Origin of the sequence: Acinetobacter sp. ABJ_C1_1 (genome assembly GCF_044684115.1) — a bacterium.
GTDB classification, from domain to species: domain Bacteria; phylum Pseudomonadota; class Gammaproteobacteria; order Pseudomonadales; family Moraxellaceae; genus Acinetobacter; species Acinetobacter nosocomialis_A.
This window is the reverse complement of sequence record NZ_JBITPU010000005.1, coordinates 1-115343: the sequence shown is the minus strand read 5'-3', so window position 1 is coordinate 115343 and position 115343 is coordinate 1. Positions and strand designations below refer to the sequence as shown.

The following is a 115343-nucleotide window of genomic DNA, read 5'->3' as shown; positions in this document are numbered from 1 at the left end:
AAACATGATGTTTTAAGCAAAAATGATCAATAACGGAACTATCACTCCAATGGACACGGATCGTGAATAATCTACCTAACCTATCGGATTTAAAGGTTTTTTGCACAGTCGCCAAACTAAAAAGTTTTGTCGAATCTGCTGAGGAACTTGGGACATCGCCAGCTTTTATTAGCAAGCGAATTAATATTTTAGAAAACACCTTAAGCTGCAAACTTTTCCATCGCAGTACACGTCACGTTAGCCTGACGGAAGATGGCAAACTCATTCTTGAGAGAGTTTCAAATATTCTTGAAGAATTTGATGAAGTTTGTGAACTGGTCAATAACCCGCTCAGTACACCTACGGGTCGTATGGATATTATTAGTAGCTTTGGTTTTGGCAGAAAACATATCGCACCAATTTTGTCTAAATTAATGATGCTTTATCCAAAGCTTCAAATACATTTTGACACCATCGACAATACTAAAGACCTGATTCAACACAGCATTGATTTAGACATCAGAATTGGTAATGAAATTGCGCCAAACATGATTGCGAAGAAGTTAGCTTCTAATTTTCGAATTTTATGTGCGGCGCCGAGTTATTTACTTAAACACGGCGTACCAGACAGCATTGAAGATTTGCAAACACATGATTGTTTGACGATTAGTGAGCGTGATCAATCGTCTGTATTATGGAAATTTAGACATGCTTCTGAAGATGTATCAGTGCATATCAAACCTCGTTTCGTTTCTAATAACGGTGAGATTATTCATCAGCTTGCCATAGAAGGACACGGCATTATTTTCCGGTCAATTTGGGATGTTGCAGATGAATTAATTACCGGTCAACTTCAGCACATTTTGCCTGAGTATTGGCAAGATGCAGATGTCTGGGCAGTTTATCCTTCACGACTCAAAAGCTCTTCCAAACTGCAAACCTGTATTCTGTTCATTCAAAATGAATTACTTAATCGCTTGCAACATGTGCAAAATTTAAGCCGAGGGCAACTCATTTCACCAGCCGTCAAACGAGAACCGCCGCCTGAAAAAGTTTTTCTATAAAAAAGCCCTAAGTGAGCCTATTCACTTAGGGCAGTAGTTTGCTTTTAAATTTTAGAAATAATATCCAATTGAAAGATAAAATAATTTATCCCAGTCATTACTGCTGCCTTGTGCAAGGCCATTTGCCCCACCACCTACCATTGGGTCATTTTTACTCATAATATATTCACCCTGAATACCAATAGCTTTGTAATTAAAATAAACGCCTGCAATTAAACGCTCAGAGTCTTTATATCCATCCTCATCTTTAAAAAAGCGGCTATGAGAGATATAAGGCTTAATATTGGTAAGTTGATGAAATGGCTGAGCAAAGGTGTAATTAATTTCATTTACTAAATATTTACCTTTATTGGCGACTTGATATGGATAGTCGAATGCACCAATCGTTGAGCTATTTGGAAATAAATCATCCCCATTCGTGACATCTTGCTTACCTGCCAAGAACATCCATTGCCATGCTTGATATTGCGTTTGAGCAAAAACGTTCCATGACTTGCGATGTCCATCTTCGTTTGTTCTTTTATTTTCTAAATCGGAGTACCAAACTGACCCACCTAGCTCAATCGAAAAGTTTTGAGATTTATCCAGTTCAAATTTTCTAGATGCTCGAGCAATCCACATATTTTTTTCTTCAATATTGGTGCCTGTACTTAAATCATCCGCTTCAACAAAATTACCACTGTATCGACTTGAGTCTTTTGATGTCCCCTTATAATTTCCTCCATCCGTTGGATAGAATCCTAAGGTCAAATTATATTGATCATTGTTAAATTTATACTTAATCCCTAAGTTATCAATATCTTCTAAACCAACGGTATTTAAAAGCGTCTCGTAATAACTACTTCCCCAAAATTCGCCAAAGCCAAAATCAACAGGCTGCAAACCTACCGTAATTCTTTGCTGGTCAGATAGCTTATAACCCGCCCATACTTTTTTTAGGAAAATTGCATCACACAAACGATTGTATTGATAACAACGGGCATCTAGACCTGCAATCCAATCTGGATTTTCATAACCCAAAACTAATTTAATGTCTGTGAGTCGCCAGTCATCATTTTGAGAACCTTCATTCGCCCCAACCACATAATCCTTATGCAAATAACGAGAACGTACTGCACCAGATACTTTAAATTGACCCGAATCTAAAGTTGGATCACCCCAACTCAAATCAGCCGCAGAGACTTGTACTCCCGCAGATAAACTCAAAATTCCTAAAAAAAATAATAATGACCTTTTCATGTCTTCAACATCCTTGTTAAGTGTTATAAGAACATGAAGAAATTGAGTTAGACAAACAATGCCGGAACTATAAAGTCGGTCTTTACAAACTGTGTTTAATCAAAAAATGAGCATAAAAAAAGACCACGCAGGAGCGTGGTCTGTAAAATGGTGGCTATGACGAGACTTGAACTTGTGACCCCCGCATTATGAGTGCGGTGCTCTAACCAACTGAGCTACATAGCCGTAAACTGTGCGCGCATTATCTTAGCTTCTTTACCGCGCGTCAAGAAAAATTTTAAATAAAATGAGGTGAAGTGAGCCTATAAGCCGGGTTCTGTCGAGGATGGTCATTCCTCTAGGCGTACAATCACTCATACGCTCAAGCGACCTACCCGAATCCAGTACGGGCCGCACCTAGGATTCCTATTTGGTCTTGCTTCTGGTGGGGTTTGCCATGCCGTGAACTGTTACCAGACACGCGGTGCGCTCTTACCGCACCCTTTCACCCTTACCTCACGAATGAGGCGGTCTACTCTCTGCTGCACTTTCCGTCGGCTTTCACCGCCCAGGCGTTACCTGGCACCCTGCCCTATGAAGCCCGGACTTTCCTCTCCTGCTTCAGTCACGAAGACCTCCACAGCAGCGACCATCCAGCTCACTTCAGGGGCGCATATTAACAAATTTATTGACTAATTGCTTGTGCTTTTTTGAGCAATTAATCTTTTATATTTGTCTAATAGCTGTTCTTCCGTTTCCTCATGCTGCGGATCTTTAGGAATACAGTCTACTGGACAAAATAATTGACATTGTGGCTGGTCATGGTGACCAACGCACTCTGTACATAAATCTGGATGAATTTCATAAATCACTTCACCCATAAAAATAGCTTCATTTGGGCAAACTGGTTCACAAACATCACAGTTTATGCACTCATCGGTGATATATAACGACACTTTACCAACCTTGTTGATGTTTACGTTCAAAAGCTTCAACCACAGCTTGCGGAACAAACTTGGTTACATCACCTTTTAAGCGTGCAATTTCTCGAATCAACGTCGAAGAAATAAATGAATACTGCTCAGATGGTGTTAAAAATACTGCTTCAAAATGTGGGTCCAACTGGCGATTCATATTAGCCAATTGAAACTCATATTCAAAATCAGATACTGCTCTTAAACCGCGAAGTACTGCTGTAGCCTTTTGCTCTTTGAAAAAATTAACCAATAAACCATCAAAACCTACAAACTCAACATTTGATAGATGGCCTAATGATGATTGTGCCAGTGCAACTCTTTCTTCTAGACTGAACAAAGGATTTTTATGATGTCCAATTGCAATCGCTACTACGACCTCATCAAACATTCTTGATGCTCTAGTAACTAAATCAACGTGCCCATTTGTGATAGGGTCAAATGTTCCAGGATAAATTACACGCGTTTTAGACATCCGCTAGTACTCTAATTGTATTGTGCGCCTATTTTAGCAAAAGTTATACATGAGGCGAAATATTGATATGTGGGAAAAAACTTCACCTTGGCATCAGTTTACGGCACAATAGGGACAATTGTGGAAGTTTGAATTATGGCGAAAGCAACAGTAGTAAAGAAACATAATGGCGGAACCATCGCACAAAATAAACGTGCCCGTCATGATTATTTTATCGAAGAAAAATTTGAAGCTGGCATGTCTTTACTCGGCTGGGAAGTAAAGTCTTTACGTGCTGGTCGTATGAGTTTGACAGAAAGTTATGTCATTTTTAAAAACGGTGAAGCATTCTTATTTGGTGCACAAATTCAACCGCTCCTTTCTGCATCTACACATATCGTGCCGGAAGCTACACGTACACGTAAATTATTATTGTCTCGCCGTGAACTTGAAAAGCTAACAGGTTCAGTAAACCAAAAAGGTTATTCATGCGTTCCATTAGCATGTTACTGGAAAGGTCATCTGGTTAAACTTGAAATTGCGCTTGTGAAAGGTAAACAGCTTCATGACAAACGTGCAACTGAAAAAGATCGTGACTGGCAACGTGATAAAGCTCGTATATTTCATAAATAATTTAATAAAAAAAGCCTCTGTTAGAGGCTTTTTTTATATCGCATGATTTATTTAATTTAATCTATATAAAAGCCCGGCAATATACTCACCAAACCATTTTGCAGTATCTAAATCACCTTGCGGCGGTGTAATTTCAACAGGTGCATTATCTGACTGAGTCATTAAACCTAAACAGCTCGATAAACGGTTTAAATCGGTTTCGGTATGACCTGTTGTTATTAAAGGTAACCCTGACCACAGCATGCCATGCTGCATCGCAAAAATATTAATCTGCTGCAAAACTGCAAGTTTATCACCGCTCAAACCACCCGAATTAGCAAAACCTGCTGCTAACTTGCCTTGCCATAAACGATTTTTCCAACGTTTAGATGTACTATCCATAAACTTTTTAAAATCGGCAGTTACGCTTCCCATATACGTTGGCGAGCCAAAAATAATACCCTGTGAGGCATCTAAAACATCCCAGTCAATGTGCTCAATATTCATCACATGTACTTTAACACCCATTACCTCTGCACCAGCAGCAATAGCAAACGCTACCTTTGCGGTATGACCATAGGGGCTGTGATAGACAATTGAGAGATGTTTTTCAGGCAAAGACATAAGCTTAATTTTTTGAGCGATTTTTTGTATTTTATCATTTTATTAAAACTTGCTAAACCATGATCTATAAGTATCAAAGACCAGCTTTTTAATGAATTATTTTAGTAAGTACTGAAAATACAAAAATAAAAACTCTCTTATGTCATTTTAAATTCTAAATAACATAAGAGAGTAATAACACAACAATCGTACTTCTAAAATGAAATACGATTTTTTATAAACTAAATAAAAACAAAAGTTGCCATACGTCCCGTTTTAGCATCACGGCGATAAGAAAAATACTCATCACCCTGTTGATATGAGCATTGATCGCCGCCTAAAACTTGCTTAACACCAAGTCTTTGCAAAATAAAACGAGCAATCGCGTATAAATCTGCGTGAAATTTATTTGAAGCAGCCCCATCAATAAATGCAGTTTCCAATTCAGGATATTTATCACAAAAGGCTTTTTTTACTTCAGCTCCAATTTCAAAGCAAGGTTGACTAATCGCAGCTCCTAACCACGCCCATGTTGGTGGGCTTTGCATCGCAGCAACTGTATTTTCAATAATACCACCCGCCAAACCACGCCATCCTGCATGTAAGTTGGCAACTTCAGTGCCCTCAGCATTACCAAGGACTACAGGTAAACAATCGGCTGTCATCATCATTAATGCATGACCTTTGGTTTGAGTAACCAAGCCATCGCCGATTAAAGCATTAAAGGGAATTTGTTCATTTACCGTATGACAAATTGTACTATGCGTTTGAGTCATCCACGTCATTTTCTTAACGCCAAACTGAGCAAACTCTTCTAACAGCATCATTCGATGCTGCTGAACGCGACCAGCTTCATCTTTAACATGTAAAGCAAGATTAAAACCTGTTAATTCGGTTTGATCCGTTGGCAAAGCCAAAGGATGTTGAACACGTGTCTGCCCTACAAATACGCCTTGAGGTAAACCTTGAACAAATTCCATATACATGTCCTTAATATGCAGCGTTTTCTGAACGTAACACATTAACCAACTGAGTAAAATCTTCAGGCCATGGTGCTTCAAATAACATTTCTTCACCAGTACGCGGATGTTTTAAGCCCAACTTAGCTGCGTGCAATGCTTGGCGTTTAAAACCACGTAAAGTTTCAATCAGTAATTCAGATGCACCTGCAGGCACACGTACACGGTTCATATAAACCTGATCACCAATTAAGCCGTAGCCAATATAACTAAAATGCACACGAATCTGATGAGTTCGGCCTGTTTCAAGACGCGCTTGCACACGAGTAAAATCTTTAAAACGCTCTTTTACATTGTAGTGAGTCACCGCATCACGCCCGCCCGGCAAAATTGCCATTTTTACACGGTCAACTGGGTGGCGTTTAATTGGCTCATCAATCGTACCGCCAGCAATAATATTTCCATAAACAACTAAGTCATATACACGATAAACCGACTTATTTGCCAATTGTTTACTTAAAGAAAATTGCGCTTCTAACGTTTTAGCAACAACCAATAAACCGCTGGTGTCTTTATCGATACGATGTACTAAACCAGCACGAGAAAGTTCTGCCAATTTTGGAGAATGGTAAAGCAAAGCATTTACTAAAGTTCCAGAAGTATTACCTGCTCCTGGATGTACCACCATCCCTACTGGTTTATTAATGACTAAAATATCGTCATCTTCATAAACAATGTTGAGTGGAATGTTTTCAGGTTGACTCGTAGTCTGAGCTTCAAGCTCAACTTCGAGTGTAAGCAGCTCTGTGCCTTCACAACGGTGCTTAGGTTTGACAATGTTACCATTCACCAACAGATGGCCATCCTTCAACCATTGCTTGAGCTTTTCACGCGAAAACTCACTCCACACCATAGCTGCAACTTGGTCGATGCGTTGCCCTAAGTAGCTTTCATCTAGCTGAACTTGCAACGATAAACGTGTTGCAGTTGTATCAGAAGTATGGTTATCTGCATCCTCAGAATCTTCAAGTAAATTGAAGTCGGTTTCAGAGAAGTTTGTGTTTGAAGATTGTGCTGAAGTCATTTGATCATTGAGATAAAAGTGGTTTAATAGCGCAATTGTAGCTCATTGCCCAACATAACAGAGGAGTTTTTATGTCGCTACCACGTTATAAAATTACGATGCTTGCCTTATCTTTAGGTGTAGCGTCTGCATTTGTGGGCTGTAGCAGCAATCCAAGTAAAAAAGATGTGGTCGATACTGGCCCTCAATCTAGCGAACAAGCATATTTTGAAAAGGCCCAAAAATCTCTTGATCGTGGTCAATATCTTGACGCTACCAAATCTTTAGAGGCGATTGATACCTATTATCCAACTGGACAATACGCACAACAAGCACAACTTGAACTTCTCTATTCAAAATTTAAACAAAAAGATTATGAAGGGGCGATTGCTCTAGCTGAACGCTTTATTCGCTTAAATCCTCAGCATCCAAATGTAGATTATGCCTACTATGTACGTGGCGTATCTAATATGGAGATGAACTACGACAGCTTATTGCGTTACACATCTTTGCAACAATCACACCGTGACATCAGTTATTTAAAACTTGCTTATCAAAACTTCGTTGATTTGATTCGTCGCTTCCCAAGTAGCCAATACTCTGTCGATGCAGCACAGCGTATGAAGTTTATTGGCCAAGAGCTTGCTGAAAGTGAAATGAATACAGCACGTTTTAACGTTAAGCGTAAAGCATGGGTTGCAGCGGCTGAGCGTTCACAATGGGTAATTGAACACTATCCACAAACACCTCAAGTACCAGAAGCACTAGCAACTTTAGCATACAGCTATGACCAGTTGGGTGACAAGGCAACTTCACAACAATACATCGAAGTTTTAAAGCTTAATTATCCTAGTCTGGTTAATAAAAATGGCACAGTAAACATGCGTGCTGCTCGTAAAGAAGGCAACTGGATTAACCGTGCTACCTTGGGTATTCTCGGCCGTGAATCTAAGTCTACAACACCAGATACGACAACTACTGAAACAGAACCTAAACGTAGTCTACTTAACCGTGTAAGCTTTGGTTTAATTGGTAATTCTGGCAAAGAAGAAACTCAAGAAACAACAAAGGCACCGGTTGAGACTCCAAAAACTGAACGTAGTTGGACTAACCGTTTAAGCTTCGGTTTACTTGATAAACCAGAAAAAGCAGCAGAAGGTGCAACAACTGCACCTGCAGCTTCTTCGTCTGAACCAGATGATGCTGCTCAATAAGCAATAACAGCTTAAAAATAACCAACAAACAGGCAAGTGATATCACTTGCCTGTTTGTTTTTATAAAATAGTAAAATATTTATCGGGCATATCTCGGTTCATCATGTCAGAATAATCTGACCTATCGCATCATTAGTTTAAACACGGTTATCTGAATTATGGCAATTCCACAGCATACGATTGATCAGATTCTAGATCGAACAGATATTGTCGATCTGATTGGTCAACGTGTGAAATTGAAAAAGACCGGACGAACATATTCTGGTTGTTGCCCTTTTCATCAAGAGAAAACCCCCTCTTTCCATGTTTATCGCGATAAACAGTACTATCACTGCTTCGGCTGTCAGGCAAACGGAAATGCTATCCGCTTCTTAATGGATATTGATAACCGAAACTTTATTGATGTCATGAAAGAGTTATCGAGTAATGCGGGGATCGAATTACCCAAAGATAATACTGATAATAAAAAACTGTCTTATACCCGCCAAGTTACTAAGCCACCCGTTCCACAAAAAACGGTTGTAGAACCAAATGCCCAAGCACCTATAGATGATCAGTACAATACGCTTGAACCAGTATATTTTGATGATCCATTTGCACAGTTTGAACAGCCATTTAGTTTTGATGAGCCAGTACAAGAAGGTAATTTATATGACCTTCTAGAAAATGTTGCTCAGTTTTATGAACATCAATTACCAACAAGTCAGAAAGCTAAAAATTACTTCAAACAGCGTGGTTTAACTGACCAGACGATTCAGTTCTGGCGTTTAGGGTATGCTCCAGAAGACTGGCAACATTTAGAAAAAGCTTTCCCTTACGACATTGATGGTTTAAAACAACTTGGACTCATCCGTTCAAGTGACAGTGGTCGTGACTTTGACCTTTTACGTGACCGTGTCATTTTTCCAATTCGAGACCCTAAGGGCCGTGTAGTTGGTTTTGGTGGTCGTGCGCTCAATGATGAAATTAAACCTAAATACATTAACTCGCCAGACTCAGAAGTTTTCCATAAAAACCAATTACTTTATGGTCTCTATGAAGGTAGAAAATTAAAGTCGAATGACTGGTTAATGGTTGAAGGATATATGGATGTCATTGCTTTACAGCAATACGGCATTACAGGTGCTGTCGCGACTTTGGGAACGGCGAGTAATACTGAACATCTTAATATTTTATTTAAGCAAAATAATCGAATTACCATTGCATTTGACGGTGATATCGCAGGTCAAAAAGCAGCACGTCGAACTTTAGAAATTGCATTACCCCTCCTAAATGATGGCCGTGAACTTAAGTTCTTTGTATTGCCAAATGACCACGACCCAGACTCCCTAATCCGACGTGAAGGTCTCGAAAACTTCCAAAGACTATTAGACCAAGCTCCACTGCTCTCTGATTTTGTTTTTGCCCATCTTACGGGTCAACATGACATTAGTACGCCTGAAGGCAAGAGTCTTGTCATGGGTGAGTTAAGGGAACTCACCGAGTTATTGCCAAAACAAGGTTCCTTCCGTTATCTATTAACCCAATCTTTCCGTGAAAAATTAGGTTTAGGTAAGCGTTTTACCCCACAAGTTAGTCACGATGCATCGTTATCATTTAATATTCAAACGAAAGATGAAGACTTTGCTGTCGCAATTTTGATGCACCATCCATTTCTGTATATTCATTTTGAAGGATTACGTGCCTATATTCCGCAAGATGAGTTATTGGCTAAAATATTAGCAATTTTAAATCGTATATTTGATGAGTTGCCTGATGACCAAGAGCTAGCGACTTATTATGTTTTAGGTGCATGTAGCAGTTATTGCCATGAAATTGCAGATATTATGCAAAGAACCAATATTCAGGCATTAACTCAAGCACCTGAAGTCGCCGATAAACTCGCTAAAGAATATGCGTTAGGCTTGCAAGAAAGATATTTACGTCAAAAACTGAAATCTAAAATTTCATTAGTTGAGTCAAGAAACTTAAGACAACAACTCAATGAGCTCACCAAACAAATCAGTTTAAGATTGCTGTCTTAACGTTTTGGTTTTCGCTCATGATCAAATACATCCTGTAAATGCTGTTGTAGCCATTCGAAATGATCAGGGTTTTCTGCTTTAGCAGCTTCACGTAGCAACATAGATGTTGGATGCATTAACTTTTGCGTCAAACGATGGGCTAACTGCTGTAGAACTTGCTCTGGATCTCCACCATGATGCAAAGCTTCTAACGCATGAGCAAGCTCGTGTTGACTAATTTCTTCACTATGTTGGCGATAAGCATGAATTGTGCTGCCCGCTTCTTTGACTTTTTGATGTGTAATCAGTTGAGTGGCTAACTGATTCACCATCACTTCCGCTTCAACAGCTGCTTGACGACGTTGAGCCAAGTTTTCATCAATTACACTTTGTAGATCATCTACACCGTATAAATACACCCCATCAAGTGATTCCACTTTAGGGTCAATATCACGCGGTACAGCCAAATCAACCATCAACATTTGTTGATAACGGCGTTTTTTTAATGCACTTTTGACATCTGCATATGCAATAACTTGATGCAAACTCCCCGTACAACTTGAAACAACATCAGCACGATATAAATTTTCTGATAACGCTGAAAAATCAATAATCTCAACTTCAACACGATGGGCAATTTCTTGTGCTAACTGGTCAGCACGCTCACGGCTACGGTTACAGATAATAATCTTGGCTACACCCATTTCCGCTAAGTGTTTGGCAACCAGACTGTTCATTTCACCTGCTGCAACCACCATCACTGTGAGTTTTTCAGGTTTACTAAAAACCTGTAAAGCCAACTGTGCAACCGCATAACCCATTGAAACCGCATGGCTACCTACAGCTGTTTCTGAACGAACACGCTTAGCTGCATAAAAAGCATACTCAAATACACTATTTAATTCAGGAGAAACCGTCTGTGCTTCTTTAGACAGTGCTAGAGCACTTTTCACCTGCCCTAAAATTTGAGGTTCACCCAACATGAGTGAATCCAAACCACTTGCGACACGCATTAAATGTGTGATGGCTTGAGCATTCTCGTAACGATAAACATGATGAATTAACTGCTTTACATCAATATTATTGGCATCGGCTAACCATTTCAGAAGGCTTTCGGCATCTTCCGCCATGGCGTAGACTTCTGTACGGTTACAGGTTGAGACAACCACCAAGTCTTTTAAAGACTCGTGATAACGTTGCTCGGCAAGCAAAGTACTTAATCGCTCTGCATTGAAAGCAATTTGCTCGCGGAGTTCTACAGAAGCTGTTTGATGGTTGACACCCAATGCAAAGAAAGACATATCAGATCATCATTTCGCTAAATTTATGCTATTGTGCAACATCGGTGTCATAAAAAGCATTACTTTGGATCAATAAAAATTGCGTCAAATGAATAGCCGTATAAATTTTAACGGTGCTTCGATAAGACAGTATTCTACCACATTCTTATTGTTAGGTAGCATGTCCTCATATGTCTATGCACGTCCGCTGCAAGAGACCTATGCCGTGCATTCATTTGATCAGGCTCTACAACAGAGTATGGTCGCTGAATTTGCCTTAGCTTACGACGATATTCCTACAGCACTACATAATTACACCGTGCTTGCGATTAGAAGCAACTCAACAACAATTAAGCAGCGCGCCCTAGATGTTGCACTTGAATATAACGACTTACAAGCTGCACTGAATATTGCAACACACTGGGTGGTTCAAGAGCCTAAAGACGTCCCTGCTTTGTTTTATTTATCGCATATTGCGTTAAAAACACATGAATATCAGCTTGCTGCCGAAACTTTAGATAAAATTTTAAAAATTGATCCAACTGCCGATCTTGAACAAATTTTGGCAAGTATTGCACCTGAAAATGCACAAGATCGAGAAGTTTTATTAACTGCTTTACGTTCAAGTGCAGAAAAGGAAAATCCTTCTATTTTAGCGCTTATCGCGAACCTAGAAGCACAAAATGGGCAATTAGAACCTGCTTTAAATACCATTAACCGTGCACTACGCCGTCGCCCTAAAGTAACCAGCTTTATCTTGATGAAAGCAAACCTATTGATTGCCCTAAGTGATCAAGAAGGTGCTTTAAAATGGTATGCAAAATCCAGTCGTAAATATAAGAAAAATCTAGATATTCGATTAGCTGAAGTACGTTATCTCATTCAGATTAATCAGCCTCAGCTTGCTCTTGAAAAATTAGAAAAAATTATTGAAAGTAATCCTCGTGCAGAAGAAGCGCTGTTCATTGCAGGCTTAACCAGTATTGACCTGAAGCAATATGATAAAGCTGAACAATATTTGGTTGATTTACGCAACTCTGCAAAGTATCAAAATGAAGCGTATTACTACTTAGCCATTAATGCAGAACGAAAACAGCATTATGAGACTGCAAAAGCCTATTACCGTTTAGTAGATGGTAGTCTCTATATTGTTTCAAGGCGTAGTTTGATTGCAATCTATGATAAACAAGAAAATTTACACGATGCTTTACGTTTTTTAACTCAAGAGCGAGTTAATTATCCGCAGCATGCAAGTTTTCTCTATCAGGCTCAAGCCGAAATTTTAAAGAAAATGGGCAATAAAAAGGCTGCTTTAAATTTATTAGATGAAGCAATCAAAAATTTACCAGATGACCCGGAACTCATCTATGCAGAAGTCTTATTATTAGACCCTTATACTGACCGCGATAAACTCGATAAAACACTCAAGCAATTATTGCAGTTAGAACCCAATAGCCCGACCTATCTGAATGCCTATGCGTATACGCTGGCTTTGCAAAACCGCAGATTAAAAGAAGCACGACAATATGCTGAACAAGCATTGGAATATGCACCAGAACAAGCTTCGATTTTAGATACGCTAGGTTATATTGCCTTTTTACAAAATGATTATGAGGGCGCAGCGGAAGCTTTAGGCAAAGCTTATGAGCTTAGTCATAACATAAATATTGGGATTCGTTACGCTAAGGCACTGTATATGCAAGGATCATTAACTGAATTTAGTGCTGTGTTACAACAACTGAAACAAAAACACGCGAATGATCCACAATTACATCAGCTTGATGCGTTAATTTTACCTACATCTGCAAAAAAGAGTTAAATTTATGAGCAAACTTGCCCAACTGTGCACAGCGATCTGTGGATCAAGTGTGTTATTTTTAACCGGTTGTCAGCATTTTACTCAGCCTAAACCCGCAGTTACCCACCAAGTGCAAGACGAAAAACACTTCAATTTACAAGGTAAAATTGGCGTACGTACTCCACAACAAAGTGGTAGTGCATTCTTCACATGGGTTCAACAGCAAGATAATTTTGATATCGAGTTAAGTGGCATTTTAGGTGTTGGAAAAACACAAATTCAGGGAAAACCGGGTGAAGTCACTTTAAACAGTGCTAAAACTGGCGTTATTACAGCGGCATCCCCTGAAGAACTTTTAGAACGTGCGACTGGTTGGCAAGCGCCGATTACTCATTTAACCAGTTGGATTTTAGCAAAGCCAGCAACTTTAAATGCCCAAATTAGCAAAGATAATGCAAATCGAGTGAGCCAACTCATCGAAGATGGCTGGACGGTTAATTTTAGTTATGATGGCGAACAAACTTTGCCAAATAAATTGGTTTTAAAGCAACCTCTTGCTGAAGATAAAGAAAACCGTATTACAATGGTTATCCAAAACCGCTAAACCTAACTATATAAATCTATGATTCGAGTTCCTTCCCCAGCCAAGCTCAACCTGTTTTTACATATCACAGGACGTCGTGAAAATGGTTACCATGAACTACAAACTATTTTCCAACTCATTGATTTATATGACTGGATGACTTTTTCTCCTATTGAGAAAGATGAAATCCAAATTGAAGGTTTAGGTGAGGTTCAACTTGAGCAGAACCTAATTTATCGGGCTGCTCAAATACTAAAACCGCATGCAAAAAAGCTTTGTGGTCTACACATCAAAATTGAAAAAAATATTCCAATGGGTGCAGGTCTAGGCGGAGGTTCTTCAAACGCTGCCACAACACTTATCGTTTTAAATCAATTATGGGAATGTGGCCTGACTCAGGCAGAGCTTGCAGACTATGGTGTAAAACTTGGTGCAGATGTTCCTATTTTTATTTATGGTAAAAATGCATGGGCTGAAGGTATTGGTGAACATTTAACATTCATAGACTTAGATCAAAAACAGTTCATTATTTTAAAACCTGATTGTTTTATCAGCACTCAATTGCTTTTTTCACAAAAAACATTGACAAGAGACACTAAGACCACTAAATTTTGCGCCTATCAGTTAGAACCTTCTAATTTTGGAAATAACTTTGAGCCTTTGGCTAGAAAGTTATACCCCGAAGTTGAAGAAGCGATGCAATATCTTGATCAATTTGGTCATGCAAAGCTTACAGGTACAGGTGCTTGTGTTTTTACTGAAGTAACCGATGAAATGAATGTTGATGACATTCTTAAACATGCACCATGTAAAGCTTATTTGGTACATAGTTTAAAAGAATCTCCTTTACACCATTTTAAAGTTGCAAGTTAGGGGCGTCGCCAAGTGGTAAGGCAGCGGGTTTTGATCTCGCCATCCGTTGGTTCGAATCCAGCCGCCCCTGCCAATTTCACCTGTAATGATGATTATATTAGGGGCGTCGCCAAGTGGTAAGGCAGCGGGTTTTGATCTCGCCATCCGTTGGTTCGAATCCAGCCGCCCCTGCCATCATATATATCATCGAATTTAGGGGCGTCGCCAAGTGGTAAGGCACCGGGTTTTGATCTCGGCATCCGTTGGTTCGAATCCAGCCGCCCCTGCCATTCTCTTATTTTAAAGACAGACTTAATTGCCTTGCTTTTTGTTGATTATTCTTGACATTGCATTGCAAAAATATTAAAGTTCTGCCGCATTAGGGGCGTCGCCAAGTGGTAAGGCACCGGGTTTTGATCTCGGCATCCGTTGGTTCGAATCCAGCCGCCCCTGCCATCTATTTCATTACATACCAACCGCCAAGGGTGCTTCATGCCCAATCTTGTCGTTTTTAGTGGAAATGCTCATCCACAGTTCGCTCAAAAAGTCGTAAGTCACTTACATATCCCTCTAGGTGCTGCATCAGTCGGTCACTTTTCTGATGGAGAAATTTCAGTAGAAATTACTGAAAATGTTCGTGGTAAAGACGTATTTATCGTTCAGCCTACTTGTGCTCCTACCAATGATAACCTTATGGAAATCTTGGTAATGGCAGATGCTTTGCGTCGTGCAAGTGCTGGTCGTATTACCGCTGTTATTCCTTATTTTGGTTATGCTCGCCAAGACCGTCGTCCACGTTCTGCACGTGTGCCGATTACAGCTAAAGTTGTTGCAGACATGCTTACCACTGTTGGTATTGACCGTGTCGTGATGATTGACTTACATGCTGACCAAATCCAAGGTTTCTTCGATATTCCAGTCGACAACATCTACGGTACTCCTGCTTTGCTTGCTGACTTACGTCAACAACAACATGATAACCTTATGGTGGTTTCTCCTGACGTTGGTGGTGTAGTACGTGCACGTGCTGTTGCCAAACAGATGGGTGACATCGATTTAGCAATCATCGACAAACGTCGTCAAAAAGCCAATGAGTCGCAAGTTATGCACTTGATTGGTGATGTAAAAGATCGTGATTGCGTTATTGTAGATGACATGGTTGATACAGCCGGTACATTGTGTAAAGCAGCTGATGCACTTAAGCAATTTGGTGCACGTCGTGTTGTTGCTTATGCAACTCACCCTGTACTTTCAGGTAAAGCAATTGAGAACTTACGCAACTCAGTCATTGATGAGTTAGTTGTAACTGACACAATTCCTCTTTCTGAAGAAGCATTGACTTTGGGCAAAATCCGTCAAGTTTCTGTTGCTAGCATGGTTGCTGAAACGATTCGTCGTATTAATAACGAAGAGTCTATCAGCGCGATGTTCGATAGTTTATAATATTGCAGCTTTTTCTTAACCCTGGCTTTGGCTGGGGTTTTCTATCACTAAACTGGTCGCAAGTTTAGTTTATTTAATCTTTAATGAGGATTTATCTCATGGCAAACTTCGTATTCAACGCTCAAGCGCGTGCTGAAGACAAACAAGGGAAAGGTGCGAGCCGCCGCCTTCGTCGCGAATCTTTAGTTCCAGCTATCATCTACGGTGGTAACGCTGAGCCTGTAACTGTTACTTTAGAACTTCGTGAGCTTGTAAAAGCTTTAGAAAACAATGCTTTCTTTGAAGAAGTTGTAGAAATCAAAGTGGGCGACAAAGTTGAAAACGTTAAAATCCAAGCGTTACAACGTCACCCATCTAAAAACACTCCTATGCACGCTGACTTCAAACGCGCATAAGTGTTTAAAGGCGTAAATTAGTGTCAAATATTTCGCTAATTGTTGGTTTGGGCAATCCTGGTTCAGAATATGCCCAAACCCGCCATAATGCAGGCTTCTGGTTCGTTGAACAGCTTGCAGATAAATATGGCATTACATTAAAAAATGATCCAAAATTTCACGGAATCAGTGGTCGTGGTAATATAGAAGGACATGATGTTCGCTTACTTCTACCAACGACTTACATGAATCGTTCCGGACAAAGTGTTGTTCCTTTCTCAAAATTCTATCAAATTGCTCCAGAAGCAATTCTGATTGCTCATGATGAACTTGATATGAACCCTGGTGTAATTCGTCTCAAAACAGGCGGTGGACACGGTGGTCATAACGGTTTACGTGATATTGTCCCACATATTGGTCCAAATTTTCATCGTTTACGAATTGGTATTGGACATCCAGGTTCAAAAGAAAGAGTTTCTGGGCATGTACTCGGAAAAGCACCAAGTAGTGAACAAAGCCTGATGGATGGAGCAATTGATCATGCTCTTTCTAAAGTAAAGCTACTTGTTCAAGGACAGGTATCACAGGCCATGAACCAAATTAATGCGTATAAACCAGCTTAAATTGTTGAACAATCAAGCTTGCTATCTTGCTTTTTTAGGAGCAAAATGCGCATCAGCCACCTTGCCCGAATGGCAAAGGCAAAAGATTTCACTATAAGATCTTCTTAGGTCTACTCAGGAGACGCTAGCCATGCTATCTCGTTTATTAAAATGCAAAATTCACCGTGCAGTTGTAACCCATGCTGAACTTCACTATGAAGGTTCTTGTGCAATTGATGGCGTATTGATGGATTTAGCTGGTATTCGTGAATACGAAGAAATCCACGTTTGGAACGTAACTAATGGCAAGCGCTTCACAACTTACGCGATTCGTGGTGAAGACAACTCTGGCATTATTTCAGTAAACGGTGGTGCTGCTCACCAAGCAGATGTAGGCGATTTAGTTATTATTGCTACATTTGGTGATTTCACAGAAGTTGAAGCAAATGCTCATAAACCACGTTTGGTATATGCAAACCCAGATAATACAGTCAACCACACAGCGAATTGCATTCCTGTACAAGTTGCTTAATTAAAGATTTAAAAATAAAAAAGCCCGTAAATACGGGCTTTTTTATTTGACTTTACAAATTCCTAGCAGTCCCCTTCCACCAGCTTCGCTGCTGCTTACAGTTTAAAGGCTGTAGTTCTTCTCCTCTTAAATCAAATAAAGTCGCCTCGCCTTTTGTATTTACCTTAAATTCAGCATACTTTGCTTTTTCATAGCATTGGGCTAGACCTTCGGCAAATAAAAAACTTCGAGAAGCTGGATATAAAGCCTGCAAACGATTTTCAGGATTTTTTAAAATTAAACTTTGCCCAGCAAATGAATTGTGAGTATCTAAAATTGTACGAACTACTCGATTTTGTGAATCCAAAATAACTTTTGCTGGAATATTGGCATGATTAAGAATCACTTGATCTAAAGCTTCACCTTCGCTTCCTGAAAGTGCTTTAAGAGATTGTAAATTTAATTCATACGCCAGCGCCATGTAGTCCCCTTGTAATATGGAGCGAGGATCAACTGGCTTAAGCTTAATAAAAATACTTTTACTCTGATGCAGGCGCCATTCATTTTTCACAACCAAACCTGCAAAAACTAATACAGTAACTATTGCAAGAATAAGAGAGAAATACTTTTTCATTACTTTTCTCCCTCAATACAATTGTTCTTAGCTTCTTGTAGGAGCAACCTATATAAGGCCAACAATATCATTCCGGACACCAAGATTGATGCACTTTTAGCTAGAAAACTTAATTGCAAACTGTAATAAAGTTGCCAAAGCACAATAGCGAACACAAGGAGCGTGATACCATAAACAATGTGATCTTTATTTTTTAAAGCCCATGTCAAAATTACAAATAGAATGAATACTTCAAAATAGCCGAGTGCAATAAGTACTATGGCAAAAATTAAAAAAGCAAAAAAAGTTATAGCGTGAAGTTGCCTATAGAGATAGAAAAAACTAAAGCACAATAACCATAGACTTGGTAAAACATAGAAAAACCATAATGACTGATCAGCCGAATCAAGCAATGCTAACCCTATAAAATTATCAAAGAATGAGTTCACCAAAATCATAGCAAGTACGCATAAAAAGATACTCCGCTCATACAATATAGCTGCCCTACTCCCTATTAGTAGTACTAAGCTAAAAATTAAATAGTTAAGTAAAGTTAAATTGAAGTAAGTTTGAGTCGGATGTACTGACCACAATGAATGGTCTAGTTGCAGTATGTAGATAAATGCTATGCCATAAGTTGCGAGCATTTGAATTAAAATAAAGAACCAATGAGGCTTAAGAAAATAACTAATACATAGAATAAAAATCTGGGCAATCAATACCCATAGAATTTGATTTGTCTCAGAACCAAGATGGAATAAAAAAGCAGTCTGCCCACTCACAAATAAACAATATGCAAATTGCCGAACGAAATAGCTTTGAGATTTTGTCAGTAATGTTATAGCTATAACAACAAAAATGATTCCAATAATTAAAGAAATAGTCTCCCAAAATACGAGTGTAAATGCTGCAAGTGCTAAACCAGCAAGCCAAGCACCAATTGCTAACGGAATGACATAAAAACGGCTTTGGCGAAAAATTCTTATTAAGAAGTAGCTAATAAGTGCAAACCAAATAAAAATAATGCCCGCAATCAATAAAAAAATGAACTCATTAGAATCTTTAAATAAATGATTAATACCATCTACAAGCCATATTGTTGCGGTCACACCGAGAACAGCAGCCATTAAACTGGCACATAGCTGATCATTCTTTTTAAAGAAATAGTAGAAAGCAATAACGCCTAGAAAGAAAGCGGAAATTAGATACGGTAAATTTTTATTCGATAAAAATTGGATCATCCCTATTATTGAAATAACAGCAAACCAAGCAATAAAAACAAAACGTAAGACTGTATATTTTTTTTGGCAGATCCAGAACTGGACAAGACTTAATAAATTTAGAGCAAAAAGATAAAGATAAGGAAACTTTTCTGCCCAGAAAGTCTGTTTAAAAAATAAAAAAAGTGTAAGTTGGCTTGTAATACAAATTAAAGCAAAGATTCCAATATTTGGTCGATATAGCCACGGCAATAAAAACAGAGTCCAAATCAAGAAAACTAAATAACTGTCTGCACCAGTTTGATAAACTTGCCCAATTACAGCTAAACTCAAACCGATCATTAAGCCGCAAGTACCATGTAAAGTCTGCCGTATTCCCTCGCTTAAGGTATCGTTTATGCTCACCCAAGCTGTGACAAGCAATATAACAGGTGGAATAATGAGTTGAATGCTATCAGGAAGCATCAACCAGTTAGCAGCAATTAAATAAAGAATACTGAGCGCCATAAATACATAACTAAAAATATGGAGATGCTGAATAAATAAAGTATTCCTAAATGGATAATCGTCTCTAATCTGCATGAAAAACCTGTTTTATTTATAATTTTCTATAAAAAACATAGCATTCACTTTTAAAACCAACAAGTAAGCTCTTGTTAAAAAACCTATTTCGATTTATGAAAATACTTATTCATAATGAGACTTAGCATTCTACAAAAGCATCTAGCCAATTTTGCCAAGCGCGCTATAATAAAACCCATCGCTTCAGGGCGGGGTGGAATTCCCCACCGGTGGTAAAGTTAATTTTATGAATAGATTAACAAGCCCACGAGCTTAAATTGTGTAATTTGAGCAGATTTGGTGAAACTCCAAAGCCGACGGTATAGTCCGGATGAAAGAAGACGACGAACTGGGATAAATCCGTTTTATTTCAGTGCCAGCCTGTTTTTACATCAGTCCTGAAATGTTCAACCGTATTTTTACGAGAGCGTTTCATTATGTCTAGCTTAATTCAACCAGAACTTTTTTTCTCAGCCCTCTCTCCTGCTGAGCAGCGTATTCAACAAGCATTAGAAGATATCCGTCAAGGCAAACCTGTCTTGGTTATGGATGACTTTGATCGTGAAAATGAAGCAGATTTAATCGTTGCAGCAGAAACGCTAACTGTTGAGACCATGGCACGTATGATTCGTGATGGCTCAGGTATTGTATGTTTATGCCTGACAGAAGAATTAGCAGATCACTTAGATCTTCCACCAATGGTTTCTCAAAACTCAAGTCAGTTTCATACTGCGTTTACAATAACCATTGAAGCTGCTCAAGGCGTTACCACTGGTGTCTCTGCTAAAGACCGTGTAACAACGATTAAAACTGCTATTAAAGATGGTGCTGTTGCAAGTGACTTAAATCGTCCTGGTCACGTTTTCCCATTACGTGCACGTAATGGTGGCGTGCTTACTCGACGTGGTCATACTGAGGGAACAATTGATTTAGCAAGATTAGCCGGTCTAAAACCTGCTGGTGTGTTATGTGAATTGACTAATCCAGATGGCACTATGGCATCAGGCATTCAAGTTTTAGCATATGCGCAAACTCATCACTTAACTGTGATTACGATTGAAGAACTTGTTCAATACCGTCAACAACACGGTATTTAAATAAAAAAGGTTTGGCTTTACGACAAAGCCAAACCTATAAATTAAAACTTATTTATATTTAAGAAACTTTCTTTTGTGCTGCCAGTTCTTCAACATAGTCCAAAAGTTCAGAGAACTGATTAATCATTGCTTTTGGCTGTGCTTGAGCAAGTTCCTCTGCTGTTCCATAACCGTAAGTCACAGCTACCGCCTCAATACCATTGTGGCGAGCACCTAAAACATCATATTGACGGTCACCTACCATTAAACACTCTTCTGGGTTTAATTGCTCATGCTCAAGAATATAACGAATGAGTTCAGCTTTATTAGTCCGCTCACCCGTCAATTCACTGCCATAAATATGTACAAAATATTGGCTTAATTCAAAATGATCTAAAATTCGTTTCGCATAAATTGTTGGTTTAGCAGTAGCAACAAATAAACGATATCCTTCTTTTTTTAAAGCGCTAAGCGTTTTTGCAACAGATGGATATACTTCATTTTCAAATAAACCAATGACCGAGAAACGCTCACGATAAGCCATTAAAGCTTGTTCAGCTAAATCATCATCTTGAGTAGCTAATAATTTTGCGAGTGATGGCTTTAATGGTGGACCAATTGTCCAGTCAATATCTAAATCGGCAGCCAATGGATAGCCTAGTTTTTCCATTGCATAGCGAATTGAAGTATGGATACCAACTTTTGGGTCTGTTAAGGTTCCATCTAAATCAATCAAAATATGTTTTATAGCCATTCAATCATTAACCCAGTAAAGTATTTAATTCAATTGGTCGAGAGTTTAATCAAACTCTCTTATACTAACGTAAATTTAAATTGAAAAGGAAATAACCGTGCGTCCAACCGTACTTTGTTTCTCGGGTTTAGACCCTTCAGGTGGTGCAGGTTTACAAGCCGATATTGAAGCGATTGGACAAAGTGGCGCCCATGCAGCAATTGCATGTACAGCTCTTACCATTCAAAACTCACAACAAGTATTTGGCTTTGAAGCAACCTCAAAAGAACTATTACTAGCTCAAGCTAATGCTGTGGTAGGTGACTTACCAATTAAATGTGTTAAGTCAGGTATGCTGGGCACCACAGATAATATTGCTGCACTCGCTGAATTTTTACGTGCTCATCCTGACTATCAATATGTACTTGATCCTGTTTTAGTTGCAAACAGTGGCGGTTCGTTAGGAGACCAAGCAACTTTAGTTAAAGCATTTGTTGAACTGATTCCCCTAGCGACTCTTATTACCCCCAATACAGTTGAATTACGAGCATTAACAGGTATTGACGACTTAGAGCAAGCAACACAAAAGTTATTTGAAATGGGTGCTAAAGCTGTATTAGTAAAAGGTGGACACGAAGATACTCCCGACTTCATTAAAAATAGTTTATATATCGATGGTGAACTTGCGGCGAGTAGTAGTTGTCCTCGCCTTGAAGGGGAATATCATGGATCAGGTTGTTCATTAGCGAGTTTTATTGCAGGTCGCTTAGCTTTAGGTGATTCTCTAAAAATTGCAGTACAACATGCAGAAACATGGTTATTTGGTGTTTTAAAAAATGCCGAAACACCTGTACCTAATGGACAAAAGATTCCAAAACGATTTTAACAACCAAATAAAAAGGCGCTTAAAGCGCCTTTTTATTTATTCCAATTACTGTGGAATACGTAAAACTTGACCAGGGAAAATCTCATCTGGATCTTTCAACATTGGTTTATTTGCTTCAAAGATTTTCGGATACTGGTTTGCATCACCATAAAATTCTTTCGCAATTTTTGAAAGATTATCACCAGATTTTACTGTATAAAATTTGCTTTCCGGCTCTGGAGTCACAACAGTCATCTGGTCATCTACATGTGCAACATGATCGATGTTACCAACAATAAGAATAATCTTTTCTTTATCCGCTTGGCTTTGTACTTGACCATTAATAGTCGCAGTATCAGTTGAACCATTATATGTTACAGATAAGCCTTCCACCCCAAGGCCTAAACTTTTAATTAATCCTAATAATTTATTTGCCACTTCCTGTGCAGAAGGTTCTGCTGGAGTTGCTGGAGCTGGTTGTGGTTCTGCTGGTGCGGTATTTTTTTTACCAATACCTTTTACAAAATCAAAAAGACCCATTTTTAGTCCTCATCTTATTGTTTATAGTAAAGTCATTAAACTGACCCTTATTGTTATACTTGAAAAAAGAGGCACCTCTGCTATCAATTAAGGTTGATCTTGTAAAAATATGTATCTCTCTCAATGATTTTACTCAAATAAAAAAAGCCACCTTACGGTGGCCTTCTTTTTAATCAGCAATATGCGAATTAACCAAGTTTTTTAGTTACATAGTCAATTGCAGATTGAACTGTAGTGATTTCGTTTGAATCTTCATCAGGGATAGTGATGTCGAAGTCATTTTCGAAAGACATAACAAGTTCAACTAAATCTAAAGAGTCAGCACCCAAGTCATCCATGAAAGATGCTTCGTTTTTAATCTCTTCAGCTTTAAGACCAAGTTGTTCTGCAACCGCTTGTTTAACGCGTTGTTCGATATCGCTCACAGGAATTCTCCTCATTGCTTGTGGCGTTTGATTTGCCACTAGTTTAATTGAATATAAAAATTTTTAAAAGTTTATACATCGGCGTTAGGCCATGTATAAACCACCATTTACATGTAATACCGTACCGGTAATGTAACCTGCTTTATCACTTGCAAGGAAACTCACCGCATTTGCGATATCTTGTGGCTCACCTAAGCGATTTAAAGCCACTTGATCACTCATTTTTTTGCGAATGTCTTCACTAAGTGCATCTGTCATTTCTGTTGCAATAAAACCTGGTGCCACACTGTTTACAGTAATTTGGCGGCTACCCATCTCTTTTGCAAGGCTACGGCTAAATGCTTCAATACCTGCTTTAGCAGCAGAGTAGTTTGCTTGGCCTGGGTTTGCAAAATGAGCAACAACAGAACTGATATTAATAATTCGACCAAAACGTGCTTTCGTCATACCTTTAAGTACGCGTTTAGATAAACGATAAACGGCTTTAAGGTGGATATTGAGAATGTCATCCCAATCATCTTCAGACATACGAAGCAACAAATTGTCTTTCGTAATACCTGCATTGTTAACAAGAACAAGTACAGGACCATAGTTCTGTTCAATATGAGACACGACTGCTTCAATCTCATCGAGATTACGCACGTCGAGCGCCAAACCTGCACCTTGTTCACCAAAGCTATCAGTTAGCTTTTGTGCACCAGATTCAGAAGTCGCAGTACCTACGACAAAATAACCGTCTTGAATAAGTTGCTGGGCAATTGCAGCGCCAATGCCCCGACTCGCGCCCGTTACTAATGCAACTTTGCGTTCTTGTGTCATGCAATTTTTCCTTCTGCCACTAAAACAGCATTTAGGGCATCTTCCATTTTGCTCTTACTATCAATAGAAAAAGCTTTTTCAATATTTGGTAAACGCTTTGCGAGATTACTCAATACTGTACCTGGACCACACTCAACAATGTACTGAATACCTTGGTCTTGTAGAGACTGCATGGTACGAGTCCATTGTACAGACTGGTACAATTGTGCCGTTAAAGCCTGACGTAATTGAGCAACATCGGTAGCAATTCCCGCGTTGACATTTTGTATTACAGGAATGGTAGGTAGCTCAATGGCAGTTTGTTCCAAAGCTTCTGCAAATTTCTCTGCAGCAGGTTTCATCAATGAACAATGCGAAGGTACAGAAACTGGTAAAGCAATTGCCTTAGCAGATTGTTCTTTTGCCAATGCCATAACTTGCTGTACAGATGCAGTACTACCCGCAATTACAACCTGACCTTGTGAATTATAATTTGCAGCTTCAACTGAACCTTGACCCGATGCAGTCACGCTTTGGCACAATTCAACTACTTTATCATCGGCCAAACCAAGAATTGCAGCCATAGCACCTTCCCCTTGAGGAACAGCACTTTGCATGAGTTTTCCACGCAAATTAACTAATTTAACTGCATCTGCCAAACTCATTGAACCCGCTGCAACTAAAGCGCTGTATTCACCTAAAGAGTGCCCTGCAAGGTATTTAGGCGCTAAACCACCTAAATCTAACCATAGACGCCATAAAGCGATGCTAGCAGTTAATAATACAGGTTGGGTGTTTTCTGTTTGGTCTAAACCTTCACCACTTTGCGCAATGTGCCAAAGATCAAATCCTAGCGCGTCTGAAGCTTCAGCAAAAGTTTGCCCAACTCCACTAAACTGTTCTGCGAGTTCAGCGAGCATACCAACTTTTTGTGAACCTTGACCCGGAAACACAAATGCAGTTTTTGTGGCTAAAGCTACTTGTTCAAGACGTTTAGCAGACATAAGAAATCCTTTTTGGGTTTTCACTCATTTCTCTGGAGCGGAAATTTAACATTTAATTTGTATATTTATAATTGCGAAAAACAACAAAAAAAGGGAGCTTTCGCTCCCATTTTTTCTATACTTAAGCATCACGCTTAATGCATATCATGCAATTATTCAGCATCAGCTGCTTTAGCGAATAATTGGCGACCACGGTAGAAACCGTCTTTAGTCACGTGGTGACGACGATGAGTTTCACCAGTTGCTTGGTCTACTGTTAATGCATTCTCGGTTAAAGCGTCATGTGAACGGCGCATGTCACGGCGAGAGCGACTTTTACGGTTTTGCTGAACGGCCATGATGGCTCCTTACAAAGATCGAAAAAATGGATCAGAACAAATTCAGTTGTCTTATCTCATAATCATAACACAAATTATGAGTTAAGTTTACCCTTCAAACCTGCCAAAACATCAAACGGGTTATCCCGTTTCTCTTCGACAACGTTCTGAATGGTAGGTTGATGTTTATGTTCACAAGCATCATGCTTGGGAGATAAAGGCATCAACAATAACAGTTCATCTTCTAGTAATGCGAGCAAGTTAATCGAAGCAGGTGTATCAAAATCACCTTTTGTCGAAGACTCACTTTCACCTAAAACGATGAAATCAGCATCCTCATCCAAGCGCTCTATCAGTGACTCATCATCTACAAGTGCAATATGAAAGTCAGAAACAATTGGCATTTCGACAGGTTCCAAACAACGTTGGCACTCCATCGGAACTTTTGTTTCCATATGACCATCTAACCACACAATGCGATGATAGGCATCCATTGATAGCTTACAGTCTATGTTGATCAATTGGTTATCAATTGACCCAACAGCTTCACGAGCAATACGAGCAAGACGAGACAATGGCAGTTGACCTGACCATGTAAAGCCTTGTTCAGCCCATTTAAACGGCTCAATCTGTGCCGGAAAGGTATTTGCTGACATAATTAAGGCGGCAATTCTACAAATTCATCGGTACTCTGTCAAAGATTAAGATACAATTTTGTACTTCTTTAGACAGAACTCGGGGTAAATTAAGCAATGCACCTGTTGCAGCCGCAACCTGAAGTTAACACTTCATTACTCGTTTGCACCCATTCAACTCACCAAAACACTCTTTTACCTGACATGGTGCAACTCTCACCATGGCCAAGCTCAAAATTAGAGTCTGAGCAAGTTGATTGGCTTATTTTACACTTTAATCACTGGTTTTCCCACCATAATGTGACATTAGTTCGTGGAGAATTTGAACCAGAATATTTCCCAGCAAATGAACATGAGCCAGCTAAAATTCAATTTGCCCATGGTTTTTTTAATAGTGCTTTGCATGAAATTAGCCATTGGACAATTGCAGGTGCAAAAAGACGCCTACTACCCGATTTAGGTTATTGGTATGCGCCAGATGGCCGAACTAAAGAACAGCAGGATTTATTTGAACAAGTAGAAGTCAAACCTCAAGCCATAGAATGGCTATTTGCCCAGTCTTTTGGCCGAAAATTTAGAGTATCTCTAGATAACCTGACAGGTGATGGCGGAGATGGCAAAAAGTTTAAAGATAATGTTTATGCCCAAGTCCAACGTTACTTTTCTGGTGAAGCTAAACTACCTGTTGATGCAGCAAGATTCATTGAATGTATTTGCCAATGTACGCGAGCAGGCGCAGCGTTACAATTAAATGAATTTAAACGTGAACTCCTTGATTAAATGACAAAAAAACTACGTAAGTGACTTGCTTCCCAAGTTTGAAAAGTCTAATACTATTTTTAATACTGGCGTGATGGAGTCTCTAAAATATGCTGCATTTACATGTACATCCTGAAAATCCACAGCAACGCCTCATTGACCAAGCGGTTGAGCGTATTCGTGCAGGAGATGTTGTGGTCTACCCTACCGATGCTGCCTATGCAATCGGATGCCAGATTGGTAATAAAAATGCGATGGAACGTATTGCCCAAATTCGTGATTTAGGTCCTAAACATCAATATGCAATTATGTGTTGCGATTTATCAGATATTGCCACTTATGCAAAAGTTGATAATGCGACTTATAGATTATTAAAGGCAAATACACCTGCCATTACGACTTTCATTTTACCTGCAACCAGCGAAGTTCCACGCAGGTTAATGCACCCTAAAAAGAAAACGATTGGTTTACGTATTCCGAGTAATCCGATTTGTCAGGCTTTATTAAAAGAACTTGGTGAACCTTTACTGACAAGTACATTGATTTTACCAGGGCAAGAAGACCCACTTGATGATCCTTATGATATTGAAAATCAGTTGGCTAAACGTATTGATGTCTTTATCGATGGTGGGTTCGGTACTTTAACAACCACCAGTATTGTTGATTTATCGGGTGAACATCCAGAAATTATCCGTCATGGCGCTGGAGATGTAAGTGCTTTCGAATAAGCACTTATTCTCCTTTTTACCAACAGTTAAAAAAAAAGTATTATCAAGAAAAAAAATACTCTTTATTTAGTTTGGATTTTTTTTACACTTTAGTCGTTAAGCAATTTATTAAAAGTCACAATTCCTTTAGAATGTTTTGCACTATCTGCTGTTCTTCTGCTACAGCTCTTATTGACTTGAAAACAAGTCTCATGCTTTTGAAAATTCGCGTGGCTTATAATCGTAATGAACCAATCACTTCATCAATCCATGGAAGACGTTCCACACATCCGTGTTTTAGATGAGTGGCACGACACGATTCCTGAAGATCTTTATATTCCTCCGGCTGCCTTTGAGATTTTACTCGAACAGTTTGAAGGACCACTCGACTTTTTAATTTATCTGATTCAGAAAAACGGTTTTGATTTAGTTCAGCTCGATATCGCCCCTATTGCTACTCAATATTTAGCTTATATGGATAGCATGAAATCCTTAAATATTGAGCTGACTGCCGACTATATGGTGATGGCTGCTTTATTGGCTGATTTGAAATCTCGCTTACTTTTACCTAAGCCAACTGTTATTAGTATTGAAAAAGATCCTAAGCAGGATCTTATTGATCGACTTGAGACTTATTTACGTATTAAGCAAGCTGCTGAGCGTTTGGGTCAAATGCCAGTTCTTGACCGTGATACATTTAGTGCCAATGTAAGCTTAGGCCATATTGCACCTGTCTATGAAGGTTATGATGTTTCTGCATTACACGATGCTTTGTTTTGCGTATTTAACCGTCCAGAACCTGTAACGCACACAATTGCACAAGAGCCTGTACTGCTAGAAGAACGTATTGCTTATATTGAAGAGAAATTAGAGTCAGGCGACGTGTTAAGTTTTAAAGAATTACTGAATCCCCAACAAGGCCGTATGGGAATGGTTGTAACTTTTATGGCTGTTTTAGAATTGACCCGACAACAAAAGATTAAAATTATTGCGACAGGTGTTGAAGCTCCATTGGCTATTCAAGGGTCTGCGGCATGAGTTTTGAACAAAATAATACTGATTTGTCATTAGCTGACATTCATCACGAAGTTTTATTACAACTTGAAGCGATTATTTTTGCCAGTGAAGCACCTGTTTCAATTGCTCGTTTAAAAGAAGCTTTTAATAATCAATATAACAAACAACAGCTTCGTCAGCTTTTACAACAGCTTGCCCTCTTACAACATGGCCGCTCTATTGAGTTGATTGAAACCGCGCAAGGCTTCCGTTTTCAGGTAAGATCCAAATATCGCAATATTATTGCGCAGATTTGGCCAGAGCGACCAACAAAACTGTCGCCATCTTTACTAGAAACGTTGGCTGTCATTGCGTATCATCAACCAGTCACGCGTGCTGATATTGAACAAATTCGTGGTGTATCTAATAATAGTCAGATTCTCAGAACACTATTTGACTGGAACTGGATTAAAGAAGCTGGTTTTAGAGATTTACCCGGAAGACCTGCGTTGCTAATTACAACGCCTCAATTTCTGAATGCTTTTGGTCTAGCCTCTTTAGGCCAATTGCCTCCCCTACAGAACGCCAAGGAAGCATTTATGGCTCTCGATGCGAATGCACCGAAATCATAAAGAGGTGGACTGTTGATCATTATGTCTAAGGTTGTGCTGTCATGAGTGAAAAATTGCAAAAAGTATTAGCGCGAATCGGATTAGGTTCCCGTCGATATATGGAAGAGGTTATTGCCGCAGGACGCGTGAGTGTAAACGGCAGCGTTGCCCAAGTGGGTGAGCGCATTGAACCAGGCGATGAATTACGCATTGATGGCCGTAAAGTTCAGTTCCAAATCGAGGACGAAATTCGTCGTCGTGTACTGATTTATTATAAACCTGAGGGTGAGATCTGTTCACGTAATGACCCAGAAAAACGCCCAACCGTATTTGATCATTTGCCACAAATTGCAAATGACCGTTGGGTAATGGTAGGTCGTCTGGATATTAACAGTACAGGTTTATTACTATTCACAAATGATGGTGAGCTTGCTAACCGCTTAATGCACCCATCTAATGAAATTGAACGTGAATACGCTGTACGTGTAATGGGTGAAGTAACCCCACAATTACGTCAAAACATGGTCAATGGTGTAGAGCTTGAAGATGGTCCAGCCAAGTTCGAATCTTTCTCTGAAATTGGTGGTGAAGGTATTAACCGCTGGTATCAAGTTGTAGTGAAAGAAGGCCGTAACCGTGAGGTTCGCCGTATTTTCGAATCACAAGGTCTTAAAGTAAGCCGCTTATTACGTACTCGTTACGGTACTGTTATTTTACCACGTGAGTTACGTACGGGTCGTTGGATGGAGTTAGACAAAACTGACATCGACAACTTGGCAAAATCTGTTGAATTAAAGCCACGTCAAGGTACAGGTTTATTTGGTATGGCAAAACGTCGTACTGACCGTATGACTGAAAAGCCAATGGCAGCACGTCGTGGTGGTTATTTACGTCAACAACGTCGTGATGATGAAAAAGAAGCGCCAGCTAACACAGGCAATCAGCGCAAATCGACGGGTTTTAACCGTGGATTTAAAAAGTTCTAAGTAAAACTTTTAAATAAAAAACCGCTCATGTTAGAGCGGTTTTTTATTGCTGGTTTGCACTTAATTCATTTTTGCTAATTCAATCCACTCAGCCTCAGGGAAATGAATGGCTAAATAGTCCTTCAAATAATTTGAAGTATCTTGCGAAATTAATGGATCTTTTGATTCATCTTTTAAGTTATAAACCAAAGCTTTTAATTTCAAACCGCGTGACTTAAGTGCTTCAAGACTAAGCAAAGTATGATTAATACTTCCTAGACGACCAGAAGTCACTAAAATAACGGGAAACTGATGCTGAGCCACATAGTCAATGGTGAGTAGACTGCTGGTTAAGGGCACCATTAAGCCCCCTGCACCTTCTAACAATACAATTTCAAAACGCTCAGCCAATGTTTGAGTCGCATTTTCAATTTTTTGAAAATCAATTTCCCTATTATCTAAGCGTGTTGCCAAATGAGGTGAAGCAGGATAACTAAAGATTTCAGGCATAGTCAGCTTATCGTGATCTTCCTGAAACCAACCTTGCCCCATAATTTCACGATGCTTCTGGATATCCTCTGAGATATCAGCATTACCTGTTTGAATGAGTTTTTGGGTAATTACTTTTTTACCCTGCTCAGTCCATAATTTTGCTAAAAAACCTGTCGCGTAGGTTTTACCAATTTCGGTATCAATCCCACTCACAAAATAGATCTGACCACTCATTTATTTCATTCTCCGGGCAATACAATAAATCGGATGATATGTTAAGGCATATCCCTCAGCATGCTTAAACCGCTCATAATCTTGATAAAACTGCTGTAAACTTTGCTTAGTCCAACGATGCTGAGCTGTAGCAGTTACACCTGTTGCTTTCAAATGTTGTAATACCGCTTTAGGTGAATCGAAATAAAGCTGCGTTTCTGACTCTGCCAAATGCAAAATCTCAAAACCAGTCTGAGTTAAGGCATTGGTCCAATTTCCAAGCGACCAGTAACTTAGGCCTTGTCCAGTTAGCTCTTTAATTTCAATTAAGTTCTTAGCTCCAAATGTTGAAAAGCATAACCAACCGCTGTCAGTTAAAGCTTCATTACAACGCTTAAGCAAACGCGGTAAATCTTGCATCCATTGCAAAGCAGAACCTGAAACAATCATATCGAGCTGTTGAGGGAGTTCTAACGTTTCAACATCTCCAACTAACCATTTCAAATGTTCTTGATGATTAAAATGCTGCTGCACCTCTGCATACAGATCATTCAAAATTAATTCTTCAATTTGAAAAGATTCAACAAGCAGACGAGTTAAATTGCCAGAACCACAACCAATTTCAAAGACACGTGACATCGTACTTGGGCAAAACTGCTTTAGTAAGCCCGTTAAATTTTGGCAAATTTGTTTTTGAACAACCGCATGCTCTGAATAGCTTTGCCCCGCTTTAGCAAAACGCTCGGCAACTAAGTTTTTATTCAGACTCACAGAAAACTCACCAGTGCTTCAAGCTCGTGTTGTTCAACCATTGACGTTAAAGAAATACGCAAACGTGCACTATTTTTAGGTACTGTTGGTGGGCGTACAGGCATGGCATAAAAGCCGCTTTCTTGAACGTGTTTTGCCTTATCGATCGCAGCCTGACTCTCTCCCACAATAATTGGAACAATATGACTCGTCGACGGACTTACATAACCCTTTTGTACAACAGCTTGTTGAAGATATTGGCTAATATTTTTTAAGTGTTCACGCTGAGGTTGAGCAACTAATACTTTTTGGAATATAAAGTTTACCCAAGCTACAATAATAGGGGGTTGAGAGGTCGTAAAAATAAGCGGACGCATTTTATTAATAAGATAGTCTTTAATAATTGGATCGCAAATAATGTAACCACCGACTGCTGCCAATGCTTTACCGAAGGTACCAACTAGAAAATCAATTTCCTGAATGACATTATATTGTTCAGCACATCCCAAACCTTGCTGACCACGTACACCAATTGAGTGTGCCTCATCGACATAAAGCATGGTTTTAGCAAAACGTTTTTTAAGCTGGACTAATGCAGCTAAGTCCGTTTCATCACCATCCATACTAAAAATACTTTCTGTGACCACAATGATTCGTTCAATCTTGTCATCATCATGATACTTTTGCAGAAGTTGTTCTAAGTGCTGTAAATCGTTATGACGATAACGTACATACTGCGCACCAGATAAACGGATCCCATCAATCATGCTCGCATGGACTAATTTATCTGCCAAAATTAAAGTTTTGTTATCAGAAACAGCTGGCAAAATACCAATATTCATGTGATAGCCACTATTAAATAACAGCGCCGACCGACCACCAAATGCTTTGCTTAGGCTATTTTCCAACTGTTCATATTCATCAAAGTTACCCGTCAATAAACGGGCCGATGAAGAACTAAAATAGCTGCGCTCTAAAGGTAAGCTATCTAAAAACTCTTGGCGAAGATTAAGATCAGCCGCAAGTCCAAGATAGTCATTTGAAGCTAAGTTGAGCATTGTTTTATTTTGAATAGTAATAAAACGACCATGCTGCACATTTTGAGTAAATTGTCTGAAATTACCCTGTTGTTTTAACTCATCTAACTCTGTAGCAAAATGATCAAGCAATGACATCTTAATGCGCTCCCTGCAATGTTTTAACAACGTCAACCAATTGTTCAAGCAAATCACTTAGCTCTTGTTGAGCAATGACATAAGGTGGCATCACATAAACCAGTTTGCCAAAAGGGCGAATCCAGATTCCACGGTCTACAAATTGTTGCTGTAAAGTTTTCATATCAACATTAAAGGTGAGTTCTACTACACCAATTGCACCCAGCACTCGTACATCAGCAACATAATCAAGCTGATTTAAAGGCACTAAATGTTGGCTAAGCTGTTGCTCAATTCGCTTAATATTGGCTTGCCAATCTTGCTCAATTAATAATTGCGTACTTTTCAAGGCAACGGCACAAGCAAGTGGATTGGCCATAAAGGTTGGGCCGTGCATAAATACTCCAGCCTCACCGCGACTAATGGTTTCTGCGACATGCTTTGTTGTTAAGGTCGCAGATAACGTCATATAGCCGCCTGTTAACCCTTTACCTAGGCACATAATATCCGGTTCGACTTGAGCATGTTCCCACGCAAAAAGCTTACCCGTACGACCAAAGCCAGTCGCGATTTCATCAAAAATTAATAACAGATGATATTTCTCACAAAGCGCCTTAGCCTGACGTAAATATTCAGGATGATAAAAACGCATGCCCCCTGCACCTTGAACAATTGGTTCAATAATGAGTGCGGCAAGTTTTTCATGATTTTGCTGAATCGCTTGTTCTAACTCGGCAATATCTTGAGGATTCCATTCTTCGTGGAATTTGGTTTGTGGTGCCGCTACAAAAAGACGGTTTGGTAAGCTGGTACCAAAAATTTGATGCATACCTGTAACCGGATCACAGACAGACATCGCATTCCATGTATCACCGTGGTAACCAGAACGCGTTGTAATAAAATTTGTTTTTTGTGGTTGGCCCTGTGCTGTCCAGAATTGCACAGCCATTTTCAGAGCAACTTCAACAGCAACTGATCCTGAGTCTGCATAGAAAATTTTATCGAGACTTGGCGGTGTAATTTTTAAAAGAATTTTTCCAAGCTCAATCGCAGGATCATGAGTTAACCCGCCAAACATGATATGTGACATGTTCTGTAATTGATCGGTCACTGCCTGATTAAGTTCAGGGTGGTTATAGCCATGAATTGCACACCACCAAGAGGACATACCATCAATTAAAGTTCTACCATCATCGAGTTCAATCGTCGCACCATAAGCACGCTTAACTTTAAATGTGGGTAACGGTTGGGTCATTGAAGTATATGGATGCCAAATATGTTCCAAATCAAAATTATCGGTCATCCTCTATACCCTTTTACAGCAATCAAATCTTTCATTGAATACATGTTAAACCTGTTAAGAATGAAAGAAAATTGCGATATCAATCAAAGCTTATTAACTTTGCTGATGAATTGTTAAAAATTGGCAGATTTCTTCAATTGTTCTTTCGAACTGTAGGTAGGGAAAAGCATGTGTAGCATCTTTTAGCAACTTATAAGTCATGTTTTCTGTAGCGAAATCCTTAAAATTCTCCATAATTTTGCAAGGAATGACATTGTCTTGCTCAGCAAACAGATGAAGCTGTAGACCTGGATAGTTTTTCAAGTTATCTACCAGATTTAACTGTTCAAGCATTTGCAAACCTTCTATTAAAAGTTCATTTGACGGCGGATTTGCTATATTTTGTACACTCATCCAATCTTGTTTCGCTTGAGATGAGCCAAGTGTAATCAAATAATAAAAACGCTTTAAAGTGGCTTGCGGGTTCTGTAAAAAAGACGCTTTAAATTGACTAAATACATCAGTAGGCATTGCTGTTTGCCAATTATCGTTAGCAACAAAACATGGATTCGACGCGAGCGTAATTAACGTTTTAGTTTGCCCAGTTTGTTTATAAAAAAAGTCAACGAGATGAGTTGCTAACTGTCCACCTAAAGACCAACCTATCACCACATCAATTTCAGCCACTAAATCAAGCTGTGCTTGAAAGTTACTCTCTAAAATATTAAAGATATCAATTAGTTGTGTTTCAAAACTAGCTTTTCCCAAATGCAATTTAAGTGATTGCAAAGGTTCTACCCCTACTCCCCAACCTGTAATCAATAAAATTTTATTTTGTAACTTCATATGCATGTCCACAGCCAACTTTTGCAAGATTATATATTAATATCAATTTTAAATATCCTTTAAAATCAACATAAAAATTAAATTTCGAAAAGTAAAATCAGACATTTATAAGCATTTAATATTCTGAAATATATTGATAAGTAAGGCCTAAATTATTCATATGAAATATACAAAAATTTAATTATGTAAACATTGAAGCAAATCAAAAAACAACATAATCCACACTTCACCCATAAATCCATTGTGCAATGTAATTAATGTTAATACTTATGTTTTTTTATTAAAAAAAATGACTCATCAATTCATTTTAATGCTAGAAGATTAATTAATGATCAAAAATATTGGGCAGGTTAATATGAACAGTCAAAGTATAATATCTGATGGGAGAGAAAAAGATACATATTTTGTTACACCCAACGGTATTATAAATACCTTACCTTCAGATAAAAATTATTGTTTATTTCTGGATATTGATGGAACATTAGCTCCATTTCAAATTCATCCTGAACATAGTTTTATTCCGAATACGACATTAGACGTTATAAAAAAAATTATTGAATTAAATATACCAGTGATTGCTGTAACAGGTCGTGATGTTGAAACGGCTAGTAAGCTGCTTCAGTCTATTGAAGTTCCTATAGCTGGGCTACATGGTTTAGATATTTATTTTGACACTAACACTTATATTCGCCCAGACTTAAGTGATATTAATTTTAATAAATTAAAAGAAGATATTATAAAATCTTGTGAAAAATATCCCGATTTATTAATTGAGGATAAAGGATATTCTATTGCTTTGCATTATCGAAAAAATCCAAAATTAGAAAATAATGCAATTTATATTATGCAACAGATTAAATATTTTTATCCTCAACTAAAATTAAATAGAGGAAAATTTGTAGTTGAATTAGTACCTAAACAGGCAGATAAAGGTGAAGCAATTCAAACTATATTAAATCATCTTAATTTACCGTTAATTCATCCGATATTTATAGGAGATGATTTAACAGATGAATCGGGTTTCACTTTTATTAATCAACAATTTGGCACTTCAATTAAAGTAGGTTCTGGTGAAACAGAAGCTCAATATAGATTAAAAGATATTAACAGCGTTTCTAATTTTCTTTTTTTCTTTCTCGAAAAAATAAAAAAGTTATACGTCAAAAATAGTCAAGATCAGAATGGAGAACAAATATGTCTAAATTAATCGTGTTATCGAATCGAATAAGTATGCCATCAGGTAAGGCTTCAGCAGGTGGCCTTGCAGTAGCTGTACAAGACGCATTAAATGACAGTAACGGCATTTGGTTAGGCTGGAATGGTCAGCAAATTACCGATACTGAAGCGCCTGAGTTCGATCAGGCATATTCTCATGGGATTGACTACATTACCTGCCCTCTTACACATCAGCAATATGCGCAGTACTACTGTGGTTTTGCTAACAAAGTTTTATGGCCTGCCATGCATGATCGAGATGATCTGATCGAATATGATGCTGAAGAATATAATACTTACCAAAGGGTTAATCGTTTATTTGCTGAAAAATTAAAGCAAATTGCTCAACCGGATGATGTTATTTGGGTACATGACTATCACTTTTTTAGTGTAGCCCGTCATTGCCGCGAATTAGGTATGCAAAATAAAATCGGTTTCTTTTTGCATATTCCTTTTGCAAGCTTAAATATTTGGCGCAAAATTCCAGTTGCACTACAGTTAGTACAAGACCTTTGCCAATATGATGTGGTTGGTCTACAGACCCAAGCTGACCAAAACACCTGTATGCAAACCTGCATGGGCTTACTTGAAGCTCAAAAAATACTAAGCGACCGAATCAGTTATAAAAAACGTCAGGTGTTGATTAAGTCCTACCCTATTGGTGTGCAACCTGAACTTATTCAGCGCCAAGCACAACAGGCATTTCATACCCCATATGTATTTAACTTTGAAGATATTCCACGTCAAAAAACTATTATTGGGGTTGATCGGATTGATTATTCAAAAGGTTTACTTGAGCGTTTCAATGCATTTGCGACCTTCTTGGAAACTAATCCTGAATATCATGGACTGGTACGCCACCTTCAAGTTGCAACGCCTTCACGTACTGATATTCCAGCTTATCAACGTTTATACCAACGTTTTAAAACCAAACTAGAGCTGATTAATGAAGAGTTTGCACACGAAGACTGGCGTCCAATTGATTGCTGCTACGATACTGTTCAACATGACAGTCTAATGCATATTTATCGTCGTTCTGATATTTGCTGGATTAGCTCATTACGTGATGGCATGAACTTGGTCGCAAAAGAATATATTGCGGCTCAAGATCCAGAGAACCCCGGTGTGCTGATTTTATCTAAATATGCTGGTGCTGCTGAACAAATGACTCAGGCCTTGATTGTTGACCCATTAGATAGAGCAGCCATGATGGATACTCTAAAAACCGCTCTAGAGATGTCTAAAGCAGAACGTATTAATCGTTATGAACAATTAATCGAAGGTTTAGCAGCCACCGACTTGAGTGATTGGCGAAATACTTTCTTGAAGGATTTAGAAAATGCTCCGACTTTCAATAAGTCTAAGCTGTCATTACAAGACAAGTATCAACCTACTTACCATGTCTTATAATGATTTAAGCTTATAGAACATCGAGAAGTTTTCTCGATGTTCTTTCGGCGGGTAAATCGGCTTAAGTTACTTTGCCTTCACAAGGGTAAAGCGATTGAGTACAGCAATCATAGTTAATAAAACCGCTACACCTGATAGCACTGTGGTTAAGCTGGTCCACTGACCAATTAAACCGATTAAAGCTGGACCACTTAATGAGCCAGTGTAAGCAATGGTTGAAACCAAAGAAAGCGCTGCTGCTTTAGGCATATCATTTTGACGGCCAACACGCGAAAACATAACAGGCACAATGTTAGAGCAGCCTAAACCTAAAAGTGCGTAACCTAATACCACGACCTGCCAAATAGGTGCCATCACAATAGTGACCATAGCAAGAGCTGCAACAATTGCACTATAAGTCACAATGGTTTTCTCGCCCCATTGTTTTAACAAGAGATGTCCTGCAAAACGACCACTTGTCATACTAAGTGCAAAGAATGTATAAGCCAGCCCCGCAAAAGCAGGATTCAGCTGATATTTACTCGTTAAATAAATACCACCCCAGTCCATTGCTGCACCTTCTGACAAGAAGGCAATAAAACACATCATCCCAATTAAGAGAATAGTACCATTTGGACGCGAAGATTTTTTCGGTGCGTCAGTTATTTCTGCTGCACCTTGTTCATCTTGCTCAAAGGTTGTTAAAGCAGATGGAATAGCAACAAAGCTAACTGCCAATAAAATCATGACCACAGACAGCGTACTCATGAGTGGTGAAAGACCAATTGCCAGTAGTGCAGTCACAAGCATGGCACCTATTAAACCACCCAGGCTACACATACCATGGAAACTGGACATGAGTGCACGTAAGCTGTTCTTTTCCACCACAACTGCTTGTAAATTGATAGCAACGCCAAGACTACCTGCTGCCGTACCAAAAATAAATAACGCCACCGCCATCGATACAAGACTATGCCAAATCGTCAAACTTGGTAGTAATACTGTTAAGAGTATAGTCGCCACAGCAATTAAAGGACGACATCCCCAACGCTTAACTAAAGCCCCTGTCGCAGGCATAGCAATCATTGAGCCGATTCCCATACAAAGCAGCAATAAACCAAAATTTGCATGATTCAGATTTAAACGTTGCTGTGCATAAGGAATAAGTGGCGCCCAAGCAGATATCGCAAAGCCCAAGCTAAAAAAGCTAAGACGAGTTGCTAATCGTTGTGTGCTTAAGAGAGTAGCTGTATCTAAAACAGCAGGTTTGGAAAATAACATATACGCGAAGCTCACCATAAAACCATTGGCGATCCATACCAACCGATTCCCCATAGAAAAACCCCTGCCTTATTAAGTTCCAGGCAAGGGTTTTTGTTGGCGAAATTATATCCAATTCCACAAAAAAAACATGGGGTCTGATACAATTTTTCTGACTTTTTTGTAACCGCCAAAGCCTTATACAGTAAGGCTTTGAATATATTCAATTTGACAATATTAACATCTAAGGAATGACTTCATTTTATTAAAATGAGCGAATAAAAAACCCAGCTTAAGCTGGGTTTTTCAAATTATTAAATTTGAGACTGAATATAATTTTGTAGGCCAATCAGTTCAATTAAACGCAACTGTTTTTCAAGCCAATAAGTATGGTCTTCTTCAGTATCTGATAATTGTTGACGTAACATGTCACGACTAATGTAATCGCCTTTTTCTTCACAAAGTTTAATACCTGTCGCTAATTTTTCACGCACGTGATATTCAAGTGCTAAATCAGCTTTTAAGCAAGATACAACGTCTGTACCCACATTGATATCTTCACGATGCATGTTTGGTTTGGCACCTAAAAATAATACACGACGAATAATTGCATCGGCATGAGAAGCTTCTTCTTGCATCTCATGGTCAATACGCTCATAAATCTTGTTTAGACCCCAATCTTCATACATACGAGAATGGATTAAATACTGATCACGGGCAGCCAACTCTCCGCCAATGAGCATATTTAAATAGTCTATGACTTCTGGATTGCCACGCATAATAAATCTCCTATCGTATGAGTCTATTATGGGCAATCTTAAAAATGATTGCAAAATAAAAAATAGTTAAGTTTATGATTTTTATCAAATTAAAATGAGAAACATACGCATTTGCAGTTTAAGTTATTTAAATTTCCTCTGCAAAAAGAAACGCTTGTCCGAATTATAAGCTCAAACAAGCGTTCAAATATGACATAAACCATCAATTTATAAATTTGTAACTAAAATCAATGGTTCTTATTTCGCTAAGTCTTTTAGCTCAAAGTCTGCCCATAACCCGCCATGAGTGATAAGAAATCTGTTTCATTCATGACAGGAATACCTAATTTCGCTGCTTTTTCTAGTTTTGAACCAGCCTTTTCACCCGCAACCACACATTTAGTTTTACTCGATACACTGCCACTTACACGCGCACCTAATGCTTGTAGCATTTGAGTCGCCTGATCACGTGTCATTTGCTCTAATGTACCTGTAAGCACCCAGCTTTCACCATTTAATGGTTGACGTGTTGGTGCTGTTGGCGCATCCCAATGAATACCCGCAGCAATTAAACGATCAAGTACTTCAATGTTATGCGGTGCCAAGAAGAAATCAGCAATCCATTCAGCAGTAATATCGCCTACATCAGGAGTTTTCTTCAAAGCTTCAATATCAGCAGCTTTAAGAGCCTCTAATGTCTGGAATGTATTGGCTAACATTCTAGCTGTTGTTTCACCTACCCCACGAATACCTAAGGCATAAATAAAACGCGCAAGAGTTGTTTTCTTACTAGCTTCAATGGCATCAATGAGGTTCTGTACTGACTTTTCACCCATTTTTTCGATGCCCAACAGCGTTTCTCTGTGTTCATGCAAATGGTAAATATCAGCAACATCTTTGAGTAAATCGAGGTGTAATAAAGACTCAACCCAACGATCTCCCAAACCTTCAATATCTAGAGCTTTACGCGATACGAAGTGGCGAATGGCTTCAATACGCTGTGCAGCACAATATAAACCACCAGAACAACGTGCGAGAGCCTCACCTTCAGGCATAACTACAGGAGAAGCACATACTGGACAGTTTTTAGGTAAATGAACAACTTCTGCTTCGGCAGGACGGAACTCTGGCCAAACTTTTTCTACTTTGGGAATAACGTCACCAGTACGATAAACACTTACCGTATCTCCAACGCGTACATCTAGACGATGAATTTCACCAATATTATGCAAAGTCACGTTAGAAACCGTCACACCACCCACAAAAACAGGGTTTAAGCGTGCTACAGGTGTTAAAGTCCCAGTACGCCCTACTTGCCAATCAATCTGTTCAACAGTGGTCAGTGCCGCTTGTGCTGGGAATTTATACGCGGTTGCCCAACGTGGTTCACGGCTTAAGAAACCAAGCTGCTGTTGTTGTTTTAGGTCATCGACCTTTACGACCATGCCATCAATTTCAACTTGTAGGTTTGGACGCTCTTGCTGAATTTGTTCGTAGCGCTGTTGTACTTCTTGAATTGAGTTACACAAGTACTGACGTTCCGCAATTTGAAAACCAAGTTCCTTTAACCACTGCAAACTATCATGCATGGTCGTTAAGTTATGATTTGGCTCACACTGCGCAATACCATATGCATAAAATGCTAAAGGTCGGCTAGCAGCAATATTTGGGTCAAGTTGTCTTAAACTTCCTGCTGCTGCGTTTCGAGGGTTAGCAAAAGTTTTCTCGCCTTTTGCCTCTTGATCCGCATTGAGTTTTTCAAAACCAGACTTTGGCATGAGTACTTCACCACGAACTTCGAGCAAGCGCGGAATGTCGTACTTTTCTGAATGTAAAACTTTAGGCAAGTTACGGATGGTTTTTACATTTTGCGTAATGTCTTCGCCGGTTTCACCATCCCCACGAGTTACACCACGAACCAATACCCCATTTTCATACCATAGTGAAATTGCAAGACCATCGAGTTTTAACTCAACTTCATATTGTACTTTTTGGTTTGGTAGTCGCTCTTCTACACGGCGTGCAAATGCAAATAAATCTTCTTGGTTAAATACGTTACCAAGTGAAAGCATTGGCACCACATGGGTCACACTTTCAAACTTTGAAAGCGCTTGTCCACCTACTTTCGTTGTTGGTGAATCAGCTTGTACAAGTTCAGGATATTGCTCTTCTAAAGCTTTTAGCTGATGAAATAAATGATCGTATTCACTGTCCGAGATTGTCGGCTGATCCATGACATAGTAGGCATGGTTATGCTTTGCAATCAGTTGAATAAGCTGACGCATCTGTTCGATCACGGAAGTTATTGCCATTATGTTATTCACCATAAAAAAGGGTGGAAATTTCTCCACCCTGAGCTGCGACTAGATATGTTGCAATTATCGCAACCTATACAAAAAATTTAAACTAGGCTGTTGCCTGTGCAGGACGATAATCAATCACATGATGACGCCAATGTTCTTTTAACTGTGGCGTAAACTCAAGGTTATTTTCATCATAAACCTTACCATCAATTTCACGAGCAATAAGACCTGCAATACTGGTCATCATGTCAAAACCAGTAACTGCTTTACTGTTTGGAAGTGCAAGGAAAAATGCCAAGCCTTGAACTTGTTCCGCAGATAAAGTTTCCAAATCAAAACCAGCTGGACCGTTATCTGTCATACGAAGTACAGAGAACATGAGTGCACTTGGTTCATCGGTATTTTCATAACGATGGAAACAAGACATTTCACCATAACGTAGACCGTATTTTAAAAGTACTTTCAGTGCTTTATCGCCCGATAACGCACGGCGCGGATTTGGATAAACATTTAGTGCAATAATCTGCTCAGCCATTGCTAACGCACTTTCGTCGTCAAAACGCTGTTGCTCATGCAAATGTACATCCAGAATATTACTTTCACCTTCAAACTCGGCAATTTCAGCCGTTTCAATATTCGGATTTAAGCTTAATTCAGGTTCTGCTTTAGAATGCTCTTCTGCCACTTTTTCTTCTGATGAGCTTGTAGCTTCTGGTTCAGCAGAAACGGTATCAGTTAACTCAACTGAACTATTTCCACTTACAGTTGGACTAACAGTATTTTCTTCAGCGTTAACTTCTTCTACTGGAGTATTTTCAACGGGTGCTTGTGTCTGGTCTGTTTGAGTTTGTGAAGCTTGTTCTACTTCTTTTGTTTCCTGTTCTTTTGGCTGCGCCTGCTCGCTTAAAGTCGGTTCTACACGTTCAGCAACAGCTGATGATGCTACAGCTGCTTCCGCCTGTTCAAGTTGATCTCGTACATGACGAGGAATAACTGGTTGATTACTTTCAGGATTAATATGTAAATCACTGTCTAGCGAGGGTTCAGCATGGTTCGGCTTTTTTAAAATCATTCTTAAGCCAACTAGCATGATAATAATGGCAACAACGATGCCAATAATCGTATTGATTTCCATTCTATGACTCCGAAACTAACCCGTATTCTTTTGCCTGTTCTAAATTGACAGTGACTAATTTTGATGTGCCCGGTTCAGGCATGGTTACACCCAACAAGTCAGTTGCCATGGTCATCGCCAGCTTATTATGTGTAATGTAAATGAATTGTACATGTTCAGAAAGCTCTTTTACCAAATTACAATATCTCTGTACATTCGCATCATCGAGTGGTGCGTCCACTTCATCGAGTACACAAAACGGTGCCGGGTTTAACCTGAAAATGGCAAATACTAATGCTAACGCCGTTAACGCTTTTTCACCACCAGAAAGTAATGCTAGAGAACTATTTTTCTTTCCAGGTGGTCTCGCCATGAGCTTAACCCCAGATTGCCAGTCATCTTCCAGACTTAAACTTGCCTCACCACCATTAAAAACCTTTGGAAATAGATTTTGCAACTCTTGATTGATCTGGTCAAAAGTCGTCATAAAGAGTTTACGGGTTTCTTGGTCAATGCTTTTCATCGCATCTTTCAACTGAGTTACCGTATTTTCCAAGTCTTGAATTTGGTGGCTCAACTCATCAAAACGCTGAGAAACTTCTTCAAACTCTTGTGAGGCTGCCAAGTTAACCGCACCGATTTTTTCAAACTGCTTTTGTACCTTTTCCAGTTTTTGCTGGTGCTCAGTTAAATCTATTTTCAAGCCCGTTTGAAGCTCAGCATTTAGCTCTTTTAGCTGCTCTTGATAGTGCTCGCGGTCTGATTTAGCTGCTTGCCATGCTAAACGTTTGGCTTCAAGCTGCTCTCTGAGTTTTTCATCTTGCTGTTGGTATTGATGGCGTTGGTCTGTGAGTGTTTGTTGCTTCTCTTGTACACTATTAAGCTCAAGCTGCCATTCATTCCACGTCTTTTGCAACTTTTCAGTCTGAGCAAATTGTTGTTGAAATTCCGACTCAAGGTTTGGTAGCTCTAACTGAATAGGGTCAACAAACTTTTTCGCCTGTTCCATTTGGGCTGCAATTTGTTGATATTGACTCTGCAAGAACGAAATATCTTTTTCAAGCAGCTCGATTTGTTGAGTCGTCTGCGTGCTGTTACGACGTAAAATCTCGCGTTCTTGCAGCTGCTGTTGCAAGACCTGTTGCTGTTCTTCAAGCTGCTCTGTTAATTCTTCTACCCGAAATTGCAAAGTTTTATAGTCAGGTAAAATAGTTTCTAGCTTCATCGCAAGCGCATGCAAATCAATTTCAAGATCGTCTTTTTGCATTGCATCTTCTTCAAGTTGCATGTCTAACTGAGCTAACTGATCTTTCAATTGCTGTTTTTGCAGTAAAAATGCTTGTGCCGCAGTTTGCTGTTTAGCAATTTGCACGTCTAGCTGCTGCAAGTCTTTTTGTTTTTGCTTAATAACTTGTTGTTTGTGCTGTAAGTCAGCTTGTAGGTGTGCGAGTTTTTCTTTTTGCTGAACAGTAATTTGATCTAATGCTTGTAGTTCAGGTTGCTGCTTTTGAAGAACTTGTACAATTTCATCTAGACGAATACGATGACTGAGCATACCTTGCGCACTTTGACTTTCGTCATCATACATAAGAGCAATGACCCAATCTTGCCCGACATGATAACCATCTAAAGTCAAAATAGACTGGCCATGTTGTAGTTGCTTTTGCTCATTTAAAGCATCAGATAAATTTTGCGCAATCGCTACATTTGAAAATATTGAAAGCTGTGGTGATGCAATCCAGTCATTTAAACAGGCCAAATTTCCTTTAAATTTGCTTGTTTGTTCTGACGGTTTTAACTGGCGAGCAATTCCTTCCTGAAAGACTTGTTCGGTTTCAACAATATGCGCCTGCAACCATTTTGCTAAAAACTTTTCAACAATCTGCGCGTGTGGCTTACCCTGCTCCGTTAATTCTAGAGCCTGCATTAAACGTAGCGTATCTTGGTTTTGCTTTGGACTTTGTTTAGCAACAAGCTGGCTTAAGTTTTTCTGCTCAGATAATAAAACCTGTATTTCTGTTTTCAGTGTTTGCTGCTGATTTTTAGTTGCCTGATGCGCTTGTTGAGACTGTTCAATCTGTTGCACATACTGCTCAATATCAGCCTCTAACGTTGAGATTTCACGACAAAGCTGCTGTTGTAGTTGCTCAAGCTCACCTTGTTCATCTTCGTGTACTTGCGATTGAATCTGACTTGCCTGATGTTGCAGCGTTTCTTTTTGCTGCTCAATGCGCTGAACATTTTTGCCTAGCTGCTCAATTTGCGCAGACATTTGCATTTTTTGCTGCTGTTGTTTTTCAACTTGAGCTTTTACTTGTTCAAACTGTTGCTGTGCTTGACGCTGCTGTGCTTGTAAAGCAGCAAAGTTTTGCTCTGCTTCAGCTGCGGTATGTTCAACCGTCGTTAAAGCTTCAGTTTGTTCTTCTAACTGATTATTCAGTGTTTCAAGCTGTAGCTCGGAAAGTTGTAAACGCTCTTTCGTCTGAGCTTTTTGCTGTTCTAATTGAACCAGTGTCGTACTATTTTGCTGAAATAAACTCTGTTTTTGTTCTAGAGTCATTTTTAGTTCAGACAGTTTCTTTTCAGCTTGCTGCCACTCTTGTTGTAATGGTGAAGATTGCTGAATAAGTCGCTGAAATAAAGCACTGGTCGATTCTAAATCATGTTCAATTGTACTTAACTCAGAGCGAACTAACTTAAAAGTTTCGCCCAGTTCATTCATTTGAACTGTATATTCTTCTTGTAGGCGTACACTTTTATCTGCCTGAAAAGACAAAATTTCAATTTTTAGGGTACGAATCTGACTTTCTAAGGTTTTATATTGAACCGCAGCTTCTGACTGGCGTTTTAGCGTTTTAAGCTGTGATTTTAACTCAAGCGCAATATCTTCTAAACGTGAAAGGTTTTGCTCAGTATGTTCAAGGTGCTGCAAGGTTTCGCGGCGACGCGCCTGATAACGAGAGACACCCGCTGCTTCTTCAATGAAAATACGCATTTCTTCAGGTTTAGCATCAACCAAGCGGTTAATCATGCCCTGTTCAATCACAGCATAAGAGCGTGGCCCTAAACCCGTTCCCAAGAAAATGTCGGTAATATCACGGCGGCGGCAACGTGTACCATTTAAGAAATATTCAGATTTACCTTCACGGGTCACCTGACGACGAACAGCGAGCTCGTTATAAGCGTTATAAGCTCCCCCCAATTTGCCATAGGTATTGTCAAAACGCAGTTCCACACTGGCAACACCCACTGGTTTACGCTTGGATGTTCCGGTAAAAATAACATCTTGCATACTACCACCACGAAGCTGACGAGCGTTTGACTCACCCATCACCCAGCGGATCGCATCAATAACATTGGATTTGCCACAACCATTTGGACCAACCACTGCTGTGCGGTTAGCCTTGAAATTTAAAGTTGTACTATCTGCAAAAGATTTAAAGCCGGAAAGTTTTAAACTGCTTAAACGCATAATGCCCTAACTAACGGCGTGAGCGTCTCGCCCAAGCCAATTCAATCTGTTTCATTCGTGTCAGCGATTCCAACACAAGGTTACGTAAGTGTCGACAAAAATCTTCCATAAATAAAGCGGCTTGTTGTGATTTTCGGATTAAAATTGCATCAGTCACGAGTTTAAATAATGCAAACGCTTCTTGCAGTTCCCTTTTAGAGGTATTTAGGGTCAAAAAATAACTGCGACGTAGTGAAGGTAATAATTCTTTATAAAACTTCATTAAATAAGGATTACCGACCATATCTTGCTGTTCAGCCAGATATTGGAAAATGGCATCGTAGAATTTTTCGATATCGCCTGCTTTTACATGCTCAAGAAGTTGTTCTAATAAGAGCTGTAATTGATCAGCTTCGTGCGCACGCCATGTTTCACTGATGCGTTGTACAATATGTCCTAATAGCATCACGTTTGTATCAAACAGTGCTTTCACTTGTTGTGCAGACATTTCTGAGACAATTGCGCCCCGACGCGGAAAAATTTCAATTAAATGCGTACGTTCAAGTAATAATAATGCTTCACGAACCGACCCCCTGCTTACATCAAGCTCTTTCGCAATACGAAGCTCTTGTATGCGTTCGCCTTCGACCAATTCGCCGCTAATAATCTGTTCGCTAATATATTTTACAATTTGCTCAGAAAGACTTTCTGTCTCTTCGAGATTCATAAATCACCCGCTACTTTTTATATGCATTAATCCATGCTTTTCTTTCGCATCCTTGTTTTTAACTGATCCCATCCATTAAAAACTATGTCATTGTCTGACAATTTTATTGCATTTTAAGCCAACCCGCCCAAAATCCATACAGAAATCGGATGAAAAAACTTATCTTTAGTCTGTTTAAATCTTCAAATAAAAAAAGCTTAAACCATGTGAGTCTAAGCTTCTTTTTCTATATTTTTCTAACCAAATGCGCTTTTTAATTCATAAAACCTTTATAAATAAAATAACTGCCTACCACCACTAATAAACAAGCAAAGCATTTTTTCAACATTTGTGGTGATAAAGCATGTGCAACCTTAGCCCCAAGTTTAGCCGTCACAAAACTCATGACACTAATACCAATAAACGCATAGATATGCACATAACCAATCGTGTTAGGTACAGAGATGTGCTCTTTAGCACCAAACCACATAAAGCCAATTGCACCCGCTACAGCAATAGGTAAACCACAAGCGGCAGAAGTCGCGACTGCTTTTTGCATGACCACACCATGACGGTTTAAATATGGAACAGTTAAGCTGCCGCCTCCAATACCAAAAATTGCAGAGGCAATACCAATACCACCACCTGCCATAAATTGCATAGGCGTTGAAGGAAGCTGACGTGTTGGGTCAACAACCACATTTGCGCCTTTAAACATGCGATAGGCCATCACAACGGCAAAGATACCAATAAGAAGCTGTAAATGCTGACCAGACATCAAATCAGCAATACCCGCCCCTAAGAATGAACCAATCACCAGCCCAGGTGCTAAATTACGAAAAACAGGCCAAAGTACTGCACCTTTTTTATGATGGGCAGAAACTGAACTAAATGATGTCACGATAATGGTTGCAAGCGATGTTCCGACTGCAATATGCATGATTACCGCAGGGTCATAGTGCAACTGGGTAAAAACGACATAGAGGATTGGTACAATAATTAGTCCACCACCAACCCCAAACAATCCGGCAGTAAAACCAGCAATTGCGCCAATGAGTAAATATATGATTAACTCCATAAATGTTTTACCACTCTGCTCATATTCAACATGGATTTAGAGACTCGCCAACTACAACAACTTTTAAGCGCAAAAAACCAGCTTCCAGAAGTGGTTTTATTAAAAGCAACCACAACTTCGACCAATGATGATATTCGTGAAATTGCCCAAAAAGGCATTACAACAGGCTTGGTTTGCAGTGCTCAACAAACTCAAGGGCGAGGTCAACATCAACGGCAGTGGATTTCACCTGAAGGAAACATTTATTTAAGCACATTGGTGCAAACTCGAACACCCTTAGATGGTCGCTTAGCACTTGAAGTTGCTCTAAATATTTTGCAAATCCCGCAGTTGCAAGCTTTGAGCTTACAAGTGAAATGGCCAAATGATTTGTATAGTGCGCATGGGAAATGGGGTGGAATTTTGGTCGAACCACTTTCTCAGCATCAGGCTATTGTAGGCGTAGGGATTAATTTAAAAACACCACCAGTGACTGATAGTGATCAGCCAATCACCTCTTTAGAAGATTTAGGTTTAGAGCAAATGAGTCGGCTTGAACTCATTTCAGAACTCTATATTGCAATTCAAAATGCAGCTCGCTGGTTTGATCATGGTTGTTATAACTTAGCAGGTCGTTTTAACCATCATGCAGCTTGGTTGAATCAGTTAGTTCAATTCGAACATAGTCAAGGATTGGTACATGGCCGTTTTGTTGGAATTTCTAATGAAGGTGCAGTAATTCTTGAAACTCCAGAACCACAGCAGTTTTATCAAGGTCGTTTAAGACCACAATCAACTCAGTAATCAGGTATTTTCCCCATGAAAAGTTTATGGCTTGATATCGGAAACACCCGTTTAAAATACTGGATTACTGAAAATCAGCAAATTATTGAACATGCAGCTGAGCTACATTTGCAGTCTCCTGCCGATTTATTACTTGGATTAATCCAACACTTTAAACATCAAGGTCTACATCGCATTGGCATTTCTTCAGTACTCGATACTGAAAACAACCAACGTATCCAGCAGATTTTAAAATGGCTTGAAATTCCTGTTGTTTTTGCCAAAGTCCATTCGGAATATGCAGGTCTACAATGTGGTTATGAAGTACCGAGTCAGCTCGGGATTGACCGCTGGTTACAAGTATTGGCTGTGGCAGAGGAGCAAGAAAATTATTGCATTATTGGATGTGGAACAGCGCTTACGATTGATTTAACCAAAAGCAAACAGCATTTAGGCGGTTATATTCTGCCAAACCTTTATTTACAGCGTGATGCGCTGATTCAAAATACTAAGGGCATTAAAATTCCAGACTCAGCTTTTGATAATCTAAACCCGGGAAATAACACAGTAGATGCTGTACACCACGGTATTTTGTTAGGCCTGATTAGTACAATTGAAAGCATCATGCAGCAATCCCCTAAAAAGCTGCTCCTCACAGGTGGAGATGCTCCTCTTTTTGCTAAATTTCTACAGAAGTACCAGCCAACTGTTGAAAAAGATCTTTTGCTTAAAGGGCTACAACAATATATTGCCCATTACCCTAAAGACTAAAATACAGAACAAAATAAAAGGCGCTCTAGACGCCTTTTATTTTATAGTTTTATTTCTTTTGGTCGTTGTTACCAAATAGTGGTCCCATACCGCCGCCACCGCCAAATTGTTTTTGCATATTGCCTAATGAACGCATCATTTTGCTCATACCAGATGGATTCGCAAACTTCTTCATCATTTTAGCCATTTGCGCTTGTTGCTTAATGAGTTTATTTACTTCAGCAACATCCATACCACAACCTGCCGCAATACGTTTTTTACGACTTGGGTTCATCAGGTCTGGGTTACGGCGTTCTTTAACAGTCATTGACTGGATAATAGCTTCCATCTTTTTGACTTGTTTTTCAGGGTTCGCTTGCTCAATCGCTTGCTGAATTCCCGCGCCGCTCATGCCAGGCAACTTGTCTAAGAAGCCCATCATGCCGCCCATTTTTTTCATTTGTTCAAATTGCATCAGCATATCTTCAAAGTTGAAGCTACCGCCTTTTTGCAATTTTTTCGCCATTTTTTCGGCTTTTTCTTTGTCGATTTTACGTTCAACTTCTTCGACTAAAGAAAGTACGTCACCCATACCTAAAATACGTTGAGCAACACGGTCCGGATGGAATGGCTCTAAGGCATCAAGCTTTTCGCCCATACCCAAGAACTTGATTGGCTTACCGGTAATAGCACGTACAGAAAGTGCCGCACCACCACGCGCATCACCATCAGTTTTAGTAAGAATCACACCTGTCAGTGCCAAAGCATCGTTAAATGCTTTAGCAGTATTTGCAGCATCCTGACCTGTCATGGCATCAACCACGAACAGAGTTTCAGTTGGCTTAACTGCTGCATGCAATTCTTTAATTTCGTCCATCATGTCTTCATCGACATGTAAACGACCCGCTGTATCGACAATCAACACATCAGCAAACTGGATTTTTGCCTGCTCAATTGCACGATTAACAATATCAATTGGCTTTTCAGAAGGATCTGATGGAATAAAGCCTGCGCCAACTTCTGCTGACACAGTTTCTAACTGTTTGATCGCTGCTGGACGGTAAACGTCGGCAGAAACGGTCATTACTTTTTTCTTTTGACGTTCTTTTAAGAAACGTGCCAGCTTGGCAGCAGTTGTAGTTTTACCTGCACCTTGTAAACCAGCAAGCAATACAACAACTGGAGGCTTAGCACTTAAATCCAGTGTTTCATTTGCCTCACCCATCATCTTGGTGAGTTCGTCATAGACAATTTTTACAAATGCCTGGCCTGGAGATAACTGGGTCATCACTTCTTGGCCCAATGCCTCTTCCTTAACTTTCGCGATAAATTCACGAGTTACAGGTAACGCGACATCGGCTTCAAGAAGAGCCATACGTACTTCACGTAAGGTATCTTTAATATTGTCTTCGGTCAGCTGCCCTGAGCCAGTAACATTTCTTAAACTCTGCGTGAGTCGTTCTGTTAAGGTATCAAACATTGCAAAATCCGCTTAAAATGGCTAGTTGCAAAAAAAATCTTTCTCGAAATAGAAAATTTATGCATAGAATGCTATAGGATACTTTAGTTCGCAGCGAATTTATATCTTATCTAGATGAATTAATCCTGAAAAAGGTTTGACATGATTAGCCTCCCCTTGGTTTACACAATTTTGGCACTCATCGCATATACCACTTCTTTCTGGTATCTGTTCATACGTTTAATGTCAAAACGTGAACCAAACCCATGGTTATTTGCTCTTGTTACGACCTTGGCACTGCTACTGCACGGCACAGTTTTATGTCATGCCATGCTGACGCCTTTAGGAATTAACTATGATGTTTTTAATTTAGTCTCTTTTACATCATGGCTTATGTTGTTGTTAAGTTTAATTTTTAGTACTTTCCGTCCAATTGTACCTTTAAACTTACTCGGTATTCCTGTAGCGGCTATTGGTCTTATTTTAGGTTTTGCATTTAGTAAACCAAATCAGTTTATTGAGCAGCATTCGTTAGGTTTAGATACTCATATTATTCTTTCACTTTCTGCCTATGCAGTTCTACTCATGGCAACCATACATGCGATCTTGATATGGTTCCAAAATCGTGAACTCAAAAAGAAACAAAAAAAACGTTTTTGGGTCAATTTACTCCCACCTATTCAGGCCATGGAATCATTGTTATTTGACTTAATCATTACTGGTTTTATTTTATTAACCATTGCTCTTGCATTTGGCTTCTTAACAGTTGATAGCTTCTTTGCTCAGCATCTCGCTCATAAAACCGTATTTAGTATTATTTCATGGATTATTTATGGCTCATTACTTATTGGCCATTACAAACTCGGATGGCGCGGTCAAAAAGCGATTCGTTTTACCCTCATTGGTTTTGCCCTTTTAGCGATTGGTTTTATTGGCAGTAAATTTGTACTCGAAATGATATTAGGCCGATAAAACAATTAAAATTTCAGCACTACTAGACAGCGTTATACATATCCCGTATAACGCTGTTTTTGTTTTAATCAGGTGACTCAGACTGTGAAACTCATACTCGCTCCAATGGAAGGTTTAACTGACCCGATCATGCGGGATACGCTCACATCTGTTGGTCATTTCGACTGGTGTGTAACCGAGTTTATTCGAGTTACAGACAGCATTTTACCCGACCATATTTATTATAGTTTTTGTCCTGAGTTAAAGAACGACGGTAAAACAGCTGCGGGAACGCCTGTGCATGTTCAGTTCTTAGGGAACAATCCAGATATGCTGGCAGCAAATGCTGCAAAAGTGGTTGAACTAGGTGCTCCTGCAATCGACCTTAATTTTGGTTGCCCTGCAAAAACAGTAAATAGACATCGCGGTGGTTCCGTACTTCTAGATGAACCAGACGTGGTACATATGCTCATTAAAGCAGTCCGCGATGCTGTACCTGCGCATATTCCTGTTTCAGCAAAAATGCGTTTGGGTTATCTCGATGAAAACCACACCATGGAAAATGCGCATGCGGTCGAAGATGCTGGCGCAAGCTGGCTAACAGTACATGCGCGAACGAAAGCTGATGGTTATACACCACCAGCTTATTGGGAAAAAATTCTACCAATTAAAGAAGCTTTAAAAATTAATGTCATTGCTAACGGCGAAATCTGGACCAATGCCGATGCAAAGGCCTGCCAACAGCAATCTGGTTGTGAAGATTTAATGATTGGTCGCGGTGCTGTGACGACCCCCGACTTAACACAGTGCATTCGTAATAATATGGATGAGGCATTATTTAGTTGGGAACAACTGGTTGACTTACAAATCCGTTTTTTAAATGGTCAAGCCAAAACAGAAATTGGTATGGTTGGTCGTTATAAGCAATGGCTAGGTATGATGACCAAAGCCTACCCTCAAGCCAAAGAACTGTGGGACCAAGTTAAACGCATTAAAGCTTTAGATGAAATTGTTCAAAAGTTAGAACAAACCAGTTCATCACATAGCTAGTTACTTAAAATTTATAAAAGAGGGTGGCTGTTTATACAACCACCCTCTTCTTTTATTTCAGGTTCAGTGATTATTTTTAAAAACCGCTTACTTTCATTTTAAAGTCGGTTACCGAAGCACCCGTAACTCCAAAACTTCCCATAGACCCATTAGGTAAATTATTAAACGTTGTTGGACTTTGTAGCCCTGCATTTCCTAAAGTTACATTATTAAGCGACGCATCAAATTTACTAGATGCCCCCGTATTGCCAAAAGTAAGCCCTGTTGGGTCAACTCCAGCATAAAACCCATCAAGAACAAATCCTGTAGATGAGTTTGTTCCCGCAAATTTAAACCCAAAGTTAGCACCAGTATTATCAGATACTAAAGTAATTGGACAACCAGATGCAGCAGAACAAATCGATTGAATGGCTCCACCAAATTTGACCATGACAGACTGGGCAGCATGACCCAATTGAATGTTTAAACGAGGTTTATTGGTCTGTACAAAGTTAATGTCCAAATTTCCAGTAGAGCGAATCAGTTCTTTCACGCCTGTATTTACTGTTGTTCCCGAACTAAAAATTGATTTTGGTGCATAACTAGTCACCGCATAATCCGAAGGACTAGAAACTGATGTATTAGGTGCCAAATAAACTGAAAATGGTGTAAGCCGAATACCATTGACGTCACTTCCCATTGTGACAGCCAAGTTCACAAAAGGCTTACCCGCACCTGCATCGGTATCTATAGCAATATTGAAAGAAGGATTGGTCGATACAGCTGCTTTAATAAATTCTATACTTGGAACGGGATTAGTAGAGTTCCCCGCAATGACGAGACCAGCTTTACTATTGTAAGAGGTAGAAGCGATACCATTGGTATCAATCAAGGCGACTTGATTAAATTTAACTTTATCGGCCTGAATGCCTAGCGTTAAACCATTTTGACCCGTCGTTGCTGAAAGACTTTGGTCATCTAAAGGCTGCATCGCAAAAACACTTGAACTGCTGGCAAATAATAACCAGCAGACTATATTTTTATTTTTCATGTTGCTCTAATCCTTAAGAGACAAACGTTTATTATTTGTTCAGATTATCAGAATAATAGATGAGTACAAAACAATTATCCCTATAACCCGACGAATGCAAATCCAATCACATTCAAAATAAATTTTTTATAAAAAGTGGCGATATCGCCACTTCTCTTTATTAGTTAAAAGCGCCATTTCTCGGCACAATACTGAAGCTACTATTTAAACGTCCACCAGTAATTGCAAGTTCACCTAAACGTGCGCCTGCCCCTGTTGAAGGTGGATAGAAATTAATATCTTTAACTCGTAAGGCACCATCAATATTCTTATCAGGGTTAAAGTACACTGCGGTATTTACACCAACCTTACCTAGTCCACTCGCGCTGTCTTTTCCAACAACTAATGCCGTGTTAAACGCAAGCTTACCAGTCATATTCTCAAAACCAATTGCAGAGCCATCAATCGGATCACTAATTTGGACTGAGTTTCCAGTTGCTGTAGCAGGCATTGTAAAATCACCCAAAACTGTGAGCGCACTACCATCAGCAATTGAACTGTTTGGCACAATTGATAAATTTAAATCACCGCCTAAGCGTAGTTTAAGGCCAAATAAAACATCATTATTTCTGGCAAAGTTATCAATTGGTGAAGTACAAGATCCTGTTGCCGGACAAGTTTTATATTTAGCGCCTGGTAAATAACCCGCTGCAATTTCAGTTGATAAGGCAAGTAACATATCTTTTAAACCGATATTTAAACTGCCATTTTCTAAACCGATAGTGCCATTACCTTTGAGGAACATATCGATATTACGTAAGCCCATGTAATAGTCGGTAGGATTACCCGCATTATTGGCATTTGGAGAACCATCAATTAATAAAATTGAAGTTGTTTTTGTACCGCCTGCATCACGCCCTGTTGTGCCAACAGCGACACCAAATCCTAAACGCGAAGTCGTTCCTGAGGTACCTACAGCATTCTGAACGGGTCTACCATTAGCATCTTTTGTATAGTAAAAAGCGCTATTCGCAGGTGCATCTACCCCATAAACTGCAGCATTGGCATTTAAATTATAAAAAGGTAACGCCAAACCCCACTGGTTACTCAAACCATTATCTGCAAATTGATTAGCAGCAGCGACATTCGCACTTGTGGTAAAACGGCCTCGTCTTGAAAATGCTTGAAACTCTGCTCCACGCATCGCAAGAATTAGACTAAATGGATTAGTCACCGTATCACGGTGAATATTATGTTGATAATCGGCAGCGGTTGTTAAAGTACCAGATCCTAAACGAATACTATTTAATGTCGCGTTATTTGGCATTAATAAGGTTTTTGTATCGGCAAGATTTAAATAAATATTTCCGCTATCAAAATAACCACGCGTAGCTGAGTTCAACCCAGTTAAATTACCAAACTCGAAACCATAGGCGTTCAGCCCTGCCCCACCAATTTCTAAAGTCGTGGCTTTGCCATCGGCGCCTAGCATAGAATCGTTATCTTTAGTGAACTCACCTTTCATACGAAAGGCAATTCCCGTATTACCCAAAATACTATTACTTGAGGTGGTGCCTGAGGCAGTATTTGCTGTACCTAAGGTTATCGTGTCCGAAGAGCCATCCATACCACGGACTTGTAAATAACTATTTACCATACGTCCGCTTGCACCAAGTCGGATTAAACCTTTTGAATTTTGCGGTGTATTGGTCGCATCCAACCCATAAGGATTGGTTTTATCTACATTGGAACTAAGCATTACTTCAATGTTTAGACCCGAATTAGTCACTTTACCATTGCTATCAACATAAGTACCCGCTGTTAAACCAGAAGCTGAATCAGCGACCCGATTAAAATCGACATAGCCATAAGTACTATTTGGGGTTTGCCCAACCGCAGCCACATTTGTTCCAGTATTCGTTTGTAAAACCACACCACGGATAGGGTCAATAAACATGACCCCTTTACCCACAAAATTAAAGTTAAAATTCTTTAAAATTAGTTGGTTGAGCTGACTACGAGCATCTAACTGTCCTAAATAAATATTTGCGTTATTTATACCCAATGTCATATTTGACTGGCTATTTGGGCTAAATAAACCGTCTTGAGTAGTCAATGCTAAATTTAAAGGTGAAGTTGTTTGGATAGCCAACTGCCCTAATGTAGGTGAGCATGTAGCGGAACTATTACAAACCTTAACGCTATTTACCGTAATGAGAGATGGACTGCTTTGCATAGAAAAATCGACCCCAGCTTTACCTGTAGTCGTATTACTTCCCACATCTAAACGGTAGTTCGTTCCTAAAGCTTGTGTAGATGCATTACTTTTTTGTATTTTTACACCACTCGCTTGAGCTCTTAAAACTTGATCAGCACTTGTTGGCGTGCCTGCATGGTCATCCCAGTAAGCATTATCAACATTGATCTCATTGAAAGTCGTTTGAATCGAGATCCCATCTTGACCATTGACTGCACTCAAATCGGCATCGGTTAAAGCTTCTAAAGCAAAAACTTGTCCACTCACTAACAACATGCTGGCTGTTAATGTATTTAAAATAAACTTTGAGCCGTGACTTTCTTTATTTTTGTTCATCACTTCAGTTCCTTTGAAATCTACATTAACCATTAACAACGGGGATGGCTACCATCACAGCTAAACACCATGACTTTTCCTTGAATAGCCAAGTTGCCGTTCATCATTAAACCCATAAAACCTGTTTCACGCCCATAGTCGTAGGCTGAAGGTGTCGCCGTAGCCACTTGCTGAGTTGCACTGTTTGCGGTCGCCGCATACGTTGGTTTTTTGAAATATGCATAATCATACATATTCGTACTTGAGCCTTGGGTCGTTGTTGAACTTGTAAAGTTATCTTGCTCAATGGATAAAGCATTAAAACCAAAGTTACGAATTAAAATCGGTTGTGCTGCACTAAAACTAAGTTGAATAGCAGGTTTTATAATTTCGGTATTAGATTTATCAAGATACTTCAAATCAGCACCATCCAAACCCATTTTTTGAATGTTTAAAGTTCCTTGTACACCTTTAAACACCAACCAAAGCTTATTACCACTATCACTATTTTCAGCCCAACCACTTGGCTTAGTTGCATCTGCTTGCACAAAACGTTTATTAATCGCTAAACCAATATGACAGAACTCTACGTTTTCACAGACACCACCACTACCATTATCAAATATGCTGTTACTGGTTTGGTTTAAATTGAGCATTAAAGACAAGTCAGCACCTGCTTGGCCATTAATGGCTTGTAAAGCGTCGTTGTCCAAAGTTTGTAATTCTGCATGAGTCGCAGTTGCACAAAGAGTAAGGAGTAAAGCAGTTATTTTTTTCATCGCATTATCCTCCTCTTATAGACCTTTTGTGGTGAGTTTTAAATGTTGGATTAAAACACCATCAATGACTGCTGAACCCATATTATTACTAATTGAAGAGCTAATTTGTGCTCCTGATAATTTATAAGTGTTCACATCTGCATTTGGTGTAGTCGTATACCAACGCCCATTATTGTAAAGTGCATCAGGTAAAGGTGTACCATTTGGTACTACAAACTGAGCCCCATTCCCTGCATCGGTAGTGGTATAACCTGTTGTGTTAGTCGTCGGATTATAATAAGAGGTACTATCAATATTCGCCCAGTTTGCTCCTTGAGAGTCAAATCTTAAGCCTGAGCCAGCATTTCCCGTCCAACCTGATGCTGTACGGTATTGCCATGTGTCATAACAAGTTCCTAAGTTTAAAAATCCACAACTATAGCTGCCTCCACGTCGTTCCTGATTTTGTAATTGATAGAAATTTTTAACTTGTGTTACAGCAGCAACCGTTCCTGTTGGTAATTTCCCAAATGAAATACCTACTGCATCTTGAGTATTGTTCCCTTTAAAGGCTTCTAATGTATTATTTGTCGAGTTATAAACAGTTGAACCGATTGAGATACTACTATGCGTTGCACTAGAACCTTGATAAGTTTTACCTCCTAAGGTTACATTGGTACCGCATTGATAAACATTACAGGTAGAACCAAGATAAGTACTATCTGTTCCAGTGTAGTCAGTATAGATTTTCTTATAAATTTCTGGCTTATTCGGAATACGTGCAAGCTCTAAACTAAAGTTTTTACCATCTGAGCTTAAAACGAGTGGTTGGTATAAAGAACCTAACACAAGATTAATATTCGGATTATAAAGATATAAACCTTCGTTTGCATCGAAGGTTGGTGCAAGCCCACCATTAATAGCAGGAGTAATGAGATTACCTTGCCCAGTGCCAGATTCACGAGTACTCAACCGCAGTACATTATCCATTGCACTATCTGTTGGAGCAGTCCATGATCCAGTTGAAGTAACCGTAGTAGTCTGGCTGCGAATACGGTATAACCAATCTGAACTTGGTGAACTATTGCTAGGCGCACCAGTATATTGAGTACTATAACGATTTACCCATGGACCTACTGTCGTTGTTGGAGTATTTGAAGTAATTGTTGCTCTCAAATTAGAGGCATCACCACTATTTAAACGCACAACACCTGCGAAGCCTAGAGTATTATTATAAAATGGACTCAATCCATTTGCGGATGTCGCACCTCCCAAAGTTTGGAAGAGCTGTAGACGGCTACCATTTAAACTAAAATTATTCCAGATACCTTGTAAACGTAACCGATTCGCACGACTTGCATCAGTACTTGTACCAATCAAACCATTTGAGTCGCCATAATTAAACTGATCTGTCGCACCATTAATTTTATTTGGATTGCGAACAAAGATATCTGACCATAAACCTAATTTAAGTTTATATGCATCAAGCCCTGCCGTATCTCTTGTCCCTACCTCATATAAAGGTGCTTCTAAGGCTAAATACGTTACTTGGCAAGAAGGATCACTCGCGCCACTACATGTAGCAGCACTAAAATTAGGTACAAGGTTCTGAGTAGCTACTTTGAATATCCATGGATTAACAGCAGTACCCCAACTCGAAATCGCGGCCGCAGTATCGGTAGATGCAAGACGGCTATTAGTATCGTTATCAGATTTAGAAAGAGCTAAGCCATAAAGAAAAATATCAGCTTTACCTACTGCACGGTCACCAGAATCAATCGTACCATTTTTATTGGTATCTGCCGCCGTCATACTTAACGGCCCAACAGGTACATAATTGATATAACCTGTATCTTTAGTACGGTCAGTTAAAATTTGACTTGCGGTTTCGTTCGCACCTGCCCCACGAAATACCATATAAGTATTTTGAGGTAAAATAGCGATACCTTCACCAGTAGTTTCACTTAAACCAGCATCAGAAAGTTCTTCAAGAGCGAAACTCGATTGGCTTATGAAAAGACCAATTAAACTTGCCAAAACGGTTTTTTGAAACCTTACCGTATAATTAAGTGTAGTCATCTTGACCTTCCTGTTTTATACGATGCCGTGCACCATATTTATTTTTCTTTAACAATCCTTGATGCTAGGTGAATATATCCTTTTCACCTTAGACCAGAAGGCAAATCTAAATAGATATTGCCAACTTTTCCACATTTCTATTATGCGGAATATTTGCACAAATGCAAAAGAAAGCGCATAAAAAGCTAATTTTCCGATGAATGAAAATCAGCTCAAGCTAATTGCTTACAATTAACAAAAGGTTAAATTCGTACCATGACAGTTTGGTTTAAAGTTTTGATTCGTTAACTGCAAATTGCTTAAATTTAGTGTAAGTGGGCTATTTTTTAAATCAATCGTACCAATATTTACATCCAGATCCCCTAGTTTTAACAAACCTCCCAAGTCAGAAGTTTGAGCAGGATTAGCTTGTAAATATGCAGAAACAGCAGTTGAAATTTGCGGGAATAATGGTGAAATATCAATTGCATCTTGTGGAATGATGTTACCTACATTAACTGGATTTGCAAAAGACATCCACCAGCCCTTTTGGGCTACGTCATCTGCTTTTGCTCCAGGCCACTGCAACATTTGATTTTGCAGTGCCAGATACATTGGCGAGTTAATTGGTAAATTATGAATAAGACCCAATGACTGGGTTAAATTTAAATTTGCAGTAATATTTGAAATGGTACCATTCATATATACATTCGGGAATTTAGCACCTTTACCCGCAATGACACATGCTAATAAGCTACAGTCTGTTACTGTAGCTTCTACTCTACCGCCTTGAGTGTAAATGCCTGTTGGTTCAGGATAAGCTGGATCATGTGGGCCTGCTGCATTATATTGCACAGTACCATCCACTGGATAAGAACTGCTATGTCCTACATAAATATTAGGGACTTTTACTGGAGCAGATAAAACTTTTGAGGTAACCCGATTACCATTAACTTGAATCGGCGCAATTTCAAAATAGTTATTTTGAATACCCGGAATATTAAATCCACCATCAGAAGTAATAAAACTTACCTCAGCAGCACCACCCAACCCCAAAGCCTGCAATCGGCCTGTTACTGCATTTGCTCCATATAAATTATCTCGAGTAGCCGAAGTTGTAGCATAACCTTTAATCAAACCACTACTGTCAGACTGAACCTTCATATAACCAGAAATGGAGTTGATCCCATTCGGGGTCGTTGTATTTTCAGTACCTGCCGTTAATAAACCAATAAATTTTTCAGCACTTAGCCTTAAACCAACTACTTCACGTGTTGAAGCTGAGGTTGGGTTCTTAACAGCAAATTCAATGAATGGATTCGTTAATACTGCAGAAGATGAGGCACGATCTTCATTAGACATGGGCAATGGGTTCCCATTGGTATCAAAATTTTGTCCACTTAAACTTAAATTATCAATATCGATATCACAACCACCAGCCCCATTTACACCACCGCAGCCCAACTGAAGTTTTCTAATATTAGTATTGATTTCTAACTGGGCTTCCATTCCTAATTTATAAAAACCAATATTACTGCTGTTATCGCGTAGTTTCTCCAAGTTTGCCGAATCAGTAGGTGCAATATAAGACATACTCATTAACGCTTGGCCACGAGTTGCAGATAGTTCAGCATCAGACATTGGAACTAAGGTAGACGTAGCATAAGCTGAAGAAAAGCATAAACTTCCAAGTGCCAATATCGCAACATGAAGAGACTTAAACTGTCGCATGACCGACCTCCGTATCCTTGGGGGCATAATCTAATTTAATTTCTTTTTATTTGGCTTCCCTTTCTTTAATCTAATCTTAAATTGAATAAACAAAGAAATGCCGATATCTGATTTTTATGATTTAAGTCCATTTAAATTGTGTGATACAACTCAAAGAAACAAATCAATTATTGATCATTTTATATCATTTTTTACAAAAGAAAACGTTCATTTATAAATATTCCGATGAATGCCACTTTCTTTATTTTTCAACAAAAATGGGCCACTTCAAGTGACCCATTTTTTAGAATTTAATCTAATTTTAAAACAACTTAGGTTTTAGGAAGCGTAACGCCAGTTTGTCCTTGGTATTTACCACCACGGTCTTTATAAGACGTTTCACAAACTTCATCGCTTTCAAAGAAAAGCATTTGTGCTACACCTTCACCTGCATAAATACGTGCAGGTAAGTTCGTCGTATTTGAAAACTCTAAAGTAACGTGACCTTCCCATTCTGGTTCTAAAGGCGTCACATTTACAATAATACCGCAGCGTGCATAAGTTGATTTACCCAAGCATACAGTTAAAACATTACGCGGAATACGGAAATATTCAATGGTACGCGCTAGAGCAAATGAGTTTGGGGGAATAATACAAACGTCAGACTCAATGTCGATAAAACTTTTATCATCAAAATTTTTCGGATCAACAATTGCAGAATGTACGTTAGTGAAAACTTTAAATTCGCGGGCACAGCGTACGTCATAACCATAGCTAGAGACCCCGTAGGAAATCAATTTTTCGCCATTCTTATCAAAACGGACTTGATTCTCTGCATAAGGTTCAATCATGCCGTGTTTTTCGCTCATTTCGCGAATCCAACGATCAGACTTAATAGCCATGTATTTTCTATCCAAAAGGTAATTTCATTGATTGCGACGTACTTTAACGTAAAAAAGCAATTATGAAAACAACGCTTGAGCTACTCTTCTCGATAAGAATAGCTCGGTAAGACTTTTAAAGGTTTAATAACGCAGAATAGCTAATCGGAATTGAGAAACTAACTAAAACTAGTGAGGCTGTTTTTTGTAAATTCGATTGATTTAACCAACGTACTTTATTACCTGCCAAAATTGAACCCAAGAAAATCCAGAACAATGCAATTGGTGTAATCAACGCTAAATAAGCCAGCATATGAATGAGATAAATATGAAAATCAGTCCATGCTGCAACAGGGAAAATAGCTGAAGCAAACAGTAATGCTTTAGGGTTAAGTAAAGTTGCACAGAACAACTCACGCGGGCGAATCGTTGGCTGATCTAACTCAAGTTGCTGATTGGCTGTGTGCCATAACTTAATTGCTAAAAAAATAATGTAACAAGCGCTTAGCAATTTAAGCATAGGAGGTAAGAAAGGAAGCGTTGCAGAAACTTTCCCTATTAACATGCCCCAAGCTGAAATAGAAATTACATATCCAAGAACTTCTGCCGGAATTAATTTCGCAGACTTCTTAAGACCTACCTGTACTCCTGACGATGCGAGTAAAGTATTGGTTGGGCCTGGGGTAAGTAAAATTGTGGCAACTAAGCCAATAAATAGCCATGAAATCATTGAATGACCTCACAATGTAGTCATCTCAGATTAATAGATATCTTTTGGGAAGGCAAAATCTAATTGTAAGACAATTTTTTAAAATATTAATCAGTAAAATTAAAAAATAACAAATAAACAAATAGATACGTAATTTTTAAAAAATTTAAGCTAAAAAACTTTAGAGTCAGTTGTCGCGCTTTGCGTGCCAAATTGTATTAAGTAATATAAGTATTTTTATTTTAAATCTATTTTTAGGTCGAAAAGATCTATAATGAATTATTACAGCAGTAAGTTTAATTTTTAAGCTTTTAATAAGTTTCAATTAATATATTGTTTTTTTGTGTTTATATGAGTCACCAGACTCTACTATCCTATGATTATGGCAAAGCAATTTTTTCAGTCTTGGCTTCCTTCTCCAGAGAAAGTTTCAAATATGAAATTTTTAAGGATTTTTGGGAAAAAAACCCTTAATCCAGTGCTTTGGTATGTCAACCGTAAATCGATTACAAGAGCAGTTTTTGTAGGAACGTTTTTTGGTTTACTGCCTATTCCCTTTCATAGTGTTTTTATTGTGATGGCGGTATTGCTGTTTGAAGTGAATTTACCTATTAGTCTAATGCTTGCTTGGCTCAGTAACCCACTCACATTAGTTCCCATTTTATATACTGGGTTCTGGTTTGGTTCGCACATTTATCATGTACATATGATCAATAAAAAGATGCTCTTAGGTGTACTTCATCAGATTTCTAGGTGGATTACTCATTTTGGTCATGGCCATATAGATTTTAGTCTCGCTAAAATTTTAATGTCTGGGCTTATAGTTGAAGCATTTGTATTTGCAATCATACTGTATGTAGTGACCGAAGTTTTCTGGCGCTGGATGGTCATTCGAAATTGGAAAAGTAGAGCTGGTTATAAAAAACAAGAAGATGCCCTATAAGAACCCATCTTCTTGCCTATAGTTAAACTATTATTTTGCTAGTTTAGATTTCATATATTCTTCAGCAACATTAAGCACATAGTCTTGGCAAGCCTCTCCAGTACCTGAGTCATACGCTCCATTATTGGTAATATTATTAGATAAAATTCGAATTCCTAAAAAAGGAACATTAAACTGACTTGCGATTTGTGCAACTGATGCTGCTTCCATTTCCTCAACAGAGGTACCATAACGTTGATGGAAAAATTGAATACGATCAAGCTCATTATTCCAAACATCTGCCGATCCAATCGTTCCCTCGACTACTTCACCTTTGTCATAACGAACTTTATGTGCCGCCATTAATAATTCTTTATCGCCTTCAAATTTGCGAATTGCAATAGGTTCTGGGTCTGATTCATCTGTTGGCAATACATCAAATGCTTCAACCCAAGTGAGTGAATTTGATCCAGCTCCTAATGGTTGTTTAGGCGTTCTAAACGCACCAATATTGGTCGCATATTTTCCTAAAATAATATCGTAAACGTGTAGATCTGGGTCGTGACCGCCTGCAGTCCCCTGATTAATAATCGCAATCGGTTTATAACGTTCAATGGCTAGAGCTGTTGCCGCGGCAGAGTTACTCATACCCATCCGTGTTTTAGAAATAATCATTGGATAGCCATTGTGAGTTCCTTTCCAGAAAGTCCACCCTCCTATTGTTTCAACAGTCACATTCTGTAATTTAGATGCCATCTGTTTTGACTCTACAGGTAAGGCGCCTTGAATAATAATTGGTTGTAATTTCTGTTTTTGTTCTTCAACTGTCGTTGTTTGGGAAACTGTTGAATGGCCGTCGTTACATCCAACTAAAAATAAAGCGCTACATAAACTGATAACGCCAAAAGTATATTTAAATTGCATTTCTCACCTATTTCTTTTTAAAAGCGTAAAGTAGCAATCTACATGCCAATTTCAAGTTCAGCTTTGTTATTTAGATTCAGTGATTTAAATTTTTCTTTTAACCAAATAATAAAAAACCCGGCTTAAAGCCGGGTCGGATGAATCAAAAGATTCGTTTATCATCACGCGTGCGTTGAGGGATTTTTTCAATCTGTTGCCATACCGCTTTAGCAATATCGATATAGCTATCAGCTGCGTCATCCATTGCTACAACACTCGGTTTACCCTGATCTGCATGTTCACGGATTTGAGCATTTAAAGGCAAACGTCCTAACAATGGAATATGATATTGCTCGGAAAGCTTATCACCGCCACCAATACCAAAAATTTGTTCTTCGTGCCCACAGTTAGAGCAAATATGAGTCGACATGTTTTCAACAACACCCAATACTGGTATGCCAACTTTATTAAACAACTCAATTCCTTTGGTGGCATCTAACAAAGCAACATTTTGCGGAGTCGTCACAATGATTGAGCCAGTTACTGGAATACGCTGTGCAAGCGTAAGTTGAATATCGCCTGTACCCGGCGGCATATCAATCATCAATACATCTAAATCTGGCCAAAGTGTTTGGTTAAACAATTGCATTAAAGCACCAGTTGCTTTTGGTCCACGCCATGCGACAGGAGTATTGTTATCTCCTGTTAAATGTCCAATAGAAAGCACAGCCATACCGTATGCCTCTAAAGGTACAAAATTTTCACTTTCAATAAGAGGCGTTTTGCCAGCATTGCCTAGCATGGTTGGAATACTTGGGCCATAAATATCAGCGTCCAACACCCCTACCTTAAGTCCCATTTTTTGTAAGGCAAGTGCTAAATTAACCGTAGTTGTCGATTTACCAACCCCACCTTTACCAGATGAAACTAAAATAACGTTCTTAATTCGAGGATGAAGCGGAACATCTCTTTGCTGCGGAGCAGCTTTCTGAATCGGTGGATTGTTTGGATCTGGCTCAGATTTAGGTGAGGCATCAAGCACAGGAGGTAAATTTGAATTTTCTTTCGGTGCTTTAGATGAACAAGCATGACCTGAACTTTCTGGTGCAGGACGCTTTTGTTGAACTACATGTAAGTTCAGTTCTTCAATACCACACTTTTCTAATGAACTAGCCAAATCATCATGAATTTGCTGCAAATGCTCTTTTTCATCAGGAAATGTATTAATAGTAAGTTGTAATACACGCCCCTGAACTTGGAGCTGGCTAATGCGCTCTTTTAAGGCATCTTTTGAATGCGGTAGTAAATAATTTTGGAGTACAGTTTGGATTTCATCTTCTTTCACTTCTTGTGCAGGTGAAAAAACGGACTTTAATGAAGAAAGCCAAGACATATTGTTTACTCCAAAAACAGATCATTACAGCTTGTTGGAGCTAGTGTAACAGTATTGATCCGCACTCGCTCAACTCGAAATGAATAATTGCTAATTTTAAAGCCTCATCATTTGAGTGAGGAGTACAGATTTTGGTTTAAATCAGCTTATTCAGCAGAGTCGTGATTTTTTAATTTATTGAGTTTATCGGTTGCTGTCTTCTTCAATTCATCAAACTTTGCAGTTGCCTGAGTTTTTAACTCATCAAGTTTTGAGGCGGCCTCTTCCTTTAATTCTGCTGCTTTGGCTTTAGCATCATCTAGTTTATGGGCGGCTTCGGTACGCAAGTGATCAAATTTATCTTGCAGACTATGCTGAGCGTCGTCAAGTTTACCTTTCAAATCACTGGCTTTATCTTCAACTGCTTCTTTTGCAGCAGCTTGTTTCTCTTTTACATTGTCCTTCAAATCATCCAAGGCTTTTTCGCCCTGTGCTTTTGCGTCTGCTGCTTTTGCCTTTAACTCATCTACTGTATTTTCAACTGCTTCTTTACCAGCAGCCTGTTTCTCTTTTACATTTTCTTTTAAATCGTCCAAAGCTTTTTCGCCTTGTACTTTTACATCTGCCGCTTTTGCCTTTAATTCGTCTAATTTATTTTCAGTAGTCATCGTTGTTATCCTCATCGTTAATTAAAAAATTACCTGAATAAGTTATTAGTTATACATCGTTATGGTTTATTTTCTGACCGTAACTGCAATTTGAAACAAAGACAATACAGGAAGATTCAAATATTTTTTGATTTGTTTATCTGTTCTAAAGAGAAACAGCTTTTGACTTCACATCCATTTTTATAGATGCCTCTTATGCTTAGCTAAAGATTATTAATCTTTGCTTATCTCCCTGCATCAGTTAAAATCTTCCACCTTATAAATACGAATGAGAGAATGAGATCCGTGCGTAAAATTTTAGTCACCAATGCCCTCCCTTATGCGAATGGTCCAATTCATATGGGTCATTTACTCGGTTACATCCAGGCAGATATCTGGGTTCGTGCCATGCGAGCAATGGGTCATGATGTGACTTATGTATGTGCGGATGATGCTCACGGTACAGCGATTATGCTACGTGCCGAAGCGAATGGTATTAGCCCAGAAGAGCAAATTGCGAATGTTCAAAAAGAGCACATTCGTGATTTTGACGGTTTTGGCGTACATTTCGATCATTACGATTCAACACATAGCGATGCAAACAAAGCACGCTCAACAGATATCTACATTAAAAACCGTGAAGCTGGAAATATTGCAGTTCGCCCTGTAACTCAATTATTTGACCCAGAAAAAGGTATGTTCTTGTCTGACCGTTTCATTAAAGGCACATGCCCGAAATGTAAATCAGAAGATCAATACGGCGACTCATGTGAAGTGTGTGGTACAACTTATAATGCGACCGAGTTACTTAACCCACGTTCAACTTTAAGTGGTGCAACACCAGTTGAAAAATCATCAGATCACTATTTCTTCAAGCTTCCAAACTTCTCTGAATATTTACAGAAATGGACGCGTGATGAAGGTCGTTTACCTCTTTCAATTGCGAACAAGTTAGATGAATGGTTTGAAGCTGGTTTAGCAGACTGGGATATTTCTCGTGATGCACCATATTTTGGCTTTGAAATTCCAGATGCACCAAATAAATATTTCTACGTGTGGGTAGATGCCCCAATTGGTTATATGTCTAGTTTTGAAAACTACATCAAAACTAAACGTCCAGATTTAAACTTTGACGATTTCTGGAAAAAAGACAGCCAAAACGATGTTTATCATTTTATTGGTAAAGACATCGTTTATTTCCATGCTTTATTCTGGCCTGCAATGCTTGAAGGCGCGAACTATCGCACTCCAACAGGCTTGTTTGTAAATGGTTTCTTGACTGTAAATGGACAAAAAATGTCTAAGTCACGCGGTACTTTCATTAAAGCCGAGACGTATTTACAGCATTTAAACCCAGAATATTTACGTTACTACTTTGCCTCTAAACTTTCAGATAAAGTTGAAGACTCTGACTTGAACCTTGATGACTTTGTTCAGAAAGTAAATTCAGACTTAGTCGGTAAAGTCGTTAATATTGCTAGCCGCTGTGCAAAATTCGTCAATAGTAGCTTTAACAATACGTTATCTGCTGAATGTGCAGAATCTGAGTTAGTACAAAGCTTTATTGATGCAGGCGATTCAATTGCTAAAGCATATGAAGCACGTGAATTCTCTACGGCGATCCGTGAAATTATGGCGCTAGCTGACCGTGCAAACCAATATATTGATGAGAAGAAACCTTGGGCTCTTGCTAAACAAGAAGGTCAAGAGCAACAAGTTCTTGATGTATGTTCTGTGGGTATCAACTTATTCCGTCAACTTGCAGTGTACTTGGCTCCAGTTCTGCCAACTTTGGCAAAGCAAGTTCAAGATTTCTTAAAACTTGAAAGCTTCGATTTCGAGTCACGCAAACAAGTTCTTGTAAGCCATGAGATTGCGCAGTTCCAACCTCTCATGCAGCGTGTTGATCCAAAAGCTGTTGCAGCTATGGTTGATGCTTCTAAAGAGTCTTTAGGTGCTCCTGCTCCAGAAGCAACAAAAGCGGCAGCGAAAAAAGACAAAGCAGCTGAGAAAAAAGCAGTGCCTACTCCGGCAGTTGGTGAAGCTGAAATTATCGGTATTGAAGATTTCTTAAAAGTTGACTTACGTGTTGCTCAAGTACTTGAAGCTGGTACAGTTGAAGGTTCAGATAAATTACTTCAATTGACGTTAGATGTTGGTGAAGCTGAACCACGTAACGTATTTAGTGGTATTCGTAGTCAATATGCACCAGAAGACCTAAAAGGTAAATTGGTTGTTATGGTTGCTAACCTTGCACCACGTAAAATGCGTTTTGGTATTTCAAACGGTATGGTACTTGCTGCCGGAAATGGTGAAGGTATTTTTATTATCTCACCAGATAGCGGTGCGAAACCTGGCGATAAAGTTTCTTAATCCGCCTGCATATAAAAAAGCTCCCTAAATTGGGAGCTTTTTTAACTATAAATTTTCAAGGAACATCTATAAGAAGATTTAAATTATGCCCATGGTCGCCCTTCACAAGGGTTACTAAGTAAAACGTGTATATTCCCCAACTCCTCATTGGTTAAATAGCCATTCTTATTTTCATCTAAATAATGAAATAGTTCTGTTTGCTTATTCTCTCCCTGAAAACGCTTATCCGTAGGCCAATGATAAGGATAGAAATCTTGTACCTGTTGAAACTCTTTTAAGCTGTACAAGCCATCATGATTTACATCATATTTTTCCTGAAAAAGCTTCCAATCTAAAGATGCAGGTTCACATGCACTTACTACATTTAAAATGCAGTAAGTGATGCAAGCTGTAAGTAACTTAATAGTTGGATTGCTCATGATTATTGGCTTGTAAATCAGAAATTTTGTAATCTTTTTCATGAACAGGTGTACCAACAATGCTCATAGTTCGCTCATTTGCTGACTGTTGCTTGCTCATGGTTCTCATCTCACATCCTGTAGTTAAGATGAGAAAAACTACAGAAATGCTCACCATTAGTTTTTTCATAACGTGACCCTCATTTCTTTTTGTTTTATTTATTAAGTTACCACTTTTTAAATGTTTAAGTACTAAAAAAGATATTTCAATTTGTATATATTTTGCTCAAAAATAAAGCCAGACTATAAATAGCTGGCTTTGGATTTTTTAGATATTTTAATTAAAGGCTTATCATTTGAAGAAAATTAACTTTAAGCCTAAGACACTCACAATACTTCCAGCTACTCGATCAACGCCAGTTTTTGCTTTTAAGTACATTGTTCTAGGCTTCTCTGAAGAGAGCAGCATTGCAACACATGAGTACCAACCTGCATCGATCATAAAACAAATCACTGGTAATGCGACATAGTAGTAACTTGGGATTTCTTTTGGCAATAAAGCAGTAAATACACTCGCTAGAACAACTGCAATTTTCGGGTTGCTTAACTGGGTAATAAGGCCATAACGATATGCCTGTTTATAGGTCATTTTTGATTTGCCATCATTTTCCATAGCAATTGGTTCTTTGGCATGTTTAATAATTTTAAAAGCCAGCCAAAGCAAATACAGCCCACCACCAATTTTTAAAATTAAATATGCTGAAGGTACTGCCAGTAAAACTGCCTGCAATCCCATAACAGCTAGAAAACCAAAAAGAGCTGCGCCTGTACCCGTACCTAAAGCTGTAAACAAACCATGTTTACGTGATTTAGAAATTGAATTTTGTGCTACGTAAATAAAGCTCGGCCCAGGGCTTATTGCTCCAAGCATCAATGCCATCGCAATTGAAAAAAGAGGAATAAGGGACTCAAACATTGTATTGACCTAGCATCATGCAATTGCGCGGTATTCTAACAGCTTTTTTATGACACATATAAAAATGGAAAACATATAAATGATGAAAATTGAATTTTCATGTTTTTTACAATTTATATCTTCACAACGGACAAAAATGTCCGTTAAATATATCGGTCTTTAGAACTCCCAAATCAATGACATGAGTAAACGTCAAAAAATTGCTGCCCATAATCGGGATGAATTACTCAATGCAGCCGAAGAATGTTTTCGTATTCATGGCATTAATGTGCCCTTGCAAGTTGTGATTGACCATGCAGGTGTAGGCAGAGCAACTTTTTACCGTAACTTTTGTGACCGCAAGGCTTTAATTAGCGCGCTTTTAGAACGTGCGATTACACAGCTAGAGCAAAAAGCTGCTCATTTTCAACAATTCGAGGATGGTTTATTTCGTTTAATTGAAGGACATATTGCACAACTTCCTAAACTTGCAATTTTGCAAGATTTTTGGAGAGTGATTGATCGACAAGATCCAATTATGTTAAAAATTTATGAACGGCGAAATAATGCACTTAACCCACTGATTGAAAATGCGATAGAACAAAAACTGTGCCGAGCTGATCTCACTGCCAATGACTATGCAATGATCACTGCAATGTTGGGTTCTTCATTTCAAGGACATGAGCCAGAAGAACAAACTCGCTTAGCAAAACGAGCAATTGAATTACTAATTCATGGTATTCAAGTACAAAAAATTCGAGGGATAGAATGAGTAAAACGCCTCGTTATTTAGAAACACCACCCGACTGGACACCAGAAGAGCAACCGACTCTACCTGGTTCACCGGCAGCTATTGCTCACTCTGTACCTAAGCGATTTATTTACTTTTTTATTGGTTTATTTATCGCCCTTTCGGCAAGCTTAAGTAATGGTTTTATTACGGCAAATTTACCTTTAATTCAAGGTGAATATGGACTGACACCTTCCGAAGCTGCTTGGCTTCCTGCTGCTTATGTCATGGCAAATGTCAGCTCAAACCTGATTTTGTTTAAAGCCAGACAACAGTATGGCCTGAGAGTATTTTCAGAAATAGGGCTGGTTATTTTTATTGCCGTGCTGGTTTTACATATTTTTGTGCATACCTATGAAATGGCCCTATTCGCACGGGTTGTGGCAGGTTTAGCAGGAGCGCCTCTCAGCTCTTTAGGTATGTATTACACCATGCAGGCTTTTAAAAAAGCAGATATGGCAAAAGGTATATATATCGCCTTCGGTTTCCAACAATTAGGGGTTCCCCTCGCTTGGATTATTTCTCCATTCCTAGTCAGTACAGACAGTTGGTCTGTTCTATATACCTTTGAGCTAGGTTTAGCACTTTGTTGTTTAGCGATGGTTGTTTCATTGAAATTACCGCGTAGCTTACGTATTTATGTATTTGAGAAGCAGGATTTCTTTACCTTTGCTTTACTGGCTCCCGGTTTTGCATGCTTATGTATTGTGCTCACACAGGGCCCAATTTTATGGTGGTTTAACAGCGAATGGTTGGCATATGTATTAATTGCTGGCTTTAGCTTAGTTGTTCTTGGTTTGCTCTATGAACACTATCGAGCCAATCCATTAATTATGACACGCTGGTTAGGCGCCTCTTCAACCTTGCGTTTCATTTTTGGTGCTTTTGCTATTCGACTTCTAATGTCAGAGCAAAGCTATGCTGCTGTTAATTTTTTAAAAGCCATGGGAATGGGGCCTGATCAGTTTGTACCACTTTATGTTGTGATATTCATCGGGATTTTAAGCGGAACCTTATTTAGTGCACTGACTTTTTCACGTGAACGAATTATCTTTCACTTACTTTTTGCAGAGTTCTTAATTCTGGTTGCTTGTGGATTAGATTATCACCTAACCAGTGATGTTCGACCTGTGAACTTCTTTGCAAGTCAATTCCTAGTAGGTTTCGCAGGTGGTTTATTTATTGGGCCTTTATTGCTTATTGGCTTTGCCCAAACTTTGGCTAAAGGTCCTTCGTATGTAGTGACTTTTATTGTGCTGTTCTCTGCAACTCAAACCTTTGGTGGCTTGGTCGGGTCTTCTTTCTTCTCGACCTATCAACAACACCGCACGCAAAACTATCAAGTCGAGATTATTAAAGATTTAGAACAATCCGATCCGTTAGTTTCTCAGAGGCTCTCCACCTATCAACGTAGTGCAGCCATCACAACAAATGACCCAGCATTACAAACGACTCAGGCCATGCGCACACTCAATCAAGTGGTCACCCGTGAAGCACAAGTGCGTGCCTACAATGATGTTATTGCGTTAAACGGTATTTTTGCTATCGCACTGCTCTTATGGGGTGGATTTAATATTGCTCGTAGTAAATATCTACAACGTAGAGGAATTAGCCGTCCTTAAAGGCTTTTGTTATTGATGAAATAGAAATTGAGATTGATATATGTCAGATGATCAAAACAAACCGGAACAAACACCTGCTCAGGCACCTGCACCTGCACCTGCACCTGCACCTGCACCTGCAAGTAAACTGATTCCGACAAAACGCTCAACACTATTATGGATGTTGGGTGTGCTTATTATCGGTATTTTAGTGATTTTATGGGCATGGAGAATCGGACCTTTTGCCACGAGTGTCCAACAAACTGACAATAGTTATGTCAAAGGTAAAACCACTGTTTTATCGTCACAAATTAATGGCTACGTTAAAGATGTATTAGTCAAAGACTTTGACCACGTTAAAAAGGGTCAAGTGTTAATGCACATTGATGCAACCACTTATGACCAAAAAGTAACTCAAGCGGCTTCTGGAGTTGAACAAGCTAAAAATACTTTAGCCAACCAAACCCAATCCATCGCTCAAAAACAAGCTGATATTGTTGCTGCGCAAGCCAAAGTAGATCAAGTGAAAGCTCAATACGAACTCTCTTTGGCACAGCTTAGACGTTATCAACAGTTAGGAAATAGTGGAGCAGCTTCTAAATCTGAGCAAGATAAAGCTGCTGCTGATGCCGAGAATAACCTTGCAGCACTTAAGCAAGCAGAAGCAAATGTCTTAGTTGCAAAAGAGGCTTTGAAAACCGCACAGGTCGCAGAAGCTGGCTTAGAAGCACAAGTTTCCAGCGCTAAAGCACAGTTAGACCAAGCGCAAACCACCAAAGACTATAGCGTTATTGTAGCTCCAATGGATGGTCAACTGGGTGAAGTAAATCCTCGTGTTGGACAATATGTAGCAGCAGGCTCACAGTTACTCTACTTAATTCCACAACAAACTTGGGTGATTGCTAACTTTAAAGAAACCCAAATTGCCAATATGCGAATTGGGCAAAAAGCATGGTTTACAGTCGATGCAATGAATCATAAGAAATTTACAGGACATGTTGAACAAATCTCCCCTGCTGCGGGTTCCGAGTTTAGTGTTTTAAAGCCAGACAATGCGACAGGTAACTTTACCAAAGTTGTGCAACGTATTGCTGTGCGTATCACCATAGACCCAAATCAGGAAGGAATGGAACACTTACGCCCTGGCATGTCAGTGATTACTTCTGTCGATACAAGCTCTTAATCAGCTTTTTAAAGTTCTCTTGAAAAAGCTACAATGTGATCATTCATTATTTTTCTCAATTTCTAATGTTTGATCACATTGCCAAGCCTATTTCCTATCAGCACATTGAACTCCCCTCATCTGTTCATCTCGACATTAAACGGATAGATCTAATTCATCCTCAAATTTCAGGCAATAAATTTTTCAAACTAAAATACAATCTGCTTGCCGCAAAACAACAAGCGTTATCAGGTGTTTTGACTTTTGGTGGGGCTTACTCAAATCATATTGCTGCAACTGCTTATGCAGCTCATGTTTTTGGCTTACACAGTATAGGAATTATTCGCGGTGAAGAGTTAGCGAGTAAGCCTCTCAACCCCACCTTGGCAAAAGCTCAAAGTTTGGGAATGCAGCTACATTTTGTCTCACGCAATGAATATCGTTTGAGAAATGATGCAAATTACCTTCAACAATTACACAATCAATTTCCTGAAACTTTCATTATTCCTGAAGGTGGCACCAATGAACTGGCAGTTCAAGGTTGTCAGGAAATTCTTAGTCAGAGTGATTTAAAGCAATACGATGTGATTTGCTGTGCAGTGGGAACTGGCGGAACGATTTCAGGGCTCATTGAAAAAAGTTCAACGCATCAAAAAGTTTTAGGATTTTCGGCTTTAAAAGGTGACTTTTTACAACAAGAGATTCAGCAGTGGACTAAAAAACAGAATTGGTCGCTGACAGATGCTTATTGCTGTGGCGGTTATGCGAAAACGTCACCTGAACTATTTGCATTTATTGAGAGTTTTGAAGAGCAATATGCCGTGCCTCTGGAACCAATCTATACGGGAAAAATGATGTTCGGTTTATTCGACCTTATAAAGAATGATTACTTTTCTGAAGGAACTCGCATTCTGGCAATTCATTCTGGTGGTTTACAGGCAGATATAAGAAATAAATCACACCAATAATTCACCCACTTTTCACTAACGTTTTCTCTACTGCAATAAATGTCTTTAGCACGAGTAAGTGCTGACATGGTAGTATATGCCCCTTTTAAATTTTCACGATTAATCGAGAATCTCTTATGTCTAACAGTCATGTCGATGTCATTGTCTTAGGTGCAGGCGCTTCTGGACTCATGTTGGCTGCACATGCTGCTAAACGAGGGCGCTCGGTTTTAATTTTAGAAAAAGCCAACAAAATTGGTAAAAAGATTTTAATGTCGGGCGGAGGCAAGTGTAACTTTACCAACCTCTATGTAGAGCCTGATAACTATATTTCTCATAATCCACACTTTGTCATTTCTGCCCTATCACGCTATAGCAACTGGGACTTTATTGGTCTGGTGTGTGATTATGGAATTGCCTATGAAGAACGTAAACACGGGCAATTATTTACGCTAAACGGCGCTAAAGAAATTTTAGAGATGCTAGTGAGTGAATGTGATAAAACCAATAACGTTGATATCCAAACTCAATGTGAAGCTGTACAGATTGATCCATTAGAACAAGGCGGTTTTACTGTACACACCAACCAAGGCCGATTTAGCTGTGAGTCATTAGTGGTTGCTACAGGTGGTTTATCCATTCCGACTTTGGGCGGATCTGGATTTGGCTATGAATTAGCACAAAAATTTGGCCATACAGTTTTCCCAACCCGTGCTGGTTTAGTTCCATTTACTTTTTCAGATCATATTAAAGAAGTCACCACTCGCTTAAGTGGTAATGCTTTAGATGTCACGTTAAGCAACTCAAAAAATAGCTTTACTGAAGCGTTATTATTTACCCATCGTGGCTTAAGTGGACCAAGTTCTTTACAGCTTTCTAACTATTGGAATACTGGTGAAAGTTTTAAAATTGACTTTTTCCCAAGCCAAGATTTAACAACTTATTTAAAAGATAAAAAGAAAGCACAGCCTAAAGTTTTATTACGCACCCTTCTGAATGAGTTTACAGCGAAAAGTATTGTACAAGAGCTACAACAACTCATATGGCCAGAGCATAGCGAAACGGCGATTGGTAATATCAGTGATGCACAGCTAGAGCATATTGCCGAGCAGTTACATGGTTTTTCGGTTAAACCATCAGGCACTGAAGGATATCGTACTGCCGAAGTGACCTTAGGTGGAATTGATACAACTGAAGTTTCATCTAAAACACTCGAAAGCAAAAAGCAGAAAGGACTGTTCTTTATTGGAGAAGTATTGGATGTGACCGGCCATTTAGGAGGTTATAACTTCCAATGGGCTTGGTCTTCTGCTTATGCAGCAGCACAATATGTTTAAATGCCGAATAAGCTAATTTGCTGCTTTCGCTTCACTTGATGATTTTTCAGCGTCACGTGTATGCGTTGTTGCCTGTTTTGATGAATCAGATTTGCTAAACACAAATTTATAAGCACTTGCTAAAAAACCAACGGTAATCCCAGCAATTACAACAGGTGCTAAAAAACGACCAGGCTTTTTCATCGTATTTTCCTCACTTATTTGTTTTTATAGCTGTCAAAGACAGAACGACCACTCAATATAGAGTGGTCGAACTTATCACAAAAATCAAAGATTTTTTGTACTGTTTATCTGAAAATTAGTTACACCTACTAAATTTCATCATTTTCACCAGTAGAACCAAACGGTTTATTTACTGGTGGTTGTGATGGATTTACTTGTGCAGAATCAGCAGGTTTTGCATCAGATGAAACAGTTGATGATGAAGTTGTAGTCGTTGGCGAAGTTGAAGCCGAAGACGTACTTGTTGTTGTAGTAGAAGGTGGTTGATATAAAGGATTTGGTTGATTTGCTTCTTTTTTCGCTTTATCGAGCAAGTCAGACAATAGTCTTTCCGCTGGTTGACGACCACCTAATCCAAATGCAAGCGCGAAAGCCACTGCAACTGCACCTAGAGTTAAACCAAATGCTAGGTTCACAATCGAATCAGCAATACCCATCGCTTTTAAACCAAGCGCAAGGACTAAGCCAATAATTAAGACACGAACCAAACTACCCAACCAACGCGAACTGTTATATTCACCGCGTTGAACTACGTTCGCCACAACATTGGCAAGCCAGAAACCAATCACCAAGATTACAGCGCCTAATAGAATGTTTGCACCGAAGTGGATAAACATTGCGATTAGACCACTAATCTGTTCAAAGCCAAGACGGTCAGCAGCTTCTGAAACTGCAAACAACATGGTAAAGAACACGATTAACCAGCCAACAGCACCAGAAACTTTAGTTTGACCGAAAAAGCGTTGTACATCTAATTTTGCAGGGATTTCATCAACACCTGTTCCTGCAATAAGTTCGGCAACCAAGCGTCCAACAAAACGAGAAACAATATAAGCAACCAGTAAAATTAAACCAGCAGCAATAATGTTTGGAATCGCTTGCAAGATTTCATTGAGCATAGCTGTTGCTGGCTGAGAAATTGTCTCAATACCTAACGCTTCAAATGCCACAATTAATGTCGTAATGATGATAATGGCAAAAACAAATGAACCTAAGAATTTGCCTACATTTGAATTTTTGAAAAGACCAATTTTTTCAGCTTGCGCTTGAACGCCTAAGCTATTGATTAAGCCTTCAACAATACCGCGTACAATTTTTGCCAAGATATAGCCAACAAAAACGATAACGCCAGCAATAAAGATATTTGGTAAGAAGGCAATTGCCTCATTTACCATATTTTGAACAGGAATAAGTAAACCTGTTAACCCTAAGATTGAGAGAACAATAGGAAGGAAAAGTAATAATACAAGCCAGTAAAGAATTTCACCAATATTCTGACTGATTCCCCCTACCCCTACTTCACTACTTAATTTATCATCAAGTTGCGTTCTGGATAGCACATTGGTAATTCCCGCCCGCACCAGTCGAGCAACGATCCAACCAATGAAACCCACCACCACGGCAGCAATAATATTTGGAATATAGACGAGTACCTGATTCACCATATTGCTAAATGGTCCACTCACTCCACTAATGTTGAGCACATTTAAAGCGGCAACAACAGCAAGAATCAGAATAAACCAGAATATGACTTTGGAGACGAGGCCTTCTATATTAGGAGTACGTCCTGTAGCTGAAGATAATTTGGCATTTGTATTTAATTTTTGCAGAAGTTTTTTTACCCCTGCTGCAACTAATAAAGCGATTATCCAGCCAACCAGTAAGATGACAATTGCAGCTAAAATAGGATGAAACTGATCCCAGTAATACATCGCATCAAACTGAGCGCCGCGAGGCCCATTAAAAAATTCATTCATATTGTTATGTCCTCAATTGTTATGTTCTTTTCAGTGTTATCAGTAAATGAAAAACACCAGTTCGTTGTAAAAAAATGACGATAAATGCGGTCTATGTCACCTTATGTTTTGAATATTTTTCAATCAACATCCTTCTGCATAAATACAACAAATTGATGCAAAAGATTGCAAAAAAAGCCTTCAGGACACATCCTAAAGGCTTTCTATCGAGATATACTGTTGGGCTTACTATCCTTTGTAAGTTTTCAGATCAGAAGTACCCATCATCACATGTGGTGTAGTCTCATGTTGAAAAGCCCCTTCTTGTTTTGGCGATTGGTTATGTTCAGAAACCATATAAACAATAAGCGCAAGAAGAAAAAGCCCTACAATAATTAAAATATAAACTGGCAATCTTCTTTTTTTTGCCGTCTCTTCAGGACTCGTCACATGAGGTGGTTTTGAAAAATCATGCATCTTCTTTCCCCTCTTCTATTATCATTAACTATATATTCATCATAACAATTTGATTTGTTGCATTGTGTGAAAAAGCATTATGCGAAGGTGACTATGGTTGCAAAACTCTACTTTTAAAATAATAAATTTAGTATAAAATTTAGCCACATTAATTTTGACTATTAAAAATATAATCTCATTTTATTCATTATCTTCTTCGAAGTTCGATTTGTAATACAATATGTTTTAGCGCTTACTTTTTATAAAATAGGCTATAATAAGCCCCCTTGTTTTAAAGCTACTCAATTTTATGATGTATCGTCAGCAAAGCGTAACTCTTGATCTCGACACTGACGTCACACATCAATGTTATTTGCATCAGACAAGAGATGACCATCTCATTGGTATTATTGAATTTAATAAGCCAAGCTATGAACTCAAATGGGGTGATCTTGAGTATTTCCGTCGCCGTACCGAAGAGTTCTCGGTTATGCCATTCCCTGAATGTGTTAATGCGATGATTGTTGATATTCGTAATATCAATGTATTTCTGGACAATGAAGTCCCTATTTTACCTTGGCGTTTACTTGAAGAAGACTGCCCTGTTCGCTTGGTTGTTCCTCAAGATCGCCTTGAATATTATGCAGGTCTGTTTGAACCAACTTGGCTTTCAACAGATGTCGACAGTGCGATTTCAGAAATTCGTGAATTTATGGATATGTTTGTCCATTAATAAACATATCCATAAAAAACTTTCTTAAAATATTTTTACTTTCAGTTTTTACCAATAATTCTCTACAGCAATATTTCCCTCACCACGACGATTCATCGTCAAACCACGGCGTTTTAAAGCTTCTTTGGTATCATCAACCATTTGTGGATTTCCACATAACATGACGTGACTGGTTGCTGAGTTAAGTTCCAAACCTGCTGCTTTTTCTAACTCACCATTTTCGATTAATACAGGTAAGCGCTCATGCAACGGCGCAGATGGATCTCGGGTAATAATCGGAATAAATTTAAAACCGCTATGCCCTTCCCCAAACGTTTCAGCAATCTCTTGAATACGATCGACATAAGCCAATTCATCTGCTGTACGGACGCTATAGACCAAATTAATCTTTTGATAATTAGACCAAGTTTCAAAGTCTTGTAGCATCGACAAAAATGGAGCCAAGCCAGTACCTGTTGCCAACAACCATAAATAATGCGGCAAAGGTTGTTGATAACGTGCCAAAGTTAGATAGCCATATGGAATTTTTTCTAAATATAGCTCATCACCGACTTGCAAATGCTGTAAATTCGAAGTGAAGGCACCGTCTGGTACAACAATTGAGAAGAACTCTAGCGTTTCATCAAATGGAGAAGACACCACCGAATAAGCACGGACAACCAGTTCGTCACCTACCTTTAAACCTATACGCGCAAACTGACCTGCGGTAAATTTAAAATGCGAAGGGCGAGTCATGGTAAAGCTGAAAAGTGTTGGGGTCCAACGATGAACTGATAAAACTTTTTCTACGCTAAATTTTTCAATTGACATGATTTCAACGTGGCATGAAATAGTGCGCTCATGTTAGCATGACAGCCGAAATAATGAATACTTTTAAACGTTAAGGCTTTTTAAACATGCGGATGACATTACGCCAGTTGGCTGTTTTTGTAGCAGTCGCCCAAGAAGGAACCGTTACTAAAGCCAGTGATGCGGTCAGACTGACGCAAAGTGCAGCAAGTATGGCTTTAGCCGATTTAGAAGACGGCTTAGGTGCTCCTTTATTTGATCGTTTAGGTAAGCGCTTACAGCTTAATGATCTTGGACGTTTTTTACTTCCACAAGCATTAGAAATCTTGGGGCGTTGTGAAGCGTTTGAACAAGCTGCAAAAGGTGAATTACAAAGTATTGACCTCCGTATTGGGGCGACCTTAACCATCAGTGACTATTTAATGCCTGATTTAATGGCCAGCTTTTTACAACGTCATCCGCAAGCACATTTACAACTTCAAGTGGGTAATACACGCCAAATGATTGAAGCTGTAAATCAGTTCCAATTAGATTTAGCTTTAATTGAAGGTTCTTGTCACTTACCTCAACTACAATGTATTCATTGGCGTGATGATGAGCTGGCAGTATGCTGTTCACCAGATCATCCTTTAACTCGTTTAAATCGCCCCCTTACTCCTCAAGATTTTCACGAAGTAGAATGGATCTTACGTGAAGAAGGTTCAGGTACACGTGAAGTTTTTGATAATGCAATTTTGCAAGATCTACCAGATGCCAACATTCGTTTAACGCTTGGTCACAATGAAGCAATCTTAAAAATAGTGGCGGGTGGTTTAGGAATGTCTTGTATTTCTAGATTAGCAATTGAACCTTTAAGTGAAAAAGGTCAGCTCGTTATTTTAGATACACCATTTTGGCAACTGACTCGTCCGCTTTATATGCTGGTACATCGCCAAAAATATCAAGGGCCGGGCCTCAAAGCATTTTTAAAGTTTTGCGATGAAGATCAGGCTTAAAGCCTGATTTTCTAATGCCATCGTGAATCATTTTCACATGGCTCACCGTCATGATCACCATCCATTTTAGTGTTCGGGCAATTTCGTACAAACCAACGTGCCTCTTCTAAAGAATGCATTTGCGAACAATGCTCACGCCCATCACAATGAAAAGCCGATGTTTCATCATTTACCCGTTCTGGGGCTCTTTCAGATGTAAGTGCTAAAGCCTTTTTCGTTTTTTCAGAAAGCTGAACATCCGGTAAATTACCCAAAGCTGCGCGCTGTGCTTCGATAATCGTCTTCTGTTGTTGTATTAATAAATGCACTTTTTCATGTGATGCACGCTGCTGAGCCTGCTGACGATAGTGCAATACCGTGAAACTCACACAGGCAACTATAACCAAGATGCCAACCATAAACATACTGATGTATTCACTTGAACTCAGCTTGAATTTGCTGCGTTTAATTTTTCCCCGTTGAATCATACTTCCCCATTTTTTTAATCTTATTATTCATTTTTAAGAAAATTAAGGGAAATTTATATCTCCCTTAATTTTAAACCACTTAATCTTTCTAAATGCTAGCAAAGTAGTTTTCTAATACATTGCATAAGTACTTTACATCTATAACATTTAGTTCATTATTAACGTCGGAAATTTGACAATAACTCACTTGTGATCGCTTTATTGTGATCCGCAATTTTATTCTTCTTGGTTTTCGCAGGGTTTGGATCAACACGCTCAATTTTGATCGCTTTAAATTTTCCCTGATTGTCTGCCGCAAGAAATCTCACTTTTTCATTTCTTTTCGGTTCACCTTCTGATGCAGGGAAATCAGAAATATGAAAGAAAATATCTCCTTCAGTGGTTGAAATAAAACCAAAACCCTTATCGGGGTTATATTGTTTTACCCTTCCAATATAAAACTCTTGTTTCATGATCTTTCCCCTACTTTTCCAATCCAATCATCGCACTAAATAAAAAGAGACTTCAATTCCGCCCTTAAAAGCATACGGTTTGATGAAGTCTCTTTTTATCGTTATGTCAAAAATTAATCTTTTTGAACACTACCAAAAATCTTGTCACCAGCATCGCCTAAACCTGGAACAATATAACCTTGCTCATTTAAGCCATCATCAATAGATGCAGTATAAAGCTCAATATCAGGATGCGCTGCTTCTACCTTTGCAATTCCTTCAGGAGCTGCAACTAATACCATAACACGGATATCTTTACATCCACTTGCCTTTAACACATCAATTGCAGCAACCAAAGAGTTACCTGTTGCAAGCATTGGATCGATAATCATTGCAATACGGTTAGCAACATCTGGAACTAGCTTTTTATAGTAAGTACGTACTTCTAGAGTGGCTTCATCACGCTCCAGACCTAACACACTTACTTTTGCACTTGGAATCAGATTAAGCACGCCATCAAGCATACCGATACCAGCACGTAAAATCGGTACAATCGTTATTTTTTTACCAGCAATACGCTGAGTAGTAACAGTTCCAGCCCATCCATCAATTTCGCAATCCACAACTGGTAAATCTTTCGTTGCTTCATATGTCAACAACATAGTCACTTCTTGAGCAAGCTCACGGAAATTCTTAGTACTGATGTCAGCACGACGTAATAAACCTAATTTATGACGAATAAGTGGGTGACGAATTTCTTGAATGGCCACAGATGTTACCTAAAAATATAAAAACGTATTTATTATAATCTTTTTTTAACTATCAATAAAAAAAAGCCTCCATATTTGGAGGCTTTTTTGTACACAAGAATTATTGTTGTTGCGAAAGCATGAAATGTAATGGAGATAAAATTTCTGCTTTTAATGCCAAATTAATCATTGGATCTGGATATACACCCAAAATAATAACTAATGCAGCAGCAGCTAATACCATCAAACCACCCACTTTTTGTCCCCAATGTGCATCAGCATCAATACGAGGAGTTTCAGGTGGAGTCATATACATTACAACCATCACACGTAAGTAGTAATACAAACCAATACCACTACCTACAATAATCATTGCAGCTAAGAACCAGTGTTGAGTCGTTACAGCAGCCATAACAACCAAGAACTTACCAATGAAGCCTGCTGTTAATGGAATACCAGCCAAAGATAACATCATGACTGTTAATGTTGCTGTAAGTACTGGACGACGCCAGAACAAACCGCGGTAGTCTGCAAGGCTTTGAGCTTCATCTACGTTGTTATATGGACTAGACATTAACGCTACTGCACCAAAGGCACCAATAGTTGTTAATACATAAGTCACCACATACACAGTTACGCTACCTAAGCTCGCATAAGTCATGCTGATTAAAGCAATTAACAAATAACCAAAGTGAGCAATAGATGAATAACCCAAAATACGCTTTAAGTTCACTTGGCGAACAGCGAGCAAGTTACCGACTAAAATTGACAATACAGCAATGATTGTCAAAACAGTCACTAGCGAGTTCACCATAATTGCGCCAGAAGCAAGCAAATAACGTACGAACAAACCAATAGTCGCAACCTTAGCAGCAGTTGCTAAGAAAGTTGCCATTGGAGCTGGAGCGCCTGCATATACATCTGGTGTCCATTTGTGGAACGGTGCAAGCGACAATTTGAATGCAACAGCGAAAATAATAAGTGCTAAACCTAATAACACCATTGGCTGTTTGATTGCGCCAAATAAAGCTTGAACCGAATCATAGAATGAAAGCGAACCAGTGTAAGCGTAGATATACGCCATACCCATCAACAACATCGCAGAAGCTGTTGCAGAAAGTACAAGGTACTTAATACCCGCTTCAAGCGATTGGCTACGTTGATATGTATAAGCAAGTAAGCCGTATACAGGAATCGACATTAACTCAAGACTAATGAAGAAAGATGCATAGTGAGAACTTGCAACCATCAACATTGCACCTGCTACAGAAGCAAGTAACAAAAGATAGAGTTCTTCACGGTTGTCTTTATAAGTCTCGATGTAAGCATGAGACAAAGTACAACAAGCCAATGATGCAACTAAAATCATGAACTGATAGAACAAAGTAAATGGATCAACCATAAACATGCCCATCACATTTGCCGGTACAAATTTACCGCCAAATAGTTCTAACAAGATATAAAGTGCAGCAAGGTTTAAACCGACAACAGAAGTTGTTGCGATTAAATTATGGTTACGCTTAATTGCAATGAGCAGCATAACGACGACTGTTGTCAACGCAACAATCATCACAGGCGCTAATGGCATAATCGTAGAGAATGATACTGTGAAGTTCATGATTATTGGATCTCCACATGGTCAAGTTGAGTAGCTGTTTGCTGAACAGTTTCAACGACTTCTTGTACTGGCACATAACTATTGACCAACCACTGCATACTTGAATGAGATACATCCAAGAATGTTTGTGGGAAGATACCAAGCCAAACGAGACCAATCGCACAAATCATCAAAATAACAACTTCACGAGCAGATAAGTCTTTTAATGGACTAGTGTAGTGTTGCTTTTGTTCAGGGTTTGGCTCACCAAATAAAGCACGGTGAATCAAGATCAAGCCATATAAACCTGCAAATACAAGGCTGATAGAAGCAAGAATCGTGAAGGCAGGATATTTATTAAATGAACCCATCAAAATCAGGAATTCACCAATAAAGTTACCTAAACCTGGCACACCAACAAGAGCAGCTACGAAGAACATTAAGAAGAATGGTAAGTATTGGAGTTGACCACGAAGACCGCCCATCAAACGCAAATCACGTGTATGCAAGCGCTCGTAGATTTGACCAGACATAATGAACAATGCAGCAGATGACAAACCATGTGCCAACATCATGATCATTAAACCTTGGAAGGTCAAAATATTACCTGCATAGATTGCAAGTAAAATGAAGCCCATGTGTGAAATCGACGTATACGCAAGTAAACGTTTCATGTCAGTTTGCTGGTAAGCACACCAAGCGCCGTAGAAAATACCGATCAAACCGAAAATAATCGCAATATCTGCAAACTGTGCAGAAGCTGCTGGGAAGAATGGAATTACAAAACGGAGCAAACCGTATGCTGCTGTTTTAATCAAGATACCAGCCAAGTCTACAGAACCTGCTGTAGGAGCTTGAGCATGGGCATCTGGTAACCAGCCATGCAATGGAAACACTGGTAACTTCACTGCAAAACCAATAAAGAAGCAGATCATGAAACCATACGCGAAACCAGCAGGTAAACGGTTCGCTACAGCTAATAAATAGTTGTAATCAAAACCGATCATACCAGTCATCATGTAACCGTAGACCACAAGGCCAAGGATACCGATTAACATCACTAAACCAGCGATTTGCGTATATAAGAAGAACTTAGTTGCAGCGTAAACACGTGAACGGCCGTTTGAACCTTTATGACCCCATAACGCAATCAAGAAGTAGATTGGTACAAGCATCATCTCCCAGAAGAAGAAGAATAGGAACAAATCGATTGCCAAGAACACGCCAATAACGCCACCTAAACTCCATAATAAGTTTAAGTGGAAGAAACCAACGTTCTTTTGAATCTCACCCCATGAACAACCAACAGCAAGTACACCCAGTAAAGCTGTTAACAACACCATGAGTAAAGACAAGCCATCCACTGCTAAGTGAATGCCAATACCGAGAGATTTAATCCACGGTAAATAGAACTCAGCTGACCAAGTTGGGACTTTTGAGCCCAACTCGTAGGTATAAGTACCACTTTGCCAAAGTGCAAGACCTAAGCCCAATGTAATGAGCATACCAATTAAGGCAATCCAGCGTGGCAAAGTTTTGTCGAGTTTATCGACTAACCAACAAGTAAAACCTGCAATGAACGGAACAAGGATCAGCGCGGGTAAAATTAAATTGTTTTCCATTTTATTTCCCCACTACCTGAATAACGATCAAGATCATCAATAACACCACTACACCGAGTGACATGCTTGATGCGTATTCACGCAATGAACCTGTTTGACGTGAGCTTGTAAAACTGTTTCCGCCTTTAACAAGCGCAGGAAGCACAAGCCACAAGCTATCAATTGGATCACGACCAAATAGTTTGGCGAAGAATAAATAAGGTTTAACAAAAACGATGTCATACAACGCATCGAAACCAAATGCAGTACGACAAATATGAGCTAAGCCAGCACCAAGACTTGTTTTTGCAAACGACTTCACTGCACCGTAAGCAAATGCAAACAAACCAATACCAACAGCTAAACCAACAAGCGCAATACCTACTGCTAAATGCTCTGCCCCATGCATGCCTTCTACAAATTGTTCAGCAACATGGAATTCAGGAATTTTTGCAGTATTTAAAATACCAGCGACTGGACCTTTTAGTGCAGCGCCCACAAAAGTAGACAATACAGCCAAGATACCTAATGGCGCCCAGTAAGTTGCACCTTTAATCTCATGATAATGTGTATTTTCTTTACCGAAGAATACAACCCAGATTAAACGGAAGGTATAGATTGAAGTCAGGAACGCACCTGCTACACCAGCCCAATATAAGGTGTGGTATAGAGCAATTGATTGACCTTGAACCCAAACTTCACCAAGAATCGCATCTTTTGAGAAGAAGCCGATTGTTAAGAATGGAATCGCTGCTAATGCACCGCCACCAATCGCGAAACATGCAAATAGGAATTTGTTTTTGTAGAACAAACCACCCATTTTGAAAATATTTTGTTCGTGATGGTAAGCAAGAATAACCGCACCAGAAGACAAGAATAATAATGCTTTGAAGAATGCGTGAGCCAACATGTGGAACAAGCCAGCTTGATACGCTTCTGCACCGACAGCCATAAACATATAACCGAGCTGACTCATTGTTGAGTAAGCTAAAATACGTTTGATATCTGTTTGCACAAGAGCAGCAAAGCCTGCAACTAATAAAGTTACAGCACCTGTTACTGAAATGAATTGCATCACTTCAGGTGCAAGCTCAAATACGCTAAATAGACGGCAGCATAAGTACACACCAGCTGTTACCATTGTTGCTGCGTGGATTAATGCAGAAACAGGTGTTGGGCCTGCCATCGCATCTGCCAACCATGTTTGCAATGGAATTTGAGCAGATTTACCAGCAGCACCCAAGAACAACATTAATGCAGTCCAGATGGTAAGTGACGAGCTCTTCGTCATTACTTCTGCTGCATGTTCAACGATGTACTGAGTATTCAGCGTACCAAATTGTTGGTAAAGCAAGAATAAAGCGATAAGTAAGAATACGTCACCTACGCGGGTAACTGTAAATGCTTTGATCGCTGCCCAACCATTTGCAGGGTTTGCATAGTAGAAACCGATGAGCAAGTAAGAGCAAAGACCTACGCCTTCCCAACCTAAGAATAACAACGCTAAGTTGTCACCCAATACAAGCACAAGCATGCTTGCAACGAATAGGTTGAAATAAGAGAAGAAACGCGCATAACCTTCTTCACCACGCATGTACCATGATGCAAAGATGTGGATTAGAAAACCAACACCTGTGATCATGCCCATCATGAGTAAAGATAAGCCATCTAAATGTAAGCTAATGCCAGGAGCGAAACCACCAACATTGAACCATGTCCAAAGGTTTTGAACAAAAACCTGCTGACCGCTATTGGTAAATGCCATACCAGCAATCAATGCAAATAATGCAGATAAACCTACAGAACCTACACCAATAATTGCTGCAACATTTTCAGAGAGCTTATCACGCCCTGCCGCCAATAAAATAAAACCGATTAGCGGAAATAATACTGTTAGATATAAATAACTCATCCGCGCATCTCACTAGCAGCATCCACATCCAAATGATGGAAGCGATGATAGAACTGAAGGACAATCGCAAGACCGATACACGCCTCTGCTGCAGCAAGGGTTAAAATCAGAATGAACATCACTTGTCCATCTGGTTGTGCCCATACGCTACCCGCAAGAACGAATGCTAACGCAGCAGCATTCATCATGATTTCAAGGCTCATTAACATAAATAGTAGGTTGCGTCGCACCATTACACCGTAAAAACCGAGTGCAAAAAGAATGGTTGCAACAATCAAACCATGTTCTAAAGGGATCTGGCCCATTATTCTTTTTCCTCTTCTGCACCTGGTTCACGTTTACCTAAGTGGTATGCTGCAACAAGGGCTGCTAGCAATAACATCGCGGCAACTTCAACCAATAATAAGTAGTGAGTAAAGAGCGCTTGACCAACAACTTTTGGTCCAATTACTTGTGCGCCAAGTGGTGCAGAGATGGTTGTATATTCGCCACCAAGCATCCAAACTAAAAGCAAGCCAAGTAAAAAGCTCATGAGTGCTGGATATGCCCAAGCATCTGAAGAAAGCCATTTACGCTCTTGTTCTACAGTGTGTTGCCCTAAGTTAAGCATCATCACAACGAATACGAACAAGACCATAATTGCACCAGCATAAACAATGATTTCGAGGGCGCCGGCAAACGGCGCACCTACGATCATGAAAATACCAGCAACAGCAAGTAATGAAACAATCAGACTAAGCAATGCATGTACAGGGTTCGTGTTAGTCACTACACGAACCGTAGAAACGATGGCCACGAGCGCCATCAAATAAAACGGCCACATCATGGTAATAGACTCCGTACATCGATTGGTGCACTTTCTTTTTGTGCTTGACCTTTCTCTTTACCGTTAATTGCCATACCGGTTACGCGGTAGAAGTTGTAGTCTGGGTATTTACCTGGACCTGAAATGAGTAAGTTTTCTTTCTCATAAACAAGGTCTTGACGTACGTATTCGCCTAACTCGAAATCTGGAGTCATTTGAATCGCTGTGGTTGGACATGCTTCTTCACACATACCGCAGAAAATACAACGAGAGAAGTTGATACGGAAAAATTCCGGATACCAACGACCATCTTCTTTTTCAGCTTTTTGTAATGAAATACAGCCAACTGGACATGCAACCGCACAAAGGTTACATGCCACACAACGCTCTTCCCCATCTGGGTCACGCGTCAACACAATACGACCACGAAAGCGTGGTGGCACAATCTGTTCAGCCGGTACTTCTGGATATAAAATCGTGTCACGTTTACGCGTTGCATGGCTAAATACCATAAACAACGAACGTACAATCGATCCGAATCCAGCTAGAAATTTATACATTTTGTACTCCCTGCTGTCCTAGGCCTGATTCATCAGAATCACAGCACCAGTCACTAACAAGTTGACCAACGCCAATGGCAAACAAATTTTCCAACCAAAGTTCATGACTTGGTCATAACGTGGACGCATTAAAGAACCACGTGCCAATACGAACATCATTACAAAGAATGCTGTTTTAATCACGAACCAGAATACTGGTGGAACAAATGGAATTTCTAAATTGAATGGCGCTAACCAGCCACCAAAGAATAAAGTCACGATTAATGCAGAGATAAGTACAACGTTTACATATTCAGCAACGAAGAACATACCCCATTTCATACCGCCATATTCAACATGGTAACCTTCAGCCAATTCTTGTTCTGCTTCAGGTTGGTCAAATGGGTGACGGTGAGTTACCGCAACACCTGCAACAACGAAAATCAAGAAACCTAAGAACTGTGGAATGATGAACCAAACATCACGTTGTGCTTCAACAATTTCACGAAGGTTAAATGAACCAGCAATTGCAACCACGCCCATTAATGAGATACCCAAGAACACTTCATAAGAAATGGTTTGAGCAGCTGAACGTAAACCGCCGAGTAATGAATATTTGTTATTTGATGCCCAACCACCAAATAACACTGCATAAACCGCAATACCTGCCATTGCCATAAAGAACAACAGACCGATGCTCATGTCTGCAACACCCAATGCAGGGCTTACAGGAATAACCATGAACGAAAGCACCGCAGTTGCCATCGCAACTGCCGGAGCTAAACGGAAAGTTAATTTATCAGCAAATTTTGGTGTCCAGTCTTCTTTGAACATGATCTTAAGCATGTCGGCAACGATCTGGAACATACCACCAGGACCAACACGGTTTGGACCATAACGGTCTTGCCACAATGCAAGCAAACGACGCTCAATAAAAGACATCAACGCTGCAACTAAAACTACAACAAGCAAAATCACAACTGCTTGAACAACTGCGTAAGCAATTGGCCAGTTCTCAGCCCAAAGTGGCGTTTGACGTATAATTTCTTGATTCATGAATTACACTCCTAATGCCACTGAAACAGGCTCAGCTAAGGATACTGTCGGCGCTAAACCAACTGGGTAACCGATATAACCTGTAGGTAAATATTCAATTACTTGTACAGGTAAGCTCACTGTAGTTTCGCCTGCTTTAACTGTAATACGTTGGCCTTCTTGTAGATTCAAACGCGTTGCATCTTGTTCGCCCACAGCAAATACAGCTTCAGGAATACGAGTTTCCATTGCAGGTGTTTTAATCGTGAATTCACCAGAACCAAAAATGTGGTGCATTGGTACAAGACGGAAGCTTTCAGGGTTTGCAACTACCGCAGTTGGAGCAACATAGCTACGTGCTGGACGTTTTGCTAAACGATCGAATAAACGAACGCCGGAATCACCGCCTTTCAAGTGACCACCCACTTCATCTTGGTATTTGTTCCAAGATTGTGGAGAGTTCCAACCCGGAGCCCACGCAAATGGTACAAGTGAAGATGCTTTTTGTGGACCTACATAACCTTCCATAGAGAATGTTAATGCTGAGTCTGGATCTGTTGGTTGCTTAGGTTCATGAACCGATAAAGGTGCACGAATTGCTGTACGACCAGAATAACGGCGTGGTTCACGCGCAATTTTCAAACCATGTACACGGTAGCCTGCATCTGGTGCAACGTCTTGAATTGCTTCAAGTACCGGAACATTTTTAACGATAGTTTCAATCACGTCATCAAGCAATGTCCAATCAACTGGCTTACCTTTAAGACCAGTTTCAATGGCATGCAACCAACGCCAAGATTCTTTAATCGCGTATTCAGGCTTGTAGTAGCTTGGATCGTAAACTTGATAGAAGCGTTGAGCACGGCCTTCTTGGCTTACAACGGTACCATCACCTTCGGCAAAGCTTGCTGCTGAAAGTACAATATCCGCCTGTTTCACAGTTTCTGTTTCGCTGTGATCAAGCACGATTACTGTTTCAGCTTTATCAAGTGCTGCTTTAACTTGAGCAGCAGGTAAACGACGGAACAAGTCATTTTCAACAATAACAAGTGTGTCGTAGTCTTGAGCAAATGCTTGTTCAAGGCTTAAACCGCCAAACAATGCTAAGCCCATAGAGTTCACTTCAGGAACTACAAGACTTAAACCAGCTTTTGAACCAAGGTTTTGCGTTAACTCTGCTGCCGCTTCCATAATTGAAGCATCTTGCAAGCTCGTACCCGCAATAATTAATGGTTTGTTTGCTGCTTTTAAAGTGTCTGCAATAGTTTGAGCAAATGCTTTTGCATCGTCATCTAAACCATTAACTGTTTCACCTTTAACTGCCGCAGCAACTGCAAAACCTAAACGTGCGATGTCATTTGGAGATGCAACAACTTCACCAGTTGCAACATCGGCAAGACGAGTTTGAGTTGCAGCCAAAATATAGATCGGAGATTTCGCTTCCTGACCAATACGTTGTACAGGCTCAGCCAACCAATCTGGCGTACGTGTTTTTGCAGCCATTTCGCGAGCTTTGTTTTTCGCAGCTTGACGAACTGACAAAGCCATACGTGGTGCAGTTTGAGTTAAATCTTCACCCAAAATTAATACTGCATCATAGCTTTCAATTTCACGCATGTTCGGGTTGTAAATACCCTCTGTTTGCATGATTGAAGCAGCAAGTTCAACCAGACTTTGCTCTTTTTGTGCAACACCTGTTGAGTAGTTTGCTTGGCCTACAAGTTCACGTAATGCATAGTTTGATTCTAAGCTTGCACGTGGTGAACCAATACCTAAAACTTTTTTACCTTCAAGTTTCGCAATTGCTTGATCTAAAGCTTGGTCAACAGAAACAGTTGCTACTGTTTCGCCATTACGGAACTGAGGTTGACGTGGGCGATCTGCACGGTTTACATAACCTGTGCCAAAACGGCCTTTGTCACAAAGGAAGTATTGGTTAACCGAACCGTTGAAACGGTTTTCTACACGACGGATTTCGCCATAACGCTCACCCGGAGAAATGTTACAACCCGAAGAACAGCCATGACACACGCTTGGTGCATATTGCATGTCCCATTTACGGTTATAGCGTTCTGAGTGCGTCTTGTCGGTAAATACACCTGTTGGACATACTTCAGTCAAGTTACCAGAGAATTCAGACTCTAAAGTACCTGATTCTGGACGACCAAAGTAAACACGTGAAGCATTGGCAAACACACCAAAGTCTGTACCGCCCGCATAGTCTTTGTAGTAACGAACACAACGGTAACAAGCAATACAACGGTTCATTTCATGCGCGATGAATGAGCCTAGTTCTTGGTTGTAATGTGTACGCTTAGTAAAACGGTAGCGACGACGGTCATGACCAGTCATTACAGTCATATCTTGTAAATGACAGTGACCACCTTCTTCACACACTGGACAGTCGTGTGGGTGGTTGGTCATTAAGAACTCAACGATAGATTCACGAAAATCCGTTGCTTCTTTGTCTTCAATCGAGATATAGGTATTGTCAGATGCTGGTGTCATACATGACATCACAAGACGTCCGCGCGTATCTTCAGGATTTGCATACTGAGTTACGGCACATTGACGACATGAACCAACAGAACCTAAGGATGGGTGCCAACAAAAATACGGAATATCAATGCCAAGGGATAAACATGCTTGTAGCAAGTTTTCTGATCCATTGACTTCGTACGATTTTCCATCGACATGAATTGTAGCCATAGTCGAATCCCTTAAGCTTGTTCTACGTTGCTAGTTTGCACGACAGGACGATTCGTCACTTTCGCTTCAAACTCGCTACGGAAATGTTTGAGTGCGCCCATAAGCGGCTCCATCGCACCTGGTGCGTGGGCACAGAAAGTTTTACCAATCCATAATTTACGAGTAAGTTCTTGTAAATGGTCGATATCTTCTTTCTTACCTTCACCTGTCTCAAGTGCTTTAAGCGCTTTAACAGCCCATGGCAAACCATCACGGCACGGTGTACAGAAACCGCATGATTCACGCGCAAAGAATTCTTCAAGATTACGGGTCAACGACACCATACATTGGGTCTCGTCTACCACCATCAATAAACATGTTCCTAAACGAGAACCTGCTTTCATAATGGTTTCAGCATCCATTGGTAAATCAATGGTATCTGCAGGTAAAAAGTCAGTTGACGCACCACCTGGTAACCATGCTTTAAGCTTTAAGCCTTCACGCATACCACCAGCATGATCTTCAATTACTTCACGTGCAGTCGTACCAAATGGTAGTTCCCAAAGACCAGGGAATTTGACTTTACCTGACGCACCATAAATCTTAGTGCCTGGATCTTTTGATTTACCAGCTGATAAACCGATATACCACTCTGGACCACGAAGCATGATTGCTGGCAAGTTGTTATAAGTTTCAACGTTGTTCACAATCGTAGGACGACCCCATGCACCAGCAACTTGCGGGAATGGTGGTTTAGTACGTGGGTTAGCACGGCGACCTTCAAGCGAGTTAATCAATGCAGTTTCTTCACCGCAGATATAACGACCTGCACCAGTGTGCACGTGTAACTCGAAGTTCCAGCCAGAACCTAAAATGTTGTCACCTAAGTAACCTTTAGCGCGAATTTGCTCAAGCGCTTCATTTAGGTATTGAGCAGCCTCGATGTATTCACCACGAATGAAGATATAACCTTGAGTTGCTTCTAGGGTATAACCTGCAATCAACATACCTTCGATCAATTGGTGAGGAAGTTTTTCCATCAACAAACGGTCTTTAAAGGTACCTGGTTCCATCTCATCGGCGTTACAGATTAAGTAACGTGGACCACCATCATTTGGCGCCATAAGAGACCATTTGATCCCTGCTGGGAAGCCTGCACCACCACGACCTTTTACAGTTGCAGCTTTAATAACATCTAACACTTCAGCAGGTTTCATGCCTAATGCTTTTTTAAAGCCCGCATAACCTTCGAGTGCTTCATAGTCATCAGCGCTACGTACTGCTTCTTGTTTGCTTAAACGCCAAGTCAGTGGATGAGTTTCCGGATTACCGTCGCCATAAATTGGTTTTGGTTCAGTATTCATACATACTTCTCCAATAACTGTTTGACTGATGTCACTTCAACTAAACCGTGAGTATCTTCATCAATCATTAACGTTGGGCCTTTGTCACAGTTGCCTAGGCAGCAAATTGGGAGCAGTGTAAAACGACCATCTTGTGTCGTTTGACCAAACTGAATACCTAATTCGCGCTGGAATGCTTCAGCTAGTGTTTCAGCACCCATTAAGAAGCAAGCAATTGAGTCACAAAGCAAAATTACGTGACGACCTACAGGTTGGCGATAGATACGGTTGTAGAACGTTGCTACACCCTCTAAATCTGCAACACTAATCGTCAATAATTGTGCGATGGCGTTCATTTGAGCATCATCTACCCAACCATTACGGCGCTGTACGCACTTTAGTGCATCTAAAGAAGCCGCACGTGGGTATGGATAGTGACCAATGTGATGTTCAATTTCATGGATTTCTTCAGCAGTCAAAATCCCTTCAACATTCACACGTGGTTTTTTATCAGTCAGAATCATCATTTTGCGTTACCTCTTAGCGATCCACGTCAGCCATAACCACGTCAATGGTCGCCAGATAAATGATTAAGTCAGACACTAAACTGCCGTTAATCACTGAAGGAATTTGCTGTAAGTGAGTAAACGTCGGTGTACGGATACGAGTACGATAACTCATCGTTGCCTTATCCGAAGTCAAGTAATAAGTACTTGCACCTTTCACAACTTCAGTCATGAATGACGCTTCACCAGCAGGCATGACAGGACCCCATGACACGCTCAAGAAGTGCGTAATCAAAGTTTCAATATCTTGTAACGTCTTATCTTTTGGTGGTGGAACAGCCAATGGATGATCCGCTTTATATGGACCAGAAGGCATGTTATCCAAACACTGTTTGATAATTTTGAGTGACTCAGTAATTTCACGGAAGTGAACAAGAACACGAGCGTACGCATCGCCTTCATACTCAACTGGCACGTCAAAATCGAAGTTTTCATAGCCACTGTATGGACGATATTTACGAACGTCGAAATCAATACCTGTTGCACGTAAACCAGTACCAGTTACACCCCATGCAAGTGCAGATTTTGCATCGTATTGAGCAACATTACGTGTACGACCAATAAACACAGAGTTTTTAAGTGCAGCTGTGTAGTATTCGTTGAGACGTTTTGGCATCCACTCTAGCAATTCTTTAACAAGTTTTTGCCAGTTGTTTGGAAGGTCATGTGCTGTACCGCCAATACGGAACCATGCTGGATGCATACGGTAACCCGTAATTGCTTCAACGATGTCGTATACTTTTTGACGGTCTGCGAACATATAGAATACTGGTGTCATACCACCGGCATCCTGAATTGCCGTACCACAGTAAAGTAAGTGGTTATTAATACGGAACAATTCGTTCAACATGACACGAATCACTTGCGCACGCTCAGGAACTTTAATTCCTGCAAGCTGTTCAACTGCCATTACATATGGCATGTTTTGCGCACAACCACCTAAGTAGTCAACACGGTCAGTATAAGGAATGAAAGAGTGCCATGTTTGACGCTCAGCCATCTTTTCCACACCACGGTGGTGATAACCGATATCAGGAACACAGTCCTTCACTTCTTCGCCATCTAACTGCAATACAATACGGAACGCACCGTGTGCAGATGGATGGTTAGGACCCAAGTTCAAGAACATGAAGTCTTCGTCAGCGTTACCACGCTTAAGACCCCAGTCTTCTGGTACAAAGCGTAAGTGTTCCTGTTCGAAATCTTGCTTCGCTTTGTCTTGCATATACGGCGTATATTCTGTCGCACGTGCTGAATATTCTTTACGAAGCGGGTGACCTTCCCAATACGTTGGCAACAAGATACGACGGAGCATTGGATGCCCTTCGAAATTGATACCGAACATATCGTAAGCTTCACGTTCATACCAGTTGGCATTTGGCCAGATATTTGTCGCTGTTGGGAGGTTAAGATCATTTTCGTTCAAGGCAACCTTGATACGAATGTCACTATTACGCTCAAGCGATAATAAATGATAGAACACAGTGAAGTCAGATGCTGGTAAACCATCACGATGTTGACGTAAACGCTCATCCATCGCTGATAAGTCAAACAGCATTACATAAGGACGTTCCACTTTACGCAGGAACATGAGGACTTCTTGCACGCGTGCGCGCTCAACCCAGACTGTTGGAAACTCTTCAAAAGTCGCCTGCACATAGAAGTTCTCACCAAACTTGGTTTTGAGCTCTTCTACGATTGCAAATGCTGGGCGTGAATCAACTGGTGTTGATTCTGGCATAGCAATGTCAGTTTCAGCCATTGGCTTGGCTTCCTATTTAATACAAATTCTGTCAATTTTCTCGATGAACATATCGGTTAGATATGTCAAAACACCGTCAAAAAATTATTTAATCTCATCCATAGAGCGTAAGTTTTTAACGGCAATACGCTGCGCATTCTTACGATCACGTTCTGGCATCATCTTTGGCTTATACACTGGCTGAAGATCATCACCGATCACGGCAGAAAGCGGGCGTCGCTCTAATTGAATCTGGTCTTGCAAAAGCATTAACGCTTGGATTAATGCTTCAGGACGAGGCGGACAACCTGGGACGTACACGTCAACAGGAATAATTTTGTCTACACCTTGTACTACTGAATAGATGTCGTACATACCTCCAGAGTTTGCACAAGCACCCATCGAAATAACCCATTTAGGTTCTAACATTTGTTCATACAAACGTTGAATAACCGGAGCCATTTTTACAAAGCAGGTACCTGCAACAATCATCAAGTCAGCCTGACGAGGTGAAGCACGAATAACCTCTGCACCGAAACGGGACAAGTCATGCACGCCTGTTAAAGTCGTTGCATATTCAACGTAACAACATGAGGTACCAAAGTTAAATGGCCACAAAGAGTTTTTACGTCCCCAGTTTACTGCTGTATGCAAGACATCCTCTAAGCGAGTCATGAATACGTTTTTATTCACTTCCTCTTCTAGCGGATCAGTCACAATTTGACGTTCTTGCAATGGGTATTGATCAGCATCCGGATTCGCGCGGGTCAGAGTATATTTCATCCCGACTTACTCCTTTTCAGATGACAATGCAGGTGTAGTTTTTGACTTAACACGACCTGATGATTGGGCTGGAATCTGGCCTGTAGGGTCAGTTACGAGCTCTTCAATAGAGTTAAAGCGTGTAATTTCAGCAATGTTCATTGATGGTGAACCGACTTTAATCTTCTCACCAGCTGATTTACGACGATCTGCCGGTGACCAACTTAAGGCACCTACAGAGAAGGCATAAACAAGCGCAATTAACAGGTCAACGACAAAGATCACAACAGTGGTATATCCCAACCACCCTACTTCACGCACCGAAGTAGACCATGCATAGAGGTAAAGTGCCTCTAAGTCGAAAACAACGAAGAAAATTGCAACTAGATAGAACTTTGCAGACAGGCGAATGCGAGCGCCACCAGCACTCACGACACCTGATTCAAACTGCTCTTGCTTAGCACGTCCCCACGATTTTCCCCCGAGGAGTAAGGGAACTGTGAGCATAAAGACGCAAAGAAATGTAACGCCGATCACGAAGGCGATAATCGCCCAGTCGTATGGAGTAATGGCACTCATGCGGGGATAACTCCTGGCAGGCCTATTATTTAACAAAGAATGTATGTATTGGCCTTTGAATACACCAAACACAAAATTAATCCCGCCAATTGTACCTGATTTCTAATTTCGCATGCTAGTTGAAGCGTCTTAGTCTTTTGGATGATTTTCTAATCAAAAGTATTCATCTATGTCTTGTAGAGGGGGTTTCACCGTTCATAATCGGTTTATTTGATAGTTTTTATACTTGTGATGATTTTTTTCATTTTTTGATTTTTAATATTATTTGAACAATTACTCATTTGGTCAAATTAAACAACTTACTTTTTTATAATATTAGACGGTTTTTTATTGTATTCATCTTCCGCTCTGAATTATGATGAATGTTTAATCATGCATAATAGTTATTACTCTTGGATAAGGGTATTTATCATTAAGGGCAGCTGATGCCATACTCACTTCGTGAACTTTCATTTTCTTCCTTCTTGAAATTTTTTCTCTTATTTACTGTCATTATTTCAATATGCTGCTTCATTGGAATTGCATCTCGCCCACTTAGTTTTCTTGCCTTTTTCTGGCCTGCCAATTCGGTTCTACTAGGATTACTTGTTCGTTATCCTCAAACACGTAAACTCGGTACTTTTCTTGGTGCGTATACTGGATATGTAATTGCCGATCTTATTCAAGGCACACCCTTTTTACTAACTATTATTCTAACCACTTCTAATTTTCTTTATGTGGTTACCTCTTTAACGCTATACCTTTTTTTAAATCAACATATTAAAGCTGCTCATCGTGGCTATTCTTATCTATTTTTATTTGCATTATGCGGAATTGGCAGCTTAGTAGGCGCTTATTTTGCTGCAACTTTTGTACCGATGTTTAATACCAAATTTATGCTTGGCAGCTTTTGGGCCGAATTTGGTTACTGGATGACTTCCGAATTACAAAATGCCCTACTTCTACTCCCTATACTCATAAACTTTCCTCCTTACCCTCAAATAAAGCGTTATCTTAAGGGTAATCGGCAACATATAACTACGATTGATTTATTACCCTTTTTGGCGGTATTAGTTTCAATTGTCGTAAGTTATTACGACTCAGGACCGGGTTCTTTACTCTACCCTATAGCAGCCTTAACTTGGTGTGCTATACGCTATAAACCAATTATTGTGGCACTGATTACCTCATTTACCAGTGCTTATACTATTTATCATGTCTCTGGACATTATTTATTACTTTATCCAAATGAATACTTAAGCAATACCATCTCAATTCGTATTGGATTAATTATGATGACGCTTGCGCCATTGACTGTTTCTAGTATTAGTGCGCTTCATTCTGATTTAATTCAAAAACTACAACATGCAATTGCCCATGATGAGCTCACATCTAGTTTAACTCGACGTCAATTTTTACAATCAGTTCGTCTACTTCAGGAAAAAGTACAAAAGGAAAATAAGACCTCTGCATTTTTTATGTTGGATGTCGATCACTTTAAAAAAGTGAATGATAGTTATGGTCATTTGATTGGTGATAGAGCCTTACAAACCTGTGTAACCACCATACAAAATATTTTGCACCCTCATGACTTACTCGGTCGTTTTGGCGGTGAGGAATTCGCAATTTTTATTCCAGACACAACTAAAGAAGCAGCTTTTGAACTTGCAGAAAGAATACGCATTAAAATTAGTCAGCAACCCATTTATGTCTATGGCAAATTACCTATTTTTGTACAGGTCAGTATTGGCATTAGTTTATATTCTCCAAACTACCATCGCTCTATTGAAAGCTTGTTTAAAGAAGCAGATGACGCACTCTATCAAGCAAAGCGCCAAGGACGTAACCGGGTTTTTATTTCTTTGTAATATTTTCAAGTCATCATCTAGTGTAATGAATTTTATACAATAACTTCTGTTTTGCCATGTATGCTAGTAACAGATAATAAGGAGAAAAATGTATGAATCTAGAATATACGCATAAACCAGACTATTACTTGTTTGCACAATTACTCGTGCGACACATAGAAAGCTATATTCAAAAACATCCAGATGCAGATAATGCCATTTTTGACTTGCGTGATGTCTATGAAATTTTTAGACAAGATTTCGCGTCAACCACAACAAACCTAGAAGGCATTTTACATATTGCGGATTCATATAGAGTTGAAACATTGAATGGAGACCAACCTCTTATTCAAAAATATCAAATCGATGCTAAAAACAATTCGCTGCTAATTGACTTTAATATAGATGCGCTAAACAGTCTAAGAAGCGGAAAACCGATTTTAGAGCCTGATGCCACTCAGTTATAAATAAACCAATAAAAAAGCACCTTATGCAGGTGCTTTTTTATTTGCCTTTAATGGCGGTTGTTTAAAGCGATGTGCTGGCCACGTCATAATAAAGCGTGCCCCACCCAAACTTGGACTTTCATCTACTTTAATCTCACCACCAAACCAGTAAGCAATACGACTTACAATGGAAAGCCCCAAACCATAACCACCAGATGCACGTGTACGACTGTCATCTAAACGTGCAAAAGCTTCGAATACGCGTTTGCGGTCTTGCTCAGGAATACCCGGTCCATCATCTTCAACACAAACAAAAGCCATGCCATCGCTGTGAATACCACCAGTGATACGCACTTTGTTATCACAATAGCGAACAGCATTACCTACCAAGTTTTGTACAACACGGTGAAGGTAACGACGCTCTGCATCTACTTTCACATATAAAGGTGGTGGAATGAGTTCAATTTCTTTCTGTGTTTTTAAAGCTTCGGTTTCAACAGCAACCTGATCTAACACTTCAAAAAGTACAATTTCTGCAAAATCTAACGAAGGTGTACCCTGCTCTAGTTTTGCGTAAGTCATGATTTCATCAATTAAGGTATTGAGTGCTTCAATATCTTTATCAATCATGTCAACCTGATGCATACGGTGATTGTAGTCATCTTCTTCGGCTAACATTTCTGTACCAAAGCGAATACGTGCAACAGGCGTTCTTAGCTCATGAGATACCGCTCTCATTAACTCACGTTGAGCTTCAATCAAACGCTGAATATGATCAGACATATTGTTATAACTTGAAGCCAAGTTTGCCATTTCGTCACTTCCTTCAATCGGAACACGCAATGACAAATCACCCGATTTCATACGGTTTAATGCATAACGCACTTGTCGAATTTTGCGCTCTAGCGGCAAAATCAAACCGTAAACACCCAAACTTAATAAGAACAGGCTAAATAAGGTAATACCCGCAGAAAGCTGTAAAGGCATCCAGTTAAACATTGGAACTGGGCCCAACACCAACACTTGTGCAGGATGATTCGGGATTGGAGAGACAATCGAAATGGTTGTACCACGTACTGTTGCACTATCTTTGTACAACATGACACTTTGATCTTGGCGTAAACGTCCAATCTGTTCAGAGTCCAGATTTACATCTTGAATGTTTTGAATATTAATTGGATATGAGAAATGTTTTTGAATCTTGGCAAGGTACTCTTGTTCCTGCCCCGGATAAAACATTAAATAGTCGAGTACAAAAATAGGAAGAGCCTTCATTTGGCGTTCACTAATTTTGTCGACTTTTATAGATAGATAATGTTGTGGGTCGTCACGCAAACCAATAATCACATATGCAATGCTATTACTGGCATCGTAACGAACAACAGATTTTTGTGCTTCGATCCGCTTTTTCTCGGTTCGAGACAATTCAACCTTACTTGCATCGGTATAGTAAATTGGAAGTTCGAGCAAATCAGATGCGTCAGAAATCCAATCTATCTTTTGCTGCTTCCCAGGTTGTCGAGCGACCCCTTCACTAATGACATAAGAAATACCATCAGTTAAAGATTCTCGGTATTCTTGTGCGCGTTGGTAGTTGATAATTTGTACCAGTAAATACCCAAAAACAGCCACCAAAACAACAAGAATTACCAGCCCCGCATATATTCGCAGGAATATACTGTGTTTAAACACTCGACCAACCTTATAGGAAGTTTAATCAGATTTTACAATCCATTGGTTTCTTTAACAAACAAGTAACCTTTACTACGTACAGTTTTAATACGTTTTGGATTTTCAGGATCATCGCCAATTTTTGGACGAATACGTGAAATACGCACGTCGATTGAACGGTCTTGACCATCGTATTCGATACCACGTAAACGCTCGAAGATATCTTCACGCGATAAAATACGACCAGCGTTTGAAGCAAGCAACCATAACAAGTCATATTCAGCACTTGTAAAGTCAACAAGCTCACCATTTAAGGTCACAGAACGGCCGCCGTTGTCGATCACAAGGTCGTCAAACTCAATACGTTGAGCAACTTCGTCTTCAACAGTTTTATCTGTGCGACGTAATAGTGCACGAATACGCGCTAATAATACACGTGGTTGAACTGGTTTAGCGACATAATCGTCTGCACCCATTTCTAGACCAAGTACTTGGTCCATGTCTTCAGTACGTGCAGTTAACATCAAAATAGGTTGATGGTAGTGTGGACGAACTTCACGACAAACGGTTAAACCATCTGCACCCGGCAACATGACATCCAAGACCACAAGATCTGGTTGCTCACTAATAATACGACGAATTGCACGGTTACCATCAGTTTCTACACCAACTTCCAAACCGTTGCGGATTAAATATTCTTGAGTTAATCGCGCTAAACGCTCGTCGTCTTCAACGATCAGAATCTTTGGTAACTTTTCTTCTTGGCTCATATCATTGCCCCTATAAATCTCATTACATGCATCTTAAAAATCTTGCAGATACATTCGTTTATCATTTGCAATATACACACGTTTACATTGTAAACAAGTAGGCGTTCACCAAACTGATACATGACAACCATGTTTTGTTGCATTTTATTAACCTTTGAATTTTCAAGTGTTTTTGATATCTGTTTATTATTCTTATATGTCATAATCTATTCATATTTCCTATGTATGAATATTAAACAAATTATTTCTTTGATGAATTTAAATTCGCTCAAGTGCTTGTTTTTTGAGTTATCCACAAAGTTATCTATAAGTGTTTTTTCATAGCTTTGGTATGCTATCTCCCGACAAATCATACAGATAAAAAATTACTAAAAAGTCAAGATTGATCTAGCTTAAAAAATCCCGTATCTTGTGTTGAAAATAAACTTTAACTACTAAGTCTTGTGTTTATCCCTCAAATATCGTGGCATGTTTTTTGCTCGGTTCAAACGGTCTATGAACATAACAAAAGTGACAATGGAGCTATGCTGGCATGAGCGTAATTACTTCGACTCCTGGTCAAATTCAGGTGATTAAGCGTACTGGAGATGTTGCTGCATTTGATGCAGAGAAAATTTCTGTTGCGATTGGTAAAGCTTTTCTTGCTGTGGAAGGTCAACAGAGTTCGGATTCAAGCCGTATTCATGACCGTATTACCCAGTTGACGGAAATGGTATTAAATACTTTTAAACGCCGTTTACCATCGGGCGGTACGATCCATATTGAAGAAATTCAAGATCAAGTAGAACTTGCTTTAATGCGTACTGGGGAACAAAAAGTTGCCCGCGCTTATGTAATTTACCGCGAACAACGTGCTAGCGCTCGTCAGCAAACAAATTCAAACCACCACCCTACCTTGCAAGTTACTGATGCAAACGGTCAGCTTCAACCACTTGATTTAAGTGCGTTACAAGCAACTGTAAATAGAGCTGCTGAAGGCTTAGAAGGTATTGAGGTTCAAGCAATTATCGATGAGACCGTTAAAAACTTATATAACGGCGTAAAAGAAAGCGATATTGCTACCACCATGATGATGGCAACACGTACGCGTATCGAACAAGAACCTAACTATACATACGTAACTGCACGTTTGCTTCGTGATGAGTTGGTCAGCACTGGTTTAGCATTCTTAGGTTTACCGGCCGATACAGCTGAAAACAATGCACTTGAAGCATTCTTGAAAAAAGGTGTAGAGCTTGATTTGCTTTCACCAGACTTGCTTAAGTTCGATTTAGAAAAACTAGCAGCAGCGATTCAGCCTGAACGTTCTAACCAGTTTACTTACTTAGGTTTACAGACTCTATTTGACCGTTACTTCATTCACTCAAATGGCGTTCGCTTCGAATTACCACAATTATTCTTCATGCGTGTGTCTATGGGTCTTGCACTGAATGAGCAAGATAAAGAAGAGCGTGCAATCGAGTTCTATAACTTGTTGTCTAGCTTTGACTACATGGCGTCTACGCCTACCCTGTTTAACTCAGGTACATTACGTCCACAGCTTTCAAGTTGTTACTTAACAACGATTGGTGATGACCTTTATGACATTTATGGTGCAATGCGTGACAACGCGATGCTCTCTAAATGGGCAGGTGGTTTAGGTAATGACTGGACTCCTGTACGTGCCTTGAACTCTTATATTAAAGGTACAAACGGTAAATCTCAGGGTGTTGTTCCGTTCCTTAAAGTTGCGAACGATACAGCCGTTGCAGTAAACCAAGGTGGTAAGCGTAAAGGTGCGGTATGTGCGTACTTAGAAACTTGGCACTTAGACATCGAAGAATTCTTAGAACTTCGTAAAAACACGGGTGATGACCGTCGTCGTACTCACGACATGAACACTGCAAACTGGGTTCCTGACCTATTTATGCAACGTGTATTTGAAGATGGCGATTGGACACTATTTACTCCGTCTGAAACTCCAGACCTACACGATTTAACTGGTGCTGAGTTTGCTGAACGCTATGCATATTATGAGTCTGTTGCGAAAGAACAGAACATGTTGCACAAGAAAGTACGTGCTAAAGACTTATGGCGCAAAATGCTTTCTATGTTGTTCGAAACTGGTCACCCTTGGATCACGTTTAAAGATGTATGTAACTTACGTTCACCACAACAACACGTTGGCGTAGTTCACTCATCTAACCTATGTACTGAAATTACGTTAAACACAAACCAAGACGAAATTGCAGTATGTAACCTAGGTTCGATCAATCTTGTGCAACACGTTAAAGGCGGCGTATTAGACCGTGAAAAGTTAGCGCGTACGGTTAAAACAGCAGTTCGTATGCTCGATAACGTTATCGACATTAACTACTACGCTGTACCACAAGCGAAAAACTCTAACTTGAAACACCGCCCTGTTGGTATGGGTATCATGGGCTTCCAAGATGCACTTTACGAAATGGGTATGGCTTACGGTTCTGATGAAGCTGTGAACTTTGCTGACGAGTCAATGGAAGTGATTAGCTACTATGCAATCCAAACTTCAAGCGACTTGGCTGTTGAACGTGGTGCTTACTCAACATTCAAAGGTTCATTGTGGGATCAAGGTATCCTTCCAATCGACTCTATTGAAATTGTTGCTAAATCTCGTCCAGAACGTATGTTCGAAGTTGACCGTACTCAACGTTTAGACTGGAACACTTTACGTGCCAAAGTTCAAAAAGACGGTATGCGTAACTCAAACGTAATGGCGATTGCTCCAACTGCAACCATTTCGAACATTTGTGGTGTTTCTCAGTCTATTGAGCCAACATTCCAAAACTTATATGTGAAATCTAACTTGTCTGGTGAGTTCACTGTTATTAACCCTTACCTTGTTCGTGCATTGAAAGATCGTGGTCTTTGGGACACAGTAATGGTTAACGACCTTAAACACTTTGAAGGTTCAGTACAAAAAATTGCTCGTATTCCTGAAGAATTAAAAGCAATCTTTGCTACTGCGTTTGAAGTTGAGCCACGCTGGATTGTTGATGCTGCATCACGCCGTCAAAAATGGATTGATCAAGCACAGTCTCTTAACCTTTACATCTCTGGTGCAAACGGTAAGAAACTTGACATCACTTATAAGATGGCATGGTTACGTGGTCTTAAGACGACTTATTACCTCCGAGCTTTAGGTGCAACTTCTGCTGAAAAATCTACAATTAACACAGGTGCGTTAAACGCGGTTAAACCTGCAACTGTAGAAGCGGCAGCACCTGCAGCGGCTCCGGTCGTAGAAGCGAAAAAACCTGAAGCAGTTGAAGAAGACGGCTTCACTCAAGCAGCTCCGGTTCCTATGGCTTGTTCAATCGACAACCCAGATTGCGAAGCTTGCCAATAACATTCAATAAAGTTGCTCTTTAAACAAAAGAGCAACTTTAAATGAGGTAAAGATTATGTTTTTTCATCTCAGCCATAACTATATGCTTGGTGTTGGAATCTTAATCTTTGCCTTTATTTTCTTTTATACGCCTATGGTTTACGCCTTTTTTAAAATCCGTGAACAAAAGCGTAAGCAAAATAAGTTGTAGGGATGATGGACCAAAGGCCCAAAATTTGGTCATACATCGATAAAACTTAATTTTGTTTACACATTATAAGCGTATAGTAGTGACATCTTCGTTTAGAGATGTCGAACATAGATATATACAACGAAGAGAGAACAACAATGTCTATCCTTAGTTGGGACGATTTTGAAGATGATTCGCAAAAACCGGCTGCACCTGAACACAAGTCTGCGCCCATCCAACCGGAAAAAACGTCTGATTCGCAGAATGTATCTGCTGCGCAGCCATCATCGCAGAGCGTGGCAGCTCCACAATCCGCTGGAACCCATTCCGTGCGATCAACAAATCCAACCGATTCAATGGCTCGAGCATCTGCAGCCTTAGAACATTTGGATGTTGCTCCTGGCCTTGAAGAGTTAGAAATGGGCGCGCAACGCGTTCAGGTTGACGACAAAGCCATGATTAACTGTCGCGCTGACTTGAACCAGCTTGTGCCATTTAAATACGAATGGGCTTGGCAGAAGTATCTTGACGGGTGTGCAAACCACTGGATGCCGCAAGAAGTGAACATGAACCATGACATCGCACTTTGGAAGTCTGAAAATGGCTTAACCGAAGATGAGCGTACTATTGTTATGCGTTCTTTAGGTTTCTTCTCGACTGCGGACTCTTTGGTTGCAAACAACTTGGTATTGGCAATTTACCGTCATATTACTAACCCTGAGTGCCGTCAGTACATTTTGCGTCAAGCGTTTGAAGAAGCGATTCACACTCACGCTTACCAATACTGTATTGAATCTTTAGGTATGGACGAAGGTGAAGTCTTCAACATGTACCGCGAGATTCCATCTGTTGCACGTAAAGCATCTTGGGGTCTTAAGTACACTCAATCTTTAAGTGACCCTACTTTCCACACAGGTACTCCTGAAAACGACCAACGTTTACTTCGTAACTTGATCGCGTTCTACTGTGTACTTGAAGGGATCTTCTTCTACTGTGGCTTTACTCAAATTTTGAGTATGGGCCGTCGTAACAAGATGAATGGTGTTGCTGAGCAGTTCCAATACATCTTGCGTGATGAGTCTATGCACTTGAACTTTGGTATCGACATGATTAACCAAATCAAGATTGAGAACCCTCACCTTTGGACTGCCGAGTTCCAGCAAGAAGTCATTCAAATGATTCTTGAAGGTACTATGCTTGAAATCGAATATGCACGTGACACGATGCCACGCGGTGTATTGGGTATGAATGCAAGCATGATGGAAGAATATTTGAAATTCATCTGTAACCGTCGTTTATCTCAGTTAGGTTTACCAGAGCAATTTGCTGGTGTAACGAATCCATTTGCGTGGATGTCTGAGATGATGGACTTACGTAAAGAGAAGAACTTCTTTGAAACTCGCGTAACTGACTACCAAACTGGTGGTGCGTTAAGCTGGTAAGTTTAAGCATTCTTCCTCAAAGTAATTTGAGGCTATAAAAAATCCGACTATATGTCGGATTTTTTATATTTATTTAAGATAACTATTAGTATGAATTGCAGTAGATTAAATTATAAGAGATACATTATGAATATAAGATATTTAATAATTTCTAGCGTCATAAGTTTATCGACTTTAAGTACTATTTGTTGCTCTAAACCACTTTCACAACTAAATAATACTCAAAGTGAATTAAGTGAAATATATGAGCAAGGTGGGAAATACTTCTTAGGTAAAGAAGTACCTAAGGATTATTCAAAAGCTTTTTCATATTTTAAAAAGGCAGCCGAAAAAGGACTGCCCATTGCACAAAATGATTTAGCAGGAATGTACCTTAAGGGAATCGGGACGCAAAAAAGTGAAGAAAAAGCTTACTATTGGTATGAGAAAGCTGCGAAAAATGACTTTCCGGAGGCCCAATACAATATGGGGCTCATGTATGATAATGGCTATTATGTAAGCAAAAACAGAGCTAAAGCCTTAGAGTTTTACAAATTAGCTGCTCACCAAGGTTATGCTAAAGCTCAATATAATTTGGCAAATGCTTATCTTTCGGGAAATGGCGTACAAAAAGATATTAATTTAGCTTTAGAGTTATATAAAAAAGCTGCCGATCAAAATCTTTCAGAAGCTCAATATAACTTAGCAAATATTTATTCAGATGGTAGCTTAGTTAAACAAGATAATAAAAAAGCTCTGGAGCTATACACAAGTAGCTGAGAAAGGTATACCTGAGGCTCAGAACAATCTAGCTTATATGTATGCTAATGTTTACTCAGATTATGAAAATGCAAAGTTTTGGTTCAAAAAAGCTGCTGATAATGGATATGAACCCGCAAAAGAGGCTTTAGACCAGTTTCAGTAATCCACAATATATTACTTAGATCAAAAGGGTTGCTAATAGCAGCCCTTTTTCATATCTATCTCTCAACTCAAAATAAAGATAAAACTATTTTTAAATAAAATTAGGTTTCTTTCTTATGCTTAACTAATTTTAAAATTAATATTGAAATAACCACCACTAGCCAGATTAAAATTAAATACCGCATCAATAAGGTGGGAAACATAACCCAATTCCACCAAGAAGCAATTTTTTCTTCACTTGTTGAAAAATTAATTACACTCCCTTTTTCATCTTCAAAACGAACATTACTAGCTACAATTTTATTACCATCAAGGAATATTGAAGGATAAGGAAAAAAACTTCCTTCTAATTTAAGCAATTTTCTAGGTCTATATAATTCACAAAATGAACCATTCTCATTTTTAAAATATGCACAATTAATAAAAAATTTTTTATTCCCCCTTTTTATTATCAGTGAGATCATACGTCCATGTTTAATATGAAATTCAGGCTCATAAACAACAAAACTCTCTTTTCTAGGAGTAAAGACTATACTGGGGTTAAGAGCACAAAGCAGTACAATCACACAGAAACTTAAGGTAATGACAAGAACAAAATTTTTATAAATATAAGAATATAATGAAAAAAATGGATCAACCACTTCTCTAGAGATCCACATTTTAAGTTTATAAATCACAACTATCCCCACTATAAAACAATAGTAAAAAACCAGAGGCTAATAAAATACCTGTACTAAAAGTACCGACACATACAAGAAAATTTACAATCCATATTCTTTCTTGTTTTACATAGTTTTTTAATAGTTTTGCTAAGATAAATAGCAAAACTATTAAAAAACTACAAGAATATCTGTTGTGATAAGAATTAGCTTTTATTCTAATTTTGAATTCAAAAAGAAATTTTAAGTTAAACCGAGTTATATCTCACTCAAGTCATACAGAGTAATTTTAGTCAAAATGATTAGCGGGAGCTATCAAATTTGCTCACAAAAAAGCCGATTTGTGTCAAAATCGGAATTTTGCTTTTTTGTAGCGGACAAAAATTTTTAACACTCTGATTTTAAAAATCTTTTTAAATATGGTTTCAGATAAAACCCATTATGTTAAATAATCAATACTTAAAGTTGAAAATTAGTCTTCGACCAATCCTTTTAAAAAAAATTGAAGCCCTAAATAAATTGCAGTATATAACATGACTCCAAAAGCATTTTCCAAACTCAAAAAAATAAGACTTACTAAAAAACTTAAAGAAATTGCAAATGTTAAAGATAAAATAGTATTAAAAAAATCATTAACTTTATATTTTTTTATAAACACAAAAATTATATAAATAAGTCCACTTAAAGCTAGATTTATGCCCAATATAATTGGATAAAATACCAATAAAAATAAAAAAAATACTGAAGTTATGCCCAAAAATATATGGAATATACAAAAAATTCGCCAAAAACCATTCATAGGTACTACCTATTAATTATTAATATTTTCTAAAATTAACATAATACAGCTTATGTGAAAGGTATTTTTTATCTAATATAAATCATAGTTTTATTTTTTAACCAAAGCCCAACTCATAGTACTTGGGCTGTTTTAATGATTTATCACCTTTCAGGATTACTTTTTGATCAACCCTCCACAATTTCATGTAATCTCTATTAATTCTAAAACAGATAAATATCTAATCTAAATCCTTCATATGTCGTAAGAGTTACTAAACTTTTGAATTGCTGAAATAGAAAATGACAATTTATATGTCATATGACAAACAGAAACCATGGCTTATGTCCGCTAGCTCAAATCCAAATACCCAAATACAGCTTTTTCAACTCGCTGTTGTAAATGATTTAAATCACTTTCCCCTGCTATACCTGCCGCGTTAATCATTCCTTTACTCAAAGCAATCACATCTTGTGCAGTTATCTGCGCATATGAAATGCCAGAATGTATAAACAGATCAGAAATTATGGTTTCAAGCTCGTGTTGATGCTCATTTTCCTCAGTGTCTTTTCCAATGAGTTCAGAAGCAAATTCTAAGGTTCGTGCTAACTGCGGACGGCTCAATTGATGTTGTACAGCAGCCTGAATGATGAGTTTTAATTTTTCTTTTAAGTCTGCGGCTTCATGTTGCTGTACAGCTTCAACAATACGACTTGAAAGTTTGACACGCTCACGTCGAATTAACTCGACGATTAAGGCATCTTTAGATGGAAAGTATTGATATAGGCTACCAATGCTTACACCAGCAAGTTCAGCCACGGCATTTGTGTTAAATCTAGCAAAACCTAACGACTCTAAAATGCGAGCAGCCGCTTCTAAAATTGCTTCAAAGGTAGCCACAGAACGTGCTTGACGCGGGCGTTTGCGTGGATCTGGGAATGTTTCTGACATGGCCCGAAATGCGAGTATTTAATGTGAGTAATTACTCATATACTGACTGAGTCATGTTGATATGACAAGCAAATGCTGTTTTCACAGTTGAACTACAACTCGGCTCAGTCATGGAGTGGTTATGTCTAGAACCTATACTTTTTTTATTCATTTAAAAGCATTGCCTGCTTGGTTGGCTTTAGCTCGTGAAAAACGGGCTGAGTTTAGTGCACAAAAGCTTGAACCTATTTTTGAGAAGTACCCGACTGTAAAAGTTCGGTGGTATGACGTTGAGGCGTTTAGCACTAAAGCCAGTGATATTGCTGTGTTTGAGACCACATCTCTGCAAGATTATTATTTTGTGATTGATGCGATACGAGACTCTGAGTTTTGTACAGTGCCCTACTTTGAGTTTGTAGAGATTATTCCTGCAATTGAAGATGGATATGTGGAGTATCAAAGTTCTTTATAAAATACACATAACTTTTTATCAAACAAGTAATGCATTAAGCCAATAATTTTATGGCTATGCCTAGTAATACCATCGTAAAATCTAGCTTTATTTTGTTTTTTATATCTATTTAATATAGCTATTCTTTTTAAAAACTTGTTGAAAACTTAAAGGAATATCTTGTGTATTAGGAATATGCCCAAAGAAATGCTCATCTTTCGTTTGAAAAAAGATATTAAAGCTTTGACTCATATATAGATCAACTTCACTTTGTTTTTGATAAATAGGTGCAATCCGATTGATATAATAATTGATCCAATCAACTTGTGTTGAAAATAGAGAATAATCTCTGAGATCAGAATAGAGCTTCTTCAAGTTATCTGCAATCAAGTCTACATTTGGGTGAAACAACCAAATAATAATCTCCATGGGAGAAACTTTTTTCAGTGTATGCTGAGATGTTTTATCAAACCTTTCAATTTTATATAATTGCGCACCTTCTTGACAATAACTAGAGCAAAGTAGTTTTCCATTATGAACTTGATCAAGGTTTTGACCTAATTCTAAGGTGCGTATTCTCTTAGAAATATCTAGACATTCTGGTAAAGCTATGAGTTTATATTTTGATATATTTTTAAATATATCAACTGTTTGCTGAACAACATATGATTCTCCAGTACCTGTAATAATACCTTGTTCCCAAGCATATAATTTAGAATCATTCGTAGTAGAAAATTCTATATTTGAATCTTTATTCAAAGTTACTCTTTTATTTTCAGCTGCAACAATAATGCTATCGTTTAATTGAATAGCTATGATGAAAGTCATATTTTACGTAAAATAACGAGACATTTGATATACATTTATTTTAGGCTATATCAATGCAAAATTCTGAATATTTTTATAAAAATTGAGGTTATTAATGGCTGGTGGTTCTCAAATCATTATTAATAAAGATGGTATTACCCTGATTACGCCAGGGAAATTTGAGCCGAAAGCTGGACAATACCTTTTTAAAAGCGGTGAAAAAGCTAATTATTCTTTACCCGAGATTCCTAACGTTCAATCCCCTTTTAGCAATAAATTAGATGTTTATAATCTATTTCCAGATACATCAAATATTAAATATTCTGTTTTACATTCAAATGGACAAGTAAAAACTGGCTTCCTTGACCAGTATGGTAGGACTGGACGCATCAGATCTCAGGAACAGGAAAAAGTTAAAGTTCTGATTGGTGGCGATGAATGGCACTACTATATTAGTCGTTTTGGTGGAACTATTGAGGATAATACTTATATTAAATTCCTAGATTTTGTAGGAGATCCTATACCAAATTTAGAATTTAACTTAAGCAATGATAATAATAAAATTCTTATGGAATGTAGAACAAATAATGATGGTGAAGCCGTATTTGTATGTCCTAAAGATGACTTTCCAATCCTATCCGTTAAAAGTTTAATTACTAATGAATTTAAGCCAATACTAAGAATAGAAAATAACTTGGTAAGGGAGATAATTTTAGTAAGTCCTAAGATCTTAAAAGAAATCGATTTATTACAAGAAACAGATGAGAAAGGCGATTATTTAAGAAGTAACTATCATAAATAATTGAATATTCAAAAGTATTGTGAGCGATAAAGATGGCAAATGAACAGAAAGATTTACAACAGAAAGTAAACCAAAATGGTAGACCTGTTTCAGTTTTTACTAGAGAACATCTTGAAACTGCTGGTAATGTAGCTGCTAAAACTTCAGATGTATTAGGGTATTTAAAAGATGGAACCTCCGTTGTAGATAATTACAATTTTAGATGGGGTCTTATCCACTCAAAAAATACGCCTTTGTTTAGTAAAGAAAGGTTGGAAAAAGCTAAGGAATTCCGATTTTATAAAGAAAATCCTCAGACAGGACGAATTTTTAAAGGTAATCAGCATACAAAAGTATTCGATACTAAAAAATTCGGTACCAAGATTGATAAATTAGGATCAAAAGCAGGTAATTTTGCAGACGGAGTAGAGTTAACGTTAGCTATCGTTGATAGAAACCCTGAAGCCCTTGCGACAAAATCTTCTACATTAGTGTTATCTAAAGCTGGAGAAAAGACAGGTGAAGTAGCTGGACTTGCTGCTGCTGGAAAATGCGCAAAAGTAGCAATAAAACGATTAGATCCTAGAAAAGCTACAGTTGTTGGTCTCACCTGTGCTGGTGCAGCAATAGGTTTAAAATATGGACTAAAAAAATCTGGGGATTATTTAGGAGAAAAGGTTGGAAAAACAAATACTGCCATCCAGACAGCTCAAGGTGTTCTTGATGCAATAGATATGGTAGATGAACTTGAAACAAAAGCAGCTGAGAGAGAGAGACAAGAGGCTATAAAAAAAGATCCAATGGTAGAATGGCATATAGTTGGAGCAGATTAATTTCACAGAGATATATTATGAATTTAAAGTATTTAATGATTTCTAGCCTCATAAGTATATTTTTATTAGGTAGTGCAGGCTGCTCAGAACCTATTCCCCAACAAAATAAGACTCAAAGTGAAGCAAGCCAATTATATGAACAAGGCGGTAAATATTTCTTAGGTAAAGATGCTCCTAAAGACTATCAAAAAGCTTTTTCTTATTTCCAAATGGCAGCTGAAAAAGGCTTACCTATTGCACAAAATGATTTAGCAGGAATGTATTTCAAAGGAATAGGCATCCCGAAAAATGAAGAAAAAGCTTACTATTGGTATGAAAAAGCTGCTAAAAACAATTTTCCAGAAGCTCAATATAATTTGGGTTTGATGTACGATAATGGCTATTATGTAAATAAAGATAGATCAAAAGCTTTAGAACTTTATAAATTATCTTCTGATCAAGGATATGCTAAAGCTCAATATAATTTAGCAAATGCTTATCTTTCAGGAAATGGAGTAAAAAAAGATATTAACTTAGCTCTAGAATTATATAAGAAAGCTGCAGATCAAAATCTTTCTGAAGCTCAATATAATTTAGCAAATATTTATTCTGATGGCACTCTTGTTAAACAAGATAATGAAAAAGCTTTAGAGTTATATACAAAAGTAGCAGAAAAAGGTGTACCTGAGGCTCAAAATAACCTTGCCTATATGTATGCTAATGTCCTCTCAGATTATGAAAAAGCTAGATTTTGGTTCCAAAAAGCTGCTGACAATGGATATGAACCAGCAAAAGAGGCTTTAGAACAATTTAAGTAAATTACAATAAAATTTAGCTGTTTTAATTTTATAATTTATCGTTAATTTAAAATTAAAGCATTACAAAAAAAGGTTTAATATTCAGCATAACCTGAATATTAAACCTTTTTTATTAACAGTGTTTTCATCACTTAAAAATTATTTTCCACCTTTTTAAATATAAATTTATTTTTAACTTCATTAATCCAGATCACCTATAAAATTATCTTCTTAAGAATAAAAAATAAATAGTATAGCTAGCAATTGCAACAAATAAAGTTAATAGAATTCCCTGTATTTCTGAGAAAAAAACAGTTAACCAAGATAATCTATAGTTAAATTCTTTATTTGAAAGAAATAACTTAGCTTTATTTGGGGAATTCTTATTTATAAATAATTTTATTGTCTGATTTTTTACAGCCTTATTAAAAAGCTGTTTATTCTTTTCTTTAAAAGAATCACAACGTTCAAAAATATATGTTTTATATAT

The 115343-nt window shown here is 39.0% G+C and carries 111 protein-coding genes, 5 tRNA genes, 1 other RNA gene, 2 pseudogenes and 1 riboswitch; of the genes and pseudogenes, 47 read left to right on the top strand and 72 right to left on the bottom strand.

Going from position 1 to position 115343, the window contains the following annotated elements:
- The first annotated feature begins 62 nt into the window (after nt 1-62).
- Nucleotides 63-1043 carry a LysR family transcriptional regulator gene (locus ACG59Z_RS08800; protein ID WP_077170014.1) on the top strand — a complete coding sequence of 327 codons (981 nt, stop codon included), beginning with the start codon at nt 63-65 and terminating at the stop codon, nt 1041-1043.
- Between the two features lie 51 nt (nt 1044-1094).
- Here the strand turns inward: ACG59Z_RS08800 and ACG59Z_RS08795 are convergent, their stop codons facing one another.
- From ACG59Z_RS08795 to coaD, 5 genes are all read right to left on the bottom strand, one after another.
- The gene (locus ACG59Z_RS08795; RefSeq protein ID WP_400198850.1) at nt 1095-2282 is read right to left on the bottom strand and encodes a porin; all 1188 of its coding nucleotides are present in this window, start codon (nt 2280-2282) and stop codon (nt 1095-1097) included.
- A gap of 148 nt (nt 2283-2430) precedes the next feature.
- A tRNA-Met gene (locus tag ACG59Z_RS08790) sits at nt 2431-2507 on the bottom strand.
- A gap of 64 nt (nt 2508-2571) precedes the next feature.
- An RNA gene (gene rnpB / locus ACG59Z_RS08785) (RNase P RNA component class A) lies at nt 2572-2926 on the bottom strand.
- Nucleotides 2927-2953: 27 nt separating this feature from the next.
- Nucleotides 2954-3217 (bottom strand): YfhL family 4Fe-4S dicluster ferredoxin, encoded by a 264-nt coding sequence (locus ACG59Z_RS08780; RefSeq protein WP_004703368.1) that lies wholly within the window; start codon nt 3215-3217, stop codon nt 2954-2956.
- Between the two features lies 1 nt (nt 3218).
- On the bottom strand, nt 3219-3710 hold the full coding sequence (coaD, locus tag ACG59Z_RS08775) for a pantetheine-phosphate adenylyltransferase (RefSeq protein WP_000047853.1): 492 nt from the start codon (nt 3708-3710) through the stop codon (nt 3219-3221).
- A 135-nt stretch (nt 3711-3845) separates the two neighbouring features.
- Here coaD and smpB point away from each other — a divergent pair, with 135 nt between their 5' ends.
- Complete coding sequence (smpB, locus tag ACG59Z_RS08770) at nt 3846-4322, top strand: SsrA-binding protein SmpB (RefSeq protein WP_263613070.1); 477 nt, start codon at nt 3846-3848, stop codon at nt 4320-4322.
- 51 nt (nt 4323-4373) lie between these two features.
- Here smpB and ACG59Z_RS08765 read toward each other — a convergent pair whose 3' ends face one another.
- The 3 genes from ACG59Z_RS08765 to rluD form a co-directional block, all read right to left on the bottom strand.
- Nucleotides 4374-4925: a flavodoxin family protein gene (locus ACG59Z_RS08765; RefSeq protein WP_400198849.1), complete on the bottom strand. Its 552-nt coding sequence runs from the start codon at nt 4923-4925 to the stop codon at nt 4374-4376.
- Nucleotides 4926-5146: 221 nt separating this feature from the next.
- Complete coding sequence (pgeF, locus tag ACG59Z_RS08760; protein ID WP_400198848.1) at nt 5147-5884, bottom strand: peptidoglycan editing factor PgeF; 738 nt, start codon at nt 5882-5884, stop codon at nt 5147-5149.
- Nucleotides 5885-5894: 10 nt separating this feature from the next.
- Nucleotides 5895-6947, bottom strand: a complete 1053-nt coding sequence (rluD, locus tag ACG59Z_RS08755) for a 23S rRNA pseudouridine(1911/1915/1917) synthase RluD (RefSeq protein ID WP_311070476.1) — start codon at nt 6945-6947, stop codon at nt 5895-5897.
- 71 nt (nt 6948-7018) lie between these two features.
- On the opposite strand from rluD, the gene ACG59Z_RS08750 reads away from it, so the two are divergent.
- Both ACG59Z_RS08750 and ACG59Z_RS08745 read left to right on the top strand, forming a co-directional pair.
- Entirely contained in the window at nt 7019-8140 is a 1122-nt protein-coding gene (locus ACG59Z_RS08750) for an outer membrane protein assembly factor BamD (protein WP_396479778.1), read from the top strand.
- Nucleotides 8141-8298: 158 nt separating this feature from the next.
- On the top strand, nt 8299-10164 hold the full coding sequence (locus ACG59Z_RS08745; protein WP_400198847.1) for a DNA primase: 1866 nt from the start codon (nt 8299-8301) through the stop codon (nt 10162-10164).
- On the opposite strand, the gene hemA is transcribed toward ACG59Z_RS08745, so the two are convergent.
- Nucleotides 10161-11444 (bottom strand): glutamyl-tRNA reductase, encoded by a 1284-nt coding sequence (gene hemA / locus ACG59Z_RS08740; protein ID WP_311087054.1) that lies wholly within the window; start codon nt 11442-11444, stop codon nt 10161-10163. The genes ACG59Z_RS08745 and hemA overlap by 4 nt on opposite strands.
- Nucleotides 11445-11532: 88 nt before the next feature.
- Between hemA and ACG59Z_RS08735 the strand changes: the two genes are divergently transcribed.
- From ACG59Z_RS08735 to panD, 11 genes are all read left to right on the top strand, one after another.
- A complete protein-coding gene (locus ACG59Z_RS08735; RefSeq protein ID WP_400198846.1) occupies nt 11533-13242 on the top strand; it encodes a tetratricopeptide repeat protein in 1710 nt (569 codons plus the stop codon).
- Between the two features lie 4 nt (nt 13243-13246).
- Nucleotides 13247-13825, top strand: a complete 579-nt coding sequence (lolB, locus tag ACG59Z_RS08730; protein ID WP_304591776.1) for a lipoprotein insertase outer membrane protein LolB — start codon at nt 13247-13249, stop codon at nt 13823-13825.
- 18 nt (nt 13826-13843) lie between these two features.
- Complete coding sequence (ispE, locus tag ACG59Z_RS08725) at nt 13844-14677, top strand: 4-(cytidine 5'-diphospho)-2-C-methyl-D-erythritol kinase (protein ID WP_396479782.1); 834 nt, start codon at nt 13844-13846, stop codon at nt 14675-14677.
- Nucleotides 14676-14750: transfer RNA gene (locus ACG59Z_RS08720), tRNA-Gln, on the top strand. Before ispE ends, ACG59Z_RS08720 begins: the two co-directional genes overlap by 2 nt.
- Before the next feature lie 26 nt (nt 14751-14776).
- Nucleotides 14777-14851, top strand: a tRNA-Gln gene (locus ACG59Z_RS08715).
- 20 nt (nt 14852-14871) lie between these two features.
- Nucleotides 14872-14946 (top strand) — tRNA-Gln (locus tag ACG59Z_RS08710).
- 91 nt (nt 14947-15037) lie between these two features.
- A tRNA-Gln gene (locus ACG59Z_RS08705) sits at nt 15038-15112 on the top strand.
- A 36-nt stretch (nt 15113-15148) separates the two neighbouring features.
- The gene (locus ACG59Z_RS08700) at nt 15149-16099 is read left to right on the top strand and encodes a ribose-phosphate pyrophosphokinase (protein ID WP_002120445.1); all 951 of its coding nucleotides are present in this window, start codon (nt 15149-15151) and stop codon (nt 16097-16099) included.
- 98 nt (nt 16100-16197) lie between these two features.
- Complete coding sequence (rplY, locus tag ACG59Z_RS08695) at nt 16198-16494, top strand: 50S ribosomal protein L25 (RefSeq protein WP_263613059.1); 297 nt, start codon at nt 16198-16200, stop codon at nt 16492-16494.
- A 20-nt stretch (nt 16495-16514) separates the two neighbouring features.
- The gene (gene pth / locus ACG59Z_RS08690; protein ID WP_002050315.1) at nt 16515-17096 is read left to right on the top strand and encodes an aminoacyl-tRNA hydrolase; all 582 of its coding nucleotides are present in this window, start codon (nt 16515-16517) and stop codon (nt 17094-17096) included.
- Nucleotides 17097-17226: 130 nt separating this feature from the next.
- Nucleotides 17227-17607, top strand: coding sequence for an aspartate 1-decarboxylase (gene panD, locus ACG59Z_RS08685; RefSeq protein WP_016142035.1), 381 nt, complete (start codon nt 17227-17229; stop codon nt 17605-17607).
- Between the two features lie 52 nt (nt 17608-17659).
- Here panD and ACG59Z_RS08680 read toward each other — a convergent pair whose 3' ends face one another.
- Both ACG59Z_RS08680 and ACG59Z_RS08675 read right to left on the bottom strand, forming a co-directional pair.
- Nucleotides 17660-18220, bottom strand: coding sequence for a GDYXXLXY domain-containing protein (locus ACG59Z_RS08680; RefSeq protein WP_400198845.1), 561 nt, complete (start codon nt 18218-18220; stop codon nt 17660-17662).
- Complete coding sequence (locus ACG59Z_RS08675; protein ID WP_400198844.1) at nt 18220-20001, bottom strand: DUF2157 domain-containing protein; 1782 nt, start codon at nt 19999-20001, stop codon at nt 18220-18222. The genes ACG59Z_RS08680 and ACG59Z_RS08675 overlap by 1 nt, the downstream gene beginning before the upstream one ends.
- Before the next feature lie 176 nt (nt 20002-20177).
- Nucleotides 20178-20327: riboswitch (FMN riboswitch) on the top strand.
- A 90-nt stretch (nt 20328-20417) separates the two neighbouring features.
- Between ACG59Z_RS08675 and ribB the strand changes: the two genes are divergently transcribed.
- On the top strand, nt 20418-21077 hold the full coding sequence (ribB, locus tag ACG59Z_RS08670; RefSeq protein WP_400198843.1) for a 3,4-dihydroxy-2-butanone-4-phosphate synthase: 660 nt from the start codon (nt 20418-20420) through the stop codon (nt 21075-21077).
- 58 nt (nt 21078-21135) lie between these two features.
- Here ribB and ACG59Z_RS08665 read toward each other — a convergent pair whose 3' ends face one another.
- Complete coding sequence (locus tag ACG59Z_RS08665) at nt 21136-21810, bottom strand: HAD-IA family hydrolase (protein WP_396521214.1); 675 nt, start codon at nt 21808-21810, stop codon at nt 21136-21138.
- A gap of 97 nt (nt 21811-21907) precedes the next feature.
- On the opposite strand from ACG59Z_RS08665, the gene ACG59Z_RS08660 reads away from it, so the two are divergent.
- Nucleotides 21908-22675 carry a hydroxymethylpyrimidine/phosphomethylpyrimidine kinase gene (locus ACG59Z_RS08660; RefSeq protein ID WP_400198842.1) on the top strand — a complete coding sequence of 256 codons (768 nt, stop codon included), beginning with the start codon at nt 21908-21910 and terminating at the stop codon, nt 22673-22675.
- Nucleotides 22676-22720: 45 nt separating this feature from the next.
- Here the strand turns inward: ACG59Z_RS08660 and lysM are convergent, their stop codons facing one another.
- From lysM to ACG59Z_RS08630, 6 genes are all read right to left on the bottom strand, one after another.
- On the bottom strand, nt 22721-23194 hold the full coding sequence (lysM, locus tag ACG59Z_RS08655; RefSeq protein ID WP_263613054.1) for a peptidoglycan-binding protein LysM: 474 nt from the start codon (nt 23192-23194) through the stop codon (nt 22721-22723).
- 188 nt (nt 23195-23382) lie between these two features.
- Complete coding sequence (gene acpP / locus ACG59Z_RS08650; protein WP_001279871.1) at nt 23383-23619, bottom strand: acyl carrier protein; 237 nt, start codon at nt 23617-23619, stop codon at nt 23383-23385.
- An 84-nt stretch (nt 23620-23703) separates the two neighbouring features.
- Nucleotides 23704-24438 carry a 3-oxoacyl-ACP reductase FabG gene (gene fabG, locus ACG59Z_RS08645; RefSeq protein WP_000191300.1) on the bottom strand — a complete coding sequence of 245 codons (735 nt, stop codon included), beginning with the start codon at nt 24436-24438 and terminating at the stop codon, nt 23704-23706.
- Nucleotides 24435-25421, bottom strand: coding sequence for an ACP S-malonyltransferase (gene fabD, locus ACG59Z_RS08640; protein ID WP_311070148.1), 987 nt, complete (start codon nt 25419-25421; stop codon nt 24435-24437). Before fabD ends, fabG begins: the two co-directional genes overlap by 4 nt.
- Nucleotides 25422-25573: 152 nt before the next feature.
- Nucleotides 25574-25759, bottom strand: a complete 186-nt coding sequence (gene rpmF, locus ACG59Z_RS08635) for a 50S ribosomal protein L32 (protein ID WP_000290730.1) — start codon at nt 25757-25759, stop codon at nt 25574-25576.
- Nucleotides 25760-25833: 74 nt separating this feature from the next.
- Nucleotides 25834-26394: a DUF177 domain-containing protein gene (locus ACG59Z_RS08630; protein ID WP_002050389.1), complete on the bottom strand. Its 561-nt coding sequence runs from the start codon at nt 26392-26394 to the stop codon at nt 25834-25836.
- 96 nt (nt 26395-26490) lie between these two features.
- Between ACG59Z_RS08630 and ACG59Z_RS08625 the strand changes: the two genes are divergently transcribed.
- The 5 genes from ACG59Z_RS08625 to rluB all read left to right on the top strand — a co-directional run bounded on the left by ACG59Z_RS08625 (nt 26491) and on the right by rluB (nt 30432).
- Nucleotides 26491-27153, top strand: a complete 663-nt coding sequence (locus ACG59Z_RS08625) for an elongation factor P hydroxylase (protein ID WP_400198841.1) — start codon at nt 26491-26493, stop codon at nt 27151-27153.
- Nucleotides 27154-27242: 89 nt separating this feature from the next.
- Nucleotides 27243-27860, top strand: a complete 618-nt coding sequence (locus ACG59Z_RS08620; RefSeq protein ID WP_151761909.1) for an L-threonylcarbamoyladenylate synthase — start codon at nt 27243-27245, stop codon at nt 27858-27860.
- Nucleotides 27861-28085: 225 nt separating this feature from the next.
- Nucleotides 28086-28877, top strand: a complete 792-nt coding sequence (locus ACG59Z_RS08615; RefSeq protein WP_031944538.1) for a ScpA family protein — start codon at nt 28086-28088, stop codon at nt 28875-28877.
- Nucleotides 28874-29467 (top strand): SMC-Scp complex subunit ScpB, encoded by a 594-nt coding sequence (scpB, locus tag ACG59Z_RS08610; RefSeq protein ID WP_004703403.1) that lies wholly within the window; start codon nt 28874-28876, stop codon nt 29465-29467. Before ACG59Z_RS08615 ends, scpB begins: the two co-directional genes overlap by 4 nt.
- 41 nt (nt 29468-29508) lie before the next feature.
- The gene (gene rluB / locus ACG59Z_RS08605; protein ID WP_263613051.1) at nt 29509-30432 is read left to right on the top strand and encodes a 23S rRNA pseudouridine(2605) synthase RluB; all 924 of its coding nucleotides are present in this window, start codon (nt 29509-29511) and stop codon (nt 30430-30432) included.
- Nucleotides 30433-30492: 60 nt separating this feature from the next.
- Here the strand turns inward: rluB and bioD are convergent, their stop codons facing one another.
- From bioD to ACG59Z_RS08580, 5 genes are all read right to left on the bottom strand, one after another.
- Nucleotides 30493-31137 (bottom strand): dethiobiotin synthase, encoded by a 645-nt coding sequence (gene bioD / locus ACG59Z_RS08600; protein WP_400198840.1) that lies wholly within the window; start codon nt 31135-31137, stop codon nt 30493-30495.
- Nucleotides 31138-31887, bottom strand: coding sequence for a malonyl-ACP O-methyltransferase BioC (gene bioC / locus ACG59Z_RS08595; protein ID WP_400198839.1), 750 nt, complete (start codon nt 31885-31887; stop codon nt 31138-31140).
- Complete coding sequence (locus tag ACG59Z_RS08590) at nt 31884-33041, bottom strand: 8-amino-7-oxononanoate synthase (protein WP_400198838.1); 1158 nt, start codon at nt 33039-33041, stop codon at nt 31884-31886. The genes bioC and ACG59Z_RS08590 overlap by 4 nt, the downstream gene beginning before the upstream one ends.
- 1 nt (nt 33042) lies before the next feature.
- On the bottom strand, nt 33043-34323 hold the full coding sequence (gene bioA / locus ACG59Z_RS08585; RefSeq protein ID WP_400198837.1) for an adenosylmethionine--8-amino-7-oxononanoate transaminase: 1281 nt from the start codon (nt 34321-34323) through the stop codon (nt 33043-33045).
- Nucleotides 34324-34416: 93 nt separating this feature from the next.
- Nucleotides 34417-35148 carry a hydrolase gene (locus ACG59Z_RS08580; protein WP_400198836.1) on the bottom strand — a complete coding sequence of 244 codons (732 nt, stop codon included), beginning with the start codon at nt 35146-35148 and terminating at the stop codon, nt 34417-34419.
- Between the two features lie 355 nt (nt 35149-35503).
- Here ACG59Z_RS08580 and otsB point away from each other — a divergent pair, with 355 nt between their 5' ends.
- Together otsB and ACG59Z_RS08570 are read left to right on the top strand one after the other, a co-directional pair.
- Complete coding sequence (gene otsB / locus ACG59Z_RS08575; RefSeq protein ID WP_400198893.1) at nt 35504-36355, top strand: trehalose-phosphatase; 852 nt, start codon at nt 35504-35506, stop codon at nt 36353-36355.
- Nucleotides 36343-37773, top strand: coding sequence for a trehalose-6-phosphate synthase (locus ACG59Z_RS08570; protein WP_400198835.1), 1431 nt, complete (start codon nt 36343-36345; stop codon nt 37771-37773). The genes otsB and ACG59Z_RS08570 overlap by 13 nt, the downstream gene beginning before the upstream one ends.
- Before the next feature lie 66 nt (nt 37774-37839).
- On the opposite strand, the gene ACG59Z_RS08565 is transcribed toward ACG59Z_RS08570, so the two are convergent.
- The 7 genes from ACG59Z_RS08565 to ACG59Z_RS08535 all read right to left on the bottom strand — a co-directional run bounded on the left by ACG59Z_RS08565 (nt 37840) and on the right by ACG59Z_RS08535 (nt 48422).
- A complete protein-coding gene (locus ACG59Z_RS08565; RefSeq protein WP_400198891.1) occupies nt 37840-39033 on the bottom strand; it encodes an MFS transporter in 1194 nt (397 codons plus the stop codon).
- Nucleotides 39034-39326: 293 nt separating this feature from the next.
- Nucleotides 39327-39791 carry a bacterioferritin gene (gene bfr, locus ACG59Z_RS08560; protein ID WP_001214863.1) on the bottom strand — a complete coding sequence of 155 codons (465 nt, stop codon included), beginning with the start codon at nt 39789-39791 and terminating at the stop codon, nt 39327-39329.
- Nucleotides 39792-40045: 254 nt separating this feature from the next.
- The gene (ligA, locus tag ACG59Z_RS08555) at nt 40046-42082 is read right to left on the bottom strand and encodes an NAD-dependent DNA ligase LigA (RefSeq protein ID WP_400198834.1); all 2037 of its coding nucleotides are present in this window, start codon (nt 42080-42082) and stop codon (nt 40046-40048) included.
- Nucleotides 42083-42176: 94 nt separating this feature from the next.
- Nucleotides 42177-43208: a cell division protein ZipA C-terminal FtsZ-binding domain-containing protein gene (locus ACG59Z_RS08550; protein ID WP_400198833.1), complete on the bottom strand. Its 1032-nt coding sequence runs from the start codon at nt 43206-43208 to the stop codon at nt 42177-42179.
- A gap of 1 nt (nt 43209) precedes the next feature.
- On the bottom strand, nt 43210-46659 hold the full coding sequence (gene smc / locus ACG59Z_RS08545; protein WP_400198832.1) for a chromosome segregation protein SMC: 3450 nt from the start codon (nt 46657-46659) through the stop codon (nt 43210-43212).
- A 10-nt stretch (nt 46660-46669) separates the two neighbouring features.
- Nucleotides 46670-47365, bottom strand: coding sequence for a GntR family transcriptional regulator (locus ACG59Z_RS08540; RefSeq protein WP_022575884.1), 696 nt, complete (start codon nt 47363-47365; stop codon nt 46670-46672).
- Between the two features lie 253 nt (nt 47366-47618).
- The gene (locus tag ACG59Z_RS08535) at nt 47619-48422 is read right to left on the bottom strand and encodes a sulfite exporter TauE/SafE family protein (RefSeq protein ID WP_400198831.1); all 804 of its coding nucleotides are present in this window, start codon (nt 48420-48422) and stop codon (nt 47619-47621) included.
- A 30-nt stretch (nt 48423-48452) separates the two neighbouring features.
- Between ACG59Z_RS08535 and ACG59Z_RS08530 the strand changes: the two genes are divergently transcribed.
- A complete protein-coding gene (locus ACG59Z_RS08530) occupies nt 48453-49205 on the top strand; it encodes a biotin--[acetyl-CoA-carboxylase] ligase (protein WP_049066136.1) in 753 nt (250 codons plus the stop codon).
- A gap of 15 nt (nt 49206-49220) precedes the next feature.
- Nucleotides 49221-49955 (top strand): pantothenate kinase, encoded by a 735-nt coding sequence (locus ACG59Z_RS08525; protein ID WP_400198830.1) that lies wholly within the window; start codon nt 49221-49223, stop codon nt 49953-49955.
- A 49-nt stretch (nt 49956-50004) separates the two neighbouring features.
- On the opposite strand, the gene ffh is transcribed toward ACG59Z_RS08525, so the two are convergent.
- A complete protein-coding gene (gene ffh / locus ACG59Z_RS08520) occupies nt 50005-51414 on the bottom strand; it encodes a signal recognition particle protein (RefSeq protein WP_000460622.1) in 1410 nt (469 codons plus the stop codon).
- A 141-nt stretch (nt 51415-51555) separates the two neighbouring features.
- On the opposite strand from ffh, the gene ACG59Z_RS08515 reads away from it, so the two are divergent.
- Complete coding sequence (locus ACG59Z_RS08515) at nt 51556-52365, top strand: inner membrane protein YpjD (RefSeq protein WP_000624644.1); 810 nt, start codon at nt 51556-51558, stop codon at nt 52363-52365.
- 84 nt (nt 52366-52449) lie between these two features.
- Nucleotides 52450-53394, top strand: coding sequence for a tRNA-dihydrouridine synthase (locus ACG59Z_RS08510; RefSeq protein ID WP_004888558.1), 945 nt, complete (start codon nt 52450-52452; stop codon nt 53392-53394).
- 76 nt (nt 53395-53470) lie between these two features.
- Here ACG59Z_RS08510 and ACG59Z_RS08505 read toward each other — a convergent pair whose 3' ends face one another.
- The 7 genes from ACG59Z_RS08505 to ACG59Z_RS08475 all read right to left on the bottom strand — a co-directional run bounded on the left by ACG59Z_RS08505 (nt 53471) and on the right by ACG59Z_RS08475 (nt 63112).
- Nucleotides 53471-54424 carry a DUF6160 family protein gene (locus tag ACG59Z_RS08505; protein ID WP_400198829.1) on the bottom strand — a complete coding sequence of 318 codons (954 nt, stop codon included), beginning with the start codon at nt 54422-54424 and terminating at the stop codon, nt 53471-53473.
- Nucleotides 54425-54584: 160 nt separating this feature from the next.
- Entirely contained in the window at nt 54585-56996 is a 2412-nt protein-coding gene (locus ACG59Z_RS08500; protein WP_400198828.1) for a DUF6160 family protein, read from the bottom strand.
- A gap of 32 nt (nt 56997-57028) precedes the next feature.
- Entirely contained in the window at nt 57029-57754 is a 726-nt protein-coding gene (locus tag ACG59Z_RS08495) for a DUF6160 family protein (RefSeq protein ID WP_263613037.1), read from the bottom strand.
- Nucleotides 57755-57769: 15 nt separating this feature from the next.
- Nucleotides 57770-59812 (bottom strand): hypothetical protein, encoded by a 2043-nt coding sequence (locus ACG59Z_RS08490; RefSeq protein WP_311070168.1) that lies wholly within the window; start codon nt 59810-59812, stop codon nt 57770-57772.
- Nucleotides 59813-60043: 231 nt separating this feature from the next.
- Nucleotides 60044-61522, bottom strand: coding sequence for a hypothetical protein (locus tag ACG59Z_RS08485; protein ID WP_400198827.1), 1479 nt, complete (start codon nt 61520-61522; stop codon nt 60044-60046).
- A 311-nt stretch (nt 61523-61833) separates the two neighbouring features.
- Nucleotides 61834-62403 carry a dCTP deaminase gene (gene dcd / locus ACG59Z_RS08480; RefSeq protein WP_002120290.1) on the bottom strand — a complete coding sequence of 190 codons (570 nt, stop codon included), beginning with the start codon at nt 62401-62403 and terminating at the stop codon, nt 61834-61836.
- Nucleotides 62404-62518: 115 nt separating this feature from the next.
- Nucleotides 62519-63112: a LysE family transporter gene (locus ACG59Z_RS08475; RefSeq protein WP_263613035.1), complete on the bottom strand. Its 594-nt coding sequence runs from the start codon at nt 63110-63112 to the stop codon at nt 62519-62521.
- Between the two features lie 355 nt (nt 63113-63467).
- On the opposite strand from ACG59Z_RS08475, the gene ACG59Z_RS08470 reads away from it, so the two are divergent.
- The gene (locus tag ACG59Z_RS08470) at nt 63468-64034 is read left to right on the top strand and encodes a DUF2062 domain-containing protein (RefSeq protein ID WP_263613034.1); all 567 of its coding nucleotides are present in this window, start codon (nt 63468-63470) and stop codon (nt 64032-64034) included.
- Nucleotides 64035-64064: 30 nt separating this feature from the next.
- On the opposite strand, the gene ACG59Z_RS08465 is transcribed toward ACG59Z_RS08470, so the two are convergent.
- The 3 genes from ACG59Z_RS08465 to ACG59Z_RS08455 all read right to left on the bottom strand — a co-directional run bounded on the left by ACG59Z_RS08465 (nt 64065) and on the right by ACG59Z_RS08455 (nt 66956).
- Nucleotides 64065-64937, bottom strand: a complete 873-nt coding sequence (locus tag ACG59Z_RS08465) for a 5'-methylthioadenosine/S-adenosylhomocysteine nucleosidase (protein ID WP_400198826.1) — start codon at nt 64935-64937, stop codon at nt 64065-64067.
- Nucleotides 64938-65079: 142 nt separating this feature from the next.
- The gene (gene apbC, locus ACG59Z_RS08460; protein WP_400198825.1) at nt 65080-66309 is read right to left on the bottom strand and encodes an iron-sulfur cluster carrier protein ApbC; all 1230 of its coding nucleotides are present in this window, start codon (nt 66307-66309) and stop codon (nt 65080-65082) included.
- A 146-nt stretch (nt 66310-66455) separates the two neighbouring features.
- A complete protein-coding gene (locus ACG59Z_RS08455; protein WP_263613031.1) occupies nt 66456-66956 on the bottom strand; it encodes a hypothetical protein in 501 nt (166 codons plus the stop codon).
- A gap of 285 nt (nt 66957-67241) precedes the next feature.
- On the opposite strand from ACG59Z_RS08455, the gene metG reads away from it, so the two are divergent.
- The gene (gene metG / locus ACG59Z_RS08450; RefSeq protein ID WP_400198824.1) at nt 67242-69308 is read left to right on the top strand and encodes a methionine--tRNA ligase; all 2067 of its coding nucleotides are present in this window, start codon (nt 67242-67244) and stop codon (nt 69306-69308) included.
- Between the two features lie 83 nt (nt 69309-69391).
- Here metG and ACG59Z_RS08445 read toward each other — a convergent pair whose 3' ends face one another.
- From ACG59Z_RS08445 to ACG59Z_RS08435, 3 genes are all read right to left on the bottom strand, one after another.
- Nucleotides 69392-69727, bottom strand: a complete 336-nt coding sequence (locus tag ACG59Z_RS08445; RefSeq protein ID WP_400198823.1) for a calcium-binding protein — start codon at nt 69725-69727, stop codon at nt 69392-69394.
- Nucleotides 69708-69896, bottom strand: coding sequence for an NF038215 family lipoprotein (locus ACG59Z_RS08440; RefSeq protein WP_396479841.1), 189 nt, complete (start codon nt 69894-69896; stop codon nt 69708-69710). Before ACG59Z_RS08440 ends, ACG59Z_RS08445 begins: the two co-directional genes overlap by 20 nt.
- A gap of 162 nt (nt 69897-70058) precedes the next feature.
- On the bottom strand, nt 70059-70682 hold the full coding sequence (locus ACG59Z_RS08435) for a LysE family translocator (protein ID WP_068936154.1): 624 nt from the start codon (nt 70680-70682) through the stop codon (nt 70059-70061).
- Between the two features lie 181 nt (nt 70683-70863).
- Here ACG59Z_RS08435 and ACG59Z_RS08430 point away from each other — a divergent pair, with 181 nt between their 5' ends.
- From ACG59Z_RS08430 to ACG59Z_RS08410, 5 genes are all read left to right on the top strand, one after another.
- On the top strand, nt 70864-71433 hold the full coding sequence (locus tag ACG59Z_RS08430) for a TetR/AcrR family transcriptional regulator (protein ID WP_068936156.1): 570 nt from the start codon (nt 70864-70866) through the stop codon (nt 71431-71433).
- Nucleotides 71430-73073 (top strand): MFS transporter, encoded by a 1644-nt coding sequence (locus ACG59Z_RS08425; protein WP_396521455.1) that lies wholly within the window; start codon nt 71430-71432, stop codon nt 73071-73073. The genes ACG59Z_RS08430 and ACG59Z_RS08425 overlap by 4 nt, the downstream gene beginning before the upstream one ends.
- Before the next feature lie 40 nt (nt 73074-73113).
- Nucleotides 73114-74235 carry an HlyD family secretion protein gene (locus ACG59Z_RS08420; RefSeq protein ID WP_400198822.1) on the top strand — a complete coding sequence of 374 codons (1122 nt, stop codon included), beginning with the start codon at nt 73114-73116 and terminating at the stop codon, nt 74233-74235.
- A gap of 65 nt (nt 74236-74300) precedes the next feature.
- Nucleotides 74301-75182, top strand: a complete 882-nt coding sequence (locus ACG59Z_RS08415) for a 1-aminocyclopropane-1-carboxylate deaminase/D-cysteine desulfhydrase (RefSeq protein ID WP_400198821.1) — start codon at nt 74301-74303, stop codon at nt 75180-75182.
- A gap of 116 nt (nt 75183-75298) precedes the next feature.
- Nucleotides 75299-76498, top strand: coding sequence for an NAD(P)/FAD-dependent oxidoreductase (locus ACG59Z_RS08410; protein WP_400198820.1), 1200 nt, complete (start codon nt 75299-75301; stop codon nt 76496-76498).
- 12 nt (nt 76499-76510) lie between these two features.
- Here ACG59Z_RS08410 and ACG59Z_RS08405 read toward each other — a convergent pair whose 3' ends face one another.
- The 3 genes from ACG59Z_RS08405 to ACG59Z_RS08395 all read right to left on the bottom strand — a co-directional run bounded on the left by ACG59Z_RS08405 (nt 76511) and on the right by ACG59Z_RS08395 (nt 78933).
- The gene (locus ACG59Z_RS08405) at nt 76511-76681 is read right to left on the bottom strand and encodes a hypothetical protein (RefSeq protein ID WP_019457074.1); all 171 of its coding nucleotides are present in this window, start codon (nt 76679-76681) and stop codon (nt 76511-76513) included.
- Between the two features lie 128 nt (nt 76682-76809).
- The gene (locus ACG59Z_RS08400) at nt 76810-78477 is read right to left on the bottom strand and encodes a mechanosensitive ion channel (protein ID WP_400198819.1); all 1668 of its coding nucleotides are present in this window, start codon (nt 78475-78477) and stop codon (nt 76810-76812) included.
- A gap of 228 nt (nt 78478-78705) precedes the next feature.
- Nucleotides 78706-78933, bottom strand: coding sequence for a hypothetical protein (locus ACG59Z_RS08395; protein ID WP_263613023.1), 228 nt, complete (start codon nt 78931-78933; stop codon nt 78706-78708).
- A 292-nt stretch (nt 78934-79225) separates the two neighbouring features.
- Here ACG59Z_RS08395 and ACG59Z_RS08390 point away from each other — a divergent pair, with 292 nt between their 5' ends.
- Nucleotides 79226-79645, top strand: a complete 420-nt coding sequence (locus ACG59Z_RS08390) for a hypothetical protein (protein WP_170318166.1) — start codon at nt 79226-79228, stop codon at nt 79643-79645.
- Nucleotides 79646-79693: 48 nt separating this feature from the next.
- Here the strand turns inward: ACG59Z_RS08390 and ACG59Z_RS08385 are convergent, their stop codons facing one another.
- Nucleotides 79694-80455: a ferredoxin--NADP reductase gene (locus ACG59Z_RS08385; RefSeq protein ID WP_400198818.1), complete on the bottom strand. Its 762-nt coding sequence runs from the start codon at nt 80453-80455 to the stop codon at nt 79694-79696.
- A gap of 86 nt (nt 80456-80541) precedes the next feature.
- On the opposite strand from ACG59Z_RS08385, the gene gigC reads away from it, so the two are divergent.
- Nucleotides 80542-81429 carry a LysR family transcriptional regulator GigC gene (gene gigC / locus ACG59Z_RS08380; RefSeq protein ID WP_151739721.1) on the top strand — a complete coding sequence of 296 codons (888 nt, stop codon included), beginning with the start codon at nt 80542-80544 and terminating at the stop codon, nt 81427-81429.
- Between the two features lie 11 nt (nt 81430-81440).
- Here gigC and ACG59Z_RS08375 read toward each other — a convergent pair whose 3' ends face one another.
- The 16 genes from ACG59Z_RS08375 to ndhC all read right to left on the bottom strand — a co-directional run bounded on the left by ACG59Z_RS08375 (nt 81441) and on the right by ndhC (nt 98244).
- A complete protein-coding gene (locus ACG59Z_RS08375) occupies nt 81441-81896 on the bottom strand; it encodes an excalibur calcium-binding domain-containing protein (protein WP_400198817.1) in 456 nt (151 codons plus the stop codon).
- Between the two features lie 158 nt (nt 81897-82054).
- On the bottom strand, nt 82055-82348 hold the full coding sequence (locus tag ACG59Z_RS08370; protein WP_077169979.1) for a cold shock domain-containing protein: 294 nt from the start codon (nt 82346-82348) through the stop codon (nt 82055-82057).
- A gap of 113 nt (nt 82349-82461) precedes the next feature.
- Entirely contained in the window at nt 82462-83097 is a 636-nt protein-coding gene (upp, locus tag ACG59Z_RS08365; protein WP_019457078.1) for a uracil phosphoribosyltransferase, read from the bottom strand.
- Nucleotides 83098-83197: 100 nt separating this feature from the next.
- A complete protein-coding gene (gene nuoN, locus ACG59Z_RS08360; RefSeq protein WP_004703492.1) occupies nt 83198-84694 on the bottom strand; it encodes an NADH-quinone oxidoreductase subunit NuoN in 1497 nt (498 codons plus the stop codon).
- A 2-nt stretch (nt 84695-84696) separates the two neighbouring features.
- A complete protein-coding gene (gene nuoM, locus ACG59Z_RS08355) occupies nt 84697-86295 on the bottom strand; it encodes an NADH-quinone oxidoreductase subunit M (RefSeq protein ID WP_019457080.1) in 1599 nt (532 codons plus the stop codon).
- Nucleotide 86296: 1 nt separating this feature from the next.
- Nucleotides 86297-88186 carry an NADH-quinone oxidoreductase subunit L gene (gene nuoL / locus ACG59Z_RS08350; protein WP_343570235.1) on the bottom strand — a complete coding sequence of 630 codons (1890 nt, stop codon included), beginning with the start codon at nt 88184-88186 and terminating at the stop codon, nt 86297-86299.
- Nucleotides 88183-88491: an NADH-quinone oxidoreductase subunit NuoK gene (gene nuoK / locus ACG59Z_RS08345; protein WP_000529822.1), complete on the bottom strand. Its 309-nt coding sequence runs from the start codon at nt 88489-88491 to the stop codon at nt 88183-88185. The genes nuoL and nuoK overlap by 4 nt, the downstream gene beginning before the upstream one ends.
- Nucleotides 88491-89009 carry an NADH-quinone oxidoreductase subunit J gene (gene nuoJ / locus ACG59Z_RS08340; RefSeq protein ID WP_014205902.1) on the bottom strand — a complete coding sequence of 173 codons (519 nt, stop codon included), beginning with the start codon at nt 89007-89009 and terminating at the stop codon, nt 88491-88493. Before nuoJ ends, nuoK begins: the two co-directional genes overlap by 1 nt.
- Entirely contained in the window at nt 89009-89551 is a 543-nt protein-coding gene (nuoI, locus tag ACG59Z_RS08335) for an NADH-quinone oxidoreductase subunit NuoI (RefSeq protein WP_263613019.1), read from the bottom strand. The genes nuoJ and nuoI overlap by 1 nt, the downstream gene beginning before the upstream one ends.
- A gap of 18 nt (nt 89552-89569) precedes the next feature.
- A complete protein-coding gene (gene nuoH / locus ACG59Z_RS08330; RefSeq protein ID WP_311070184.1) occupies nt 89570-90586 on the bottom strand; it encodes an NADH-quinone oxidoreductase subunit NuoH in 1017 nt (338 codons plus the stop codon).
- A gap of 3 nt (nt 90587-90589) precedes the next feature.
- Entirely contained in the window at nt 90590-93274 is a 2685-nt protein-coding gene (gene nuoG / locus ACG59Z_RS08325) for an NADH-quinone oxidoreductase subunit NuoG (RefSeq protein WP_263613017.1), read from the bottom strand.
- A gap of 11 nt (nt 93275-93285) precedes the next feature.
- Nucleotides 93286-94617 (bottom strand): NADH-quinone oxidoreductase subunit NuoF, encoded by a 1332-nt coding sequence (gene nuoF, locus ACG59Z_RS08320; protein WP_263613016.1) that lies wholly within the window; start codon nt 94615-94617, stop codon nt 93286-93288.
- A complete protein-coding gene (gene nuoE, locus ACG59Z_RS08315) occupies nt 94614-95123 on the bottom strand; it encodes an NADH-quinone oxidoreductase subunit NuoE (protein WP_002050341.1) in 510 nt (169 codons plus the stop codon). The genes nuoF and nuoE overlap by 4 nt, the downstream gene beginning before the upstream one ends.
- Nucleotides 95124-95136: 13 nt before the next feature.
- The gene (gene nuoC, locus ACG59Z_RS08310) at nt 95137-96924 is read right to left on the bottom strand and encodes an NADH-quinone oxidoreductase subunit C/D (protein WP_151687800.1); all 1788 of its coding nucleotides are present in this window, start codon (nt 96922-96924) and stop codon (nt 95137-95139) included.
- An 84-nt stretch (nt 96925-97008) separates the two neighbouring features.
- On the bottom strand, nt 97009-97686 hold the full coding sequence (locus ACG59Z_RS08305) for an NADH-quinone oxidoreductase subunit B family protein (protein ID WP_002050353.1): 678 nt from the start codon (nt 97684-97686) through the stop codon (nt 97009-97011).
- Nucleotides 97687-97692: 6 nt separating this feature from the next.
- A complete protein-coding gene (gene ndhC, locus ACG59Z_RS08300) occupies nt 97693-98244 on the bottom strand; it encodes an NADH-quinone oxidoreductase subunit A (protein ID WP_263613015.1) in 552 nt (183 codons plus the stop codon).
- Between the two features lie 425 nt (nt 98245-98669).
- Here ndhC and ACG59Z_RS08295 point away from each other — a divergent pair, with 425 nt between their 5' ends.
- Nucleotides 98670-100091: a GGDEF domain-containing protein gene (locus ACG59Z_RS08295; protein ID WP_400198816.1), complete on the top strand. Its 1422-nt coding sequence runs from the start codon at nt 98670-98672 to the stop codon at nt 100089-100091.
- 92 nt (nt 100092-100183) lie between these two features.
- Nucleotides 100184-100537, top strand: coding sequence for a hypothetical protein (locus ACG59Z_RS08290; RefSeq protein ID WP_263613013.1), 354 nt, complete (start codon nt 100184-100186; stop codon nt 100535-100537).
- Between the two features lie 21 nt (nt 100538-100558).
- Here the strand turns inward: ACG59Z_RS08290 and bfmS are convergent, their stop codons facing one another.
- Genes bfmS through ACG59Z_RS08275 form a run of 3 tightly spaced genes read right to left on the bottom strand, consistent with a single transcriptional unit; the run spans nt 100559 to nt 103160 of the window.
- On the bottom strand, nt 100559-102208 hold the full coding sequence (gene bfmS, locus ACG59Z_RS08285; protein WP_004710386.1) for a sensor histidine kinase BfmS: 1650 nt from the start codon (nt 102206-102208) through the stop codon (nt 100559-100561).
- A gap of 32 nt (nt 102209-102240) precedes the next feature.
- Nucleotides 102241-102957 (bottom strand): response regulator transcription factor BfmR, encoded by a 717-nt coding sequence (gene bfmR, locus ACG59Z_RS08280; RefSeq protein WP_000076440.1) that lies wholly within the window; start codon nt 102955-102957, stop codon nt 102241-102243.
- Nucleotides 102954-103160 carry a hypothetical protein gene (locus ACG59Z_RS08275; protein ID WP_263613012.1) on the bottom strand — a complete coding sequence of 69 codons (207 nt, stop codon included), beginning with the start codon at nt 103158-103160 and terminating at the stop codon, nt 102954-102956. Before ACG59Z_RS08275 ends, bfmR begins: the two co-directional genes overlap by 4 nt.
- Before the next feature lie 329 nt (nt 103161-103489).
- Here ACG59Z_RS08275 and ACG59Z_RS08270 point away from each other — a divergent pair, with 329 nt between their 5' ends.
- From ACG59Z_RS08270 to ACG59Z_RS08255, 4 genes and pseudogenes are all read left to right on the top strand, one after another.
- The gene (locus ACG59Z_RS08270; protein WP_400198815.1) at nt 103490-106324 is read left to right on the top strand and encodes a ribonucleoside-diphosphate reductase subunit alpha; all 2835 of its coding nucleotides are present in this window, start codon (nt 103490-103492) and stop codon (nt 106322-106324) included.
- A 55-nt stretch (nt 106325-106379) separates the two neighbouring features.
- Complete coding sequence (locus ACG59Z_RS08265; RefSeq protein ID WP_263613010.1) at nt 106380-106514, top strand: preprotein translocase subunit YajC; 135 nt, start codon at nt 106380-106382, stop codon at nt 106512-106514.
- Nucleotides 106515-106651: 137 nt separating this feature from the next.
- Nucleotides 106652-107935, top strand: coding sequence for a ribonucleotide-diphosphate reductase subunit beta (locus ACG59Z_RS08260; protein WP_016804659.1), 1284 nt, complete (start codon nt 106652-106654; stop codon nt 107933-107935).
- Between the two features lie 126 nt (nt 107936-108061).
- Nucleotides 108062-108839 (top strand): annotated as a pseudogene (locus ACG59Z_RS08255) (tetratricopeptide repeat protein).
- A gap of 100 nt (nt 108840-108939) precedes the next feature.
- Here ACG59Z_RS08255 and ACG59Z_RS08250 read toward each other — a convergent pair.
- From ACG59Z_RS08250 to ACG59Z_RS08240, 3 genes are all read right to left on the bottom strand, one after another.
- Nucleotides 108940-109515, bottom strand: coding sequence for a hypothetical protein (locus tag ACG59Z_RS08250; RefSeq protein ID WP_400198814.1), 576 nt, complete (start codon nt 109513-109515; stop codon nt 108940-108942).
- Nucleotides 109516-109969: 454 nt separating this feature from the next.
- Nucleotides 109970-110296 carry a hypothetical protein gene (locus tag ACG59Z_RS08245; protein ID WP_400198813.1) on the bottom strand — a complete coding sequence of 109 codons (327 nt, stop codon included), beginning with the start codon at nt 110294-110296 and terminating at the stop codon, nt 109970-109972.
- 330 nt (nt 110297-110626) lie between these two features.
- A complete protein-coding gene (locus tag ACG59Z_RS08240; protein ID WP_400198812.1) occupies nt 110627-111226 on the bottom strand; it encodes a TetR/AcrR family transcriptional regulator in 600 nt (199 codons plus the stop codon).
- Nucleotides 111227-111347: 121 nt separating this feature from the next.
- Between ACG59Z_RS08240 and ACG59Z_RS08235 the strand changes: the two genes are divergently transcribed.
- Entirely contained in the window at nt 111348-111677 is a 330-nt protein-coding gene (locus ACG59Z_RS08235) for a darcynin family protein (RefSeq protein ID WP_400198811.1), read from the top strand.
- A 105-nt stretch (nt 111678-111782) separates the two neighbouring features.
- Here ACG59Z_RS08235 and ACG59Z_RS08230 read toward each other — a convergent pair whose 3' ends face one another.
- Nucleotides 111783-112484 (bottom strand): hypothetical protein, encoded by a 702-nt coding sequence (locus ACG59Z_RS08230; RefSeq protein WP_400198810.1) that lies wholly within the window; start codon nt 112482-112484, stop codon nt 111783-111785.
- A gap of 94 nt (nt 112485-112578) precedes the next feature.
- Between ACG59Z_RS08230 and ACG59Z_RS08225 the strand changes: the two genes are divergently transcribed.
- Genes ACG59Z_RS08225 through ACG59Z_RS08215 form a run of 3 tightly spaced genes read left to right on the top strand, consistent with a single transcriptional unit; the run spans nt 112579 to nt 114874 of the window.
- Nucleotides 112579-113265 carry a type IV secretion protein Rhs gene (locus tag ACG59Z_RS08225; RefSeq protein WP_400198809.1) on the top strand — a complete coding sequence of 229 codons (687 nt, stop codon included), beginning with the start codon at nt 112579-112581 and terminating at the stop codon, nt 113263-113265.
- Nucleotides 113266-113297: 32 nt separating this feature from the next.
- The gene (locus ACG59Z_RS08220) at nt 113298-114077 is read left to right on the top strand and encodes a hypothetical protein (RefSeq protein ID WP_400198808.1); all 780 of its coding nucleotides are present in this window, start codon (nt 113298-113300) and stop codon (nt 114075-114077) included.
- Nucleotides 114078-114094: 17 nt separating this feature from the next.
- Entirely contained in the window at nt 114095-114874 is a 780-nt protein-coding gene (locus tag ACG59Z_RS08215) for a tetratricopeptide repeat protein (RefSeq protein WP_400198807.1), read from the top strand.
- Nucleotides 114875-115076: 202 nt separating this feature from the next.
- Here the strand turns inward: ACG59Z_RS08215 and ACG59Z_RS08210 are convergent.
- A pseudogene (locus ACG59Z_RS08210) lies at nt 115077-115343 on the bottom strand (hypothetical protein); the annotation flags it as partial.

Bases quoted from the DNA above. Each gene is read 5' to 3' on its own strand.
- pgeF (WP_400198848.1), bottom strand. From the start codon at position 5,884: ATGGAATTTGTTCAAGGTTTACCTCAAGGCGTATTTGTAGGGCAGACA.
- ACG59Z_RS08240 (WP_400198812.1), bottom strand. From the start codon at position 111,226: ATGTCAGAAACATTCCCAGATCCACGCAAACGCCCGCGTCAAGCACGT.
- ACG59Z_RS08375 (WP_400198817.1), bottom strand. From the start codon at position 81,896: ATGATTCAACGGGGAAAAATTAAACGCAGCAAATTCAAGCTGAGTTCA.
- ACG59Z_RS08260 (WP_016804659.1), top strand. From the start codon at position 106,652: ATGTCTATCCTTAGTTGGGACGATTTTGAAGATGATTCGCAAAAACCG.
- dcd (WP_002120290.1), bottom strand. From the start codon at position 62,403: ATGGCTATTAAGTCTGATCGTTGGATTCGCGAAATGAGCGAAAAACAC.
- apbC (WP_400198825.1), bottom strand. From the start codon at position 66,309: ATGTCTTGGCTTTCTTCATTAAAGTCCGTTTTTTCACCTGCACAAGAA.
- ACG59Z_RS08540 (WP_022575884.1), bottom strand. From the start codon at position 47,365: ATGAATCTCGAAGAGACAGAAAGTCTTTCTGAGCAAATTGTAAAATAT.
- nuoN (WP_004703492.1), bottom strand. From the start codon at position 84,694: ATGAACTTCACAGTATCATTCTCTACGATTATGCCATTAGCGCCTGTG.
- ACG59Z_RS08415 (WP_400198821.1), top strand. From the start codon at position 74,301: ATGTTTGATCACATTGCCAAGCCTATTTCCTATCAGCACATTGAACTC.
- ACG59Z_RS08425 (WP_396521455.1), top strand. From the start codon at position 71,430: ATGAGTAAAACGCCTCGTTATTTAGAAACACCACCCGACTGGACACCA.
- ACG59Z_RS08630 (WP_002050389.1), bottom strand. From the start codon at position 26,394: ATGTCAGCAAATACCTTTCCGGCACAGATTGAGCCGTTTAAATGGGCT.
- nuoC (WP_151687800.1), bottom strand. From the start codon at position 96,924: ATGGCTGAAACTGACATTGCTATGCCAGAATCAACACCAGTTGATTCA.
- nuoM (WP_019457080.1), bottom strand. From the start codon at position 86,295: ATGGAAAACAATTTAATTTTACCCGCGCTGATCCTTGTTCCGTTCATT.
- ACG59Z_RS08295 (WP_400198816.1), top strand. From the start codon at position 98,670: ATGCCATACTCACTTCGTGAACTTTCATTTTCTTCCTTCTTGAAATTT.
- nuoE (WP_002050341.1), bottom strand. From the start codon at position 95,123: ATGATGATTCTGACTGATAAAAAACCACGTGTGAATGTTGAAGGGATT.
- ribB (WP_400198843.1), top strand. From the start codon at position 20,418: ATGTCTAGCTTAATTCAACCAGAACTTTTTTTCTCAGCCCTCTCTCCT.
- ACG59Z_RS08370 (WP_077169979.1), bottom strand. From the start codon at position 82,348: ATGAAACAAGAGTTTTATATTGGAAGGGTAAAACAATATAACCCCGAT.
- ACG59Z_RS08475 (WP_263613035.1), bottom strand. From the start codon at position 63,112: ATGATTTCATGGCTATTTATTGGCTTAGTTGCCACAATTTTACTTACC.
- lysM (WP_263613054.1), bottom strand. From the start codon at position 23,194: ATGGGTCTTTTTGATTTTGTAAAAGGTATTGGTAAAAAAAATACCGCA.
- ACG59Z_RS08470 (WP_263613034.1), top strand. From the start codon at position 63,468: ATGATTATGGCAAAGCAATTTTTTCAGTCTTGGCTTCCTTCTCCAGAG.
- ACG59Z_RS08290 (WP_263613013.1), top strand. From the start codon at position 100,184: ATGAATCTAGAATATACGCATAAACCAGACTATTACTTGTTTGCACAA.
- ACG59Z_RS08590 (WP_400198838.1), bottom strand. From the start codon at position 33,041: ATGTCATTGCTTGATCATTTTGCTACAGAGTTAGATGAGTTAAAACAA.
- ligA (WP_400198834.1), bottom strand. From the start codon at position 42,082: ATGGCAATAACTTCCGTGATCGAACAGATGCGTCAGCTTATTCAACTG.
- ACG59Z_RS08265 (WP_263613010.1), top strand. From the start codon at position 106,380: ATGTTTTTTCATCTCAGCCATAACTATATGCTTGGTGTTGGAATCTTA.
- nuoK (WP_000529822.1), bottom strand. From the start codon at position 88,491: ATGGGCCAGATCCCTTTAGAACATGGTTTGATTGTTGCAACCATTCTT.
- ACG59Z_RS08400 (WP_400198819.1), bottom strand. From the start codon at position 78,477: ATGAATGAATTTTTTAATGGGCCTCGCGGCGCTCAGTTTGATGCGATG.
- ACG59Z_RS08495 (WP_263613037.1), bottom strand. From the start codon at position 57,754: ATGAAAAAAATAACTGCTTTACTCCTTACTCTTTGTGCAACTGCGACT.
- ACG59Z_RS08565 (WP_400198891.1), bottom strand. From the start codon at position 39,033: ATGTTATTTTCCAAACCTGCTGTTTTAGATACAGCTACTCTCTTAAGC.
- ACG59Z_RS08435 (WP_068936154.1), bottom strand. From the start codon at position 70,682: ATGTTTGAGTCCCTTATTCCTCTTTTTTCAATTGCGATGGCATTGATG.
- otsB (WP_400198893.1), top strand. From the start codon at position 35,504: ATGAACAGTCAAAGTATAATATCTGATGGGAGAGAAAAAGATACATAT.
- smpB (WP_263613070.1), top strand. From the start codon at position 3,846: ATGGCGAAAGCAACAGTAGTAAAGAAACATAATGGCGGAACCATCGCA.
- ACG59Z_RS08625 (WP_400198841.1), top strand. From the start codon at position 26,491: ATGCACCTGTTGCAGCCGCAACCTGAAGTTAACACTTCATTACTCGTT.
- nuoH (WP_311070184.1), bottom strand. From the start codon at position 90,586: ATGAATCAAGAAATTATACGTCAAACGCCACTTTGGGCTGAGAACTGG.
- bfr (WP_001214863.1), bottom strand. From the start codon at position 39,791: ATGCGTGGCAATCCAGAAGTCATAGACTATTTAAATATGCTCATTGGC.
- ACG59Z_RS08235 (WP_400198811.1), top strand. From the start codon at position 111,348: ATGTCTAGAACCTATACTTTTTTTATTCATTTAAAAGCATTGCCTGCT.
- ACG59Z_RS08225 (WP_400198809.1), top strand. From the start codon at position 112,579: ATGGCTGGTGGTTCTCAAATCATTATTAATAAAGATGGTATTACCCTG.
- ACG59Z_RS08680 (WP_400198845.1), bottom strand. From the start codon at position 18,220: ATGAAAAAGTATTTCTCTCTTATTCTTGCAATAGTTACTGTATTAGTT.
- nuoL (WP_343570235.1), bottom strand. From the start codon at position 88,186: ATGAGTTATTTATATCTAACAGTATTATTTCCGCTAATCGGTTTTATT.
- ACG59Z_RS08270 (WP_400198815.1), top strand. From the start codon at position 103,490: ATGAGCGTAATTACTTCGACTCCTGGTCAAATTCAGGTGATTAAGCGT.
- ACG59Z_RS08515 (WP_000624644.1), top strand. From the start codon at position 51,556: ATGATTAGCCTCCCCTTGGTTTACACAATTTTGGCACTCATCGCATAT.
- ACG59Z_RS08230 (WP_400198810.1), bottom strand. From the start codon at position 112,484: ATGACTTTCATCATAGCTATTCAATTAAACGATAGCATTATTGTTGCA.
- ACG59Z_RS08580 (WP_400198836.1), bottom strand. From the start codon at position 35,148: ATGAAGTTACAAAATAAAATTTTATTGATTACAGGTTGGGGAGTAGGG.
- ACG59Z_RS08445 (WP_400198823.1), bottom strand. From the start codon at position 69,727: ATGAGCAATCCAACTATTAAGTTACTTACAGCTTGCATCACTTACTGC.
- ACG59Z_RS08505 (WP_400198829.1), bottom strand. From the start codon at position 54,424: ATGAAAAATAAAAATATAGTCTGCTGGTTATTATTTGCCAGCAGTTCA.
- nuoI (WP_263613019.1), bottom strand. From the start codon at position 89,551: ATGTATAAATTTCTAGCTGGATTCGGATCGATTGTACGTTCGTTGTTT.
- nuoF (WP_263613016.1), bottom strand. From the start codon at position 94,617: ATGAATACTGAACCAAAACCAATTTATGGCGACGGTAATCCGGAAACT.
- bfmR (WP_000076440.1), bottom strand. From the start codon at position 102,957: ATGAGCCAAGAAGAAAAGTTACCAAAGATTCTGATCGTTGAAGACGAC.
- ACG59Z_RS08220 (WP_400198808.1), top strand. From the start codon at position 113,298: ATGGCAAATGAACAGAAAGATTTACAACAGAAAGTAAACCAAAATGGT.
- ACG59Z_RS08700 (WP_002120445.1), top strand. From the start codon at position 15,149: ATGCCCAATCTTGTCGTTTTTAGTGGAAATGCTCATCCACAGTTCGCT.
- coaD (WP_000047853.1), bottom strand. From the start codon at position 3,710: ATGTCTAAAACGCGTGTAATTTATCCTGGAACATTTGACCCTATCACA.
- ndhC (WP_263613015.1), bottom strand. From the start codon at position 98,244: ATGAGTGCCATTACTCCATACGACTGGGCGATTATCGCCTTCGTGATC.
- ACG59Z_RS08765 (WP_400198849.1), bottom strand. From the start codon at position 4,925: ATGTCTTTGCCTGAAAAACATCTCTCAATTGTCTATCACAGCCCCTAT.
- fabD (WP_311070148.1), bottom strand. From the start codon at position 25,421: ATGTCTGCTAAACGTCTTGAACAAGTAGCTTTAGCCACAAAAACTGCA.
- ACG59Z_RS08215 (WP_400198807.1), top strand. From the start codon at position 114,095: ATGAATTTAAAGTATTTAATGATTTCTAGCCTCATAAGTATATTTTTA.
- ACG59Z_RS08570 (WP_400198835.1), top strand. From the start codon at position 36,343: ATGTCTAAATTAATCGTGTTATCGAATCGAATAAGTATGCCATCAGGT.
- smc (WP_400198832.1), bottom strand. From the start codon at position 46,659: ATGCGTTTAAGCAGTTTAAAACTTTCCGGCTTTAAATCTTTTGCAGAT.
- ACG59Z_RS08500 (WP_400198828.1), bottom strand. From the start codon at position 56,996: ATGAACAAAAATAAAGAAAGTCACGGCTCAAAGTTTATTTTAAATACA.
- ACG59Z_RS08455 (WP_263613031.1), bottom strand. From the start codon at position 66,956: ATGACTACTGAAAATAAATTAGACGAATTAAAGGCAAAAGCGGCAGAT.
- ffh (WP_000460622.1), bottom strand. From the start codon at position 51,414: ATGTTTGATACCTTAACAGAACGACTCACGCAGAGTTTAAGAAATGTT.
- ACG59Z_RS08675 (WP_400198844.1), bottom strand. From the start codon at position 20,001: ATGCAGATTAGAGACGATTATCCATTTAGGAATACTTTATTTATTCAG.
- ACG59Z_RS08245 (WP_400198813.1), bottom strand. From the start codon at position 110,296: ATGAATGGTTTTTGGCGAATTTTTTGTATATTCCATATATTTTTGGGC.
- hemA (WP_311087054.1), bottom strand. From the start codon at position 11,444: ATGTCTTTCTTTGCATTGGGTGTCAACCATCAAACAGCTTCTGTAGAA.
- ACG59Z_RS08665 (WP_396521214.1), bottom strand. From the start codon at position 21,810: ATGGCTATAAAACATATTTTGATTGATTTAGATGGAACCTTAACAGAC.
- rluB (WP_263613051.1), top strand. From the start codon at position 29,509: ATGAGTGAAAAATTGCAAAAAGTATTAGCGCGAATCGGATTAGGTTCC.
- ACG59Z_RS08385 (WP_400198818.1), bottom strand. From the start codon at position 80,455: ATGTCAATTGAAAAATTTAGCGTAGAAAAAGTTTTATCAGTTCATCGT.
- ispE (WP_396479782.1), top strand. From the start codon at position 13,844: ATGATTCGAGTTCCTTCCCCAGCCAAGCTCAACCTGTTTTTACATATC.
- panD (WP_016142035.1), top strand. From the start codon at position 17,227: ATGCTATCTCGTTTATTAAAATGCAAAATTCACCGTGCAGTTGTAACC.
- lolB (WP_304591776.1), top strand. From the start codon at position 13,247: ATGAGCAAACTTGCCCAACTGTGCACAGCGATCTGTGGATCAAGTGTG.
- ACG59Z_RS08530 (WP_049066136.1), top strand. From the start codon at position 48,453: ATGGATTTAGAGACTCGCCAACTACAACAACTTTTAAGCGCAAAAAAC.
- fabG (WP_000191300.1), bottom strand. From the start codon at position 24,438: ATGACACAAGAACGCAAAGTTGCATTAGTAACGGGCGCGAGTCGGGGC.
- ACG59Z_RS08430 (WP_068936156.1), top strand. From the start codon at position 70,864: ATGAGTAAACGTCAAAAAATTGCTGCCCATAATCGGGATGAATTACTC.
- nuoG (WP_263613017.1), bottom strand. From the start codon at position 93,274: ATGGCTACAATTCATGTCGATGGAAAATCGTACGAAGTCAATGGATCA.
- ACG59Z_RS08410 (WP_400198820.1), top strand. From the start codon at position 75,299: ATGTCTAACAGTCATGTCGATGTCATTGTCTTAGGTGCAGGCGCTTCT.
- ACG59Z_RS08305 (WP_002050353.1), bottom strand. From the start codon at position 97,686: ATGAAATATACTCTGACCCGCGCGAATCCGGATGCTGATCAATACCCA.
- ACG59Z_RS08525 (WP_400198830.1), top strand. From the start codon at position 49,221: ATGAAAAGTTTATGGCTTGATATCGGAAACACCCGTTTAAAATACTGG.
- ACG59Z_RS08405 (WP_019457074.1), bottom strand. From the start codon at position 76,681: ATGAAAAAGCCTGGTCGTTTTTTAGCACCTGTTGTAATTGCTGGGATT.
- ACG59Z_RS08440 (WP_396479841.1), bottom strand. From the start codon at position 69,896: ATGAAAAAACTAATGGTGAGCATTTCTGTAGTTTTTCTCATCTTAACT.
- rpmF (WP_000290730.1), bottom strand. From the start codon at position 25,759: ATGGCCGTTCAGCAAAACCGTAAAAGTCGCTCTCGCCGTGACATGCGC.
- ACG59Z_RS08275 (WP_263613012.1), bottom strand. From the start codon at position 103,160: ATGACATATAAGAATAATAAACAGATATCAAAAACACTTGAAAATTCA.
- nuoJ (WP_014205902.1), bottom strand. From the start codon at position 89,009: ATGTGGCCGTTTTATTTGATGGCGCTCGTGGCCATCGTTTCTACGGTT.
- ACG59Z_RS08735 (WP_400198846.1), top strand. From the start codon at position 11,533: ATGAATAGCCGTATAAATTTTAACGGTGCTTCGATAAGACAGTATTCT.
- ACG59Z_RS08485 (WP_400198827.1), bottom strand. From the start codon at position 61,522: ATGCGACAGTTTAAGTCTCTTCATGTTGCGATATTGGCACTTGGAAGT.
- scpB (WP_004703403.1), top strand. From the start codon at position 28,874: ATGAGTTTTGAACAAAATAATACTGATTTGTCATTAGCTGACATTCAT.
- ACG59Z_RS08390 (WP_170318166.1), top strand. From the start codon at position 79,226: ATGTATCGTCAGCAAAGCGTAACTCTTGATCTCGACACTGACGTCACA.
- ACG59Z_RS08535 (WP_400198831.1), bottom strand. From the start codon at position 48,422: ATGGAGTTAATCATATATTTACTCATTGGCGCAATTGCTGGTTTTACT.
- ACG59Z_RS08795 (WP_400198850.1), bottom strand. From the start codon at position 2,282: ATGAAAAGGTCATTATTATTTTTTTTAGGAATTTTGAGTTTATCTGCG.
- ACG59Z_RS08550 (WP_400198833.1), bottom strand. From the start codon at position 43,208: ATGGAAATCAATACGATTATTGGCATCGTTGTTGCCATTATTATCATG.
- bioD (WP_400198840.1), bottom strand. From the start codon at position 31,137: ATGAGTGGTCAGATCTATTTTGTGAGTGGGATTGATACCGAAATTGGT.
- ACG59Z_RS08420 (WP_400198822.1), top strand. From the start codon at position 73,114: ATGTCAGATGATCAAAACAAACCGGAACAAACACCTGCTCAGGCACCT.
- ACG59Z_RS08750 (WP_396479778.1), top strand. From the start codon at position 7,019: ATGTCGCTACCACGTTATAAAATTACGATGCTTGCCTTATCTTTAGGT.
- ACG59Z_RS08395 (WP_263613023.1), bottom strand. From the start codon at position 78,933: ATGCATGATTTTTCAAAACCACCTCATGTGACGAGTCCTGAAGAGACG.
- bioA (WP_400198837.1), bottom strand. From the start codon at position 34,323: ATGACCGATAATTTTGATTTGGAACATATTTGGCATCCATATACTTCA.
- ACG59Z_RS08620 (WP_151761909.1), top strand. From the start codon at position 27,243: ATGCTGCATTTACATGTACATCCTGAAAATCCACAGCAACGCCTCATT.
- rluD (WP_311070476.1), bottom strand. From the start codon at position 6,947: ATGACTTCAGCACAATCTTCAAACACAAACTTCTCTGAAACCGACTTC.
- gigC (WP_151739721.1), top strand. From the start codon at position 80,542: ATGCGGATGACATTACGCCAGTTGGCTGTTTTTGTAGCAGTCGCCCAA.
- ACG59Z_RS08490 (WP_311070168.1), bottom strand. From the start codon at position 59,812: ATGACTACACTTAATTATACGGTAAGGTTTCAAAAAACCGTTTTGGCA.
- ACG59Z_RS08745 (WP_400198847.1), top strand. From the start codon at position 8,299: ATGGCAATTCCACAGCATACGATTGATCAGATTCTAGATCGAACAGAT.
- ACG59Z_RS08465 (WP_400198826.1), bottom strand. From the start codon at position 64,937: ATGCAATTTAAATATACTTTTGGCGTTATCAGTTTATGTAGCGCTTTA.
- ACG59Z_RS08615 (WP_031944538.1), top strand. From the start codon at position 28,086: ATGAACCAATCACTTCATCAATCCATGGAAGACGTTCCACACATCCGT.
- rplY (WP_263613059.1), top strand. From the start codon at position 16,198: ATGGCAAACTTCGTATTCAACGCTCAAGCGCGTGCTGAAGACAAACAA.